The 112,735-nt window shown below is 74.2% G+C and carries 103 protein-coding genes, 2 pseudogenes and 1 riboswitch (1 of these 106 cut by a window edge); of the genes and pseudogenes, 35 read left to right on the forward strand and 70 right to left on the reverse strand.

Annotation, left to right across the window (positions count from 1 at the left end; translation table 11 throughout):
- Positions 1-193: 193 nt before the first annotated feature.
- The 6 genes from ACGFIR_RS26215 to ACGFIR_RS26240 all read right to left on the reverse strand — a co-directional run bounded on the left by ACGFIR_RS26215 (position 194) and on the right by ACGFIR_RS26240 (position 7,354).
- On the reverse strand, positions 194-853 hold the full coding sequence (locus tag ACGFIR_RS26215) for a hypothetical protein (protein WP_393147752.1): 660 nt from the start codon (positions 851-853) through the stop codon (positions 194-196).
- Between the two features lie 137 nt (positions 854-990).
- The gene (locus ACGFIR_RS26220) at positions 991-2,226 is read right to left on the reverse strand and encodes a snapalysin family zinc-dependent metalloprotease (RefSeq protein WP_393147754.1); all 1,236 of its coding nucleotides are present in this window, start codon (positions 2,224-2,226) and stop codon (positions 991-993) included.
- A gap of 147 nt (positions 2,227-2,373) precedes the next feature.
- Positions 2,374-2,562, reverse strand: coding sequence for a hypothetical protein (locus tag ACGFIR_RS26225; protein WP_393147756.1), 189 nt, complete (start codon positions 2,560-2,562; stop codon positions 2,374-2,376).
- Positions 2,563-3,032: 470 nt separating this feature from the next.
- Positions 3,033-4,682: a ribosomal protection-like ABC-F family protein gene (abc-f, locus tag ACGFIR_RS26230; RefSeq protein ID WP_393007222.1), complete on the reverse strand. Its 1,650-nt coding sequence runs from the start codon at positions 4,680-4,682 to the stop codon at positions 3,033-3,035.
- Between the two features lie 258 nt (positions 4,683-4,940).
- Positions 4,941-6,032 (reverse strand): SRPBCC family protein, encoded by a 1,092-nt coding sequence (locus ACGFIR_RS26235; protein WP_393147758.1) that lies wholly within the window; start codon positions 6,030-6,032, stop codon positions 4,941-4,943.
- Between the two features lie 122 nt (positions 6,033-6,154).
- Complete coding sequence (locus ACGFIR_RS26240) at positions 6,155-7,354, reverse strand: RtcB family protein (RefSeq protein WP_393147760.1); 1,200 nt, start codon at positions 7,352-7,354, stop codon at positions 6,155-6,157.
- Between the two features lie 464 nt (positions 7,355-7,818).
- On the opposite strand from ACGFIR_RS26240, the gene ACGFIR_RS26245 reads away from it, so the two are divergent.
- The 5 genes from ACGFIR_RS26245 to ACGFIR_RS26265 all read left to right on the forward strand — a co-directional run bounded on the left by ACGFIR_RS26245 (position 7,819) and on the right by ACGFIR_RS26265 (position 11,950).
- Positions 7,819-8,274 (forward strand): helix-turn-helix domain-containing protein, encoded by a 456-nt coding sequence (locus tag ACGFIR_RS26245; RefSeq protein ID WP_393007216.1) that lies wholly within the window; start codon positions 7,819-7,821, stop codon positions 8,272-8,274.
- Positions 8,267-8,683 carry a DUF4180 domain-containing protein gene (locus ACGFIR_RS26250; RefSeq protein ID WP_393147762.1) on the forward strand — a complete coding sequence of 139 codons (417 nt, stop codon included), beginning with the start codon at positions 8,267-8,269 and terminating at the stop codon, positions 8,681-8,683. Before ACGFIR_RS26245 ends, ACGFIR_RS26250 begins: the two co-directional genes overlap by 8 nt.
- A 105-nt stretch (positions 8,684-8,788) precedes the next feature.
- Positions 8,789-9,571 carry an alpha/beta hydrolase gene (locus ACGFIR_RS26255; protein ID WP_393147764.1) on the forward strand — a complete coding sequence of 261 codons (783 nt, stop codon included), beginning with the start codon at positions 8,789-8,791 and terminating at the stop codon, positions 9,569-9,571.
- A 192-nt stretch (positions 9,572-9,763) separates the two neighbouring features.
- Positions 9,764-10,891 carry an acyl-CoA dehydrogenase family protein gene (locus ACGFIR_RS26260; protein WP_393148014.1) on the forward strand — a complete coding sequence of 376 codons (1,128 nt, stop codon included), beginning with the start codon at positions 9,764-9,766 and terminating at the stop codon, positions 10,889-10,891.
- Between the two features lie 270 nt (positions 10,892-11,161).
- On the forward strand, positions 11,162-11,950 hold the full coding sequence (locus ACGFIR_RS26265; protein ID WP_393147766.1) for an SDR family NAD(P)-dependent oxidoreductase: 789 nt from the start codon (positions 11,162-11,164) through the stop codon (positions 11,948-11,950).
- A gap of 75 nt (positions 11,951-12,025) precedes the next feature.
- Here the strand turns inward: ACGFIR_RS26265 and ACGFIR_RS26270 are convergent, their stop codons facing one another.
- Genes ACGFIR_RS26270 through ACGFIR_RS26295 form a run of 6 tightly spaced genes read right to left on the reverse strand, consistent with a single transcriptional unit; the run spans position 12,026 to position 19,410 of the window.
- The gene (locus ACGFIR_RS26270) at positions 12,026-12,958 is read right to left on the reverse strand and encodes a M15 family metallopeptidase (RefSeq protein ID WP_393147768.1); all 933 of its coding nucleotides are present in this window, start codon (positions 12,956-12,958) and stop codon (positions 12,026-12,028) included.
- A gap of 17 nt (positions 12,959-12,975) precedes the next feature.
- Entirely contained in the window at positions 12,976-13,965 is a 990-nt protein-coding gene (locus tag ACGFIR_RS26275) for an acetylxylan esterase (protein WP_393147770.1), read from the reverse strand.
- Between the two features lie 3 nt (positions 13,966-13,968).
- Positions 13,969-16,347, reverse strand: a complete 2,379-nt coding sequence (locus ACGFIR_RS26280; protein ID WP_393147772.1) for a beta-glucosidase — start codon at positions 16,345-16,347, stop codon at positions 13,969-13,971.
- Complete coding sequence (locus tag ACGFIR_RS26285) at positions 16,344-17,165, reverse strand: carbohydrate ABC transporter permease (protein ID WP_393007202.1); 822 nt, start codon at positions 17,163-17,165, stop codon at positions 16,344-16,346. Before ACGFIR_RS26285 ends, ACGFIR_RS26280 begins: the two co-directional genes overlap by 4 nt.
- On the reverse strand, positions 17,162-18,103 hold the full coding sequence (locus ACGFIR_RS26290; RefSeq protein ID WP_393007200.1) for a carbohydrate ABC transporter permease: 942 nt from the start codon (positions 18,101-18,103) through the stop codon (positions 17,162-17,164). The genes ACGFIR_RS26285 and ACGFIR_RS26290 overlap by 4 nt, the downstream gene beginning before the upstream one ends.
- 8 nt (positions 18,104-18,111) lie before the next feature.
- Positions 18,112-19,410 carry an ABC transporter substrate-binding protein gene (locus ACGFIR_RS26295; RefSeq protein WP_393007198.1) on the reverse strand — a complete coding sequence of 433 codons (1,299 nt, stop codon included), beginning with the start codon at positions 19,408-19,410 and terminating at the stop codon, positions 18,112-18,114.
- A 237-nt stretch (positions 19,411-19,647) separates the two neighbouring features.
- On the opposite strand from ACGFIR_RS26295, the gene ACGFIR_RS26300 reads away from it, so the two are divergent.
- Entirely contained in the window at positions 19,648-20,670 is a 1,023-nt protein-coding gene (locus tag ACGFIR_RS26300; RefSeq protein ID WP_393007196.1) for a LacI family DNA-binding transcriptional regulator, read from the forward strand.
- Positions 20,671-20,756: 86 nt separating this feature from the next.
- Here ACGFIR_RS26300 and ACGFIR_RS26305 read toward each other — a convergent pair whose 3' ends face one another.
- Positions 20,757-21,575 carry a peptidylprolyl isomerase gene (locus ACGFIR_RS26305; protein WP_393007194.1) on the reverse strand — a complete coding sequence of 273 codons (819 nt, stop codon included), beginning with the start codon at positions 21,573-21,575 and terminating at the stop codon, positions 20,757-20,759.
- A 100-nt stretch (positions 21,576-21,675) separates the two neighbouring features.
- Positions 21,676-23,046, reverse strand: a complete 1,371-nt coding sequence (locus ACGFIR_RS26310) for a D-alanyl-D-alanine carboxypeptidase family protein (protein WP_393007192.1) — start codon at positions 23,044-23,046, stop codon at positions 21,676-21,678.
- 273 nt (positions 23,047-23,319) lie between these two features.
- Here ACGFIR_RS26310 and ACGFIR_RS26315 point away from each other — a divergent pair, with 273 nt between their 5' ends.
- The 3 genes from ACGFIR_RS26315 (at position 23,320) to ACGFIR_RS26325 (ending at position 25,297) form a co-directional block, all read left to right on the forward strand.
- Complete coding sequence (locus ACGFIR_RS26315) at positions 23,320-23,652, forward strand: cupin domain-containing protein (RefSeq protein ID WP_393007190.1); 333 nt, start codon at positions 23,320-23,322, stop codon at positions 23,650-23,652.
- On the forward strand, positions 23,649-24,443 hold the full coding sequence (locus ACGFIR_RS26320) for a YwiC-like family protein (protein WP_393007188.1): 795 nt from the start codon (positions 23,649-23,651) through the stop codon (positions 24,441-24,443). The genes ACGFIR_RS26315 and ACGFIR_RS26320 overlap by 4 nt, the downstream gene beginning before the upstream one ends.
- Positions 24,444-24,565: 122 nt before the next feature.
- A complete protein-coding gene (locus ACGFIR_RS26325) occupies positions 24,566-25,297 on the forward strand; it encodes a class I SAM-dependent methyltransferase (RefSeq protein ID WP_393007186.1) in 732 nt (243 codons plus the stop codon).
- Position 25,298: 1 nt separating this feature from the next.
- Here the strand turns inward: ACGFIR_RS26325 and ACGFIR_RS26330 are convergent, their stop codons facing one another.
- Positions 25,299-26,039 (reverse strand): MerR family transcriptional regulator, encoded by a 741-nt coding sequence (locus tag ACGFIR_RS26330; protein WP_393007184.1) that lies wholly within the window; start codon positions 26,037-26,039, stop codon positions 25,299-25,301.
- A gap of 177 nt (positions 26,040-26,216) precedes the next feature.
- Here ACGFIR_RS26330 and ACGFIR_RS26335 point away from each other — a divergent pair, with 177 nt between their 5' ends.
- Positions 26,217-28,490 (forward strand): ATP-binding cassette domain-containing protein, encoded by a 2,274-nt coding sequence (locus ACGFIR_RS26335; RefSeq protein WP_393147774.1) that lies wholly within the window; start codon positions 26,217-26,219, stop codon positions 28,488-28,490.
- A 51-nt stretch (positions 28,491-28,541) separates the two neighbouring features.
- On the opposite strand, the gene ACGFIR_RS26340 is transcribed toward ACGFIR_RS26335, so the two are convergent.
- Together ACGFIR_RS26340 and ACGFIR_RS26345 are read right to left on the reverse strand one after the other, a co-directional pair.
- On the reverse strand, positions 28,542-28,961 hold the full coding sequence (locus tag ACGFIR_RS26340; RefSeq protein WP_393007180.1) for a protein-tyrosine phosphatase family protein: 420 nt from the start codon (positions 28,959-28,961) through the stop codon (positions 28,542-28,544).
- 92 nt (positions 28,962-29,053) lie between these two features.
- The gene (locus ACGFIR_RS26345; protein ID WP_393007178.1) at positions 29,054-29,641 is read right to left on the reverse strand and encodes a helix-turn-helix domain-containing protein; all 588 of its coding nucleotides are present in this window, start codon (positions 29,639-29,641) and stop codon (positions 29,054-29,056) included.
- An 80-nt stretch (positions 29,642-29,721) separates the two neighbouring features.
- Here ACGFIR_RS26345 and ACGFIR_RS26350 point away from each other — a divergent pair, with 80 nt between their 5' ends.
- Positions 29,722-30,738, forward strand: coding sequence for an NAD(P)/FAD-dependent oxidoreductase (locus tag ACGFIR_RS26350; RefSeq protein WP_393147776.1), 1,017 nt, complete (start codon positions 29,722-29,724; stop codon positions 30,736-30,738).
- A 55-nt stretch (positions 30,739-30,793) separates the two neighbouring features.
- On the opposite strand, the gene ACGFIR_RS26355 is transcribed toward ACGFIR_RS26350, so the two are convergent.
- Positions 30,794-31,114: a MazG-like family protein gene (locus tag ACGFIR_RS26355; RefSeq protein WP_393147778.1), complete on the reverse strand. Its 321-nt coding sequence runs from the start codon at positions 31,112-31,114 to the stop codon at positions 30,794-30,796.
- 112 nt (positions 31,115-31,226) lie between these two features.
- Here ACGFIR_RS26355 and gdhA point away from each other — a divergent pair, with 112 nt between their 5' ends.
- Positions 31,227-32,564, forward strand: a complete 1,338-nt coding sequence (gene gdhA / locus ACGFIR_RS26360; protein ID WP_393007174.1) for an NADP-specific glutamate dehydrogenase — start codon at positions 31,227-31,229, stop codon at positions 32,562-32,564.
- Positions 32,565-32,605: 41 nt separating this feature from the next.
- Here gdhA and ACGFIR_RS26365 read toward each other — a convergent pair whose 3' ends face one another.
- From ACGFIR_RS26365 to ACGFIR_RS26385, 5 genes are all read right to left on the reverse strand, one after another.
- Complete coding sequence (locus tag ACGFIR_RS26365; RefSeq protein WP_393147780.1) at positions 32,606-34,396, reverse strand: extracellular solute-binding protein; 1,791 nt, start codon at positions 34,394-34,396, stop codon at positions 32,606-32,608.
- A gap of 167 nt (positions 34,397-34,563) precedes the next feature.
- Positions 34,564-35,934, reverse strand: coding sequence for a protein kinase (locus tag ACGFIR_RS26370; protein WP_393147782.1), 1,371 nt, complete (start codon positions 35,932-35,934; stop codon positions 34,564-34,566).
- Positions 35,935-36,139: 205 nt separating this feature from the next.
- On the reverse strand, positions 36,140-36,784 hold the full coding sequence (locus tag ACGFIR_RS26375) for a hypothetical protein (protein WP_393147784.1): 645 nt from the start codon (positions 36,782-36,784) through the stop codon (positions 36,140-36,142).
- Positions 36,785-36,797: 13 nt separating this feature from the next.
- Positions 36,798-38,576 carry a DUF4012 domain-containing protein gene (locus tag ACGFIR_RS26380; protein WP_393147786.1) on the reverse strand — a complete coding sequence of 593 codons (1,779 nt, stop codon included), beginning with the start codon at positions 38,574-38,576 and terminating at the stop codon, positions 36,798-36,800.
- 118 nt (positions 38,577-38,694) lie between these two features.
- Entirely contained in the window at positions 38,695-39,918 is a 1,224-nt protein-coding gene (locus ACGFIR_RS26385) for a glycosyltransferase family 4 protein (RefSeq protein WP_393147788.1), read from the reverse strand.
- A gap of 162 nt (positions 39,919-40,080) precedes the next feature.
- Here ACGFIR_RS26385 and ACGFIR_RS26390 point away from each other — a divergent pair, with 162 nt between their 5' ends.
- A complete protein-coding gene (locus ACGFIR_RS26390) occupies positions 40,081-40,635 on the forward strand; it encodes a low molecular weight phosphatase family protein (protein WP_393007162.1) in 555 nt (184 codons plus the stop codon).
- Here ACGFIR_RS26390 and ACGFIR_RS26395 read toward each other — a convergent pair.
- Complete coding sequence (locus ACGFIR_RS26395; protein WP_393007160.1) at positions 40,616-42,076, reverse strand: polysaccharide biosynthesis tyrosine autokinase; 1,461 nt, start codon at positions 42,074-42,076, stop codon at positions 40,616-40,618. The genes ACGFIR_RS26390 and ACGFIR_RS26395 overlap by 20 nt on opposite strands.
- Before the next feature lie 332 nt (positions 42,077-42,408).
- On the opposite strand from ACGFIR_RS26395, the gene nhaA reads away from it, so the two are divergent.
- Positions 42,409-43,731, forward strand: coding sequence for a Na+/H+ antiporter NhaA (gene nhaA / locus ACGFIR_RS26400; protein WP_393007158.1), 1,323 nt, complete (start codon positions 42,409-42,411; stop codon positions 43,729-43,731).
- Between the two features lie 184 nt (positions 43,732-43,915).
- On the opposite strand, the gene ACGFIR_RS26405 is transcribed toward nhaA, so the two are convergent.
- The 9 genes from ACGFIR_RS26405 to ACGFIR_RS26445 all read right to left on the reverse strand — a co-directional run bounded on the left by ACGFIR_RS26405 (position 43,916) and on the right by ACGFIR_RS26445 (position 51,663).
- On the reverse strand, positions 43,916-44,197 hold the full coding sequence (locus tag ACGFIR_RS26405) for a hypothetical protein (RefSeq protein WP_393007156.1): 282 nt from the start codon (positions 44,195-44,197) through the stop codon (positions 43,916-43,918).
- Entirely contained in the window at positions 44,194-44,559 is a 366-nt protein-coding gene (locus ACGFIR_RS26410; protein WP_393007154.1) for a DUF1622 domain-containing protein, read from the reverse strand. The genes ACGFIR_RS26405 and ACGFIR_RS26410 overlap by 4 nt, the downstream gene beginning before the upstream one ends.
- Before the next feature lie 153 nt (positions 44,560-44,712).
- The gene (locus ACGFIR_RS26415; protein ID WP_393007411.1) at positions 44,713-45,300 is read right to left on the reverse strand and encodes a TMEM165/GDT1 family protein; all 588 of its coding nucleotides are present in this window, start codon (positions 45,298-45,300) and stop codon (positions 44,713-44,715) included.
- A gap of 324 nt (positions 45,301-45,624) precedes the next feature.
- Entirely contained in the window at positions 45,625-46,590 is a 966-nt protein-coding gene (gene egtD, locus ACGFIR_RS26420; protein WP_393147790.1) for an L-histidine N(alpha)-methyltransferase, read from the reverse strand.
- Between the two features lie 45 nt (positions 46,591-46,635).
- The gene (gene egtC, locus ACGFIR_RS26425) at positions 46,636-47,382 is read right to left on the reverse strand and encodes an ergothioneine biosynthesis protein EgtC (protein WP_393147793.1); all 747 of its coding nucleotides are present in this window, start codon (positions 47,380-47,382) and stop codon (positions 46,636-46,638) included.
- Positions 47,383-47,503: 121 nt separating this feature from the next.
- The gene (egtB, locus tag ACGFIR_RS26430) at positions 47,504-48,826 is read right to left on the reverse strand and encodes an ergothioneine biosynthesis protein EgtB (RefSeq protein WP_393148016.1); all 1,323 of its coding nucleotides are present in this window, start codon (positions 48,824-48,826) and stop codon (positions 47,504-47,506) included.
- Positions 48,827-48,837: 11 nt separating this feature from the next.
- Positions 48,838-50,070 (reverse strand): ergothioneine biosynthesis glutamate--cysteine ligase EgtA, encoded by a 1,233-nt coding sequence (egtA, locus tag ACGFIR_RS26435; RefSeq protein WP_393147795.1) that lies wholly within the window; start codon positions 50,068-50,070, stop codon positions 48,838-48,840.
- 203 nt (positions 50,071-50,273) lie between these two features.
- Entirely contained in the window at positions 50,274-51,017 is a 744-nt protein-coding gene (locus tag ACGFIR_RS26440) for a hypothetical protein (protein ID WP_393147797.1), read from the reverse strand.
- 16 nt (positions 51,018-51,033) lie between these two features.
- On the reverse strand, positions 51,034-51,663 hold the full coding sequence (locus ACGFIR_RS26445) for an RNA polymerase sigma factor (protein ID WP_393007144.1): 630 nt from the start codon (positions 51,661-51,663) through the stop codon (positions 51,034-51,036).
- Between the two features lie 547 nt (positions 51,664-52,210).
- Between ACGFIR_RS26445 and ACGFIR_RS26450 the strand changes: the two genes are divergently transcribed.
- Both ACGFIR_RS26450 and ACGFIR_RS26455 read left to right on the forward strand, forming a co-directional pair.
- Entirely contained in the window at positions 52,211-53,569 is a 1,359-nt protein-coding gene (locus tag ACGFIR_RS26450; protein ID WP_393007142.1) for a protein kinase, read from the forward strand.
- A gap of 225 nt (positions 53,570-53,794) precedes the next feature.
- Positions 53,795-55,057 carry a nucleotide sugar dehydrogenase gene (locus ACGFIR_RS26455; RefSeq protein WP_393147799.1) on the forward strand — a complete coding sequence of 421 codons (1,263 nt, stop codon included), beginning with the start codon at positions 53,795-53,797 and terminating at the stop codon, positions 55,055-55,057.
- Positions 55,058-55,135: 78 nt separating this feature from the next.
- Here the strand turns inward: ACGFIR_RS26455 and ACGFIR_RS26460 are convergent, their stop codons facing one another.
- The gene (locus tag ACGFIR_RS26460; RefSeq protein ID WP_393147801.1) at positions 55,136-55,819 is read right to left on the reverse strand and encodes a DUF305 domain-containing protein; all 684 of its coding nucleotides are present in this window, start codon (positions 55,817-55,819) and stop codon (positions 55,136-55,138) included.
- A 139-nt stretch (positions 55,820-55,958) separates the two neighbouring features.
- Here ACGFIR_RS26460 and ACGFIR_RS26465 point away from each other — a divergent pair, with 139 nt between their 5' ends.
- Positions 55,959-57,401: an LVIVD repeat-containing protein gene (locus ACGFIR_RS26465; RefSeq protein ID WP_393007136.1), complete on the forward strand. Its 1,443-nt coding sequence runs from the start codon at positions 55,959-55,961 to the stop codon at positions 57,399-57,401.
- A gap of 101 nt (positions 57,402-57,502) precedes the next feature.
- Here the strand turns inward: ACGFIR_RS26465 and ACGFIR_RS26470 are convergent, their stop codons facing one another.
- The 8 genes from ACGFIR_RS26470 to ACGFIR_RS26505 form a co-directional block, all read right to left on the reverse strand.
- Positions 57,503-57,724 carry a DUF2188 domain-containing protein gene (locus ACGFIR_RS26470; protein WP_393007407.1) on the reverse strand — a complete coding sequence of 74 codons (222 nt, stop codon included), beginning with the start codon at positions 57,722-57,724 and terminating at the stop codon, positions 57,503-57,505.
- Between the two features lie 122 nt (positions 57,725-57,846).
- A complete protein-coding gene (locus ACGFIR_RS26475; RefSeq protein ID WP_393147803.1) occupies positions 57,847-58,092 on the reverse strand; it encodes a PfkB family carbohydrate kinase in 246 nt (81 codons plus the stop codon).
- A gap of 80 nt (positions 58,093-58,172) precedes the next feature.
- Positions 58,173-59,783, reverse strand: a complete 1,611-nt coding sequence (locus tag ACGFIR_RS26480; protein ID WP_393147805.1) for an asparagine synthetase B family protein — start codon at positions 59,781-59,783, stop codon at positions 58,173-58,175.
- A gap of 5 nt (positions 59,784-59,788) precedes the next feature.
- Positions 59,789-60,748, reverse strand: a complete 960-nt coding sequence (locus tag ACGFIR_RS26485) for a hypothetical protein (RefSeq protein ID WP_393007130.1) — start codon at positions 60,746-60,748, stop codon at positions 59,789-59,791.
- Between the two features lie 140 nt (positions 60,749-60,888).
- The gene (locus tag ACGFIR_RS26490) at positions 60,889-61,683 is read right to left on the reverse strand and encodes an isocitrate lyase/phosphoenolpyruvate mutase family protein (protein WP_393147807.1); all 795 of its coding nucleotides are present in this window, start codon (positions 61,681-61,683) and stop codon (positions 60,889-60,891) included.
- Positions 61,680-62,696: a cytochrome P450 gene (locus tag ACGFIR_RS26495; protein ID WP_393147809.1), complete on the reverse strand. Its 1,017-nt coding sequence runs from the start codon at positions 62,694-62,696 to the stop codon at positions 61,680-61,682. The genes ACGFIR_RS26490 and ACGFIR_RS26495 overlap by 4 nt, the downstream gene beginning before the upstream one ends.
- A 65-nt stretch (positions 62,697-62,761) precedes the next feature.
- On the reverse strand, positions 62,762-63,508 hold the full coding sequence (locus tag ACGFIR_RS26500; RefSeq protein WP_393147811.1) for an ArsR/SmtB family transcription factor: 747 nt from the start codon (positions 63,506-63,508) through the stop codon (positions 62,762-62,764).
- A 106-nt stretch (positions 63,509-63,614) separates the two neighbouring features.
- Complete coding sequence (locus tag ACGFIR_RS26505) at positions 63,615-64,136, reverse strand: 2'-5' RNA ligase family protein (protein WP_393147813.1); 522 nt, start codon at positions 64,134-64,136, stop codon at positions 63,615-63,617.
- A gap of 101 nt (positions 64,137-64,237) precedes the next feature.
- Here ACGFIR_RS26505 and ACGFIR_RS26510 point away from each other — a divergent pair, with 101 nt between their 5' ends.
- A complete protein-coding gene (locus ACGFIR_RS26510; protein ID WP_393007120.1) occupies positions 64,238-66,037 on the forward strand; it encodes a DEAD/DEAH box helicase in 1,800 nt (599 codons plus the stop codon).
- A 151-nt stretch (positions 66,038-66,188) separates the two neighbouring features.
- On the opposite strand, the gene lon is transcribed toward ACGFIR_RS26510, so the two are convergent.
- The 5 genes from lon to ACGFIR_RS26535 form a co-directional block, all read right to left on the reverse strand.
- Complete coding sequence (gene lon / locus ACGFIR_RS26515) at positions 66,189-68,519, reverse strand: endopeptidase La (protein ID WP_393007118.1); 2,331 nt, start codon at positions 68,517-68,519, stop codon at positions 66,189-66,191.
- Between the two features lie 38 nt (positions 68,520-68,557).
- Positions 68,558-68,815 (reverse strand): hypothetical protein, encoded by a 258-nt coding sequence (locus ACGFIR_RS26520; RefSeq protein WP_393007116.1) that lies wholly within the window; start codon positions 68,813-68,815, stop codon positions 68,558-68,560.
- Between the two features lie 19 nt (positions 68,816-68,834).
- A complete protein-coding gene (locus ACGFIR_RS26525) occupies positions 68,835-69,941 on the reverse strand; it encodes a putative manganese transporter (RefSeq protein WP_393007114.1) in 1,107 nt (368 codons plus the stop codon).
- 71 nt (positions 69,942-70,012) lie between these two features.
- Positions 70,013-70,882 carry a manganese catalase family protein gene (locus ACGFIR_RS26530; protein ID WP_393007112.1) on the reverse strand — a complete coding sequence of 290 codons (870 nt, stop codon included), beginning with the start codon at positions 70,880-70,882 and terminating at the stop codon, positions 70,013-70,015.
- An 86-nt stretch (positions 70,883-70,968) separates the two neighbouring features.
- The gene (locus ACGFIR_RS26535) at positions 70,969-71,664 is read right to left on the reverse strand and encodes a sensor histidine kinase (RefSeq protein ID WP_393147815.1); all 696 of its coding nucleotides are present in this window, start codon (positions 71,662-71,664) and stop codon (positions 70,969-70,971) included.
- Between the two features lie 94 nt (positions 71,665-71,758).
- Between ACGFIR_RS26535 and ACGFIR_RS26540 the strand changes: the two genes are divergently transcribed.
- Together ACGFIR_RS26540 and ACGFIR_RS26545 are read left to right on the forward strand one after the other, a co-directional pair.
- On the forward strand, positions 71,759-72,400 hold the full coding sequence (locus ACGFIR_RS26540; RefSeq protein ID WP_393147817.1) for a response regulator: 642 nt from the start codon (positions 71,759-71,761) through the stop codon (positions 72,398-72,400).
- Between the two features lie 136 nt (positions 72,401-72,536).
- Positions 72,537-72,884 carry an Lsr2 family protein gene (locus tag ACGFIR_RS26545; RefSeq protein ID WP_393007105.1) on the forward strand — a complete coding sequence of 116 codons (348 nt, stop codon included), beginning with the start codon at positions 72,537-72,539 and terminating at the stop codon, positions 72,882-72,884.
- Positions 72,885-73,368: 484 nt separating this feature from the next.
- Here ACGFIR_RS26545 and ACGFIR_RS26550 read toward each other — a convergent pair whose 3' ends face one another.
- Positions 73,369-74,661: a hypothetical protein gene (locus tag ACGFIR_RS26550; RefSeq protein WP_393147819.1), complete on the reverse strand. Its 1,293-nt coding sequence runs from the start codon at positions 74,659-74,661 to the stop codon at positions 73,369-73,371.
- A gap of 247 nt (positions 74,662-74,908) precedes the next feature.
- Positions 74,909-75,793 carry a hypothetical protein gene (locus ACGFIR_RS26555; protein WP_393147821.1) on the reverse strand — a complete coding sequence of 295 codons (885 nt, stop codon included), beginning with the start codon at positions 75,791-75,793 and terminating at the stop codon, positions 74,909-74,911.
- Positions 75,794-75,949: 156 nt separating this feature from the next.
- On the opposite strand from ACGFIR_RS26555, the gene ACGFIR_RS26560 reads away from it, so the two are divergent.
- Together ACGFIR_RS26560 and ACGFIR_RS26565 are read left to right on the forward strand one after the other, a co-directional pair.
- Positions 75,950-76,543 carry a GNAT family N-acetyltransferase gene (locus tag ACGFIR_RS26560; RefSeq protein ID WP_393147823.1) on the forward strand — a complete coding sequence of 198 codons (594 nt, stop codon included), beginning with the start codon at positions 75,950-75,952 and terminating at the stop codon, positions 76,541-76,543.
- Between the two features lie 79 nt (positions 76,544-76,622).
- Entirely contained in the window at positions 76,623-77,351 is a 729-nt protein-coding gene (locus tag ACGFIR_RS26565; protein ID WP_393147825.1) for a helical backbone metal receptor, read from the forward strand.
- A 29-nt stretch (positions 77,352-77,380) separates the two neighbouring features.
- On the opposite strand, the gene ACGFIR_RS26570 is transcribed toward ACGFIR_RS26565, so the two are convergent.
- Positions 77,381-78,334 (reverse strand): TerC family protein, encoded by a 954-nt coding sequence (locus ACGFIR_RS26570; protein ID WP_393147827.1) that lies wholly within the window; start codon positions 78,332-78,334, stop codon positions 77,381-77,383.
- A gap of 299 nt (positions 78,335-78,633) precedes the next feature.
- On the reverse strand, positions 78,634-79,332 hold the full coding sequence (locus ACGFIR_RS26575; RefSeq protein ID WP_393147829.1) for a CBS domain-containing protein: 699 nt from the start codon (positions 79,330-79,332) through the stop codon (positions 78,634-78,636).
- Positions 79,333-79,523: 191 nt separating this feature from the next.
- Here ACGFIR_RS26575 and ACGFIR_RS26580 point away from each other — a divergent pair, with 191 nt between their 5' ends.
- Positions 79,524-80,099: a hypothetical protein gene (locus tag ACGFIR_RS26580; RefSeq protein WP_393007091.1), complete on the forward strand. Its 576-nt coding sequence runs from the start codon at positions 79,524-79,526 to the stop codon at positions 80,097-80,099.
- Positions 80,100-80,266: 167 nt separating this feature from the next.
- Positions 80,267-80,659, forward strand: a complete 393-nt coding sequence (locus ACGFIR_RS26585; RefSeq protein WP_393147831.1) for an FKBP-type peptidyl-prolyl cis-trans isomerase — start codon at positions 80,267-80,269, stop codon at positions 80,657-80,659.
- A gap of 240 nt (positions 80,660-80,899) precedes the next feature.
- Here the strand turns inward: ACGFIR_RS26585 and ACGFIR_RS26590 are convergent, their stop codons facing one another.
- The 6 genes from ACGFIR_RS26590 to pdhA all read right to left on the reverse strand — a co-directional run bounded on the left by ACGFIR_RS26590 (position 80,900) and on the right by pdhA (position 88,341).
- On the reverse strand, positions 80,900-81,250 hold the full coding sequence (locus ACGFIR_RS26590; RefSeq protein WP_393007087.1) for an STAS domain-containing protein: 351 nt from the start codon (positions 81,248-81,250) through the stop codon (positions 80,900-80,902).
- 218 nt (positions 81,251-81,468) lie between these two features.
- Complete coding sequence (locus tag ACGFIR_RS26595) at positions 81,469-82,734, reverse strand: Ig-like domain-containing protein (RefSeq protein WP_393148018.1); 1,266 nt, start codon at positions 82,732-82,734, stop codon at positions 81,469-81,471.
- Positions 82,735-82,980: 246 nt separating this feature from the next.
- A complete protein-coding gene (locus ACGFIR_RS26600) occupies positions 82,981-84,645 on the reverse strand; it encodes a right-handed parallel beta-helix repeat-containing protein (RefSeq protein ID WP_393148020.1) in 1,665 nt (554 codons plus the stop codon).
- A gap of 140 nt (positions 84,646-84,785) precedes the next feature.
- A complete protein-coding gene (locus ACGFIR_RS26605; RefSeq protein WP_393147833.1) occupies positions 84,786-86,162 on the reverse strand; it encodes a dihydrolipoamide acetyltransferase family protein in 1,377 nt (458 codons plus the stop codon).
- Entirely contained in the window at positions 86,159-87,175 is a 1,017-nt protein-coding gene (locus tag ACGFIR_RS26610) for an alpha-ketoacid dehydrogenase subunit beta (RefSeq protein WP_393007081.1), read from the reverse strand. Before ACGFIR_RS26610 ends, ACGFIR_RS26605 begins: the two co-directional genes overlap by 4 nt.
- Positions 87,175-88,341, reverse strand: coding sequence for a pyruvate dehydrogenase (acetyl-transferring) E1 component subunit alpha (gene pdhA / locus ACGFIR_RS26615; protein ID WP_393007079.1), 1,167 nt, complete (start codon positions 88,339-88,341; stop codon positions 87,175-87,177). The genes ACGFIR_RS26610 and pdhA overlap by 1 nt, the downstream gene beginning before the upstream one ends.
- Positions 88,342-88,445: 104 nt before the next feature.
- On the opposite strand from pdhA, the gene ACGFIR_RS26620 reads away from it, so the two are divergent.
- Positions 88,446-88,952 (forward strand): Lrp/AsnC family transcriptional regulator, encoded by a 507-nt coding sequence (locus ACGFIR_RS26620; RefSeq protein WP_393007077.1) that lies wholly within the window; start codon positions 88,446-88,448, stop codon positions 88,950-88,952.
- Between the two features lie 36 nt (positions 88,953-88,988).
- Here ACGFIR_RS26620 and ACGFIR_RS26625 read toward each other — a convergent pair whose 3' ends face one another.
- Positions 88,989-89,960 carry a DNA polymerase domain-containing protein gene (locus tag ACGFIR_RS26625; RefSeq protein WP_393147835.1) on the reverse strand — a complete coding sequence of 324 codons (972 nt, stop codon included), beginning with the start codon at positions 89,958-89,960 and terminating at the stop codon, positions 88,989-88,991.
- 96 nt (positions 89,961-90,056) lie between these two features.
- On the reverse strand, positions 90,057-90,287 hold the full coding sequence (locus tag ACGFIR_RS26630; protein ID WP_393007403.1) for a hypothetical protein: 231 nt from the start codon (positions 90,285-90,287) through the stop codon (positions 90,057-90,059).
- A 121-nt stretch (positions 90,288-90,408) separates the two neighbouring features.
- On the opposite strand from ACGFIR_RS26630, the gene ACGFIR_RS26635 reads away from it, so the two are divergent.
- The 4 genes from ACGFIR_RS26635 to ACGFIR_RS26650 all read left to right on the forward strand — a co-directional run bounded on the left by ACGFIR_RS26635 (position 90,409) and on the right by ACGFIR_RS26650 (position 94,244).
- Complete coding sequence (locus ACGFIR_RS26635) at positions 90,409-91,140, forward strand: histidine phosphatase family protein (RefSeq protein WP_393147837.1); 732 nt, start codon at positions 90,409-90,411, stop codon at positions 91,138-91,140.
- Complete coding sequence (locus ACGFIR_RS26640) at positions 91,124-91,993, forward strand: NAD(P)H-hydrate dehydratase (protein ID WP_393147839.1); 870 nt, start codon at positions 91,124-91,126, stop codon at positions 91,991-91,993. Before ACGFIR_RS26635 ends, ACGFIR_RS26640 begins: the two co-directional genes overlap by 17 nt.
- 147 nt (positions 91,994-92,140) lie before the next feature.
- Positions 92,141-93,628 (forward strand): S8 family serine peptidase, encoded by a 1,488-nt coding sequence (locus ACGFIR_RS26645; RefSeq protein ID WP_393147841.1) that lies wholly within the window; start codon positions 92,141-92,143, stop codon positions 93,626-93,628.
- A 115-nt stretch (positions 93,629-93,743) separates the two neighbouring features.
- Positions 93,744-94,244 carry a hemerythrin domain-containing protein gene (locus tag ACGFIR_RS26650; protein WP_393147843.1) on the forward strand — a complete coding sequence of 167 codons (501 nt, stop codon included), beginning with the start codon at positions 93,744-93,746 and terminating at the stop codon, positions 94,242-94,244.
- Positions 94,245-94,286: 42 nt separating this feature from the next.
- Here ACGFIR_RS26650 and ACGFIR_RS26655 read toward each other — a convergent pair whose 3' ends face one another.
- Positions 94,287-95,138, reverse strand: coding sequence for a metallophosphoesterase family protein (locus ACGFIR_RS26655; protein ID WP_393007067.1), 852 nt, complete (start codon positions 95,136-95,138; stop codon positions 94,287-94,289).
- Between the two features lie 94 nt (positions 95,139-95,232).
- Positions 95,233-95,322, forward strand: a riboswitch (ZMP/ZTP riboswitch).
- Between the two features lie 17 nt (positions 95,323-95,339).
- Between ACGFIR_RS26655 and ACGFIR_RS26660 the strand changes: the two genes are divergently transcribed.
- On the forward strand, positions 95,340-96,776 hold the full coding sequence (locus ACGFIR_RS26660) for a glycine hydroxymethyltransferase (protein WP_393007065.1): 1,437 nt from the start codon (positions 95,340-95,342) through the stop codon (positions 96,774-96,776).
- A 259-nt stretch (positions 96,777-97,035) separates the two neighbouring features.
- Here ACGFIR_RS26660 and ACGFIR_RS26665 read toward each other — a convergent pair whose 3' ends face one another.
- The 7 genes and pseudogenes from ACGFIR_RS26665 to ACGFIR_RS26695 form a co-directional block, all read right to left on the reverse strand.
- Positions 97,036-98,700: a ribulokinase gene (locus tag ACGFIR_RS26665; RefSeq protein WP_393147845.1), complete on the reverse strand. Its 1,665-nt coding sequence runs from the start codon at positions 98,698-98,700 to the stop codon at positions 97,036-97,038.
- 163 nt (positions 98,701-98,863) lie between these two features.
- A complete protein-coding gene (locus ACGFIR_RS26670) occupies positions 98,864-99,124 on the reverse strand; it encodes a hypothetical protein (RefSeq protein WP_363897852.1) in 261 nt (86 codons plus the stop codon).
- Positions 99,125-99,191: 67 nt separating this feature from the next.
- Positions 99,192-100,520, reverse strand: a complete 1,329-nt coding sequence (locus ACGFIR_RS26675; protein ID WP_393007062.1) for a PLP-dependent aminotransferase family protein — start codon at positions 100,518-100,520, stop codon at positions 99,192-99,194.
- A gap of 3 nt (positions 100,521-100,523) precedes the next feature.
- Positions 100,524-101,648: an alpha-hydroxy acid oxidase gene (locus ACGFIR_RS26680; protein WP_393147847.1), complete on the reverse strand. Its 1,125-nt coding sequence runs from the start codon at positions 101,646-101,648 to the stop codon at positions 100,524-100,526.
- A gap of 145 nt (positions 101,649-101,793) precedes the next feature.
- Positions 101,794-102,723: pseudogene (locus ACGFIR_RS26685) on the reverse strand (alpha/beta hydrolase); the annotation flags it as partial.
- Positions 102,720-103,940: a cytochrome P450 gene (locus ACGFIR_RS26690; RefSeq protein WP_393007058.1), complete on the reverse strand. Its 1,221-nt coding sequence runs from the start codon at positions 103,938-103,940 to the stop codon at positions 102,720-102,722. The gene ACGFIR_RS26690 and the pseudogene ACGFIR_RS26685, both read right to left, overlap by 4 nt.
- A gap of 69 nt (positions 103,941-104,009) precedes the next feature.
- Positions 104,010-105,284 carry an SGNH/GDSL hydrolase family protein gene (locus tag ACGFIR_RS26695; RefSeq protein WP_393148022.1) on the reverse strand — a complete coding sequence of 425 codons (1,275 nt, stop codon included), beginning with the start codon at positions 105,282-105,284 and terminating at the stop codon, positions 104,010-104,012.
- A gap of 298 nt (positions 105,285-105,582) precedes the next feature.
- Between ACGFIR_RS26695 and ACGFIR_RS26700 the strand changes: the two genes are divergently transcribed.
- The 4 genes from ACGFIR_RS26700 (at position 105,583) to ACGFIR_RS26715 (ending at position 109,597) form a co-directional block, all read left to right on the forward strand.
- The gene (locus tag ACGFIR_RS26700; RefSeq protein ID WP_393147849.1) at positions 105,583-107,178 is read left to right on the forward strand and encodes a class I adenylate-forming enzyme family protein; all 1,596 of its coding nucleotides are present in this window, start codon (positions 105,583-105,585) and stop codon (positions 107,176-107,178) included.
- Positions 107,175-108,410 carry an MFS transporter gene (locus ACGFIR_RS26705; RefSeq protein ID WP_393147851.1) on the forward strand — a complete coding sequence of 412 codons (1,236 nt, stop codon included), beginning with the start codon at positions 107,175-107,177 and terminating at the stop codon, positions 108,408-108,410. Before ACGFIR_RS26700 ends, ACGFIR_RS26705 begins: the two co-directional genes overlap by 4 nt.
- Before the next feature lie 9 nt (positions 108,411-108,419).
- A complete protein-coding gene (locus tag ACGFIR_RS26710) occupies positions 108,420-108,815 on the forward strand; it encodes an MmcQ/YjbR family DNA-binding protein (RefSeq protein ID WP_393147853.1) in 396 nt (131 codons plus the stop codon).
- Between the two features lie 104 nt (positions 108,816-108,919).
- Positions 108,920-109,597 (forward strand): SGNH/GDSL hydrolase family protein, encoded by a 678-nt coding sequence (locus ACGFIR_RS26715; protein WP_393007050.1) that lies wholly within the window; start codon positions 108,920-108,922, stop codon positions 109,595-109,597.
- Between the two features lie 57 nt (positions 109,598-109,654).
- Here ACGFIR_RS26715 and ACGFIR_RS26720 read toward each other — a convergent pair whose 3' ends face one another.
- The 3 genes and pseudogenes from ACGFIR_RS26720 to ACGFIR_RS26730 form a co-directional block, all read right to left on the reverse strand.
- On the reverse strand, positions 109,655-110,188 hold the full coding sequence (locus ACGFIR_RS26720) for a hypothetical protein (protein ID WP_393007048.1): 534 nt from the start codon (positions 110,186-110,188) through the stop codon (positions 109,655-109,657).
- 206 nt (positions 110,189-110,394) lie between these two features.
- Entirely contained in the window at positions 110,395-111,138 is a 744-nt protein-coding gene (locus tag ACGFIR_RS26725) for an ABC transporter permease (RefSeq protein WP_393147855.1), read from the reverse strand.
- 29 nt (positions 111,139-111,167) lie between these two features.
- A pseudogene (locus ACGFIR_RS26730) lies at positions 111,168-111,869 on the reverse strand (ABC transporter ATP-binding protein); the annotation flags it as partial.
- Positions 111,870-112,000: 131 nt separating this feature from the next.
- Here ACGFIR_RS26730 and ACGFIR_RS26735 point away from each other — a divergent pair.
- On the forward strand, positions 112,001-112,735 hold the 5' portion of the coding sequence (locus tag ACGFIR_RS26735) for a sensor histidine kinase (protein WP_393007044.1). 1,191 nt of this gene lie beyond the right edge of the window; only the first 735 of its 1,926 coding nucleotides appear in the window; it begins with the start codon at positions 112,001-112,003; its stop codon lies beyond the right edge, outside the window.

Below are 112,735 nucleotides of genomic sequence, written 5' to 3' on the forward strand. Positions count from 1 at the left end.
ACTGGATCGCCACCCGCGGCTACACCTCCTGACCCACACCACGAACGAACGAAAGGGCCGGCCCCCGACCACGGGGACCGGCCCTTTCGGCATGCCAGGATGCGCAGACCGACCCCCGCCCCTGCTCCTGCTCCCCCCGGTTGTCGTGTCGCCTTCCGGGCTCAGGACCGGCGCCCGCGCCGCCCGCCCTGGCTCAGGACCGGCGGTTGCGCTCCTGACTGAGCCGCTCGTCGAGCCGGCCGAGCTCGTAGATCGCGTTCAGGTCCGTCGGCAGGTGGGTCACGTTGTCGAGCACGGGTTCGTCGTCCGGGTCCGGATCGGGGGCGGGGGTCGGCGGGCTGGCCGGTCCGGCCGGACCGGTAGCCGCGACGGCGGGCCGGCGCCGCCGGTGCAGGACGAACAGGACCGGCACCGCCAGGACGCCCAGCACGAGGCCGTAGACGAGCCACCGGTCCGTTGCCCCGTCGTCCCCGCGCGGCGGGGCCGCGACGGTCGAGGGGGCGTCGGAGGCGGACTCCCGTTCCTCCGGGGCCGGCGCCCCGGCCTCCCGCCCGGCGGGCAGGTCGCCGGCGGGTGCGGGGGCCGACGCGCCCCCGCGCGCGGGCGCGGAGGGGCCCGGCGCCGCTGGGACAGCCGGTGCGACCGACGGGTCGGCCGGGGTCGGGGCGGGGGCCGTGGAGCCGGTCGGAACCGGCGTCGGAGAGGCGCCCGGGGTGGCCCTGCCGCCCTTGAGCAGGTCGTCGACGACCCGGCCCACGCCGCCGAGCAGGTCACCGACCGGCCCACCGGAGGCCGTCGGCGTCGGCGCGGGAGCAAGCGCCAGGGTCAGGGCGAGCGCGGCCACGACACGCATGAATCACCTCAGAGGGGATCGATGTCCAGGCACCGTACCGCACTCCGGGTGGTCGCCGCGTGACAGCCCGGCGGCCGGCCGGGGCGACGGTGTACGGGGGACGCCGCTCGTGCGGCGTCCCCCGTACCGGGGTGGGGTCAGACTGGCAGGCCGCCGACCTGGGTGTTGATCCAGGTGCGGATGGACGGCAGGTCCACGTAGATGGACGGGCCGGTGGCGCAGGTGGAGTTGTTGTTGCCGGCCCGGCTGGTGGCGCCGATCAGGGCCCACGCCCCGTTGATCTGGCGCACCTGCGGGCCGCCCGAGTCGCCGTAGCAGGCGCCCGCGTTGCCGTTGGTGTTGTTGGTGCAGATCTCGTACGGGCCGTTGATGCCGAGGCAGCGGCTGTCCGCCACGATCGAGGTGTCCAGCTCGTTCGCGATGACCGGGGCGCTACCGCAGCCGCGGGGGGCACAGGTCTGGCCCCAGCCGATGATGCGGGTGGCGGTGCCGACCGCGCCGGAGGTGGTCGGGATCGGCGCCGGGGCGTAGCTGACCGAGCTGGACAGCTGCAGCAGCTTGACGTCGACGCTCGGGTGGTTCACCGCCCGGGTCACCGAGACGACGGTGCCGCCGCTGGTGCGGTTGATGCTGCCGACCCGCACCGAGGAGGGGGTCCCGCAGTGCTTGGCGGTGACCGCCCAGTTGGCCTTGATCAGCGTGCCGGTGCAGCCGGAGACGTACACCATCCACGGGTAGTTCTCGCTCGCCGGCCGGCCGTTGACCACCTGCGGCGAGATGTCGTCGGTGTCGTTCCACGAGAACGTGCCGGTGGGCACCTCCGACGCGGCCAGGCCGCCAGCGAAGAGCTGGTTCACCCGGGACGCCTCGGTGGCGCTCGGGTAGGCGTTGGTGCAGGAGACCGGCGCGCTGCTGCCGGACATCAGGTCGGAGCAGAGGCCGGTACGCAGGTCGGGCAGGCCGAGGATGTGGCCGAGCTCGTGGGTGGCGATGCGGGTGCGGTTGTACCCCTGGTTGACGGCGGTCCAGCCCATCCAGACCCGGCCGGCGCCGAGGCTGGTGACCTGGGCGCGGGGCCAGCCGCTGTCGACGTAGATGGTGACGTTGCCCGGCGTACGGGCGACCAGCTGGACGTTGCTGACCCGGCTGTTCCAGATGGCCGCGGCCTGGTCGAAGTTGGTGCGGAACTCACCGGCGCGGCTCGCGTCGTAGTAGACGGTGCGGGCGGCGGCGGACGCGTCCGTGTCGGTCGCGACCTGCATTCCGGTTGCGGCCAGCACCGCCGCCAGCGCGGCGGTCGCCGCGCGCAGCAGTTGTCGTCGGAACATACACGCACTCCCTGCGGTCGTCCGGCGGCGTGCCACCGCCGGCATAGATGTGCATGAATGCTATAGGGGAGGGCGTCGATATGCGGCATAACGGAACCGTCATACCGGCACCCGGACGCAGGCGGGCACAGGGCCGCGCAGCCGCAGCCAGGGCGGCCCCGGAACCGGGCCCCTCCCGGCCGGCGCCGGAACTCATCCGGCCGACGGTGTGGCCCTGCGCCGCGCCGGGTCGACGGCTCGGCGGACGTCGCCGGTCGCCAGCGCGAACAGGGCGAGCGCGCCGGCGAGGGCCGCGTCCACCCCGATCACGAATCCCCGCTCCGACCCGGCCGGCGCCACGGCCACGCCGACGACGAGCGCCACCGCCGCCGCGAGCGCCATGCCCAGCCGGGCTGACGTCTCCCACCGTACGGCCCCGCTCCCTCGACGCCCGGCCCGCCGCGAGGCCGCCGCGCAGCCGCCAGGCGGCGGCGGCGATGAGCAACGCGCCGAGCGCACCGGCCGCCCCGATCACCAGCCACGGCACGGCGAACGCCCCCGCGCGCCGGGCGGGCGATGCCACGCCGGCCACCGCGAGCAGCGTGAACGCGACCGACATCGCGACGTGGACGAGGACCAGCCGCGACAGGCGGCGGCGCAGTTCGTCCGACTCAGGGACGGGCATCGACACGTTTGCCTCCCTCGCTCCACCTCGCATCGTGACACGTCCCGCCCCGCCCATCCAGCGGCTGGCGGCCGAGCCAGTCGACGCGCCGCTGGCGGTCACGCCCCTCGCGGTCGCCCGCAAGCGCGACCGCGAGGAACGCCCCGTGGTTGCCAGCCCGCCGGAGTCGAGGGCGGACGCGACCGCGTCACGGTCGTCGGGCGACCTCGGTGGGGGCGGCGGTCTCCCGCAGCCGGCCGTCGGCGAGCCGTAGCCAGCGGTCCACACCGATCGCCGCGAGGAACCGTTCGTCGTGGCTGACCACCACGAACGCGCCCTCGTACGCGTCCAGCGCGCTCTCCAACTGGGCGACGCTGACCAGGTCCAGGTTGTTGGTCGGCTCGTCGAGCAGCAGCAACTGCGGCGCCGGTTCGGCGAACAGCACGCAGGCCAGGGTGGCGCGCAGCCGCTCGCCGCCGGAGAGCGCCCCGACCGGCAGGTGGGCGCGGGGCCCCCGGAACAGGAAGCGGGCGAGCAGGGTCATCCGCTGCGACTCCGGCGTCGTGGGCGCGTACGCGGCCAGGTTCTCCGCCACCGTCCGGTCGAGGTCCAGCAGGTCCAGCCGCTGCGACAGGTACGCGATCCGGCCGTCGGCCCGCCTGGTGTGGCCGCCCTCCGGCTGCACGTCGCCGCTGACCAGGCGCAGCAGGGTGGACTTGCCGGCGCCGTTCGGGCCGGTCAGCGCGATCCGTTCGGGCCCCCGGATCGTCAGGTCGACGCCGTCGCCGGCGAACAGCGCGACCTCGCCGTAGCGGACCTGCATCCGCTCGCCGAGGAAGACCGTGCGCCCGGCCGGGAGGTTGGTGCCGGGCAGTTCCAGCGTGATCCGCTGCTCCTCGCGCAGGGCCCGGCCCGCCTCGTCGAGCCGGGCCTGGGCGTCGCCGACCCGCGCGGCGTGCGTGTCGTTCGACCGGCCCGCCGACTCCTGGGCGCTGCGCTTCATCCCACCGGCGACGATCCTCGGCAGGCCGGCGCTCTTCAGGTTGCGGGCGGCGTTGCCGGCCCGGCGCTCGGCCCGCTCGCGGGCCTGCTGCATCTCCCGCTTCTCCCGCTTGACCTCCTGCTCGGCGTGGCGGACGTTCTTCTGCGCGACCTCCCGCTCGGCGCGCACCGCCTCCTCGTAGGCGGTGAAGTTCCCGCCGTGGGAGCGCACCTCGCCGCGGTCGAGTTCGAGGATGCGGTCCATCCGGTCCAGCAGCGCACGGTCGTGACTGACCAGCAGCAGGCAACCGGTCCAGTCCGCCAGCACGGCGTGCAGGGTGCGACGGGCGTCGAGGTCCAGGTTGTTGGTGGGCTCGTCTAGGAGCAGGACGTCGGGACGCCGCAGCAGTTGCGCCGCCAGGCCGAGGGAGACGACCTGACCGCCGCTGAGGGTGCGCAGGGGCCGATCGAGCGACACGTCGCCGAGGCCGAGCCGGTCCAGTTGGGCGCGCGTACGCTCCTCGATGTCCCAGTCGTCGCCGATCGTGGTGAAGTGCTTCTCGTCGGCGTCGCCGGACTCGACGGCGTGCAGCGCCCTGAGCACCGGCGCGATCCCCAGCACCTCGGCCACGGTCAGGTCGCCGGCCAGCGGGAGGCTCTGCGGCAGGTAGCCGAGCACCCCGTCGACGGTCACGGAGCCGGCGGTGGGCCGGAGTTCGCCGGCGATCAGCCGGAGCAGCGTGGTCTTGCCGGCGCCGTTCGGCGCGACGAGGCCGGTGCGGCCGGTGCCCACGGTGAACGACAGGCCCTCGAAGACCGGGGTGTCGTCCGGCCAGGAGAAGGAGAGGTGCGAACAGGTGACGAATGCCTCGGACATGCGGAAACCCTTGGAGTGACGTGGGCGCGCCGGGCGCCCCGGGGACGGGATTCGGGAACGACGGCCCGTGGCCACGACGGCGGCGTTCGGACGCCTGCCGCTGGCCGGGCACTTCCGGTGTCACCCGGAGATGTCGTCGTCACCCGCCACGTCTGGTCTCCCTTTCCGGTCACTCCCGCCCACCCTAACAGCGCACCGCCCGACGCGACGGGTACGCCCGGGCGGGCGATGGCGGCAGGGAACCGGCGCGAGCCGGCGTCAGAGCCCCGCGCAGGGGGCGTCGCCCAGCACGCAGCCCTCGGGCGCCCTGGTGAGCGGGTCGACGTCCCGGACGGCGAAGGTGAACGTCCGCGAGCGCCCGGCCGGCACGGCCGCGCCGGTGAAGGTGACGACCTGCCCCTCCTGCTGCCAGTCGGCCCCGCTGACGTCGGTGAGCGACCCGCCCTCGGCCAGCGTGACGACCACCTTCCAGCCGTTGACCGCCGCGCCACCCGGGTTGGCGACGACCACCTCGCCCGTGAAGCCGAGGAACCGCGTCGCCACGGTCTCGTAGCGGGCGGTCAGTGCGGGGGTCGACGGGGTGCCCGAGGTAGGCGTACGCGACGGCGTCGCCGAAGGGCTCGCCGAGGGCGTCCGGCTCGGGCGGGACGGCGACGGCGTGGCGCTGCGCGTGGGACGGGCGGAGAGCGTGCCCTGCGGCGTACGACTCGGAGCGGCCGTGGCGGTCGGCGACGGTGCCGCGCCCGGGGCGGCGACCTGCTCCGGCTCGCCGGGCAGGACCGCCCACACCGCCGCCCCGGCGACCAGCACCGCGCCGGCCAGCCCCGCGACCAGCAACGCCCCCCGGCGGCCGGCCGGCGCCGGCTCGTCGCCGACCCCCTCGACCATCGGCATCTCGACGGTCATCGCGGCCTGCCCCCGACGCAGGTCGACCTGCCGGAAGGCCAGCCAGTCGAGGATCGCCGGCAGCCGCCCCGTCAACGCCTGCCGGTAGGAGTCCTCGCGGCGCTCACGCTGCTCGTCGGGCCAGCCGCCGTGCTCCAGCGCCTCGCGGACCGACAGTCGGCAGCCCTCGGCCGTGGGAGCGACGGTACAGGTCAACCGGCTGCGCCGGCCCCCCTCGAGGCAGCGCAACCCGATCAGCTCCGGTTTCCGCCGGTCGATCACCTGCGCGTCGACGGCGGCGTCGAACCCGGGCAGGCCGGCCGTGAACAGCAGCAGCCGGCCGGGTGTCCCGGCCATCGGCTCGACCTCGGTGAACCACCGGGCGAGCAGGGCACGATCCGTCAATGCGTGCCACACCCGGTCCGCAGGATGGAACAGGTCGACCTGCACGTCGATCTCGGTCACGGCGAGACTCTACGGGTATCGATCGCGGGCCGGCCCGCACGGGGGGATCCCCGCCGGCCGGGGACGGGCCGCCCCCGGGACCGGCGGCCGGCGCCCACCCCTCCCGGGGCGCCGGCCGGCGGTCACCCCTTCACGCAGACCACCTGCTTGAGGTGCGCCACCACCTCGACCAGATCCTCCTGCTGCGCCATCACCTGGGTGATGTCCTTGTACGCGCCGGGGATCTCGTCGACCACCCCGGCGTCCTTGCGGCACTCCACGCCGGCGGTCTGCGCGGCCAGGTCGGCGGTGCTGTACGTCCGCTTCGCCTGGGCCCGCGACATCCGCCGTCCTGCCCCGTGCGAGGCGGAGCAGTACGCGTCCGGGTTCCCCTTGCCCCGCACGACGTACGAGCCGGTGCCCATCGACCCCGGGATGATGCCCAGGTCCCCCCGACCGGCCCGGATCGCCCCCTTGCGGGTGACCAGCACGTCGACGCCGTCGTAGGTCTCCTCCGCCACGTAGTTGTGGTGGCAGCTGATCGGCTCGTCGTAGCTCACCTGCGGGAACTGCTCCCGCACCACGCCGCAGAGCAGGGCGAGCATGACCGCCCGGTTGCGCCGCGCGTACTCCTGCGCCCACCACAGGTCCCGGCGGTAGGCGTCCATCTCCGGCGTGCCGGCGAGGAAGACGGCGAGGTCCCGGTCGGGCAGGTCGGTGTTGTGCGGCAGCCGCCGGGCGACGGCGATGTGCCGCTCCGCCAGTTCCTTGCCGATGTTGCGGGAGCCGGAGTGCAGCATCAGCCACACCCGTCCCTCGTCGGCACCGCCCTGCTCCAGGCAGACCTCGATGAAGTGGTTGCCGCCGCCGAGCGTGCCCAGCTGCCGCTGGGCCCGCGTCTCCAGCTGCGCCACCCGCCGGTCGAGGTCGGCGAACCGGCGCCAGAAGTCGTCCCAACCGGCCTGCTCCAGCCCACGGATCCGACGCGGGTCGACCGGCTTCTCCCGCTGGTTGAACCCGACCGGGATGGTGGCCTCGATGGCCGAGCGCAGCCCGGCCAGGTCGTCCGGCAGGTCGGCGGCGGTCAGCGAGGTGCGGACCGCGGACATGCCGCAACCGATGTCGACACCGACCGCCGCCGGCGATACGGCCTGCCGCATCGCGATGACCGAGCCGACCGTGGCGCCCTTGCCGAAGTGCACGTCGGGCATGACCGCGACGCCCTCCACCCACGGCAGCGCGCCGATGTTGCGCAGTTGCCGGGCGGCCTGCGGCTCGATGCCGTACGGGTCGGTCCAGACCCGGACCGGCGCGCGGGTGCCCGCGAGCGGGGTGTAGCTCATCGTCGTCTCCTGGTGTCGTCGGCTGGTCGCGGTGTCGTCGGCTGGTCGCGGCGGCCCGGCCGCGAGTGGCGACGGGACACCGGCGCCGGCACCGGCATCGGTTCGGTCGGGGCAACGCGGGTCCGGGAGACGAAGAAGCCGCCCGGACCCCGGTGGGGTGGGCGGCTGCGCGTACGCGTCGTCGCTAGACGCGCCGCCACCCCGGCTGCCGGCCCTGCTGGGAACGGCGCTGGTGTCGCACTGGTTTGCCTGTGGGCAGCGGGGCACCACAGCGCGGCGTGAGCCACGTGGCGTCGGTGCGCTGCGACACGGCGTACTCCCCTGGGGCGTCTGGTTGACCTTGCGCCGATGACGGTAGGCGCGTCCCGGCGGTGGCCGCAACAAATATTCATGAATCCTCTCGCGTCGAGCGACGACGAAAAGAACTTCCCTATCGTGCCCAGGCACGGCTAGCGTAGGGAACGATGAGTGAGGAAATGTTCTCGGTGGAGCAGGTCGCCGAGCGGCTGGGCCTGCACGTACGCACCGTGCGCGGCTACATCCGCGCCGGCCGGCTCGCAGCCGTACGGATCGGCAAGCAGTACCGGATCGCCCGCGCCGACCTCGACGCGCTGACCGGCCGACCGGCACCCGCCCGTCCCGTCGGCGGCGCGGCGGTGGAGGTGTCGAGCATCGTGCAGGTCGACGGCGTCGACCGGGCAGCGGCCGACCGGCTGGGCACGCTCGTCCTGGCCGCGGCGAACACCAACCACGAACCCGCGCATCCACTACGCGTCCAGACCGTCCACGACGAGGATCGGAGCCGCATGAAGATCGTGATCCTGGGCAGCGCCTCGGCCACCGCCGACGTGCTGCGCCTGGTCGACGCCGTGCTCGACGGCGACAACGGCCTGCTCGCCGGGGAGGCCGACGATGCCTGACGTCATCGAGGACCGGGCCGGGGTGCCGGTGCTGGTCTGCGACCCGCACGGCCCGCCCGTGACCACCGAGCAGGACGCGCTGGACCTGATCGGCGCGGCCTTCCTCGGCGCGCAACTGGTGGCCGTGCCGGCGGGCCGGCTCGACGCCTCCTTCTTCTCCCTCGGCACCCGCTTCGCCGGCGAGATCATGCAGAAGTTCGTCAACTACCGCATCCGCCTGGTCGTCGTGGGCGACATCACCGCGCACCTCGCGGCCAGCTCGGCCCTGCGCGCCCTCGTGCACGAGTCGAACCGCTCCAGCCACGTGTGGTTCGTCCCCGACCTCGACGCCCTCGACGCCCGGCTGGCGCCGTCGGCGGGTTCCGGCGGGGCCGGACCCGAGCCGGACGGGGCGCCGACGAACGCCTGACCGGCCCGGGGCGGCGACGCGCCGTGGCCGGGTTGCGCTCCCGGTTCGACGGGGAGGACCGCCGGGTCCTTCCTCGCGCGTGCGGACCCGATACGGTCGACGATCGTGGCCCTGATGCGTGTCGACCTCTACTCCGAGGTGCTCGGTCTCAGCACCTCGATGACGGTAATCCTGCCCCAGCAGACCGCCACGCAGATCGGCATGTCCGGCAGCGCCCCGCAGGGCGACCCGCCCGTGCTCTACCTGCTGCACGGCCTATCCGACGACGACACGATCTGGCTGCGCCGCACCTCGATCGAACGGTACGTGGCGCCGCTCGGCCTGGCCGTGGTGATGCCTCAGGTCGGCCGCAGCTTCTACACCGACGAGGAGCACGGCAACCGGTACTGGACCTTCCTCAGCGACGAGCTGCCCCGGCTGTGCCAGCGGTTCTTCCGGCTCTCGTCCCGGCGGGAGGACACCTTCGTCGCCGGGCTCTCCATGGGCGGCTACGGGGCGCTGAAGTGGGCCCTGCGCGAGCCGGGCCGGTTCGCGGCGGCGGCGAGCCTCTCCGGCGCGCTCGACGTGGCCGCCCGCTCTCCCACGTCGAGCACGCCCCTCGACGCGGGCGTCTGGCACACCGCCTTCGGCGAGCGCACCGTCGCCGGCAGCGACGACGACGTGCTCGCCCTGCTCGACCGGGCGGCCGTCGCCGACCTGCCCGCCCTGCGCGTCGTGTGCGGCACCGAGGACTTCCTGTACGAGGACAACCGGACCTTCGTGGCGGCGGCCCGCGAGCGGGGCGTCCCGCTCACCGTGGACTTCTCCCCCGGCACGCACGACTGGGCGTACTGGGACGCGAAGATCCAGGACGTGCTGGCCTGGCTGCCACTGCGCCCCGGCGGCTGAGCGCCGCAGGGACCCGCCCTCGACGCACCGGGCGTGGTGACCAGGCACGACCGCCGCGCATGACGGCGACGACGTGCGGGACGCGCCGGCCGGCGCGCGTAGCGTGATCGCGCAACCGCAACCCCTGGGAGGATACGAACCGTGACCCCGTCTGCCCCCGTGCCCGCGCTCGCGTACTTCGGCGTCGACGCCCTGATCGACGACGACGCCCGGGAGCTCCAGGCCGCCGTACGTGGCTTCGTCGACCGGCGGATCCGCCCGCAGATCGCCACCTGGTACGAGGAGGGCCGGCTGCCCGTCCGGGAACTGGCCCTGGAGCTCGGTGAACTCGGCGTGCTCGGCATGCACCTGCACGGCTACGGCTGCGCCGGCACCTCCGCCGTCGCGTACGGGCTGGCCTGCTTCGAGCTGGAGGCGGGCGACTCGGGGCTGCGCTCCCTGGTCTCGGTGCAGGGGTCGCTCGCCATGTACGCCATCTGGCGCTTCGGTTCCGAGGAGCAGAAGCAGCAGTGGCTGCCCCGGATGGCCGCCGGCGAGGCGATCGGCTGCTTCGGCCTGACCGAGCCGGACTTCGGCTCCGACCCGGCCGGCATGCGGACCAGGGCCCGCCGCGACGGGGACGACTGGGTGCTCGACGGCACCAAGATGTGGATCACCAACGGCTCCGTCGCGGATGTCGCCGTGGTGTGGGCCCGCACCGACGAGGGCGTACGCGGTTTCCTCGTCCCCGCCGGCACCCCCGGCTTCACCGCCCCGGAGATCACCCGCAAGCTCTCCCTGCGCGCCTCGGTGACCTCGGAACTCGTCCTCGACGGCGTGCGGCTGCCCGCCGACGCGATGCTGCCGGAGGCCGTCGGCCTGTCGGGGCCGTTGACGTGTCTCAACGAGGCCCGGTTCGGCATCGTCTTCGGGGCGTTGGGCGCGGCCCACGACTGTCTGGAGACGACGGTCGCGTACGCCCGCAGCCGCCAGATCTTCGACAAGCCGCTCGCCGCGTACCAGGCCACCCAGCTCAAGCTCGCCGACATGGGGCTGGAACTGGGCAAGGGGATGCTGCTGGCGTTGCGGATCGGCGCGCTGAAGGACGCCGGCACCCTCGACCACCGGCAGATCAGCCTGGGCAAGCTCAACAGCGTGCGCGAGTCCATCGCCATCGCCCGCGAGTGCCGCTCCATCCTCGGCGCGGCCGGGATCACCCTCGACTACCCGGTCATCCGCCACTCGGCCAACCTCGAATCGGTGCTCACCTACGAGGGCACCTCCGAGGTGCACCAGCTGATCATCGGGCAGGTGCTGACCGGCCACGCCGCCTTCAAGTGAGCGGGGCGGCACCCGCCCGCCCCGCGCACGCCGCCTCCGGGATGAGCGGGGCGGCGCCACCCGGCCCACGCACGCCGCCTTCCGATGAGCGGGACGGCACCCGCCCGCCCTGCGGCGGTCGCTGAACCCGCACGCTGGGAGATGCGCCCGCGCGCCCGCGGTCCGACGATGGAGATCGACAATCCGCAGGCCAACCGCACGCCGCCCCGCCCGTCGCCGGTGACACGCCCGGCCCTGGTCGCGTCGGCGAGAGGGTCGGGGAGGCAACACATGGACACACGGCTCACCGACCGGGTGGTGGTCGTCACCGGCGCCGGTTCGGGCATCGGGCTCGCCACGGCCACACTGCTCGCCGAGGAGGGCGCCAGGGTGGTCGGTGCCGACATCGAACCGAAGGCGCTGGAGGAGATCGCGGGCACGGTGCTGCCGGTGACGGTGGACATGCGGGAGGGCTCAGCCGGTGACCAGGTCATCGCCGCGGCCGTCGCCGAGTTCGGCGGGGTGGACGCCGTCGTCAACAACGTCGGCGTCTACCCCTACCGGGACAACGGGTTCCTCTCCGTGGACGACGGCGAGTGGGAACGGACGCTCAACCTCAACCTCATGTCGGCGGTACGCACCACCAGGGCGGCCCTGCCGCACATGATCCGGGCCGGCCGTGGCTCGCTGGTGCACATCGCCAGCGAGGGAAGCCGCGAGCCGGCGCCGTTCTTCGTGGACTACTGCGTGAGCAAGATGGCCCTGCTCAGCCTGTCCAAGTCCCTGTCGATCGAGTTCGGCCCGGCGGGCGTCCGCAGCAACGTGGTGTCGCCGGGAGCCACCCGGACGTCGTTCTGGGACGCGCCCGACGGCTTCGCCGACAGCCTCGCCAACGAGTTCGGCATGGAGCGCGAGGAGGCCCTCAGCTACTTCGTCAAGGAGGTCCGCAAGCTGCCCACCGGCCGGCTCGGCCGCCCCGACGAGGTGGCCGGGGTCATCGTCTTCCTCATCTCCGATCTCGCCGCGCAGGTGACCGGGGCCGAGTACACCATCAACGGCGGCAGCTACGCCGCGGCCTGATCCGCCCCGTCGCGACCGCCGGGACCCGAACCCCGCGGTGCGGCCGGGAGTGCGGGCCCTCGGTGGACGCGGGCGCTACCCACCCGCCGCCTCGGCGGAGGAGCGGGCCACCGGCACGTCGAAGTACGTGTCCGGCCAGGGTTCGTCGCGGTAGCGGTAGTGCCACCACTCGCGGTCGTAGTTGACGAAGCCGCCGTCGGTCATCAGTTGGCGCAGCAGCCGCCGGTTGTCCCGGGCCACGCCGGTGACCTGCGGCGAGTCGGTGTGCGCGAGCGGGTCGAAGCAGTCGAAGCCGGTGCCCATGTCGACGCCGTTGTCGGCGAACCGCTGCCCCTTCGGGGCGGTGCAGGAGACCAGGGGCTGCCCCGGTGCGTACGGGGGCTGGGTGGCGGTCGGCACGTCGACCAGGGTCAGGTCGACGGTGCTGCCCCGGCTGTGGGCGGTGGGGGCGCCGATGTAGCCCTCGTCGAACAGCTTGGACTTGGCCACCCGGGGATAGAACTCGGCCTTCATCCGCTGCTCGCCCGGCTGCCCGGCCCACTCGACGAAGTCGTCGGCGGCCCGGCGGGGCCGGTAGCAGTCGTACACCTTCAGGCTGCGGCCCCGGGCCAGGGCGGCGTCCTGCACCCGGCGCAGCGCCTCGGCGGCCGGGCGGCTCAGCAGGCAGAGCGGTTCGGCATAGCCGGCGACCGGCCGGCCGACGAAGTTGTGCGCGCCCGCGTACCGGATGTCGGTGCGGATGCGCGGATCGACGTCGGTGAGGACGACGAGGCCCGGCCCGCGCGAGGTCGGTGACGGCGTGGACGTCCTCGTCGCGGGCGTCGCCGGGACGGACGGTGATGGCGTCGCCGGGACGGACGGGCCCGGCGCGGCGGGTGGTGCCGGCGACGGCGCGGGCCGGGTGCAGCCGGCCGCGAGCGCCACGATCACGAGCGCCGCCGCGACGGCCCGCCCACCGGCGGTCGCGACGCCCGGAGCGCGCCGGCGGATCCGGGCTGGCCTGGCCACGCACCCTGTCTACCAGGCTAGGGGCCGTCGGGGGCCCGGTCCGGCGACAGGTGTACGCGCAGGAAGCGCACGGCCGCCTCGTCGTCGTCGATCCCGCCGGCCTCGTGGCCGTTGTACCGCCAGACCGCCAGCTCCGTCGGCCCCCGCCAGGCGTTGACGGCGGCGAAGACGGTCGACGGCGGCACGATCTCGTCCATCAGCGCGACGGAGAAGCGGGCCGGCAGGTGGCCCCGGCGGGCGAAGTTCACCCCGTCGACGTAGGCCAGGGTGGCCAGCACCCGCTCCTCGGCGTGCCGGTGGACCGCCAGGTAGTCGCGGATCTCCCGGTAGGGGTACGCGTCGGTGACCGTGATCGCGCGCGGGACGTCGCACAGGAAGGGCACGCCGGCCACGACGGCCCGCAGGTCGGGCCGCAGCGCGGCCACGGCGAGCGCCGCCGCGCCGCCCTGGCTGTGCCCGAGGACCGCGACCCGCGCCGGGTCGACCGCCGGCAGGGTCCGGGCCGCGTCCACCGCCCGCACCGCGTCCGTGAGGAACCGTCGGTAGTAGTACGTGCGGGGGTCCGTCACGCCCCGGGTGAGCACTCCGGGCGCCTCGGGGCCGGCGGCGGCCGGATCCGGGGTGTCTCCCCGGGCCCAGCCCGCCCCCTGCCCCCGGGTGTCCATCTGCAGGTGCGCGAAGCCGGCCGAGGCCCAGAGCAGGTTCTCCAGCGGATGGCCCCGGCCGCCGCCGTAGCCGGCGTACTGCACGAGCGTGGGCAGGGGCGCCTCCGCGCCGCGTGGCAGCCGCAGCCAGGCCCGCACCGGCTGCCCGGCGAAGCCGGGGAAGGTCACGTCGTACGCGTCGATCGTGGCCAGCCCGCAGGGCACCGGCTCGACCCGCACCGGCCAGTCGCACTCCCGGGACTCGGCGAGCGTGTCCGCCCAGAACCGGTCGAAGTCCGCCGGCTCCGCCACCTGGCCGCGGTACGCCCGCAGCTGCTCCTCGGGCAGGTCGGTGAACGCCACCGTTCAGCCGGCCGACGGCGTGACGGCGAAGCGGGGGTGCAGCCGCCGGGTGTGGTCGACGTGCCGGGCGGGGCCGTGCAACGCCACCGCCGCCACGAGCCGGTGGTCGGTGCTGGACGCCGCCAGCCGCAGCTCCAGCTCGCCCGGCTCGACGACGCGCCGCCCGTCGCGCCCCGTGAACGCGAACAGGTCGGCCGGCACGGCCAGGTCGATCCGGCAGGCCGCGCCCGCCTCCAGCGGCACCCGTAGGTAGCCGACCAGCCGCTGCACGGGCTGGACCACCGAGGCCACCGGGTCGTGGGCGTACACCTGCACCACCTCGCTGCCCCACCGGGAGCCGGCGTTGCGCAGCGTGAAGTGCAGCCGCAGCTCCCCGTCGGTCGCCGCGAGCGGCTCGTCGAGCACCAGGCCCGACCAGTCGAACGTGGTGTAGCCCAGGCCGTGCCCGAAGCCGTACGCCGGGGTCGGGTCGACGTTGGAGACGTCGCTGGCCTGGCCCAGTCGGGCCGACAGGTAGGTGGTGGGCTGCGCGCCCGGCCCGCGGGGCACGCTGACCGGCAGCCGCCCCTGCGGGGTGACCCGGCCGCCGAGCACGCCCGCGATCGCCGGGGTGCCCTCCTCGCCGGGGAAGAACGACTGCACGATCGCCGCCGTCTCGGTCACCGCCCGGCCCAGCGCGTACGGGCGCCCGGCGAGCAGCGTCACCACCACGGGCGTGCCGGTGTCCAGCAGCGCGTCGAGCAGGTGCTGCTGCGCCCCGGGCAGGGCCAGCGACTCGGCGTCGCAGCCCTCGCCGCTCGTGCCCCGGCCGAACAGGCCCGCCCGGTCGCCGAGCGCGGCGACGACCACGTCCGCGCCCCGCGCCGCCTCGACCGCCGCCGGCACCCCGCCGGTGTCGTCGCCGTCGACGGAGACCCCGGCCACGGTGACCACGACGCTGTCGGGGAACTCGGCGCGCAGCGCCGCCGCCAGGGTGGGCAGCTCGATGCCCACGGGCACCTCGGGGTGGCGGGATCCGACGTGGGCGGGGAACGAGTAGCAGCCCAGCACCGCCGTGGGGCTCTCCGCCTGCGGCCCGACCAGCGCGATGCGGGCCGGCCGGCGCAGCGGCAGGATGCCGTCGTTGGCCAGCAGCACCACGGAACGCTCGGCGACCTCGCGGGCCAGCGCCCGGTTGGCCGGCGGATCCAGGTCGACGGTGCCGCGCAGCGCGTCCGGGTCGGACAGGTCGGCGCCGGCCAGCGCGGCCGGCACCGGGGTCCAGTCGGCGTCGAGGAGCCCGAGCTGCGCCTTCTGCGTCAGCACCCGGCGCACCGCCCGGTCGATCAGCGCCTCCGGCACCGCGCCGGCCGCGAGCGCCGCACGCAGCGGCTCGCCGAACGTCTTCACCGTGGGCAGCTCGACGTCCACGCCGGCGGCCAGGGCCTCGGCCGCCGCCTCGGCCCAGTCGCCGGCCACCCCGTGCAGGGTGTGCAGGAAGGCGATGCCGAAGTAGTCGGCCACCACGGTGCCCGGGAAGCCCCAGGCGTCGCGGAGCAGGCCGGTCAGCAGCTGCTCGTCGGCCGCCGACGGCATCCCGTCGGTGTCGGTGTAGGCGTGCATCACCGACCGCGCGCCGCCCTCGCGTACGGCCATCTCGAACGGCGGGAGGATCACGTCGGCACGCTCGCGGGGGCCCATCGGCACCGGGCCCAGGTTGCGCCCGCCCCGGGACGCGGAGTAGCCGGCGAAGTGCTTGAGCGTGGCCACCACCCCGGCGGACTCCAGGCCCCGCACGTACGCGGTGGCGATGGTGCCCACCAGGTAGGGGTCCTCGCCGATCGTCTCCTCCACCCGTCCCCAGCGCGCGTCGCGCACCACGTCGAGCACCGGCGCGAGCCCCTGGTGCACGCCGACGCGGCGCAGGTCGGCGCCGATGACGGCGGCCATCCGCCCGATCAGCTCCGGGTCGAAGGTGGCCCCCCAGGACAGCGGAACGGGATACGCGGTGGCGCCCCAGGCGGCGAAGCCGGCCAGGCACTCCTCGTGCGCCATCGCCGGGATGCCGAACCGGTTCGCGGCGGCGACGCGCTGCTGGGTCCGCAGCAGTGACAGCGCACCGAGCGCGGGGTCGACGGGCGCGGTCCCGAACGGCCGGGTGAGCTGGCCGAGGCCGACGTCCAGCAGGTCGTCCAGGTCGACCGGTTCCTCCATGTCGTGCTGGTACGGCGCGACCTCTCCCCCGTCGGCGGCGGCGCCGACCCAGACGCCGTAGAGCTGGGCCACCTTCTCCGGCAGGGTCATCGCGGCGACCAGGGCGTCGACCCGGGTCTCGAGGTCGAGGGTCGGGTCGGTCCAGGTCGCGGCGCCGGTGGCGATGTCGAGGGTCACGTTGTCGGTCACTTTCCTCCGACGCCCATCAGCCCCTGCACCAGGGCCCGCCGGGCGAACAGATAGACGAGCAGGACGGGCACCATCGACAGCACGACCGCGGCGAGCAGGCCGGGAATGTTGATCCCGTACTGCGTCTGGAAGTTGTAGAGGCCGAGGGTGATCACCTTGGTGGAGTCGGACTGGGTGAGGATCAGCGGGAACAGGAAGCCGTTCCACGCCTGGAGGGCGGAGAAGACGGCGATCGTGGCGATCCCGCCGCGCGACAGCGGCAGCACCAGCTGGCGGAACACCCGGGCGGGGCTGGCGCCGTCGATCGCCATCGCCTCGTACAGGTCGGGGGTGATGTCGCGCATGACGCCGCTGAGGATCAGCGCGCACACCGGCAGGCAGAAGGCGGCGGTGGGCAGGATGACGCCGACGAGGTTGTCGTAGAGCCCCGCCTTGCTGATCAGGTAGAAGATCGGCACGATGACCGCCTGCGCCGGGATCGCCAGGCCCAGCAGGAACAGCCGGAACACGCCGGAGGTGAGCCGGCTGCGGCTGCGCACGATGGCGTACGCCAGCGGCGGCACGAGCAGCAGCACGATGGCCACCACGCTCGCCGTCACCACGAGGGTGTTGAACAGGTAGCGGCCGAAGCCCTCGTCGAAGGCGCCGGTGTAGTTGTCCAGGGTGAAGGTGTCGGGCAGGGCGATGGGGCCGTTGCGGCCGTACCCCTCGCGGGTCTGCACGGTGATCGCCACCATGACGTAGATCGGCAGGCCGATCAGGAGCAGCCAGGCCGTGGCGGCGATCCCGGCCAGCCAGTTCGGACGGTGTCGCTTCACAGGCCCTCCATCGTGGAGCGCATCCTGTCGTAGCCGGAGACCCGGACCACGATCAGCGAGATGAGGGTGGCGACGACGACGAGGATCAGGGCGATGGCCGCGCCGGCGCCGAAGTCGAAGCTGCGGAACGCCTGCTCGTACATGTGGTAGGCGGTGATGGTGGTGTCGGTGCCCGGCCCGCCCTGGGTGAGGATCAGCACGCTGTCGAACGTGGTGAGCCCGCCGACCACCATGAGGACCACTGACGTGATCATGGCGTTGCGCAGCTGCGGCAGGGTCACGTGGCGGAACTGTCCCCACCGACCGGCGCCGTCGACCTCGGCGGCCTGGTAGAGCACCGCCGGCACGGCGCGGGCCGCGCCCTGGTAGATCAGCGCGTGGAACGGGATGAACTGCCAGCTGCTGACGAAGACCAGCACGGCGATCGCGCCCGTCCGGCTGCCGAAGAGGTTGCCGTCGCCGAACAGCCACGGGGCCTGACCGGGCACGCCGAAGTTCGGGTCGAGCAGCGCCCGCCACAGCACCGACACGGCGGTCGCCGACAGCAGCAGCGGCAGGAAGAAGACGGCGGACAGTACGGCCCGGTTGCGCTGCGGCCCGGCCGCCCACACCCCGATCAGCAGGCTCAGCGGCGTCTGCACCAGCACACCGAGGGCGGTGAGCAGGACACTCAGCCAGAGACTGTTGATCATGACGGGATCGCGGGCCAGTCGCTGCCAGTTGTCCAGCCCGACGTACTCGGGTGAGCCGAGGCCCGCCCAGCTGGTGAAGCTGAGCACGACCACGAGGACCAGCGGGGCGAGCGCGAACAGCCCGAAGAACAGGGTCGCGGGGAGGGCCCAGGCGAAGCCCGGGCGGCTGAGGGTGGGGCCGCCCGGGCTTCGTCGGGCCCGTCGCTGCTCCGTCACGGTGGGGGCGGCGAGGGTGGTGGTGGACATGGCCGCGCTCAGCCCGCCTGCAGGGACTGCATGGCCTTGATGAAGCCGGCGGCGTCCATCCGGCCGTTGCAGTACTGCTGCACCGCCTGGTGGATGGTCGTGGTCGCGGCCGGCGGGTACGCCTGGTCCCAGGAGAGCTGGAAGCTCGGGGCTTCCTTGACCAGGGTGAACTGGTACTTCAGGTAGTCCGGGTTGGTGGCGCCGTCGAGGAACTTCTCGGTGTTGGTCGTGGTCGGCAGGTTGCCGATGGACAGCTGCGCCTGGACGAACTCGTCGGAGTACTGGAGCTTGAGGAACTCGGCCACCGCGTCGGGGTGCTTGGTCTTCTTCAGCACCGAGTAGAAGTTGTTGGTGTTGCCCACCACGTTGCGCGGGTCGCCCTTGCCGCCCGGGACGCTCGGGAAGGCGCTCCAGCCGAGGCCCTCGGCGGCGAAGGTCGGGTTGGCGTCGTTGTGGGTCGAGTAGTTCCAGGAGCCCATCAGCTCGAAGCCGGCCTTGCCGCTGGACAGCAGCGTGGGCGAGCCGCCGTCGGTGAACTTGACCGAGTCGAAGTTGGTGCCGAACGCGCCCGCGTCGGTCAGCTGTCGCAGCAGTTCCAGGGCGCGGCGGCTCTCCGGGCTCTCCCAGGCGCTCTTGTCGCCGCCGAGCGCCTTGGCGAACAGCTCGGGCCCGGCCACCCGGTCGTAGAGGTACTGGTACCACATCTGGGTCGGCCACTTGTCGCCGCCGCCGAGGGCGATCGGGGTGATCCCCTTGCCCTTGAGGGTCCGCACGGCGGCCAGCAGGTCGTCCCACGTCTTCGGCGGGGTGAGGCCGGCGTCGGCGAGGACCTTCTTGTTGTGGAACAGCAGCACCGGCTGCGTGCCGCGCATCGGCACCCCGTACGCCTTGCCGTCGACCGTGGCGGTGTTGAAGACCGAGGGCAGGAAGTTCTGCTTGAGCCCCGGGTCCTTGGCGATCATGTCGTCGAGCGGCAGCAGCAGGTCGGCCTTGATGAACGGGGTGATGCTGCCGCCGCCCCAGTTGAAGAAGACGTCCGGCGCCTGCTTGGTGTTGATGATGGTCTGGAGCTTGGTCTGGTAGTCGGCGCCCGGGATGGTGTCCAGCACCGCCTTGACCTTCGACGTCTTGTTGAACGTGTCGACGAGCTGCTTCTCGACCTTGTTGGTGGCGTCGCCGTACACCAGGATTCGGATCTCGTCCGGGCCGGCGGCCGAGTCACCGTCGCCGCAGGCGGTAAGTGGCAACGCCAGGGCCAGGGCGGCGCCGAGCGCGACGACGCGGGCGAGCCGCGTTCGTACAGTCATGATCGACCTCTCGTGGTGGGGGTGTGGTGGGGGACGTCGCCGCCGGCGCGACGACCGAAAGGTGTCCGACAAGTTTCCGGAATACTTCCGTAACTCGTCCGAACGCTAGAACCGACCTGCCGTGTCGTCAACCCCCGATCGTGGGGCAAGATGGGCCGGTGGAGCGGCCCCGCCGTTCCGGACGTTTTTCGGTGGTCACGGGTACGGTCGGTCCTCCGACCGGTGAAGGAGACGCGGGTGGACGGCGACGACGGGCGCAGGATCACCATCACCGCCATCGCGCGGGAGGCCGGGGTCTCGGTGCCGACCGTGTCCCGGGTGCTCAACGGGCGCTCGGACGTGGCCCCCGGCACCCGCGAGCGGGTGGAGGAGCTGCTGCGCCAGCACGGCTACCAACGTCGGGGCAGCCGTACGGTCAGCCGTGCCGGCCTGCTCGACCTCGTCTTCAACGACCTGGACAGCCCGTGGGCGGTGGAGATCCTGCGGGGGGTCGAGGACGTCGGGCACGGCGCGGGCGTCGGCACCGTGGTCTCCGCGATACACCGCCAGTCGACCGCCGCCCGGCAGTGGCTGCAGAACCTGCGGGCCCGCGCCACCGACGGCGTCATCTTCGTGACCTCGCACCTGAGCCCGCCGCTGCACGCGCAGCTGCGCCGCCTCAACGTGCCCGTGGTCGTCGTCGACCCGGCCGGCGTGCCCGCCACCGACGTGCCCACGGTCGGGGCCACCAACTGGGCCGGCGGGCTGGCCGCGACCGAGCACCTGCTGTCGCTCGGGCACCGGCGGATCGGCTTCGTCGCGGGGCCGGCGCACCTGCTGTGCAGCAGGGCCCGTCTCGACGGGCACCGGGCCGGGCTGGAGGCGGCCGGCGCGCCGGTGGAGGAGAGGCTGGTGCAGCCCGGCGACTTCTACCACGCCTCGGGCTTCGCCGCCGGCACGGCGCTGCTCGACCTCGACGACCCGCCGACGGCCATCTTCGCGGCCAGCGACCAGATGGCCTTCGGCGTCTACGAGGCCGTCCGGCGCCGGGGGCTGCGGATCCCCGACGACGTCAGCGTCGTGGGCTTCGACGACCTGCCCGAGGCCCGCTGGGCCTCACCGCCGCTGACCACCGTCCGGCAGCCACTGGTGGAGATGGGCCGGGTGGCCGCCCGCACCGTGCTGCGGCTGGCGCAGGGCGAGGCCATCGACTCCCCCCGGGTGGAACTCGCCACCAACCTGGTCGTCCGCGACAGCACGGCGGAGCCGCGCCGGCCGTGAGGGCCGGCGCGGCTCCGCGGCGCTCCCGATAAGGTTCCGGAAGTTCCGGTCCGACGCCGCCGGCACGACCACCGGGCCTTCGGGGCTCAGCGGTGCGGGTGGTGGTGCCGGGCCGCCTTCCGGATGTCGACCGGCAGGGCGGGCGCACCGTCCACGGGCGCGGGATCCTCGACGGTGGGGGCGATGCCGCCGGCGGCGATCCGGTCGAGGGTGGCCAGGCCGGCCGCGTCGACCGAGCCGAAGACCGTGTAGTTGGGGCGCAGCGCCGAATCCCCCTGGACCAGGAAGAACTGGCTGCCGTTGGTGTCGGGGCCCGCGTTGGCCATGGCGAGCGTGCCCCGGGCGTAGAGCCGGCGCACCCCGGTCGGGTCGGTCGGCGCCGGCGGCAGGTCGGTGGGCAGCTCGTCGGCGTAGCGGTAGCCGGGGCCACCGGAGCCGGTGCCGGAGGGGTCGCCGCACTGGAGCACCCGCAGCGTCGGGTACGCGGTGAGCCGGTGACACGAGGTCCGGTCGTAGAAGCGGTGGCGCACCAGGTGCAGGAAACTCTGCACGGTGCAGGGGGCCGCCTCCCGGTCGAGGGTCAACCCGATCGGCCCCTGGTTGGTCCGCAACGTGACCCGCACGGTGCCCCGGTCGGGGGTGCGCCGCGGGTCTGGCGGCAGCGGGACCGGCCGGGCGGCCGGGTCCTCGGGCGTCTCGGTGTAGGCGCACGGGCCGGGCGTCACCCGGGCGGTGGCGGCATCGGCCGGGGACCCGCCGGGCGCGGCGACCGCGGCGGCGCCACCACCGGTGACCAGCGCCCCCGCGACCAAGGCCACCCCGGCGAGGCGGGTCAGCGTACGGGCCGGCCGGCGGGGTGCCCCGATCGACGGCGGGACGGGGTGCGGTCGGGGTTCGCTCGACACGGGGATCCTCCCTGGACTGACGACGCCAGAAAGACCGGAGTCTATGGATCCCGTCGTCGGTTGTCGATCCGCCCCGCCTGCGCGTCGGGCAGCGCCCGTCCTACCGGCCCCGTGCCACGCGCCGACGCCAGAGCAGCGCGGTCCCCAGCAGCGCGACCGCCGCCGCCACGGCCGCGGCAACCGGCCAGCGCGCGATCAGCCCGCCCCCGAACGGACCGCTGGCCGCGGCCGGACGCGGGACGCCGGAGGCGGCGAGCGGGGGCGGCGAGGGGGTCGCCGACGCGGTCAGCTCCCCCGGCTCGACCAGTCGGCCGACGGCGGACCCGCGGGGCAGCGAGAAGCCCCAGTCGAGCAGGGCGGCACCCTGCTCCCAGCCCCGGGCCGGCTGCGGCTCGGCGCCGAGCAGTGTGACCACGAGCCGCCGCCCGTCCCGCTGGGCCGCCCCGACGTAGGTGTGCCGGGCCAGGTCGGTGAAGCCGGTCTTGCCGCCGAGCGCGCCCGGGTAGCGATGGACGAGCTGGTTCTCGTTCTGGATCTCGAAGCCCTTGGTCCGCTGCGCCGGCTGGGCGGGAATGCGGTGCGTCTCGGTCAGCGCGTACCGGCGGAACGTCGGGTCGGCGAAGCAGGCCCGGGCGATCAGCGCCAGGTCGTACGCGCTGGTGAACTGGCCCCGTCCGTCGAGCCCGGAGGGGGTGACCGCGTGCGTCTGGAGGGCGCCGAGGCGGTGCGCCTCCTCGTTCATCGCCCGTACGCCGCCGGCCATCCCGCCCGACCCGCCGCCGAGGCGGGCCAGCACGTTGGCCGCCTCGTTGCCGGACTGCAGCAGCAGCCCGAGCCAGACGGTCTCGATCCGGTACCGTCCGCCGGCGACGAGGCCGACGGCCGAGGAGCCCGGTTCGATGTCCATGTCCCCGTCGGTGACGGTGACGACCTGCTGCGGGTCGAGCCGGGGCAGCATGGTGGCCGCCAGCAGCAGCTTCTGCACGCTGGCCGGGGTGCCGTACTCGTGCGGCCCGCAGCCGCCCAGCACCTGACCGCTGTCCAGGTCGGCGACCAGCCACGAGGTCGCGGTGACCGCCGGCGGGCGGGCGGCCCCCGCCGGGACGACCAGGCCGGCGGTGTCCAGCGCGGGGCCGCCCACGGCCCGCTCCTGCGGCACTGCCGGTGGCGGCGACGGGCGCGGTGGCCGCGACACCGGCGGCGCGGACGCCTTCGGGCAGGGTGCGGGGGGCACGACGCCGGTCACGGGCGTGGCCACGCCGGACCCGGCGGCACCGGGCGCGGCGGCACCGGGCGCGACCCGAGCGGAGCCGGGCACGGCCTGCACCGAGCCGGGCGCGACCGGGACGGGTGCCGCCGGAACCGGGGCGGGCGTGGCCGGCGCGGAGGCGGCGGGACCGGCGGCGGGGACAGGTGCGCCGGCGCCGAGGAGGGCGGCGGCCGCCGTGGCCGCCAGCAGCCGAACCTTCATGTCCCGCACCCTAGTCGGCCCGGTTCGGGGTGCGGGCCGGGTTCGCCAGGCCCGGGGGTCGGAAAGGCCCCCGGCACTGCGTCGCTCACCCCCGCCCGGACGGCTGCGGCACGGGCCACGGCGGCTTCGGGACCAACGGCCCTGCCGCCGGGCAGCACCGGGACGGAAGCTGGGAACTGAAAGCGGTAGACGATCTTCCGGTTTGCGCGGCGGAAGCCGTCCACGGCGACGACCCCGCAGCGCGGGCCGGACGACACCGACGAAGGGACGACCATGGAAGCCCTCTCGCTGACCCGTTTCGCCGACGAGCAGCTCGACGCCGCCCGGGAGGCCGCCAGCGGACGCAGTGCCCGTTCCCTGCACGCGGGCCGGGACCGTCGGCTGCGGCAGACCCTGCTGGCCCTGCGGGGCGGCCGGTCTCTCGACGAGCACGACAGCCCGGGTGAGGCGACGCTGCAGGTGCTCGTGGGTCGGGTACGTCTGGTCGCCGGTGACGAGTCCTGGGAGGGCGATGCCGGCGACCTCGTGGTCATCCCGCCGCTGCGGCACGCGCTGCACGCCGTCACCGACGCCGCCGTCCTGCTCACCGTGACGCCACGGCCGTGACCACCGTCCCGGCCCACCGTCGCCGCCCGGTAGCCGGCCCGGCCGGGCGGCCCACGACGGGCACCTCCGGTCGTCCCCGGGGCCGGTCGCCGGGGTGGGTGCCGCCACAGCACGGAGCGTGGGCGATGCTCCTGCTGCCCGTCCTGGCGGCGTTGACCGCCACCGGCCCGCACCCGCTGCACCTGCCCCTGCTCGGAGCCGCGTTCGCCGCGTACCCGCTGTCGTACTTCGGGTTGCAGGCGGTCAAGACCGGGCGGTTGCGCCGGGTACGGCCGCAGCTCGTCGGGTACGGCCTCGCCACGGTCGCGCTGGCCGCGCCGGTGCTGGTGGCCCGGCCCGCGATCCTGGCCTACGCCCCGCTCTACGCGGTCCTCGCCGCTGTCAACGCCGGTTACGCGCGCCGGCGCCGGGACCGGGCGTTCGGCAACGACCTGGCCTTCGTGGCGCAGTGCGGGCTGCTCGGTCCCGTGGTCGCCACGGTCGCCGGGATGCCGTGGACCAGCGTGGCCGGGGTGACGGTGGTGGTGCTGGGCTACCTGGTCGGGAGCGTCCTGCACGTCAAGACGATGATCCGGGAGCGGGACAACGTCCGGTACCGGTGGGTGTCGTGGGCGTACCACGTCGTCGCCGCCGTCGCCGCGCTGCTCTGGGCGTCGGTGCCGGTCGCCGTCGTCTTCGCGCTGCTGCTCGCCCGAGCGCTGTTGCTCGCCGGACGCCGGGTCGCGCCGGTACGGGTGGGGTTGGTCGAGACGGCGTGCGCCCTGCTGGTGCTGGCGGCGGTGACGCTCTGACCGTGCCGGCGCGGGCCGCCCGCGTCGGATGGCTCACAAGCCGTTGCCTCCCGCCTGCCGCGCCGACTAGAACCGGGGGACGATCGCCCGGACCTCCCGGCGACGGTGGCGAGGTGATGGCCGTGGCGCTGATCCCGTACGACGACACCGACGCGGCGGCCTTCGCCGCGACCCGGGAACTGCCGCGCAGCGGCCTGGAGCGGTGGCGGCACGCCGTGCAGCAGCACCTGCGCCCGCGCCCCGGCGCCACCGTGCTCGACGTCGGAGCCGGCACCGGCGCCTGGGCCACCGCCTTCACCGACTGGTTCGGCGTCCGGGTGGTGGGCGTGGAGCCCGCCGGGGCGATGCGGTCGCGCGCCACCCACCGGCCGCTACTCGCCGGCGACGCCGTGGCGCTGCCGCTGCGCGACGGCACGGCGGACGCGGCGTGGCTGTCCACCATGATCCACCACGTCACCGACCTCGACGCCGCGGCGCGCGAGCTGCGCCGGGTGCTCCGGCCGGGCGCCCCCGTGCTGATCCGCTCGCCGTTCCCCGGCCGGCACCACCGGATCACGCTGTTCCGCTGGTTCCCCGAGGCCGTACGGGTCCTCGACACCTACCCCGGCCTGGCGCGGGTACGCGCGACGTTCGCCGCGGCCGGGTTCACCGTCAGCACGGTCGAGCCCGTCGCGCAGACCACGGCGGCGTCGCTGGCCGAGGTCGCCGAGCGTCTCGACCGCCGGGCCCACACCCCGCTCCAGTTGATCACCGATGAGGAGTACGCCGCCGGCCTGGCCCGGCTCCGGGCCGCCGCCGCCGACGCGGTCACCGGCCCGGTCGTCGACCACCTCGACCTGCTGGTGCTGCGCTGAGTCACCCCGGCAGGGCCGGGTCGAGGTGGCGCAGGTAGTCGTACAGGGCCGCCGAGGCGCGCAGCCGCCGCAGGCTGCGCCCGTGCAGCTCCTGCTCCCGCCTGCCCAGCTCAGCGTGGACCCGCTGGGCGCTGCCGGTGGTACGCATCTCGGCCAGCACGGCCGCGACGATGTCGAACGGGTACGCCCCCCGGCGCAGCAGCGCGACGACCTGCGCGGCGCGCACCTCGGCCGCGTCGTACACCCGGTAGCCGGTGCCGCGCTCGCGGACCGGCCGGAGCAGGCCGCGCTGCTCCCACAGCCGCAGCTTCGAGGTGCGGACGCCGACCAGGTCGGCGACCTCGCCGATGCGCGCCCCGCGCCGGGGCGCCGGCAGGACGGCGGCCGGGCTGGCCACCACGGTCTCGAAGGCGCCGAGCACCCGCCGGATGTCGGCCCGCTCCCGGTCCAGCTCGGCGTGGCCGGCGTCGAGCGTCGCCAGCGCCGCCGCCAGGTCGCCCCGGTGCACCGCGACCATGATCTCCCGGGTACGCGCCCAGCCGTGCCCCTCGGCCAGCCGCCGGACCACCGCGAGCGCCCGCACGTGCTCGTCGGTGAAGACGCGGTACCCGGCGGGGGTGCGCTCGACCGGCGGCAGCACGCCGAGGTCGACGTAGTTGCGCACCTGCTGGACGGAGATGCCGGCGGTCGCCGCGACCTGCGCCCCCCGCCACCGTCCGGCCCGCGCTCCCGAATCCCCCACCCGGCCACCCTAGCCGACTCCACGTGGTTTGAGACTTTCAGCCCTGCTTCGGGCAGTCATCCCAGCCCAATGAGGCAAAACCCTCCACGGGAGCTCCAATGAGACGATTGAAGGCGGCCTGGCCACCGTAGATGCACCTCGGGCGGAACTGCGCCCACGATCTCGCGAAGGGTTCGCATGCAGCAGCCAGCACGGTCCGCCGCCGACAGCCACGACATGATCGAGGTACGCGGCGCCCGGGAGAACAACCTCGCCTCCGTCTCGGTCGACATCCCCAAGCGCCGGCTGACCGTCTTCACCGGCGTCTCCGGCTCCGGCAAGTCGTCCCTGGTCTTCGGAACCATCGCCGCCGAGTCGCAGCGCATGATCAACGAGACCTACAGCGCCTTCCTCCAGTCGTTCATGCCGAACCTGAGCCGCCCCGACGTCGACTCGCTACGCAACCTGAGCGCGGCCATCGTCGTCGACCAGGAGCGGATGGGCGCGAACTCGCGCTCCACCGTCGGCACCGCCACCGACGCGTACGCGATGCTGCGGATCGTCTTCAGCCGGCTCGGCACCCCGTACGTCGGTGGGGCCGGCGCGTTCAGCTTCAACCTGGCCGAGGGCATGTGCCCGACCTGCGAGGGGCTCGGGCGGGTCTCCGACCTCGACGTCGGTGAGTTGGTCGACGTGGAGCGCTCGCTCAACGACGGCGCGATCAAGGTGCCGAACTTCGCCGTCGACTCGTGGTACTGGCAGAACATCGTCCACTCCGGGCTGTTCGACCCCGACACCAAGCTCCAGGACTTCACGCCGCAGCAGTGGGAGGACTTCCTCCACAAGCCGGCCACGAAGATCAAGGTGGGCGGCAACAACTGGACGTACGAGGGCCTGATCGTCAAGGTCCGCCGGCTCTACCTGAGCAAGGACCGGGAGTCGATGCAGGCGCACATCCGCGCCTTCGTCGACCGGGCGGTCACCTTCGCCACCTGCGCCGACTGCGGCGGGGCCCGGCTCAACCAGGCGGCGCTGTCGGCCCGGATCGCCGGGCGCAACATCGCGGAGTGCTCGGCGATGCAGATCAGCGACCTGGCCGGCTTCGTCCGCGCGATCGACGACCCGTCGGTCGCCCCGCTGGTCGGCAACCTGCGCGACCTGCTCGACTCGCTGGTCGAGATCGGCCTGGGCTACCTCAGCCTGGACCGCGAGTCCGCCACGCTCTCCGGCGGCGAGGCGCAACGGGTGAAGATGGTCCGGCACCTCGGCTCCAGCCTCTCCGACGTCACGTACGTCTTCGACGAACCGACCGTCGGCCTGCACCCGCACGACATCGCCCGGATGAACGACCTGCTGCTGCGGCTGCGCGACAAGGGCAACACGGTGCTCGTCGTGGAGCACAAGCCCGAGACGATCGCCATCGCCGACCACGTGGTCGACCTCGGGCCCGGGGCCGGCACGGCCGGCGGCCGGATCTGCTTCACCGGTGACGTCGCCGGCCTGCGCCGCTCCGACACCCTCACCGGCCGGCACCTCGACCATCGGGTACGCCTGCGCGAGCACGTACGCCGGCCGTCCGGCCAGTTGCCGATCCGCGGCGCCGACCTGCACAACCTGCGCCACGTCGACGTCGACGTCCCACTCGGGGTGCTGACCGTGGTCACCGGGGTGGCCGGCTCGGGCAAGAGCTCGCTCATCCACGGTTCGCTGCACCGCCGCGACGGCGTGGTGGTCGTCGACCAGTCGCCGATCCGGGGCTCCCGGCGCAGCAACCCGGCCACCTACACCGGCCTGCTGGACCCGATCCGCACCGCCTTCGCCAAGGCCAACGGGGTCAAGGCCGCGCTGTTCAGCGCCAACTCCGAGGGGGCCTGCCCGACCTGCAAGGGCATCGGCCTCGTCTACACCGACCTGGCGATGATGGCCGGTGTCGCCTCGGTCTGCGAGCGCTGCGAGGGGCGGCGCTTCACCGACGAGGTGCTGACCTACCGGCTGCGCGGGAAGAACATCAGCGAGGTGCTCGCGATGCCGGCCACCGAGGCGCGGGACTTCTTCTCCGGCGGCGCCGCCCGGGCGATCCTGGACCGGCTGGTCGACGTCGGGCTCGGCTACCTCACCCTGGGCCAGCCGCTCAACACGCTCTCCGGCGGCGAGCGGCAGCGACTCAAGCTGGCCATCCGGATGGCCGAACGCGGGAACACGTACGTGCTCGACGAGCCGACCACCGGCCTGCACCTGGCCGACGTGGACCAACTGCTGGCCCTGCTGGACCGGCTGGTCGACGCCGGCAACACCGTCGTCGTCATCGAGCACCACCAGGCGGTCATGGCGCACGCCGACTGGCTGATCGACCTCGGCCCGGGGGCGGGACACGACGGTGGCCGGATCGTCTTCACCGGCACGCCGGCCGATCTGGTCGCCCACGGCGACACGCTGACCGCCCGGCACCTGCGCGAGTACGTCTCCCGCTGAGCCGCCGCACCGGCCGGGCACCGCCGACTGCGGGTGCCAGGTGGCGGCGGGTCAGGTGAGGCGGCGCAGCCAGCGACGCTGCCAGGGCGTCTCCACGGCCCGCGGCCGGTAGGTGGCGCGTACCCAGTCCACCGCCCGCTCGGGCGGCAGCCCGTCGAGGATCGCCAACGCCGCCAGCGCCGTGCCCGTACGCCCGGTGCCGCCCCGGCAGGCCACCTCGACGCGTTCGCCGTCGTGGGCGCGGCGCAGGGCCTCGGTCAGGGCGTCGATCGCGTCCGCCCGGTCGACGGGAACCCAGAAGTCGGGCCACCGGATCCGCCGGTGCGGCCAGGCTGGCGTCGGCCCGGGCGCCAGCAGCAGGGCGAAGTCGGCGGGTGACGCCTCGTCCGCGATGCGTCGTCCCCGCACCCGCGCCCCGCTGGGGAGTGCGACGACCCCCGTCTGCTCGCCCCACACCCGTACCTCACTCATCCCCTCATCCTTCCGTCCGCCCCCGCTCCCCCGCCGCCCCGCCCGCACCCCCGAGGATCGGGGGGCGGGGCGCGCGGAAGGCGCGAGGGGGGTCAGGGTTCGGCTCTGGGGCGGGCACGCAGGTGGGCGCGTTCGCCCTGTCGGCCGAAGAGGCTGAGGAACTCCACCGGCTCGGCGTCGGCCGACCCGAACCAGTGCGGTACGCGGGTGTCGAACTCCGCCGCCTCCCCCGGCGTCAGCACGAGGTCCTGGTCGCCGAGGACGACCCGCAGCCGCCCGTTGAGCACGTAGAGCCACTCGTAGCCCTCGTGGGTCTGCGGATCGGGCTCCGCCCTGCGGTCGCCGCCCGGGATCACCAGCTTGTACGCCTGGATGCCGCCGGGCCGGCGGGTCAGCGGCAGCATGGTCATCCCGTGGCGGGTGACCGGGCGCAGGTGGATGCGCGGATCCCCGGTGGAGGGGGCGTCGACGAGTTCGTCGAGCGTGACGCCGTGCGCCCTGGCCAGCGGGAGCAGCAGTTCGAGGGTCGGCCGGCGGACACCGGACTCCAGCCGCGACAGCGTGCTCACCGAGATGCCGGTCGCCGCCGACAGGTCGGCGAGGGTGGTCTCCCGCTGCCGGCGCAGCGCGCGCAGCCGGGGCCCGACCGCGCCGAGCGTCTGGTCCAGTTCGTCGCCCATGCCGCCATCTTGCCACTTCGGCAACAATGTTTGCCACCACGCCCGCCGCGACCGCAGGGTGGTCGCGGGAGGTGGTCACAGTGACCGATCGGCTGGATGACGGCTACGACGTGGTGGTGATCGGCGGTGGCGCGGCGGGGTTGAGCGGGGCGCTGACCCTGGCCCGGGCGCGACGCTCGGTGGTGGTGACCGACGCGGGCGCTCCGCGCAACGCCCCGGCCGAGGGGGTGCACGGGCTGCTGGCCCGGGAGGGGATCCGCCCGGCCGAGCTGCTGGAACGCGGCCGGGCGGAGGTACGCGGCTACGGCGGGACGGTGGTCACCGGCGAGGTCGCCGCCGCGAACCGCCACGACGGCGGGTTCACGGTCACGCTGGTCGACGGCCGGACGGTGCGGGCGCGGCGGCTGCTGGTGGCCACCGGGCTGGTGGACGAGCTGCCGGACGTCCCGGGGCTACGGGAGCGGTGGGGCACCGACGTGCTGCACTGCCCGTACTGCCACGGGTGGGAGGTCCGCGACCGGGCCATCGGCGTACTGGCCAGCGGGCCGTTCTCGGTGCACCAGGCACTGCTGTTCCGGCAGTTGAGCGCCGACGTCACGTACTTCCGGCACACCATGGCGCTCTCCGACGAGCAGGAGGAACAGCTGGCGGCCCGGGAGATCCGCGTGGTCGACGGCGAGGTCGCCGCCCTGGAGGTCGTCGGGGACCGCCTCGTGGGCGTACGGCTGGGCGACGGCACGGTGGTCGGCCGCGCCGCGCTGGTCGTGTCGTCCCGGATGGTGGCGCGCGCGGGTTTCCTCGCGGCCCTCGGGCTCACGGCGACCGAACACCCGGCGGGGGTCGGCGAGCACGTCCCCGCCGACCCGACGGGCCGCACCGACGTGCCCGGGGTGTGGGTGGCGGGCAACGTCACGGACCCGGCGGCCCAGGTCGGTGCCGCCGCGGCGGCCGGCGTGGTCGTCGCGGCCCAGATCAACGCCGATCTCGTCGCCGAGGAGACCCGACGGGCAGTGGCCGCCCGCCGCGACCCGTTCTCCGCGCGCTCCGGGGCAGCGCTGCGCGAACCGGTGGTGGGTGACCGGCGTCACGGTCTGTGACGCCACGACGGGCCGCCGGCGGGCGGACGACGCGTGGTCGGCGGGCGGGGCCGGCTCAGTCCGGCGGCGGCCCGACGCGGGCACGGACCTTCCCGGCGCACGCGTCGAGCACGGCACGGGCGTCCAGCCCGAGGCTCTCGATCGCGACCAGCGCGGTGAACGCCACGTCCGCCAGCTCCGCCGCCACGTCCTCCCGGCTGTGCGTGACCCCCTTGCGCGGGTTCTGGCCGAGCAGGCCGATCCAGGCACCCGCCGCCTCCCCCGCCTCCTCGGTGAGTTTGAGGATCCGGCAGGTCATTTCGGTCTCTCCGGTGCCGTTGGCGGCGTCCAACCAGCCGCGCGAGGCCCGCACCGCGTCCCAGATCGTGTCGTCCACGGGACCAGTGAACCGGACCAGGGTCACGGTCCGTATCGCGGGACAGTTGGCGGGTAAGCCGGCATGGGTGATAGCAACAGGGCTACCAGCGCAAACGAAGGGACGTGTCGGTATGCCGGAAACCGTGGAGACGGTGTTCACCAGCGTGGTCGCCCGCAATCCGGGTGAGCCTGAGTTCCACCAGGCGGTACGCGAGGTGCTGGAGAGCATCGGCCCGGCGCTGGCCCGACACCCCGAGTACAGCGAGGCGCAGATCATCGAGCGGATCTGCGAGCCGGAGCGGCAGGTCATCTTCCGCGTGCCGTGGGAGGACGACCGCGGCCGGATCCAGGTCAACCGGGGCTTCCGGGTGGAGTTCAACAGCGCGCTCGGCCCGTTCAAGGGCGGGCTGCGCTTCCACCCGTCGGTCTACCTCGGGATCGTGAAGTTCCTCGGCTTCGAGCAGATCTTCAAGAACGCGCTGACCGGGCTGTCGATCGGTGGCGGCAAGGGCGGCTCGGACTTCGACCCGAAGGGGCGCTCGGACCGGGAGGTCATGCGGTTCTGCCAGAGCTTCATGACCGAGCTGTACCGGCACATCGGCGCGGAGACCGACGTGCCGGCCGGGGACATCGGCGTGGGCGGCCGCGAGATCGGCTACCTGTTCGGCCAGTACAAGCGGATCACCAACCGTTACGAGTCGGGGGTGTTCACCGGCAAGGGCCTGGCGTACGGGGGCGCGCAGGTGCGCCGCGAGGCGACCGGCTACGGGGCGGTCTTCTTCGCCGACGAGATGCTCCGGCAGGCCGGGGACAGCCTGGAGGGCAAGCGGGTGGTGGTCTCCGGCTCCGGCAACGTGGCGATCTACGCGATCGAGAAGGTGCACCAGCTCGGCGGGCGGGTGGTCGCCTGCTCCGACTCGTCCGGTTACGTGCTCGACGACAAGGGCATCGACCTGGAGCTGCTCAGGGAGCTGAAGGAGCAGCGCCGGGCCCGGCTCGACGACTACGCCCGGCACGTGCCGCACGCGGTGGCGGTCTCCGGTCGTACCGTCTGGGAGGTGCCCTGCGAGCTGGCGCTGCCGTGCGCGACGCAGAACGAGATCGGCGGCGCGGAGGCCGCGGCGCTCGCCGCCGGCGGCTGCGTCGCGGTGGTGGAGGGCGCGAACATGCCCACCACGCCCGAAGCGGTACGCATCCTCGGCCGGGCCGGGGTGCGGTTCGCGCCGGGCAAGGCGGCCAACGCCGGCGGCGTGGCGGTGAGCGCGCTCGAGATGCAGCAGAACGCCAGCCGGGAGTCGTGGACGTTCGCCGAGTCGGAGCAGCGGCTGCGCGAGATCATGCGGGACATCCACGACCGCTGCTGGAGCACCGCGGAGGAGTACGGGCTGCCCGGCGACTACGTGGCCGGGGCGAACATCGACGGGTTCCGCCGGGTGGCCGAGGCGATGCTGGCGCACGGCGTGATCTGACCGGGCGACGCGGTCCGTCGCGTCGCCCGGCCCCGGCAGGTTCAGAAGCTGCTGACCAGCTTCACGAACGCCTCGTCGATCATGGCGGGGTCGGTGGCGTCGAACGCCTTGCCCGCCGACGCCTTGGCGATGCGGTCCAGGGTGGCGAAGTCGGACTCCCGGTCGAAGGCGATGCAGAAGACCTTGACCGGGCGCTTCGGGTCGAGGGTGACGTCGGCGAGCAGCCGGGCCAGGTCGTTGTCCCGGCTGTACTCGTTCTTGCCGTCGGTCAGCACGACGACGGCGTTGATCCGCTGCGGGTCGTAGCGGTCGAGCACCTCCCGGTGGGCGGCGCGGACCGTCGCGTAGAGCGCGGTGTCGCCCGCGACGTGCAGGCCGGCGATCCGGCTGGTGATCCGTTTCTGGTCGAACTCGCCGAGCCGGACCTCCTCCCGGTACGGGCCGTTGGGCCGCTTCGACGTCTCGGAGGAGAACGACCAGAGCCCGACCCGGTCCTCGGAGTTGAGCAGCGCGAGCCCCTTCGCCGCCGCCGCCGAGGCGACCTGGAAGCGGGTGCGGTCGCCGACGGGTGCCTCCATCGATCCGGACGTGTCCAGCGCGATCAGGATGTTGGCCTTCTTGCGCAGCGTGCTCCAGCCGTCCAGCATCGCCTCGACCACCGCCGGGTTCGGCGGCGCGAAGTAGGTCAACCCGCCGGCGGGCTCGGCGCCGACGCTGGCGAGCAGCTGCGCCGAGGCCCGCCGCTCGTGGTCACGGAAGCCGAGGCGGGCGAAGCTCTCCTGCTGGGTGTCCTCGGTCAGGAACTTCAGGAAGTCGGCCGCCGCCACGCGCTGACGTTCGTCGGCGGACGGCAGCACCACGAACGGGTGGTCCAGGTTGAAGGTGCCCTCCTTCGGGTGGACGGCGACCAGCGGAACCTTCGGCCGGGTGCCCCGTTCCTGGCCCTCCTGCCGAGGGCTCAGCCCGCCCTCGTTGTAGAGGTGGACCAGCTCCTCCTGCATCACGATGGCGCTCATGTCGCCGGTGCCGGCGCCCCCACCGGCCAGGTCGGCCTCGGCGAGGTCGCGCAGCAGGTCCACCGAGTCGTCGCTGTAGTGCGACACGTTGGCCTCGATCTGCCGGACGAACCGGGTCACCTTCGGGTCCGACAGGTCGGCGCGGGTCAGGTCGCTGGAGCGGTTCGCGGCGGCGTAGTAGGTGGCGATCGTCGCCGCCAACCCCGAGGTGGAGAGGTTCGGGTTGTCCTTGCCGAACGTGAAGCGACCCCACTCCGGTCGGCCGAAGCCCGCCCAGCCCTGCCGCCCCGAGAGGCCGAGGACCTCCCCCCAGCCCATCGGCCCGCGCTGGCGTACCAGCTCGCCCTTGGGCTGCGGCATGGCGATGACCAGCGGGCTGTTGGCGATCGACGGGTACTGGTCCGGGGTCTGCGGCGCCCGCCCGGCGGCCCGGTCGAGCAGCTGGAGCTGACCGGTCCAGAGGCTCGACGTCGGCAGCCAGACCTGCGGCTCGGGCAGCCCGGTGCCGCGCCAGCCGGCGGCCAGCGTCTCGGCGGCCTTGCCGGAGTTCAGGGCACTGACGTGCACCTGGGCGCAGCCGCCGTCGTCGAGCGACCGGCCGCTGTCGTTGTACCGCTCGGCCAGCTCGACCAGCAACGCCGCCTTCTCGGTCGAGGAGTTGACGTCCAGGCGGACGGCGCAGTCGGCCCGGGGCCGGTCGGTGCCCGCGTCCCGTTGCCTCACGAGCACGAACGCCCCGGCGATGACCACCAGCCCGGCGGTGACGGCGGCGGTGTAGGGCAACCACTGTCGTGCGCGCGACGGGGCTGGGGCCATGGGACGTCCTCCTCGGCGGGGCGACTGATGGCAGTCAACCTATCGCTGCGACGCCACCGGCGGTGCCAGGCCCCGTGCCCGCCGCCAGTGGCGGGTCTGACCGCTTGGCGGCCTGACCGCCCGTGACGACGGGCACCGGCCGGACGACCGGAACTCCCGATCCACCGTCAGGAGTGGTCGGACCGGCCGCCGAGCGCCGCCGCCACCAGCAACCGGACAACGTAGACCACGACGAAGGCGATCGCACCGGTCGCCGCGGCCACGTCCACCGCGCTCGACGCGACGTATCCGGCGGCGGCGCCGACCGAGCCGAGGAAGATCGCGATCGAGACGCCCCCGGCGTCGACGGACTCGCGGCGCAGCCGCCGCCCCCAGCCGCCGCCCGCCGGTTCGGACGGCGGGGCGACCGCACCCCCGACGGCGGCAGAGCGGTGCGGTGCCGCCGGCCCGTCGAGTGGCGGTGCCGCCGGCTCCGGCCCGTCCGCCGACGGCGAGACGGGCTGAGACGGCGCCACGGGCTGAGACGGAGACACGGGCCGGGACAGCGACACGGGCGATGTCGCCGGCAGCGTCGGTCCGGGCCCCGCCGCCGCAACCGGCGGGTCCTGGCCCGCGCGGGGCAACGGGAGCGGCTGGTTCGGCGTCGACGCGCCGGCGGTCTCGTTGCCCAACTGGAGCACGGTCTCGCGGCGCAGCGGGCCGGCGTCCCCGACCTGCCCGAGCAGCCGCATCAGCACCTGCTCGGCCTCCGGCCGCTCGGCCGGATCCTTGGCCAGGCACTGCCGGACCAGCTCGTCCAGACCCGACGGCAGCGGCGGCAGGTCGGGCGGCTCGTTCAGCACCCGGTGCATCACCGCGAAGAGCGAGTCGGTGCCGAACGGCGGCCGGCCGCCGGCGGCGAAGGCGATGGTGGCGGCCCAGGCGAAGACGTCGCAGGGTGGCCCGACCGAGTCGTTGCGGAACCGCTCCGGGGCCATGTACGCGGCGGTCCCCATCACCTGGCTGGTCACCGTCTCGGTGACGCCCAGGGCGCGGGCGATGCCGAAGTCGATCACCCTCGGGCCGTCCCGGCCGAGCACCACGTTCTCGGGCTTGAGGTCACAGTGCACGACGTCGCAGCGGTGGATCGCGGCGAGCGCGGTGGCGGTGCCGACGGCGAGCCGGTGCAGCGCGTTGCCGGCGACCGGGCCGTTCTCGCGGACGCGCCGGTAGAGGGTCGGGCCCTCGATGAACTCGCTGACCACATAGGGCCGTTCGCCGTCCACGTCGGCGAAGAGCACCTGCGCGGTGCAGAACGGGACGACGCGGCGGGCCGCGGCGATCTCCTTCATGAACTGCGAGCGGGCCCGGGGGTCACTCAGGTCGATGTTGATCATTTTGACCGCCACCTGGTGGCCCTGGTCGTCCTCGCCGAGGTAGACCACTCCCTGACCGCCCGCACCCAGCCGGCCCACCAGCCGGTAGGGGCCGGCGGTGACGGGGTCGTGCGTCCACAGAGGTGCCAGCCCCGGCACCGGCGCGCCGGCCAGTCCTGTCATACCGACTCCATCGATGTCCTGTCCCGACCACCGGGCGGCGGAGGACACCGCCATGGTGCCATGCTCCCGCCTGCCGGCCACGCATCCCCGGACGGCCGGCGGCATCGGGGTCGACCACGACGACGCGGGCTGGCGCCCGTCGGAGGTGTCCGACGGGCGCCAGCCCTCTGCGGTGTCCGGGCCCTGCCCGGGGAGAGTTTCACCGTCAGCGCGCGGCTCCCATGCCGAACCGGTGGCGCTTGCGCCAGACCAGCGACAGCAGCAGGAGCACCGCGCCGGCGCCGACGAGGCCGCCGCCGAACTTCATCGGGGTGCTCAGGCTGTCGCCCGTGACGGGCAGCCCCGGCGTGTGCTTCTTGAGCACGGTCAGCGTCGCGGTGGCCACCTGCCGCGGTGGCGTCTGGCCCTCGGCGCGGAAGGTGTAGGTGCCGTGGTGGCGCGGCGTGTAGGTGGTGCGGAAGTAGCCGTTGTCGTCAGCCGTCACCTCCAGGGTCCTGGGGTTCGGCTGGGGCGCCCGCTGGAACGAGACGGGCGCCATCGCGACCATCTCGCCGTTGCTGCGGCGCGCCTGGTCGGCGCCCGGTACGGCGGCGGCGAGCGGAGACGTGCTGACGGTGATGATCACCGTCTCGCCCGACTTCCAGCCTCGGCCGATCAGGGTGGCGGTCTGGCCGACCACGACGGTCGGCGGGATCACCGTGAGTGTCGGGGTGCCGCCCGGCGGGTAGACCGGTGGCTGTGGCGTTCCGGTGCCGGGCGCCGGCTGCGGCTGCGCCGCCCCCGCTGCGGTCGGCGCGGCCAGCACGGCCAGGCCGACCGTGAGCGCCATGATGATGCGGGATAGCCGCATGATTGGTTCCCTCCTACTGATCACAGCTTGGTGCGGAAACAACTTGGGTGGTCCATGGAGTGGCGGTGGGGGTCAGCCACAGCTCGGCGGTGCCGACACCGGTGGTCGCCGTCAGGACGGTGACCTCCAGCGTGCGAGCGTCCCCCGGGCCTACCTCGACGTTGGCCGTGGTCACCTGGCGTCGCCGCTCGGTGCCGCTGCCCACCGCCGTCTCGGCGCCGTCCAGCCGGGCGGCGAGCACCGCCCCACCGGCCGGGCTGTGCACCGACACCAACGTGCGGACGGTGTACGGGTCACCGGCCAGACCGAGGCCGAGGACCGACTTGCTGAGACCCGATTTCGGCGCCGACGAACGCAGGGTGACCCGGAGCCGGAGCTCCCGGCGGCCGTCGGGCCGGCAGTCGCCAACCGTGAGGGTCGCCGACGGCCGGAGGTAGTAGCCGAGCTTCGCGCCACTGCCGTCGTTGAGGAACACGCCGACCGTGGGCACGGTGTCCTTCTCCGGAAGCGCCCCGGCCATCCGGCTGTCGCCGATCGTCCGCTGCTCTTCCGGTCGGGCACTCCAGAACAATATCCGCCGTTCCGTGACAGCACGGTCAAATGAGGACAATAAAGCCTTCGGGTCTACTTCCTTCGTGACCAACGCGTCGAACACGGCGGCGGCGGAGGCGGCGAAGAAGGCGTCCTGCTTCTCGTTGTCCATCCGCTGGTAGCTGTCGCTGAGCACCGTCTGCACGACCTTCTCGGCCGCCAGCGGGACGCCGCCGGGCACCATCACCGGGCCGGTCGCCTTGAGCAGGTACGACAGCACGACCGGGTCGACGGCGAGCACGCCGTCCACCGTGGTCCCGGTACGCCGCCGGAACATCTCGCGGTAGAGGGCGGCGGCGGTCGGGAAGTGCGGGGTGAGGTTGACGTCGGCCGGGTAGGTGCCGGGCAGGTCGGCCCAGAGTCTGCGTACCTCCGCGGGCACCTTCAGCGGTGGCTGGAACAGGCCCAGCGCGCTGCTGGTGCCCTGCTTGCCCATCCTGACCCGGCCGTCGGCCGCGTGGATGACGGCGTACGCGCCGATCATGCCGCCGGTGGCACGCAGCTCGGCGGGGTTCTGGGAGACGACGAGGTAGTCGCGGGGACCGTCGGCGCCCAGCAGCGGCGGGAGCAGTCGGGTGGCCTGCCCCGCGGCGGCGGTCAGGCCCGCCAGCCGGTCGATCTCGCCCCGCAGGTCGGTGAGCGCCTGCCGGACCTGTCCGACCAGTCCGTCGGTGGGGACCGCCGCGAGGCTGTCCCGGGCGCCCTGGACCGTGGCGTCGACCGCGTTCAGCTCAGCCGACAGGGCCCGCAGCCGGTCCACGTCCAGCCGTCCGCCCGCCGGCACCAGGCTGGTCAGGTCGGCGCGCAGCAGCGGCGGGAACGCCTGCCGGGCCAGGTCGTCCACGGCCACCGCGATCTGCCGGACCGCCGCCAGGTTGTCCCCCGCGTACGGGGTGTGCCGACCGATCCACCAGCCGGGGTCACCGGTCGCCGACCGGGCGCTGCCGGACTGCTCCTGCAACGCCGCGAGGGTGCGCTGCGCCTTGGCGGTGTCGCCCCCGAGCACCTGGGCGCTGAGTTCCCGGGCCAGGCCGGCGGCGTTGAGCAGGTGGGCGCGGGCCTGCCAGCCCCGGAAGCCCACCCAGCCGCCGGTGAGCAGCAGCAGCGAACCCACCACGAGGGTGGCGAGCAGGGCCCGGCGCACCTGCCGCCGGCGGCGGGAACGGCCACGCCGCCGACGCCGTCTCGCGCTCTCGGTCACACCACACGTCCTTCCTGGGCAGCGGCGGGCGGACCCGTTCCGCTGCTGTTCCTACTGCTAACGATCGTTCTCACCCGGAGATGACGCTGTTGACCGGTACGCGAGCCCCGCTCACCGCTCATCCGGGCTTCGAGGTCCCCGCGGCCGCCTCGTACAGCAGCCGCTCGATCCGGTCCACGCCCGCCGACATGGACATCTCCCGCAGGTACGCCTCCCGGCCGCGCCGGCCCATGTCGGCCCGGGCGGGCGGCGGAATGGTGGCCGCCAGCCAGAACCGGTCCGCCAGGCTCGCCCAGTCCTCCGGTGGGCAGGAGAGCCCCGCCCGGGCCCGCTCCACCAGCTCGGCGGTGTCGCCGCCGGCGGAGGCCACCACCGGAGCGGCGCAGGAGAACGCCGCCTGGAGCTTCGCCGGCAGGGTGCTGCGCAGCTCGGGCAGGTCCCGCAGCATGACGAGCTGGTAGTCGGCGGCGGCGTACAGCTCCGGCATGTCGGCCGGAGACCGCCGCTCGACGAAACGCACGTTCTCGGCACGCAGGTCGTCGGCGAGCCCCCGCACCCGCCGCTCGTCCGCGCCCGAGCCCACCAGGACGAGGTCCACCGTCTGCTCCAGCGCCGCCGCCGCCCGTACCGCGGTCTCCAGGCCCTGCCGGGCGCCGATGGTGCCGGCGTGCATCACCACGCAGCGCTCGTCGCGCCGCACCAGCCGGTGGGCCGCCCGGCTGGGCCGGGCCGGGTGGAAGATCCGCTCGTCGGTCCAGTTGAGGACCATCCGCACCCGGGCGGGGTCCGCGCCCGCCGCGACCACCCGCTCGCGCAGCGACGGCGCGGCGACCGCGATCCCGTCGGCCGCCCGGTAGGCACGCGCCATCGCGGCGGCGATCCGCCCGGCCCACCGCCCGTTCTCGGCCCCGACCGGCTCGTCCTCCGCCCAGACGTCCTGCACGTGCACGACCGTCGGCACCCGGCCCAGCAGCCGGAGCAGGGCCGCCGCGGCGAAGGCGTTCGCCGGCGGCAGGTGTACGTAGAGGGCGTCGACGTCGGCCAGGAACGACCGTCCGGCCAGCGCCGCGCTGCCGGCGAACGACAGGTGGCCCGCCATCCGGCCGCGCACCGACCCGTCGCCCGCCGAGTAACGCGGGATCCGCCGGACGGTCAGCCGCTCGCTGCGGGTCTCGTGCCGCCAGCGCTGCCGCCAGCCCGGGTAGACGTGCCCGCCCGGATAGTCGGGGAAGCCCGTCAGCACCTTCACCTCGTGCCCCCGGACGGCGAGCTCCTCGGCGAGGCTGCCCGGGATGAACGCCGGCTCGGGCGGGAAGTGGTAGGACAGGATCCCGATCCTCACCGGCGCGCCTCCGTCCGGACCGGGCGGCTCGGCGCGGCACCGTGACGTGGACGCGGCCGGCGCGCGTACGATGCCGACAACCCCTCCACGTCCGGCCGGTTCCGACGGCCGGCCGCCGTCCCGGCGCCACCGCCCGCGACGGCACCGACGAGAGGGGTCCGCATGGTCGACCGGGTGCTGTTCGTCTGCCACGCCAACCTGTGCCGCTCACCGATGGCCGAGTACATCGCCCGGCGCCTGCTGGCCGGGCTCGCGGTGACGGTCGCCAGCGCCGGCACCGACGCCGTCGACGACCTGTCGATGCACCCGTACGCGGCGGGCCTGGCGGCGGAGACCGGCGGGGACCCCGCCGACTTCCGCAGCCGCCGACTACGCCCGGAGTACCTGGCCGGGGCGACGCTGGTGCTCACGGCCACGCGCCGCCAGCGCTCGGTCTGCACCGCGCTCGCGCCGGCCGCGCTGCACCGGACGTTCACCCTCCGGCAGTTCGGCCGGCTGGCCGCGGCCGCCGAGCCCACGACGGATCCGGCCAGCGGCCCCCTGCGGGCGGCGGTCGAGGCGGCCGCCCGCGCCCGGGGGCGGCTGCAACCCGCCGCCGGGGACGCGGACGACCTGCGGGACCCGATCGGCGGTACCGTCGCCGACTTCCGACGCTGCGCGGAGGAGATCGAACGGTCCATGCGACCCCTCGCGGCGCTCATCGGGACAGCCGGGTGAGTTCCTGCGTACGGTCGCTGACGACGCCGTCGATCCGCTCCGCGTGCCGGGCGGTCGGGGCCGAACCGGCCGGCGCGTCCGCGGTCGCGGTAGCGGCGACCACCCGGTAGGCCTCGTACTGGTACGCCTCCGCCTTGGCCACCTTGGCCATGTTCAGTACGCAGCCGAGCAGCCGGACGGAGACCGAGTTCAGGGCACGGGCGGCCTGCGCCACCTGGCTGCGTGAGGTGCGGCCCTGCTGGGAGACCAGCAGCGCGCCGTCGGCCTGCACGGCCACCACCACGCCGTCGGTCACGGCCAGCAGCGGGGCGGTGTCGATGATGACGATGTCGGCGGACTCCCGCAGGGCGAGCAGCAGGTCCGCCATCGCCTTGGAGCCGAGCAGCTCGCTGGGGTTGGGCGGTGCCGACCCGCTCGGGAGCACCAGCAGGGACTTGTCGCCCCAGCGCTGCACCACGTCGCCGACCTGGACGTCGCCGACCAGCACGTCGGTCAGCCCGATGCCCGCGTCGAGCCCCAGGTAGTCGGCGACCTTCGGGCGGCGCAGGTCGGCGTCGACCAGCAGCACCCGCCAGCCGGCCTCGGCCAGGGCGATCGCCAGGTTGCAGGAGAGCGTGGTCTTGCCCTCGCCCTGCAGGGCGCTGGTGACCGCGATGACGCGCGCGGGCTCGTGCACGTCGACGAAGCGCAGGTTGGTACGCAGCTTGCGGACCGCCTCGGCCCGGGCGGAGTTCGCCGCCTCGCCGACGATCAACGGCTCCGACTTCGCGGTGCTCTCGAAGGGGATCTCGCCGAGCAGCGGGCTGCCGGTGGTGCGCTGGAGGCCGGCGGCGTCGCGCAGGCGGACGTCGGCGACGCCCCGCAGGATCGCCAGGCCCACGCCGGCGAGCAGGCCGAGCAGCGTACCGACGGCGACGTTGCGGACCGGCTGCGGCGAGACGGGGGTCGGGGTGACCCGGGGCCCGCTGACCACCTCGATGCGGATCGGGCCGGCCTTGCCGTCCTGGGTCGTCTCCACCTTCTGCACCAGCTCGACGAACTTCGCGGAGAGCACTTCGGCGACCTTGAGCGCGCGGTTCTGGTCCGTGTCGGTCACCGACGCGCGCAGCAGCACGGTGCCGGTCTCGGTGGAGGTGCTGACCCGACGCTGGATCTCCTCGGCGGTGAGCCCGACCGGGTTCTCGGCGACCACGCTCTGCGCGAGGCGGTCGCTGGTCAGCAGTTCCGCGTAGGACTTCACGCGCTGCTGGAGGAAGAGGCCGCCCTGGTAGGCGTCGGTGACGCCCTGGCTGGGCGTGGTGACGAAGAAGGTCACCGACGCCACGTAGCGGGGCTGCGCCCGGACGGTGACGAGTGCGGTGACGCCGAGCGCGACCATGACGGTGAGGAGCACGATCCACCAGTGCCGGCGCACGAGGCGGAGTTGGCGATACAGGTCCATCAGGCGGGCCTCCGTACCAGGCCGGTAACGCCAAAGAACTTCACGAAAACCCCCAAGGTCGACTTAATCTCGTGAAACCATTAAAGCGACTCATACGCCTTATGTCCCGAGTTACGTACTTTCACCCCTTGACATATGCGCCCGACCCACCACCGGACAAACGGGCGTACGGCGTCCCGGGTGGCGGGGAGAAGCGACCGGACGTGAAGTGGCCCGCAGACGGGCGTCCGGAGTCGCCGGTCAGGGCAGAGCTGGATAGGGTCGGGGGCGGTGTGCCGGGAAGCCTGGTCGGCGTCGCACAGTGCTGCCCGAGACCCGAGGTGGATCCCCGCATGACCGACCGCACCCCGCACGCCGACCCGTCGCCCCCGAACCGCCGGTTCTTCTCGCGTACGTCCTGGCCGGAAGCCCGTTTCCTGGCCGACGTGCTGCGGACCGAGACCGTCGGCGGCGGCCTCCTGCTGCTCGGCGCGGTGATCGCGCTCGCCTGGGCCAACTCGCCCTGGGAGTCCTCCTACGCCGCCCTCAGCACGTGGGTGCCCTGGCCGGGCGGCGCAGGCCTGCACCTGGACCTGGACCTGACCGCCTGGGCCGCCGACGGCCTGCTGGCCATCTTCTTCTTCGTCGTCGGGCTGGAACTCAAGCGGGAGTTCGTCGCGGGCGAGCTGCGCGACCCCCGCCGCGCCGTGCTGCCCGTGGTCGCGGCGGTCGGCGGCATGGTGGCGCCCGCCCTGATCTACCTCGCGGTGAACCTCGCCGCCGGCGGCGACGGGCTGCGGGGCTGGGCCATCCCCACCGCGACGGACATCGCCTTCGCCCTGGCCGTGCTCGCCGTCATCGGCTCCCACCTGCCGCAGGGCCTGCGCGCCTTCCTGCTCACCCTCGCGGTGGTCGACGACCTGCTCGCCATCACGGTCATCGCGTTCTTCTACACCGACGACTTCAGCCCGCTGCCGCTGCTCGCCTCCCTGGCCCCGATCGCCGTCTTCGGCCTGCTCGTGCAGCGGCGCAAGACCTGGTGGTGGGCCCTGATCCCGCTCGCCGTCACCGCCTGGGCCCTCATGCACGCCTCCGGGGTGCACGCCACCGTGGCGGGCGTCCTGCTGGGCTTCACCGTGCCCGTCCTGCGGGGCAGGACCGGCTCCCCGCACGGGCTCGCCGAGCACCTGGAGCACCGCTGGCGCCCGATCTCGGCCGGGTTCGCCGTGCCCGTCTTCGCGTTCTTCGCGGCCGGCGTCTCGCTGCGGGGCGCCGACCTGGGCGCGATCGTCACCGACCCGATCGTGCTCGGCGTCGTCGCGGGCCTGGTGCTCGGCAAGGCCGTCGGGATCTTCGGCTCGACCTTCCTGCTCGCCCGGTTCACCCGGGCCCGGCTCGACGAGGACATCACCTGGACGGACCTGCTCGGGGTGGCGCTGCTCGCCGGGATCGGGTTCACCGTCTCCCTGCTGATCGGCGAACTCGCGTTCGGTCCGGGCAGCACCGCCGACGACAACGTCAAGGCGGCCGTGCTGGCCGGCTCGGTGATCTCCGCGGTGCTCGCCACCGTCGTGCTGCGGCGGCGCAACGCCGCCTACCGGCGGATCGCCGAGGCGGAACAGGTCGACGCCGACCACGACGGCGTGCCGGACGTCTACCAGCGCGGGCAGGGCTGACCGGTACCAGCGCGGGCAGGGCGGACCGGGCCGGCTGTCTCGGCGGCGCACGAGGCGTGGCGGACCGCCGCGCCGCCGGTGGGCCGCGCCGCCGGTGGGCCGCGCCGGCGGCGGGACCGCGCCCGGTCGGCGTCGGCCCGTCGCCCCGGTCGGCCGTGGCGGACCGCTGCCGGATCGCCGTGGTTCAGCGGGTCGCGTCCGGAGCCCGCGCCGACGGCTGCCGGGCCGGGCCGGGCGGCCCGCCGGCGGTGAGCGCGGCCCAGAGCAGCCGGCGCAGCCCGACGATCGCCGCCGCCGCAGCCAGCTCCGTCCAGCCCTGGCCGCTCGCCAGCCGCAACAGGCCCGCGGCGACGAGCAGGTCCAGCAGTACCCGCATCGCCGACCGCCAGGAACCCGTGCCGAGCAGCACGGCCAGCCCGGCCAGGGCGGCGGCCGCCGTGACGGCGGTGACCAGGGCACGGATCACCTGCCGCGCTCCGCCGCGCTGATCTGCCGCTGCTCCTGGCGGATCTCCCGGCCCAGGAAGTAGTTCAGTGCGGTCCGGATCGCGGCGATCGCCGCCAGCTGGCCGATCTGGGTGAAGGTCGGCGAGACCGCCGTACGCAGGATGTCGGCCGCGAGCTGGAACTCCAGCCCGAGCGTGAGGAACCGCCCCAGGGAGAGCCGGATCGGGGTGAACACGGCGGCGCTGCGGTGCCGCAGCCCTTCGACCACGAACCGCAGCGCCGCCCACGCCGCCCCGACGAAGATGACCGTCGCCCCGGCGACCTCCACCGCGGTGACCAGGGCCTGGTAGCCGTGGCGCAGGATCTCCTCGACACCCACCACCCGCTGGCGTTACCCGGCCAGCATGGCGGTAGTCGGCCAGCGTGACTGGTAGTCGGCCGGCGCGGCGGCAGTCGGCCGGCGCGGCGGGCCCGGCGGCGGTCGGCGCGGCGGGCCCGGCGGCGGTCGGCGCGGCGGGCCCGGCGACGGTCGGCGTCAGGTGAGCTGCGTGACGGCCTCCAGGATCAGCCAGAGCCCGCAGATCGCGAAGAGCACCGCGGCGCCGTACTTGATGGTCTTCTCCGGCAGTCGCCGGCCCAGCATCCGCCCGACGAGGATGGCGAGCGCGTCCGCCGCGACCATGCCGATCGTCGAGCCGAGCCAGGTGCCGAACCAGCCGTACTGGGTGGCGAGGGTGATCGTGGCGAGCATGGTCTTGTCGCCCAGCTCGGCCAGGAAGAACGCGACCGAGACCGCGACGATGGCCGACTTGCTGTTCTTCTCGGCCTTGCGCTTCTCCTCCTCGGTGAGGGTGTCACCGCGCAGGGTCCACGCCCCGAAGCCGAGGAACGCCAGGCCCGCGACGAGCGAGATCCACTCCGTCGGCAGCGCGGCACCGAGCCCGTAGCCGATCGCCACCGAGGCCAGGTGCACCACGGCGGTGGCGATGGTGATCCCGATGAGGACCGGTACGGTCTTGAAGCGGGTGGCGAAGGTCAGGGCCATCAGCTGGGACTTGTCCCCCAGCTCCGCGACGAAGATGACGCCGAAACTGACCGCCAGCGCGACGAGGAAACCTTCCATGACATCCTTCCGGATCATGCCGGGAGGAGGTACGGGGGCGCCCTCGACCCGGCTGCTACAGCCTGGGTCGAAGGTCTCGCCCGCCTCGGATCACGAGGCCGCGTGGCCGGATGCGGAACGCACCAGTGTGTCGACCACGACATTGGGGGCTACTCCCCTTCGCGCCGCCCAGCCTAGCGGACCGCCGCAGGGGTCCGCCCCGGCGGGTGAGGCTGCTCACCCGCCGGGGTCCGCACCGACGCGCTCGACGCCCGTACCGGCGTCGCCGTCCACCGGCACCCGGCCCACCGGCACCCGGCCTACCGGCACCCGGTCACCGGGCGGTCACTCGGCGCGGGCCAGGGTCACGCCGAACAGGCCGTCCGGGTCGGTCCAGAAGTCGTGGGCGGCGAGGCGGGCCGCGCCCAGTTCCGCGGCGATGCCCTCGGGCCGGAACTTCGCCGACACCTCCGTACGCAGTTCCTCCCCCTCGGCGAAGGTGACCGTCAGGTCGAGCACCCGTACGCGCATCGGCCGCCGCGCCCGCAGCCGCATCTCGATCCACTCCCGCCGCGGGTCCCAGAGCGCCACGTGGGCGAAGCCCTCCGGGTCGAAGTCGGCGCCCAACTCCCGGTTGACCACCCGCAGCACGTTGCGGTTGAACTCGGCGGTGACCCCGGCCGCGTCGTCGTACGCCGGCACGACCACGGCCGGATCCTTCACCAGGTCGGTGCCGATCAGCAGCCAGTCCCCCGGCTCCAGCGCGTCCCGCATCGCGGCGAGGAACCGCGCCCGCTCGGCCGGCAGGAGGTTGCCGATCGTGCCGCCGAGGAAGAGCACCAGCCGGCGCCCCCCGGTCGGCAGGCGGTCCAGGTGGCGGGTGAAGTCCCCCACGATGCCGCGTACCCGCAGCCCAGGATAGTCGGCCGCGATCTGGGCGGTGGACTGCCGCAGCGCGCTGACCGACACGTCCAGCGGCACGAACGTGCCCAGCCCGCCCCGGCGGGTGAACGCGTCCAGCAGCAGCCGGGTCTTCTCCGACGAACCTGAACCGAGCTCGATCAGCGTCTTGGCGCCGGTCAGCTCGGCGATCGTGGCCGCCCGCTCGGCCAGCACCGCGCGCTCGGCACGGGTCGGGTAGTACTCGGCCAGCCGGGTGATCTCCTCGAACAGCTCGCTGCCCCGCGCGTCGTAGAACCACTTGGGCGGCAGCCACTTCTCCTCGGCCGTCAGGCCGGTGCGGACGTCCTCCCGCAGGCTGCGGCCCAAGTCCTGCTCCTCCAGGTGGATCTCCAGCGGCTCCGCGCCCATGTCATCCCCTTCGTCGTCGGATGGAACGTGCCTGTGGGCCGGCGGTCAGACCTCGGTGAGGGCGCGGACGCGCACCCCCGTCGAGGTGGCCTCCACCAGCCGCCCCTCCGGCACCGCCTGCCAGCCGGGGTCGTCGTCGTGCGGCTCGGACGCCAGCAGCACCGACGCTGGCGTCGCGCGTAGCGACAGCGCGTGGCCGGCGACGCTGGCCACGACGCTGCGCCCGTCGGTGAGCAGCAGGTTGAGCCGGGACCCGGGTGCGGCCCCCGCCACCGCCGTCACCGTCTCGGCGATCGCGCGCGCCGGCTTCACCCCGGCCCGCAGCCGGTGGCGGACCAACGCCCACAGCAACGCCGAGTCGGTGGACGCGTCGAGGGTGAGCAGATCGCGTACGGGCAGGGTGGCGGCGAGCGCGACCATCGAGTCGGGCCAACCCCGCACCACCCCGTTGTGGCTGAACAGCCAACGTCCCTCGGCGAACGGGGCGGCGGCCCCGTCGAGCACCGCCATGCCGACGGTGGCGGAACGGACGGCGGCCAGCACCGCGCCGGCCGACGTGACCGCCGCGAGCTGGGCGATGGTCGGGTCGCTCCAGATCGGCTGCGACCGCCGGTAGCGCACCGGCTCGCCGTCGCCCGGGTACCAGCCGACGCCGAAGCCGTCGGCGTTGATCGTCCCGCCGCCGCGCATGTCGCGCGGCGCCCAGGACTGCCGCACGAGGGAGTACGGCGGGTCGAACAGCAGCTCCCGCAGGGTCACCGGCGGTCCCAGGTAGGCCAGGTGGCGACACATCAGGCCGCACCGCCCTGCCCGGCGGCGGGACGGCCCGGGTGCCCGGCACCCGTGCCACATGGCCCGGCGGCGGGACGGCCCCGCGCAAGGCAGGCGAGCCGGCGGCCCGGTGGCGACGCCCTCACGGCTGCGCCTCCTCCGGCCGGGCGTCGCGCGCGCAGCGGAAGCCGCTGAAGATCTGCCGCCGGATCGGGTAGTCCCAGTTGCGGAAGGTGCCCCGGCAGGCGGCCCGGTCGGTGCCGAACGAACCGCCGCGCAGCACCAGGTATTCCTCGCCGAAGAAGACCTCCGAGTATTCGCGGTAGGGGAACGCGGTGAAGCCGGGGTGCCCCCGAAACGGGGTGCAGGTCCACTCCCACACGTCGCCGATGAGCTGGTGCACGCCCAGCGGCGAGGCGCCGGCCGGGTAGGCGCCCACCGGCGCGGGCCACAGGTGCCGCTGGCCCAGGTTGGCGTGCTCGGCGGTGGGGTCGTCGTCGCCCCAGGGGAAGCGGCGGGAGCGGCCGGTGGCCGGGTCCCAGCGGGCCGCCTTCTCCCACTCCGCCTCGGTCGGCAGCCGCTTGCCGGCCCAGGCCGCGTACGCCTGCGCCTCGTACTGGCAGACGTGCACCACCGGCTCGTTGTCGCGTACCGGCGTCCACCGCCCGAACCGCCGGCAGGCCCAGCCGTCGCCGTCGCGCCGCCAGTGCATCGGCGCGACCAGCCGCGCCTCCTGGCGGTGCGCCCAGCCGGCCGGGCTCCACCAGCGCGGGTCGTCGTAGCCGCCGTCGGCGATGAACTCGCGGTAGCGCCCGTTGGTCACCGGCGCGGCGTCGATCACGTACGCCGGCAGGTGGATCCGGTGGGCGGGGCGCTCGTTGTCCAGCGCCCACGGGTCGGTGTCGGTGCCCATGGTGAACTCGCCGGCCGGCACCAGCACCTCGGCGTCGACCCGCACCTTCGGCTCCGGCGGCGGCGGGGCGTGCAGCACCGCCGGGCCGGCGCGCAGTTGGTGGGTGGCGAGCATCGTCTCGTCGTGCTGCTGCTCGTGCTGCACGATCATCCCGAAGGCGAAACCGTCGGCGACCAGCGGCCGCTCGGTGAACGCGACCCGGTCCAGCAGGTCGAGCACCTTGTCCCGGACGGTGAGCAGGTAGGCGCGGGCCTCCTGCGGGGGCAGCAGTGGCAGCGCCGGGCGGTCCCGGCGGGGCTGCTTGAACGCGTCGTACAGGTCGTCGATGTCCCGCCGGACGGGTTCGCGCCCGCCCACGTCCCGGACCAGCCAGAGTTCCTCCTGGTTGCCGACGTGGGCGAGGTCCCAGACCAGCGGGGACATCAGCGGAGAGTGCTGCCGCATCAGGTCGTCCTCGTCGACCGTCTCGGTGAGCAGGGCGGTGCGGGCGCGGGTGCGCTCCAGCTCCGCCGCGATCCGGCTGCGCAGCTGCTCCGCGCCCGCCCGGTGGATGGTCGCTCCGGTCACCGGTGGCTCCTTCCCGCGGCGTGCCGCCGTCGTCGTAGGCCTCGGTCGATGTCGTCGTGCAGGGCCGCCGGCAGGTCGAGCCGGGGCAGGGCCGCGAGGGCCAGGTCGAACAGGTCGGCCGCCGCGGCGGCCAGCGCCGGATCGCGCAGACCGTGGCGGGCGGCGGCGTGCCAGCGGTGCGCCACCGGCCCGGCGACGACGCGGGCCGCGCGGACCGTGCCGGGGTCGGCGAGCAGGGCGGCCAGCATCGCGAGCGGGAGCACCCAGCCCCGACCGGGTTGCGCGTCGAGGTAGCGCAGCTCCAGGTAGCCCCGGGGTCGCACCGGCGGAAAGAGGGTGCTCACGTGGTAGTCGAGGTCGTCGGTGGTGGGCGGCCGGGGCAGCGCCCCGTCGACCCAGTCGGCGAAGGTGATCCCCGGCGGCGGCGTCCAGTCGGGGCCGTCGTCGCGCACGCAGAGCAGCGGGGCGGCGAGGACGTAGCTGGTCCAGGCGGTGACCGGGTCGACGTCGGTGTCCGGCGTCCAGACGGGCCGGGTGCGGGCCGGTTCGATGCCGTACCAGGCCGCCATCCGGGCGGACGCCCAGCCGGTGCTGCGCCCCGCGTGCCGGTCGGCCGTGGCGAACGCGGCCAGCAGGGGCGGCCCGAGCGCGTGCGCCGCCGCCCAGCGCTCCGGCAGGTGTTCCGGCTCCCCGGCGTCCAGGCAGACCTGGAGACCGGCGGTGCTGTACATCATCGTCCGGCCGGCCGGCCCACGTCGGTCGAAGACGTGGCGCATGGCGCGGTAGCGCGGGCCCTCGACCACCGGACGGGGCGGCCGGTGCGGGTCGATGCCACTGCGCCCGAGGACCAGACCGGCGGCGGCGAGCAGCCCGCTCAGCTCGGCGATGTCGCCGTCGGCGGCGTGGACGAGGGTGGCGACGGAGGAGCGTGGCGGGGTGGATATCTCCACCTGCCCGCCGGGCTCGACGGTCACGATGCCGCCGTGCGCGAGCGGCTCGGCGGGGCTCGCGCAGTCGAGGGTGCGGGGGCTGTGCCGCCCCAGGGCCGCCCGTAGCCGCTCGCCGTCGACCGGGCGGGCGGGATCGGCGGCGTCGTGCACGGTCCACTCGAGTTCGACGCCGGTGTGCGTCGGTGGACCGGTCTTGAAGCAGATGCGCGCGAGGTGGCCCTCGGCGGCGGCGGACTCCCGCAGGACGGTGGTCCGGTCGAGCTCCGGCGACGTCACCACAGGACGGTCTCCCTTCCCCGGCCGACTTCCAAGCCGTGTCACCGTAACGCCACCCACCGTCATCGGCGAGGGCAGCGGCGACCCACCCACTTCTGTCTAGCAGACGATTTTCGTGCCTCCGGGCGGAACGTGCAGCGGAAGCGGCGGACCGGCCCGACCGGTACGGGCCGGCGGAATCGGCCGCCCGGGGCGACCGCGACGGGTCAGTCGTCGGAGGTCGGGACCGGGGTCGGGGACGTCGCCTTCTCCGGCGGCTGCTTCGCCGCCGCGTCGGGCACCAGCTCCCCGCAGAAGTCCTCGACCCGCTCCCGGCCCCCCGCAGCGGTGACGAGGCGGGCGAACGAGGGGTGGTCCAGCGCCTTCTCCCGCTGCTCCGGCTTCTTCGCCACGTACGCCCGGCAGAGGCCGCGCAGTTGTTCGGCGGGCGGCTGTGGCGTCTCCGCCGCGTCGCCGGCGGTGGTGCCGGGGACCGGTGCGCGCGAGGTGGGGGCGGCGGTGGGGCCGGGTGGCGGCGCCGGGGTGGGGTGGCCGTCTCCGGTGGCCGCCGTCGGCCCGTCCCGATCCGGCTCCGTGCTGGCCGGCGCCGGGGTGGCGGGGCGCGGCGGCGGGGCCGGATCGTCGGCACGGTCCAGGGTGACGGCCGCGAAGGCGGCGCCCGCCGTCGCGGTGATCGCGATACCCGCACCCCAGGCGACCGCGCCGGCGGTGAAGCGGCGGCGGCGTGGCGCCGGGGCCTGTGCCGCGGCGCCGCCCGCGCGGGCCGCGCGGAAGGCGGCCACGGCGGCCTCCTCCCCGGCCAGCTCACCGGGGCGGGTGGGGGCGGCGGCCGCGGCGAGCAGCCGGGCGAGCGGCTCGGGGTCGGCGGTGTCCGGCGCCCGGCCGTCCGCGCGCGCCGCGTCGAGCAGCCGGTCGTGGTCGACCGGCCGCTCGGTCCGGCGGAAGAACATCCTGTATCCCCTCACGTCAGCCGTCCGCCGGTTCGGCGTGCGACGCCTGCCGCCGTCCGGTCCGCGGTCGGGGCGGCACGACGGCCTCGAGGGTGGCCGGCGACCGGGCCGGGTCGTGGCGTTCCAGCAGGGCGGCGAGCCGGCGCAGCCCCCGGTGGGCGGCGGTGCGTACGGCGCCGGGCCGGCGGCCGAGCACCCGTCCGGCGGTCTCGGCGTCCAGTCCCACGACCGCACGCAGCAGCACGGCCTCGGCCTCGCGGGGCGGCAGGGTGGCGATCAGCGCGAGCGCCGCCTCGGTGCCGATCGCCTCACCGGCCCGCTCGGCGGTGTTCGCGTCACCGGCCAGTTCGGCGAGCGCCTGCACCGGCACCGGCAGCGAGGGCCGACGGCGCTGCCGGCGCAGGTGGTCCATGGCCCGGTTGCGGGCGATGGTGACGGTCCAGGCCCGGAACTCGCCGCCGGTGAAGGTGGGCAGGTCACGGGAGACCTGCAGCCAGGTCTCCGAGGCGACGTCCTCGGCGTCCGCGCCGACCAGGGCGGTGAGGTAGCGGAGCAGACCGGGCTGAAGGCTGCGGTAGAGGAAGCGGAAGGCGTCCTCGTCGCCGGCCTGGGCCGCCACGACCGCCTCGTTCAGCTCACCCGCCATCGGGCCGCCGCCTCCGTCCCGTGGACACGCGCAGGCGGCGCACGCCGACATGGACGTGCGCAAGGCAAGCACGGTCCGGCAACCGGACCTGATCCCGCACCCTCAGCCCCCCGCTGACCTGATCACACCCGGGCCCGGCCGCCCGGACGACACGTCCGAACTCCTGTCCAGCCGGCACTGCCTGTGGCGCAGGTGCCGCGGCGACGCGGTGGGGCGGGCCCGAGCCGGGCTAACGCTAGGAGCGCCGGGTCGATCGGGCAAGTCTGGCCGACCGGCAAAAGAGTGAAAATTATCTAGCCGTTCGGGCGGCCTGTCGTCGTAACGGATCAGGGCCGCGGGACGCTGCGCTCGCGGGCCGGCTTCCGGCAGCCCCGCGTTCGACCAGCGTGGGACCGAGAGGGGACAAATGCCGTCACCCACGGTCTGCGGGTGGTCACAGCGTATCCGAGGCCGAAGGGGTTCCGCCGCCCCCGTTCCGTGGCCCGTGCGGCCCGGGCGGGGCGACCGGCGGCGCGCCGATCCCGGCCGGTCTGGGTACGGTGGTGCTGTGTTGTCATCGGAGGTCGTACTCAGCGGTCGCTACCGCCTGGACGAGCGTGTCGCCACGGGCGGCATGGGCGACGTCTGGCGGGGCAAGGACCTCGTCCTCGGCCGACAGGTCGCGGTCAAGGTCCTGCTGCCGGCGCTGGTCTCCGACCCCGACTTCATCGCCCGTTTCCGCGCCGAGGCCCGGATCATGGCGGCCCTGCGCCACCCGGGCATCGTCCAGGTCTTCGACTGCGGCGAGGACGACCTGCCCGACGGCAGCCGGGCCGACTACCTGGTCATGGAGTTCGTGACCGGCCAGCCGCTGTCGAAGCGGATCGAGGCCGCCGGGCACCTCGACGTGGCCGAGACGATGGCGATCGTGGCGCAGGTCGCCCAGGCGCTGCACGCCGCGCACCTCGGCGGCATCGTGCACCGCGACGTCAAGCCGAGCAACCTGCTGGTGCAGGAGGACGGCAGCGTCGTGCTGGTCGACTTCGGCGTCGCCCGGTCGACCAACGTCACCAGCATCACCAGCACGAACGCGGTGCCCGGCACCGCGCTCTACATGGCGCCCGAGCAGGCGGCCGGCCGGCCGGTGTCGGGTGCGACCGACATCTACGCCCTCGGCGCCGTGGCCTACTGCTGCCTCAGCGGCAGCCCGCCGTTCACCGGCGACAACCCGTTGCAGGTCGCCGTACGCCACCTCGACGACGAGCCGCCGGAGCTGCCGCACCACGTTCCGGAGGCGGTCCGCGCGCTGGTCTCCCGCGCCCTGGCCAAGGACCCGGCGGAGCGCTTCAGCAGCGCGGCGGCGATGGCGGAGGCCGCCCGCGCGGCCGTCTCCGACCCCTCCGCGCCGACCGCCATGGTGCCCGCCGCCGCGTCGGCGGGCGGCATCGCCCCGGGCACCCGCACCGACACGCAGGTCGCCGCGACCGCCAGCCGGCGTCGCCGGCGCGGCACCCTCGTCGGCGCGGCGACGGCGGTGCTGGTGGCGCTGGCGGGGCTGGGCGCGGCGCTCGGCGCGTCCGGCGAGGCCGACGCACCGGCGGTCAAGGTTCCGCAGGCGACCACCCCGGCCACGGAGCCTAGCGACGACGAGCAGGCGCCGACGGAGCAGGAGACCGAGCCCGTCAGCCCCGGCCGCCCGTTCCGGCCCACCGGCGCCACCTCCAGCCCTTCGCCGTCGGCGACCGCGGTCCCGGCCTCTCCCCAGCCCAGCGGATCCGGGGCACCGGCCTCCCCGGACCCCTCCGGCACGGCCGACCCGCCGGGCCCGTCGCCCAGCGTCGTCCCCACGCAGAGCACGCCGCCGGTGGCGGAGCCGACCGAGACGCAGAGCACCCCGGGCGAGCCGGCCAACCCGCCGGCGGGCTGACCCCGCCCGGGCGGCGGTCCACCTGCCAGGGCGCGGCGGACACGGGCCCGGCCGTTCGACACCCACCCGGGGTCCACGCGCCCCGGCGGGCCGCGCGACGTGACCCCCGCGCTGACGCTGCGCTCGTCTCACCGGCACCGATATTCCCCAAACCGGACGTACAAGCACACAGATCGCTCTAGGCTCCCGAACAGGTTCTTTCCGCCGTCTGCCTCGGGAGCCCGGGTGAGCGTTGAGAAGTTGGTCGTGATCGGCCAGGGGTACGTCGGACTGCCGCTCGCGATGCGAGCCGTCGAGGCCGGCCTGGACGTGGTCGGCCTCGACGTCGACTCCGACCGGGTCAAGCGGCTCGCGTCGGGCGAGTCGTTCGTCGAGGACATCCCCGCCGACCGGCTCGGCCGGGCGCTGGGCAGCGGCCGGTACCGGCCGAGCACGGCGTACACCGACGCGGAGGGCTTCGACATCTGCGTGATCACGGTGCCCACGCCGCTGCGCGACGGCACCCCCGACCTCAGCTTCGTGGAGCAGGCCGGCATCGGCATCGGCCCGTACGTGCGGCCGGGCTGCACGGTGATCCTGGAGTCCACCACCTACCCCGGCACCACCGAGGAGCTGCTGCGTCCGCTGCTGGAGTCGGCCAGCGGCCTGCACAGCCCGGGCGAGTTCCACCTCGGCTACAGCCCCGAGCGGATCGACCCGGGCAACCGGACCTGGCGGCTGGAGAACACCCCGAAGGTGGTCTCCGGGATCGACGAGGCCGCGCTCGCCCGGGTGGACGGGTTCTACCGCCGACTGGTGGAGCGGACCGTGCCGGTGGACTCCACCCGGGTGGCGGAGCTGACCAAACTCATCGAGAACACGTTCCGCCAGGTGAACATCGCGCTGATCAACGAGCTGACGATGCTCTCCCACCACCTCGACATCGACGTCTGGCAGGCGATCGAGGCGGCGGAGACCAAGCCGTTCGGCTTCATGCCGTTCCGACCCGGCCCGGGGGTCGGCGGGCACTGCCTGCCGATCGACCCGTGCTACCTGTCCTGGCAGGTCAAGCGGCGCCTCGGGCGGCAGTTCCGGTTCATCGAACTGGCCAACGACATCAACCACGAGATGCCCGAGCACGTGGCCCAACGGATCATGAACGGGTTGAACCGGACCGGCCGTACCGTCAGCGGGGCCCGACTGCTGCTGCTCGGGCTGGCGTACAAGAAGAACACCGGCGACATGCGGGACTCCCCCGCCGTCGACGTCGCCCGCCGCCTGCGGGCCCTCGGCGCTGACGTCCGGGCGGTGGAGCCCTACGCGGAGGCGCACCAGATCCCCGACGGCGTGCTCGTGGTGGACCTGACCGAACGGGAGGTCGCGGCGGCGGACGCGGTCGTGGTGGTCACCGACCACGACGACTTCGACTACGACCTGGTGACCCGGCACGCCCGGTACGTCTTCGACACCCGCAACCGCTGCGCCGGCCCCGTGGTGGAGCGCCTGTAGGCCCGGCACCGCTGGCCGGTCCCGCCGCCCGGCGGGACCGGCCGGCGGATGTCACCGCGCCGGGTCGGGCCGCCCGGGTCAGCCCAGCAGCTCCCGCATCCGGTCGATCTCGACGGTCTGCTCGGTGGCGACGGAGTTGGCGAACTCCGAGAGGGTGAGGTCGGCGCCGACCTTGAGCAGGTCCGTGGCCATCTGGACCGCGCCCTGGTGGTGCTCCGTCATCATCCGTACGAAGAGCCGGTCGAACTCGGCGCCCCGCGCCGCCGCGAGTTGCCGGATGGCCTCGGGCGTCTGCATGCCCCGCATGGTGCCGTGGTCGTGCCCGGTCACCTCGGTGGAGAGCCCGCGCGCCTGCAACCAGCCCCGCATCATGCCGATCTCCGGCCCCTGGCTGGCCCGGATCCGTTCGGCGAGGGCGCGCAGGGCAGGGTCGCCGGCGCGGTCGCCGGCCAGTTCCGCCATCTCCAGCGCCTGGGCGTGGTGTGGGATCATCATCCTGACGAACCAGACGTCCATCGAGTTGTGCCGGGACGTGGTCGCGTCGCGCAGTTCCTCGGCGGGCCGGATCGCGGCGGTCTCGCCGGGACGGCCGGGAACGATCACCGGGGGCCGGCTCGGCTCGGCCGGGGCGGACGTCGGGGCGGCCTGTCCCGCCGGCGTCACGGTCGGCTCGTCGGCGGAGCGGAACAGGGCGACCACCACCACCGCCAGCAGACACGCGGATATGACGACGGCGAGGACTCGCGCGCGGCGGTTGGTCATGAAACCACTTCCTCCGGTAGAGGTCATGGCGATGCTATACATCGACGGGTGGGCTTTAATGTGATTCAGGACACATCGATGGAACTCTTCGGCCGGTAAGGTGTCCACAATCGCCATCCCCCTGTGAAGGGCATCGCCGATGATCAGTTTCCGCACCCTGCGGGCCAGGCGGCTCACCACCGTGAGCCTGGCCGCGGCCGGCCTACTCCTCGCCAGCGTCGCCACCGCCGCACCAGGAAGTGCCGGCGCAGCGACGCCGTCCGCCCCGTCGGGCACCACCAACACCATCCCCGGCGTCGACGAGATCGTCAGCAGCCCCAACCTCCAGCAGGTCGCCAACCTGCCGAAGCAGGCGCCGTTGGACGCCACGAACAGCGACCTCGCCTTCCAGGGCCGATACGCCTTCGCCGGCAACTACAACGGCTTCGTCATCTACGACATCTCCCGGCCGACCGCGCCGACGGTGGTGGCGCAGGTCTACTGCCCCGGGTCGCAGAACGACATCTCCGTCCACGGTGACCTGCTGTTCCTCTCCACCGACTCCTCGCGCAGCGACGACTCCTGCAACAGCACCAGCGCGCCCGCGACGGAGAAGGCGTCCTGGGAGGGCATCAAGGTCTTCGACATCAGCGACAAGGCCAGCCCCCGCTACATCAAGTCGGTGGAGACGGCCTGCGGATCGCACACCCACACCCTCGTGCCGGGCAAGGACCGCAGGACCGTCTACCTGTACGTCTCCTCGTACAGCCCGCGCGCCGAGTTCCCCGACTGCCAGCCCCCGCACGACTCCATCTCCATCGTGAAGGTTCCGGTCGCCTCGCCCACGGACGCTGCGGTGGTGGCCACCCCGAACCTCTTCCCGGACGGCGGCTACGAGGGGCGTCCCGGCGGTTCGGCGACCACCGGTTGCCACGACATCACCGCCTACCCGGAGAAGAACCTCGCCGCCGGCGCGTGCATGGGTGACGGCATCCTGATGGACATCTCGAACCGGGAGGCCCCCCGGCTGATCAACCGGGTCCGGGACACCGTCAACTTCGCGTTCTGGCACTCGGCCACGTTCAACAACGCCGGCACCAAGGTGGTCTTCACCGACGAGCTGGGCGGCGGCGGGGCGGCCACCTGCAACGAGGCGATCGGACCCGACCGGGGCGCCGACGCCATCTACGACATCACCGGTCGCGGCAACGCCCGGACGATGGTCTTCCGCAGCTACTACAAGATCCCCCGGATGAACGCCGACACCGAGAACTGCGTGGCGCACAACGGCTCGCTGATCCCGGTGCTCGGGCGCGACATCATGGTCCAGGCGTGGTACCAGGGCGGCATCTCCGTCTGGGACTTCACCGACTCGGCCAACCCGAAGGAGATCGCGTTCTGGGAGCGGGGCCCGCTCTCGGCCGACCGACTCGTCGGCGGTGGCACCTGGTCCGCGTACTACTACAACGGCTACATCTACTCCAACGACATGGTCAAGGGCCTCGACGTCCTGAAGCTGACCGACTGGCGGACCTGGACGGCGAACCTCGTCCGGTACCGCGAGCTGAACGTGCAGACCCAGCCCAGCTACCTGGGCTGGTAGTCACCGCCGACGGGCCCGACCCCCGCACGGGGGTCGGGCCCGTTCGTGTCCGACTCGGACGCGGCGGCGGTTGCCGGCCGCGTCGATGAGCGGCGCGGCGGTCAGCCGGCCGGCGGGTACGGATCGTTCTGGTAGGTGTACTCCGTCTCGATCTTCCCGTCGGAGGTGTGCACGACGAGCTGGCTCGGCTCGTTGCCGTGCGCCGCCCGGCGCCCGGCCTCGACGGCGAGCTGCTTGGTGTCGAACGTGCCGACGACCTGGTTGCCCTGCTCGACCTTCCAGCCGCCGTCGTTCGGCACGACGTGGTACTGGTTACGCTTCATGTCGGTCACCCGCCTCTCGGTCAGGTTTGCGGGATACCCGTGCCCCGGCGACGGAAAACACTCCTGTGTGGACGAGCCCGGCGTCCGCGCCGGCACGGGGCGGGCTGGCGGTGCGGTGCCGGTCAGCCGGCCGGGATCCGGTCGAGCTGCGCGCGGATCACCTCGGGGGTCAACGCCGGGCGGCCCCCGAGCAGGCCGACGGCGGCGCCGAGCTGCGCCAGCCCGACGGCCTGGTTGGCCCCCTTGCCGCCGAGCAGTTCGCGCCGCCGCCGTACCGGGGCGGTGCCACCGGCCTCCGGGACCTCGTCCACCAGCAGCACGAGGTCCCGGGCCACCTGCCCCACCACCATCACGTCCAGTCCCGCCATGCCGGAGCACTACCCGCCGCCGCGTCGGTTGATCCTTCGCCGGGCGCGAGGAGTGCCGGCCCGGCGCGGGCAGTGTCCCGTCAACCCGGCAGCGGCGCCTCGTCGCCCCGGGTACGGCGCGGTCCGACCAGCCGGCGCACCATCGGGGCGGCGTTCCACTTCGCCGCGCCCACCAGGTCGCGGGCGTGCTCCAGCACCGTGTAGTCCGGCCGCGCGCGGCCGTCGGCGATGGCCCGGTCCAGGTCGTTGCCGCACCGGGTCAGCACGGAGTCGAAGTCGCGGCGCACCGGTTCGAGCAGGTGGTAGCCGAACGAGCGGTGCAGCCGCGCGAAGAGCGGCTTGTAGAGCCGGGCCCGCTCGTGCAGCCCCGAGGAGTACGACATCGGGTTCTTCGGCCGGCGCCGGACGTAGTCGGGCAGCAGGTCGGCGAAGGCCCGTCGGACGATCCACTTCTCCTGCCCCTCGCGCATCTTCAGCCCGATCGGCAGCCGCATCGCCAGCTCGACCAGGCTCAGGTCGAGAAAGGGCACGCGGGCCTCCACACCGTGCCCCATGCTGGCCCGGTCGACGCGCTGCAACTCCGTACGGCAGAGGTTGCGGATCTTGTGCAGGAAGAGCCGGCGGGACGCCTCGGGGCCCACCTCGTGGTACATCGGGTAGCCGCCGAAGAGTTCGTCCGAGCCGTCCCCGGTGAGCACCACCTTCACGCCCAGCTCGCGCAGCCGACGGAACAGCGGCACGGTGACCACGGCGTTGATGATGTCGCCGTACTCGGTCAGCTCGGACATCCGGATGGCCTCCCGGATGTCGGCCAGGCGGATGTCCCGGGGGCGCAGCTCGACCACCTCGTGGGGCACCCCCAGGTCCTTCGCCAGCCGGCGCGCGTACGCCACGTCGGGGCTGTCGGGCACCCCGACCGTGACCGCCACGCAGTCGGGGTGCATCTCGCGCACGTGCAGCAGGGCCAGCGAACTGTCCAGCCCGCCGGAGAGCACCACCCCCACGGTGAGGTCGGTGTCCACCCGCATCCGGATGCTGTCGGTGAGGGCGGCACGGACGAGCAGGGCGGCCTCGTCCGGGTCGCCCACCACCGGCAGCCCGTCGCCGAGGGTGAGCAGGTCGACGTACGCGCGCAGCCGGACCGGGCCGTCGGGCTCGGCCCACCCGTGGTGCCCGGGCGGCACCTCGACGATCGGGGTGCGGTGCCCGACCAGGGCCTTGACCTCACTGGCGACGTGCAGGCAGCCGGGCGTGCGGGTCCAGTACAGCGGCTTGACGCCGAGCGGGTCCCGGACCAGGTAGGCCCGGCCGGTGGCCCGCTCCACGACGGCGAAGGCGTACTCGCCGCGCAGCCGGGTCACCATGTCCTCGCCCCACCGCAGGAAGGCGGCGAGCACCACCTCGGTGTCGCTGGCGCTGCGGAAGTGGTGTCCGAGCCGGATCAGCTCGGCGCGCAGCTCGTGGTGGTTGAAGACCTCGCCGTTGTAGCAGAGCAGCCATCGTTCGTCGGCGGAGGCCCACGGCTGCCCGGCCCGGTCCCGGTCCACGATCGGCAGCCGGCGGGTGCCGGTGAGCAGGCCGTTCTCGTAGCGGGTCTCGGTGACCTCGCCGCGCGGGTCGAGGGTGGCGAGCATCCGCCGGAAGATCGTCGGATCGGCCTCGGGGCCGAGGCTCAACGCGATGCCGCACATCGGTCTCAGACCCCCATCTCGGCTTCGTACGCCCGGCGCAGCCGACGTCGCGCCGACGGCGCGAGGCACAGGTGCCACGCCTGCCCCTCGTCGACCACGTTGACCTCGCCGGCGCGCTGCCGGGCCAGCAGCAGCTCGGCCAGGGTGTCCCGGACGCCGAACCGGGCGAACCATGCCATCTCGACGTCGACCGCCCAGCCGAGGCAGTGGCCGCTGGGCACCATGGCGGCGTACCCGAGTCGGCGCAGCCGGTGCTGGTGCTCCACGCTGCGGACCAGGCTGGTCACCCACAGGGGCGGAGTGGCGGGCGGGCTGCTGGCGGCGAGTTCCCGGGCGACGTCGTTGAGCAGTGCCACCACCTCCCGGCGGGCGCGCCGGAACCGCAGCCCGGCGGTACGCGGGGTGGCGTCGGGCCACAACCGGCGCCGGGCCGCCCGCATGCCGCGCCCGAGCAGCGTCCGCGGCTGCTCGGTGTAGCGGAAGCGCAGCAGGTCCCGCCGGCGCAGCCACTCCAGGTCGACCAGCTCGGGACTGGCGTCGACCTGGGCGTCGGTGCGGAAGGTGGGGCTGTCGGGCCACCACATCACGTCGACGCGGGAGAGCAGGTAGATCCGGACCAGTGCGGTGAGGTCGGCGGCAGAGCTGCGCGCGTTCGGCTGGTAGCGGGCCATCTCCAGCAACAGCGTCTCGCGGGCGCCGACGAGGCCCTGCGGGGTGGCGTCGAGCACGGCGGCGATCGCGGGCTCGCGCAGCCGTTCGTCGATCAGCACCTGCCGGGCGGTGGCGCAGGACGCCCCGGCGAGGGCGCCGACCTCCACCAGCAGCTCTGCCACGGCCGCGCGGTAGGCGTCGAGGTCCGGCGCGGCGGGCCTCGACGGCGTGGCGAACGCGCGCCGCCGGGTCGGGGCGGCGGACGTGGCGGAGGAACCAGGCTGCTGTCGCGGGCTTCGGCTGGGCACTCGCATGGTCGGGTCCTCTCTCCCGTCACGACGTCACGGTTTGCATTGCCCTGTGCACACCGTAATCAGACGTGACGGGATGAGCCCGAACAATCCTCCTATTTACTCCTACCGGGCGGCCGACGGTCCCCGCCGAGCACGAACGGTCACGGTCGGGACGGAGCGCTCAACCGCTGCACCTCGTCGTACGAGGGCGGTCGGGTGGGCAGGGTGGCACCGGAGCGGACCGCGTCCAGGGTGTCCAGGGCGGCCCCGAACGCGGCCCGGAACAGCAGCGAGCCCGTGCTGACCCGGGCCACGCCGAGCGCGCGCAGCTCGTCGAGGGTGGGGCCGCCCGGCCGGTACAGCACGTTGAGCGGCGCGCCGATCTCCGCGACCAGCGCCGCGACCGTGTCGGCGTCCGGCGTTCCCGGTACGAAGATCCCGTCGGCCCCGGCCGCCTCGTAGGCGTGGGCCCGGCGCAGGGTCTCCGGCAGCGGATCGGGCAGGCCGAGCCACCACGTGTCGGTGCGGGCGTTGACGAACACCTGCGGTGCGGCGGCCTTGACGGCGGCCACCTTCGCCGCCGTCAGCTCGGCGGAATCGAGGGTGCCGTCAGCACGGCCGTCCTCAAGGTTGATGCCGACCACCCCGTGCGCGGCCAGCTCCACCGCCAGCTCGGCGACGGCCGCCGGGTCGTCGGCACACCCCGCCTCCACGTCGACGGTCACCAGCACCGGCAGGTGACACAGCATCCGGGCCAGGCGCACGTTCTCCGCCCGGGTCGCGGCCGCCCCGTCCGGCAGGCCGGCGGACGCGGCGACGCCCAGGCTGGTGGTGCCGACCGCCGGGTAGCCGCGCGCGGCGAACGCGGCGGCGCTGGCATGGTCCCAGACGTTGGGCAGCAGCAGCGGCCGGCCGGCGTGGTGCAGGGCGCGGAAGGCGGCGCAGCGCTCGTTCATCGGGACACCACCTCGACAGTCGTCGGGACGCGCAGCAGCGCGTGCGGCTCGTGGGTCGCGGGTGCGGCGACGACGCGGCACCGGCGGCGCAGCACGTCCACCACCCCGGCTGCCAGGGCGAGCGCGTGCCGCTGCCCGGGGCAGCCGCGCGGACCCGCGCCGAAGGTCAGCGACGCACCGGGGCGGCCGGGCACGAAGCGGTCCGGGTCACCGTGTGCCGCCGGGTCGCGGTTGGCCGCGTCGAACCGCAGCAGGACCTCGTCGCCCGGCGGGAGATCGGCACCGGACAGCCGGACCGGCGCGACCGTCACCCGCCGGGTGCCGCGCACCGGCGGATCGAGCCGGAGCACCTCGGCGAGCAGTTCGGTGGTCGGCACGGTCGGCGGCAACGCCAGCCCGTGCCGGGCGGCGGCGCCGACCAGCCCGGCCGTGGCGTCGCACGCCTGGACCAGCAGGCCGATCCGGTTCGCCACCGCCTCGGGCGGGCCCGGCAGCCCCATCGCCAGCAGCGTCGCCACCGCGGCGTCGGCGGCGGCGACCGACGCGGCGTCCGCGCCGGGGTGGTAGGCGGCGGCTACCGCGGTCACCGCCGGCACCACCGCGTCCGGATCGGCGAGCCCCAGCCGGGCCGCCAGCACCCGCAGCGGTACGCGCCGCGCGAGCACGGCCATCACGTCCAGGCGGTCACCGGCGCGGTCGAGGGTGTCCCCGGTCAGCCGCGCGGCTTCGACGCGCAGCTCGTCGGGGTCCACAGCGGCCAGGGCGGCCACGCCGACCGCCCGGCGCGCGGGGTGCCGCTCCGGCGTGCTGAACCGGCTGACGGCACCGCGCAGCCAGGCCAGGGTGCCCGGTGGCCCGTCCCCGGCGACGGGAACCTGGCAGGCCGGATCGGTGAGCACGGCCCACACGTCGGCGTACCGGGTCACCGTCCAGCCGGTGTCGGGGTCGAGGACGGGCGGGCCGCAGGACGGTGTGCCGGGTGCGGGTGGGATGACGAGCTCATCGACGATCACGCCGCGACCGTACGGCCGGGTCGGTTCGGTACCGGCCGAACCGTCGTCGTGGGACGGTTCTCCGCTCAGGCGCGGCCGCCGCCGGTGTCGCGGGTCGCCTCCGGCGCGAGGTCCGCCGGGGCGAGGCCGAGGGCGGCGGCCAGCGCGGGGCCGCCGGCCGGGGTCAACCGGACCGCCCGGCCGGCGCCCCTGGTGAGCCAGCCCGCCGCGAAGAAGCGATCGCACAGTGCGGCGCCCAGCGCCCCGGCCAGGTGCGGGCGGCGCTCGGTCCAGTCCAGGCAGTCGCGGACCAGGGGACGGCGGGCGGCCCGCAGCGGTGCGACCAGAACCCCGAGCCCGGCCAGCCAGTCCCGCCCGGCCGGGGTCAGGGCCAGCCCGTCGCTGCCGTCGAGCAGCCGGCGGGCGAGCAACGCGTCACGCAGCAGCACCCCGAGGCGGCCGGCCAGGTGGTCGTAACAGGTGCGGGCGTACGCCAGGGCGGCACCGGCCCGGACGGCGCGCAACGAGTCGGCGGTCGGGGGTGGGGCCGGGGCGTGGCCGGCCAGATCCTCGATCAACTGGGCCACCGAGGGGCCGGCGAGCCGGACGTAGCGGTGCCGCCCCTGTCGCTGCTCGACCAGCAGCCCGCCCCGGACCAGCCGGGTGAGGTGGTCGCTGGCGGTGGACGGCGCCACGCCGGCGAGCCGGGCCAACTCTCCGGCCGTCCACGCCCGGCCGTCCAGCAGGGCCAGACAGAAGCGGGCCCGGGTGTCGTCGGCGAGCAGGGCGGCGAGCCGGGCCAGCCCCGGGCCGGACGCGGCGGTGGTGGTCACCGGCCCATGCTGGCACGGGCACGTCGCGGTGCCCACCGACAGGGCATCCCGTCGTCCCGCCTCGGTCGGTCCCCGCCGCTGCGGGCGGCCCGTGGCGAGGGGCCGTTCACGGGCCGGCGCCGCCGAGCGGGTCGACCGTCCTGCTCTCCCCGTCGTAGCTGCGCCCGGCGACGAAGGCGCCGTCTGGGCGGTCGACCCCCGCCGCCGCGCGGGCCAGCCGGCGGTCGGCGTTACGGAAGCGCAGCGCCAGGCTCAGGTGCGGCCGCCAGCGCCCCGGCGCGTGCCAGGGGCGCTGCCCCGGGGCCGTGGCGAGGACGTCCCAGACCGCCGCGTGCAGTGCGGTCAGTTCCGGTGACGGGTGCACCAGCCACACCAGCGGGGCGCTGCCGTCGAGCACGGCGATCCGGTCCAGGCGCACCGGCAGCGGCAACGCGGCGTCGAACAGGTCGGCCAACCGCCGCCGGGCACCGGGCGGGAACCCGTCGACGGCGGCGAGGGTCAGGTGCGGCCGGTTCGTCGGGTGGGCGTTGCGGGCCAGGCTGGGCAGCCCCGCTGCGGCGAGCCGCTCCCAGGCGCCGCGCACCGCGGCCTCCAGGTCGGGCGAGCAGACCAGTTCGACCGTACGCACGCCGCCAGGCTAGCCGCCGGAGCAGGGCACCGGACCCGCGCAGGTGGCTGTTGTGCCGGTCGGCGAAACGGCGTCTCGGCGGTGATGAAAAACTTGACGGCATGAGTTCCGCACCCGTACGGCACGACCCGCCCACCGAGCCCGGCCCCGACGCCCTCGACGACACGAGCGCCTTCGCGGATCTCGGACTACGCGCCGAGTTGCTGGGCGCGCTGACCGCCCTCGGCTACGAGGAGCCCACCCCGATCCAGCGGGAGGCCATCCCGCCGCTGCTGGCCGGTCGGGACCTGCTGGGCCAGGCCGCGACGGGTACGGGCAAGACGGCCGCCTTCGCGCTGCCGCTGCTGCACCGGATGCCCGACGACCGGCCCGGCGGCGCCCCGGTGGCGCTCGTGCTGGTGCCCACCCGGGAGCTGGCGGTGCAGGTCTCCGAGGCGTTCCACCGCTACGGCAAGGACCTGGGTGCGCGGGTGCTGCCCATCTACGGCGGGCAGCCGATCGGCCGTCAGCTGCGCGCCCTCGATCTCGGGGTCGACGTCGTGGTCGCCACCCCGGGCCGGGCGCTGGACCACATCGCCCGGGGCACGCTCGACCTCGGCTCGCTGGCCACGGTGGTGCTCGACGAGGCCGACGAGATGCTCGACATGGGCTTCGCCGAGGACATCGAGGCGATCCTGGAGCACGCGCCGGAGCAGCGGCAGACGGTCCTCTTCTCGGCGACGATGCCGGCGCGCATCGACGGGCTGGCCCGCAAGCACCTGACCGACCCCGTACGCATCCTCATCGCCCGGGAGCAGCCAGTGGCCGGCGAGGCGCCCCGGGTGCGGCAGAGCGCGTACATCGTCGCCCGGGCGCACAAGCCGGCGGCGCTGGGCCGGGTGCTGGACGTCGAGTCCCCCACCGCGGCGATCGTCTTCTGCCGCAGCCGCGAGGAGGTCGACCGGCTCACCGAGACCATGAACGGCCGGGGTTACCGGGCCGAGGCGCTGCACGGCGGGATGAGCCAGGAGCAGCGCGACCGGGTGATGGGCCGCCTGCGTACGGGCACCGCTGATTTGCTGGTGGCCACGGACGTGGCCGCCCGGGGTCTGGACGTCGAGCAGCTCACCCACGTGGTCAACTACGACGTCCCGTCGGCGCCCGAGTCGTACGTGCACCGCATCGGCCGGGTGGGCCGGGCCGGGCGGGAGGGCGTGGCGATCACCCTCGCCGAGCCGCGCGAGCACCGGATGCTCAAGACGATCGAGCGGGTCACCGGGCAGCGCATCACCATCGACCGGATCCCGACGGTGGCGGACATGCGCACCCGGCGGCTGGAGCTGACCCAGGGCGCCCTGCGGGAGAGCCTGTTGGAGGACGACCTCGACCCGTACCGGGCGATCGTCGAGTCGTTGACCGACGAGTTCGACCTGGTCGAGGTGGCCCTCGCGGCGGTGAAGCTGGCCCACGAGGCGACGTCGCCGGGCTCGGACGACGAGGAGGAGATCCCCCAGGTCCCCGTCCGGGGCCCGCGCGAGGGGCGGCCGGAGGCCGGCGGCCGGGGCGAGCGCCGGGCTGGTCCCGGCCGGCCCCGCACGGGCGGGATGACCCAGGTCTTCATCGGGCTGGGCCGGCGCGCCGGGGTCCGCCCGCAGGACCTGGTGGGCGCCATCACCGGCGAGACCCGGGTCAGCGGCCGGGACATCGGCTCGATCGAGATCGCCGACCGGTTCTCGCTGGTGGAGGTGCCCCACACCCTCGCCGACGAGGTGATCGCGGGGCTGCGCGGCAGCACCATCAAGGGTCGCAAGGCGACCGTACGCCGGGACCGGGACGGCGACGGCGGCGGCGAGCGCCGCTTCGACGGGGCCGACCGGCGCGAGCGCCGCGACCGCGACTTCGACCGGCGCGACCGCCGCTGACCTGCGGGCAGGGCCCTCCCTGACGTTTCCGGCAGCGCAGGGGCCCCTGCCCGCCACCCGACGCCGGGCGTGACCGGGGCCGGGCGACGCGGTCGGGCCTCCTGCGGGAAGGGTCCCCTGCTGCCGGGCAGCAGGGACCCTTCCGCACCGCTCAGGCGGCGGTCAGCGCCGGGTCGGGGCGGGTGTCGGCGTCGGCCGGGCGCAGCGCCAGGGCGAGCACGTCGGCGACGTCGGCCAGGGTGTGCACGGTCAGTGCCTCCCGGACCTCGGCGGGCAGGTCGTCCAGGTCCGGCTCGTTGCGGGCCGGGATGATCACCTCGGTCAGGCCGGCCCGGTGGGCGGCGAGCAGCTTCTGCTTCACCCCGCCGATGGGCAGCACCCGGCCCGAGAGGGTCACCTCGCCGGTCATCCCGAACTCGGGGCGCACCGGCCGGCCGCTGGCCAGCGACGCCAGCGCGGTCACCATGGTGATGCCCGCGCTGGGGCCGTCCTTGGGCACCGCGCCCGCCGGCACGTGCAGGTGGATCCGCCGCCCGGCGAGGGCGTTCGGGTCGAGTCCGAGCCGCCGCCCGTTGGAGCGCAGGTACGACAGCGCGATGTGCGCCGACTCCTTCATCACGTCGCCGAGCTGACCGGTCAGGGTCAGCCCCGGCTCGCCCTCCATGCTGGTGGCCTCGATGAAGAGCACGTCGCCGCCGGCGCCGGTGACCGCCAGCCCGGTGGCCACGCCGGGCACGGCCGTTCGCTCCGCCGACTCGGGGGTGAACTTCGGCCGCCCGAGGTAGGTGGCGAGGTTGCCGGTGTCGACGCGGACCGGCGCCGGGTCGGTGGCCAGGGCCACCGCGACCTTGCGCAGGATCTTCGCGAGCGCCCGTTCGAGCTGCCGTACGCCGGCCTCCCGGGTGTGCTCCCCGGCGATCCGGGCGAGGGCGTCGTCGGCCACGGTCACCTCGTCGGCGGTGAGCCCGGCCCGCTCCCGCTGCCGGGGCAGCAGGTGGTCCCGGGCGATGGCGACCTTCTCGTCCTCGGTGTAGCCGTCGAGGGTGACCAGCTCCATCCGGTCCAGCAGCGGGCCGGGGATGGCCTCCACCACGTTGGCGGTGGCCAGGAAGAGCACGTCGGACAGGTCGAGGTCGACCTCGAGGTAGTGGTCGCGGAAGGTGTGGTTCTGCGCCGGGTCGAGCACCTCCAGCAGGGCCGCGGCCGGATCGCCGGAGTAGCCGGCGGCCAGCTTGTCGACCTCGTCGAGGAGCACGACCGGGTTCATCGAGCCGGCCTCGCGCAGGGCACGCACGATCCGGCCGGGCAGCGCGCCGACGTAGGTGCGCCGGTGGCCGCGGATCTCGGCCTCGTCGCGTACGCCGCCGAGGGAGACCCGGACGAAGTTGCGGCCGAGCGCACGGGCGATCGACTCGCCGAGGCTGGTCTTGCCGACGCCGGGCGGACCCGCGAGGGCGAGCACCGCGCCGGAGCCGCGCCCGCCGACGACGCCGAGGTTGCGCTCGGCACGCCGGTTGCGCACGGCGAGGTACTCCAGGATGCGGTCCTTGACGTCGGCCAGGCCGGCGTGGTCGGCGTCGAGCACGGCGCGGGCCGCGGCCAGGTCGGTGTCGTCCTGCGTACGGGTGCCCCACGGCATCTCCAGCACGGTGTCGAGCCAGGTGCGGATCCACCCCGCCTCCGGGGAGGCGTCGCTGGCCCGCTCCAGTTTGCCGACCTCGCGCAGCGCCGCCTCGCGTACCTTCTCGGGCAGGTCGGCGGCCTCCACCCGGGCCCGGTAGTCGGCGGAGCCGTCCGGCTCGTCCTCGCCGAGTTCCTTGCGGATGGCGGAGAGCTGCTGGCGCAGCAGGAACTCCCGCTGGGACTTCTCCAGCCCCTCGCGGACGTCGGTGCTGATCTGCTCGGCGACCTCCTGCTCGGCCAGGTGGTCCTTCACCCAGCCGACGAGCAGCTCCAGCCGGGCGGTGACGTCCTCGGCGGCGAGCAGTTCGGTCTTCTGGGCGAGGCTGAGCCAGGAGACGTAGCCGGCCGAGTCGGCCAGCTCGGAGAGGTCGGTCATCCGCTCGATCGCGTCGATGACCTGCCAGGCGCCGCGCTGCTGGAGCACGGACGTCATGAGGGCCCGGTACTCGCGGGCCAGCTCGCGGGCGCGCCCGGCGGGGGCGGGTTCGTCGAGTTCGGTCGCCTCGACCCAGAGGGCGGCGCCGGGTCCGGGCACGCCGGAGCCGATCCGGGCGCGGGACAGGCCGCGGACGACGGCGGCCGGTTCGCCGCTGGGCAGCCGGCCGACCTTCTCGATGGTGGCGATCGCGCCGACCGGGCCGTACTCGCCGTCGAGGCGGGGCACGGCGAGCAGCGTGCCCTCGCCGGTGGCGCGGGCCGCGTCGACGGCGGCCTGGGTCGTCGGGTCGAGGGTCACCGGGATCACCATGCCGGGCAGCAGCACGGCGTCGGTCAGGGGAAGTACCGGAAGAGTTGCCATCGAACACCTGCTATCGCGTTGAGTTGAGCGTGTCCAACTCAAGTAACAAATCGTTCCCCTTGTTCCGGACTGTGACCCAGACCACTGGCTCCCCGCGACACGCGCCCGGGGCGCAGCAGCTCCCGCAGCGGGCCGGCGCCCCCGCCGAGCGCCACCGCGAGCGGGATCGCCAGGCAGGTCAGCGCCAGCGCGGCGACGGTCCAGCCCGGCAGGCCGGCCACCGCGGCGACCCCGGTCAGCACGGCGAAGGCGAGGAGGTTGCGACGGGTGCGGACGATCGGAACAGCGACGGACATCGGGATCTGCCTTCCGTGGTCAGAGCAGGACGAGCAGGGCGGCGCCGACGGCCGCCGCCGGAACGGTGGTGACGACGGTGGCCAGCGCCGCCGAGTGCCGGCGCAGCGCGGCGAGCGGGATCAGGGCGTCACCGTCCTGGCTGATCGCGTTGGCGACCAGGGTGGGCAGCGGCAGGCCGCCGGTGACGTACAGGCCGGTGAAGACGATCTGCACCGCGCACCCAGGGATGAGGCCGATGCCGGCGCCGACCAGCACGCCGACGATCCCGGTCAGAGCGAGCTGAGAGCCGTCGAATCCGGTCATGGTCGTCACCACCTGCCAGCCCAGGTACGCCACAGCCACCCAGACGGTGACGAAGGACGCCTCGTGCGCGCTGTGCCGCAACGTCTCCCGCAGCGAGCGGGGCTGCGCGGTCTCCAGGCTGTCGTCGGCCAGCTTCCCCCGCCCGCCGGCGAAGATCAGCGCCGCGGTGAGCGAGCCGAGCACCCCCAGCGCCAGGTACGGGTCGACGCCCCCGAAGGACCGGGTCAGCGCGCCCGGATCGACCAGCTGGAACACCACCGGCACCGAGACCGCGAACGCCGGCGTGGTCAGCCCCCAGAACGCCGTGGACGCCGGCACGCGCGGCAGCAGGCCGCCGAGCAGCCGCCGCGCCCCGGCGAGGTCGGGCCCACCCGCGGCGGCCAGGCCCACCGGGGCGGGCGGGGCGGCGACCCGGCGGTCGACGGCGCGGGCCGGGTCGATGCCGAGCGCGTCGACGACGTACCCGGTCACCAGGCCGACCGCGAAGAGCAGCGCGTGGATCTTCAGGGCGAACACCGGGTTCCAGGCGAGCACCACCCACGACGAGTCCCCCATGGTGGCCGCCAGGGCGGCGACCACGGTGCCGAAGGAGACCTTTCCCCGCGCGTAGAGCGGCATCAGGATGATCGCCCCGCCGCAGCCGGGGCTGACGCCCAGCAGGGCGCCGACCAGCGGACCGAGCCGCGGCCGGTTGGTGAGCCCGTCGGTGACCCGGTCGCCGTAGCGCCAGCGCAGCCAGCCGAAGAGCGCCACCATGACGGCGACGTAGACACCCACCTGCATGAACGCGTCCGCGAGCGGGCGGAGCACGAGTTCGGTCACGGCACACCTCCGGTCGGGTACGGCGTCGCCGGGGCCGCCCGCCGCTCGCGGACGCCCCCGGCACGGCGGCGTCAGGTGAGCTTGTTCTTGACCTTGTTGACGGCGCCCTTGGCGAGGCCCGGATTCGTCCCGTAGAGCCTCGGGTCGCCGGGCGGCAGGACCGGCTCGGGCGCGTGCGCACGCGGGCTGTGGTCGTAGCGGAACTCGCCCTTGCCGTCGGGCGCCGGCCCGGACGCCCAGCGCCCCTCCGACGCGTCGGTGCCCGGCGAGAAGTCGAGGTACGTGTAGCTGAACTTCTCGGTGAACTCCCTGGAGTCGGGGAACGCGTCCGGCACCGGCATCTCCTCGAGGCCGTCCTCCTTGAGCTGCTCGATGGCCGCCATCCACATGTTCTGGTGCATGGTGTCGCGGGCCAGCAGGAAGCGCAGCATGTTCTTGACCCCGGGATCGTCGGTCATGTTGAACAACCGGGCCACCTGGAGCCGGCCCTGCGCCTCGGCGGTGACGTTGAGCTGGAAGTCGGCCATCAGGTTGCCGCTGGCGGTGATGAAGTTGCCGTTCCAGGGCACGCCGGCGCTGTCCACCGGGAGCGCTCCGCCGCCGCCGTGGATGAAGTGCGCCGGGTTCGACCCGCCGTAGATCGCCCCGACCATCGGGTTGTCGTCGGCGGCCTCCTGCAACGACAGCGGGGCGTTCTCCAGCAGGCGCGTGATCATCGTGGCGATCATCTCGACGTGGCCCATCTCCTCGGTGCCGACGTCGAGGAAGAGGTCCTTGTACTTGCCCGGCAGGCGGCAGTTCCAGCCCTGGTAGAGGTACTGGTTGGCGACCGTCATCTCGCCCCACTTGCCGCCCAGGATCTCCTGGAGCCGGCGGGCGAACGCCGCGTCGGGGCCGTCCGGCTTGGCCTCGAACTGCAGGTCCTTGATGTGACTGAACACGTGTCCTCCTCGGTGCCCGGCGGGCTGTCACCGAGGCGGTTCCCGCGAACGGCGACCCTGTCGGGTCAACCGGTGGCCCGGCGGGGTCAACCTGCGCCTGCCGGCACGGGCAGCACGACCTCGATGGCCACCCCGCGCGGTCGTAGCCGGTGCAGGCGCAGCCGTCCGCCGTCGGCGGCGAGCAGCCGCCGGACGATCCACAGCCCGAGCCCGGAGGCACCGGTACCGGGGGCGGGCCGGCGCAGCGCCTCGACGAGGGGCGGGTCGACCCGCCCCTCGTCGGTGACGACGATGCTGAGCCCGCGGCGGCCGAGCGCGGCGTGGATGCCGATCCGCCCCTCGGCCGGGCCGTGCCGCAGCGCGTTCTCCACCAGGTTCGTCACCACCTGCCGGGTCCGCCGCCGCGGCACCGGGCAGTCGCCGGCCGGCCGGGTCACGCCGGTCAGCCGCCGGTGCCGGGGCACCAGGGCCGCCGCGCCGCGCAGGATCTCCGCCAGCGGCACCGCCGGGTCCGCCGCCGGCGCGAGGGCCCCGGTGCCGGCGGCCGCGTCCCGCAGCAGCCCCTGCAGGTGTACGGCCTGCTCGTGGGCCAGCGCCGTGATGGCGCGCCGGTCGTCGCCGGTGAGCGCGACCCGGTCGTCCGCCAGCGCCCGGGTGAGCGAGGTGAGCGCGCTGACCGGGGTGCGGAACTCGTGGCAGAGCACGCGGAGCAGCAGGTGCGGGTCGGTGTCCAGGGCCGCCGGATCGGCGGGACCGGGTTCGGGCCCCGACCACCGGAGCACCCGCGGCGGTCCTGGCCACCCGTGCCGTCCGCGCATCCGCCCGACCTCCCTCGTTAGGCCGCATGATCGGTACCCGCTCGGGAACGGACCAGGCATGCCCGCTGCCCCCGTCGTCCGGCTGGCCGTCGTGGACGACCACCCGCTCTTCGTCCGCGGGTTGGAGTTGCTGCTGCCGGCGACGACCGACGGGCGGGCGGCGGTGGTGGGCTCCACCGGCGACGCCTCGGCCGCCGCCTCGCTGGTCGGCCGTTGCCTGCCCGACCTGGCGCTGGTGGATCTGCACATGCCCCCGCCGGGCGGGATCCGGGCGGTGGCGGCGATCCGGCGCACCACCCCTCGGGTTCGGGTGGTGGCCATGTCGGGCGGGGAGGACGTGGCTCCCGCCCTGGAGGCGCTGCGCGCCGGTGCCGAGGGGTTCCTGCCGAAGACCGCCGAGCCGGAGGAGTTGCTGCCCCCGCTGCTGGCCGTCCTCGACGGCTGGGCGGTGCTGCCGGGACACCTGCTGCGCGCGCTGCTGCGTCCCGGACGGGCGGCCCCGGTCGACCTCGACGACGAGGAACGCGCCTTGCTCCGGGCTATCGCGGCAGGTTGCAGCACTGTCGAGATCGCCGAACGGATGCATGTCTCGGAACGCACCGTGAAGCGTATGACGGCCGCACTACTGCGGAAGTTGCGCGTCTCCAGCCGGGCCGAGGCCGCGGCGCTCGCGGGCCATGCCGGCCTGCTCAGCGACTGAACCCCGGCTTTGCGTCACGCCGTTTTCCCGCGATAACGCGACGCGCCGAAATGAAGACGACGCGCTTTGTTGCGGATTCACCGTCGGATACGTCAAACTTTGACCACACCCCGCCCCACACAGGGAGTAATTGACGATGGCAAGAAAAGTAATCACGGTCCTGACCGACGACCTCGACGGTGGAAAGGCCGACCGGACCGTCGAGTTCAGTCTGGACGGCGTGGCCTACACCATCGACGTCTCCGACGAGAACGCGGGCGTGCTGCGCAAGACTCTCGACCCGTACATCAACGCTGGCCGGCGAATCGGTCGCGGCTCCGCCGAGACCGGGCGGCCGGCCCGGCGGGCGGGCGCGTCGGGCGGCTCGGGAATGGACCGGGAGCAGAACCGGGCCATCCGGGAATGGGCCACCAAGAACGGCTACAAGATTTCCGAGCGTGGCCGCATCCCGGTCGAGGTCGTCGAGGCGTACAAGAACCGCTGACCGCGCCGGGCTCACGCTCGGGCTGCTGCGGGGTCACGCTGAGGAATCAGCGCGGCCCCGCCGGTCTTTTCCCACGGCGGTCCATTCGCACGACCCGACGCCCGGTCGCTGGTCCATTCCCAGCCCGCCCCATTGCCCGCGTCAGCCTCGGCGAGTCGCCGTGCCCGCCTTGGTGGCCGAGAACGACACGCCGGTCGACCGCACGGCCGTGATCATCGCCACTGTCGCATCGACGCGGGCCGCACTCGCCGTGCTTCCCGAACGCAATGACGGCTTTGCCGAGCATTATCTCCACGGATCTCGGGACGGCCCGACAGCGGGGTCCTTCCCCGGCGGATCGCCGCCCTGCCTGCCGCCGCCAGTGCTGCCCGTCGCGCGGGCGCTGCCGTGGGCGCACCGACGGGGCCGTACGGGCACCCGCCCCCGTACGGCCCCGGTCAGTGTCGGGGCTGAGGTAAGCCGTCCCCACGTCGGCGAGGCGTCCTCAGCCGACCTGGATGCGCACCACGTCGAAGGCCGGCGTCTGGTTGGCCCGCTCCATCATCGGTACCCGGTGCGAGCCGTCGCCGGCCCAGACCGCGCACTGGGCGGTGCCGGATCCGGGCAGCCCGGGAATCTGGATGGTCACGTCGTCGGGCTCGGCGCCGCCACGGCTGTCCTCGGTGGCGACGAAGAACGCCGGCACCTCCTGCGGCTCCGGGGGCTGCCGGAGGCTGTCCAGCATCCGGCAGGCGGTGTGGAAATGGCCCCGCACCAGCCCCTGCCCGTTGAGCAGGGAACTCTCCACGTAGTACCCGCCCTGCCCGGCGGCGAGGAAACGGTCCCGGACCAGGTTGCGGGTGGAGACCCGCAGGGTGAACGGCTGGTTCGCGCCCACGCGGTCGGGGAATTCGGTGATCAGCAGCGACGGATTGTTCGCGGCGGCGCCGACCTCACCGAACGCGGTGCTGACGCACCGGTTGCCGTTCTGGAAACCGTCGTGCGGCTGCAACCGGCTGTCGTCGCAGTCGTTCGCGATCACCCCCAGCCCGGCGCCGGGCCCCCCGTCCCCGCCGCCATTGTTGCCACCGCCGTTGTTGCCACCGCCGTTGTTGCCACCGCCGTTGTTGCCACCGCCGTTGTTGCCACCGCCGTTGTTCCCACCGCCGTTGTTCCCACCGCCGTTGTTGCCGGTGGGTTGGACCTGGCATTCGGCGAGCCGGGCCAGGCCCTGCGGCCGGGGCCCCACCCGGTCGATCGCGACGGTGATCCGCTCCAGCGTCGCCCGGCGCTTGGCGGCCAGCGGCTGCAGGATCGCGGTGCGGACGAACTCCTCCCCCCGGCGGCCCTCGGCGGCGAGCCGCCGGTCCGCCTCGGCGATCTGGGTCACCAGCAGGTTCAGGTTCCGGTCGACCTCCGCGCGGGCGCGATCGGGCACCTGCGGGAGCTGGCCGGCCACGTCCGGGCAGGCCACGGCCGAGCCGCCGTTGTCGCCACCGCCGCGCGTCTGCTCGCACTCGGCCACCGTCTGCTGCCCGTCCCCCCAGTGGTTGCGCACCCACCGCCCGTCCTGCCAGGTCCGGCTGATGCCCCGGCCACCGGGCGCGGTCGCGCCGGGGCTGGGCTGCACGCAGGCGGCGGAGGCCGGCCGGGTGGGGCCCGAACGGCGGTCCTCCGCCGACGAGATCTGGGTCACGGCGACGATCCCGCCGAAGACGGCGAGCGTGCCGACGACCGCCAGCAGCCGCTTGCTCCGCGCGTTACCGGATGACCGGCGCGCCCGTGTGGACCTGCGCATCGAATTGCTCTCCTTCGCGATCCGGTAGTTGATCCGGGACCTCGGCGGACCGACGGAATTGCGGGGCGCACCCCGACGGGGACCCGTCGCGGCGGGCCGGTGGCACGTCGATGACCGACGATGCCCTTTCCGCACCGTCTGCCGCGCCCGCAGGGCGCGGTCGGGGAGATCCTGTCCGTTCCCGCAGGAGTACGGAACGCCCGGCGCGAAGGTTCAACGCCGTCCAGGAAACAAGGAGGGCGTGGGGTCAGTCCGCGCAGAGGTGGGCGAAGGCGAAACCGTCCGTCATCTCCTCGCGCCGCGACTCCAATAGCCGGATCTCGGCGAGCAACTCGTCGTGGGGCGTCAGCACGGGCCCGGCCGCGTCCAGCGCGCGCATCCGCTCGCCGACGGCCACCGCCGCCAGGTCCTCGGCCAGCCGCCCCGGATGCACCCCGGCGGAGACCCGCCGCTCGTGCACCGTCACCCGCTCCACGAGGCAGACGCCGGGGCGTACCTGCACCCAGCTCCAGCCCTCGGCGGGCCCGTCCGCCCAGCGCACGTGCAGGCCCCGCACGATCGGGTCGACCAGCCGCCGCGCCACGTACGCGTCGACGGCCGCGGCCCGGGCCAGGGCGCCGAGGTCGTTGACGGGACCGGTCCGCCCGTCGGGCAGCCGCCCGAGGATGTCCCGGAACCCGACCGGGGGCGCCTCGGCGTCGTCCGGCTCCCCCGCGCCCAGGGCCGCGTACGCGCGCGCGTCGATCACGTACGCCAGGATCCGGCGCCCGTGGGCGTCGGCCCGCAGCGTCGGCGACCCGATCCGCAGCACCGCCAGGCCGACGGCCTCGGCGACCGCGTTCTTCAGCCGCTCCACCCGCGGTGCCGGGGAGCCGGGGGACGCGACAGGGCCGATCTCGACGGCGAAGACCGGCAGGGCCGTGTCGGCGGCACAGACGACGAAGTCGTAGCCCTCCCGGCTGGCCGTGCTCCACTGGCTGCCGGTGACGCCCGGCGGGCGTCCCTGCGCCAACTCGCCGAGCCGGCGGGGGCCGTGCACGAGCTGGTCGCCCCGGGTGAGCAGCGGGCCGCGCCCGCCCTCCCCGACGACCGCGCGCAGCCAGGAGCCGTCCCCACCACCGGTGCTCGTCATCCGCCTGATCCGTCCGTCCCCGCCGCCGGTCCCGGCCGACGCGTCGGCCGGGGCGAGTCTAGGCGGTCGATCATGACCGGCGCGGCGGTGGTGTCCCCCCGACCCGCACGCCGCAATTCGGTTGAGGCTCGGCGCCCGCGCCGCTGGGATGGGCGGGTGAGCGTCTTCCTGAGCACCCCCCGACTGGTGCTGCGCGAGTTCACCCCCGACGACGCCGACCTGCTCGTCGGGCTCGACAGCGACCCCGAGGTGATGCGGTACCTCACCGGCGGTCGGCCCACCCCGCCCGAGGCGGTCCGCGAGCGCGTCCTGCCCCGCATCCTCGCCCACTACCGGCGACCGCCGGGGCTGGGGTGGTGGGCGGCGCAGGACCGGGGGTCGGGCGAGTTCCTGGGCTGGTTCGAGTTCCGCCCGACCCGCGACGGCGACGCCCGGGAGGTGGAGCTGGGCTACCGGCTGCGCCGGGCCGCCTGGGGCGCCGGGCTCGCCACGGAGGGCTGCCGGGCGCTGATCGACAAGGGCTTCGCCGAACTCGGCGTGCGACGGGTCACCGCGAACACCATGGCCGTCAACGCCGCGTCGCGCCGGGTCATGGAGAAGTCCGGGCTGCGACTCGTGCGCGCGTACGTCGGGGACTGGCCGGAGCTGATCGACGGCGCGGAGCACGGCGAGGTGGAGTACGCGCTGGCCCGCGAGCGCTGGCTGCGCCACGCCGCCGAGCAGCCCCGCCGCGCGCCGGCCGCGGACTGAACCGTGCCGACCCGCGCGGGTCAGGGCATGATCGACCGGTACGCCGGTGTCCGGCGTACCCGACCGGGGAGGTGCGCGGGTGCACGTCGTGTCGTTGGTGCCGTCGCTGACCGAGGCCGTCGCCCTGACCCTGCCGGGTCTGCTGGTCGGCGCCACCGACTGGTGCACCCACCCCGCCGGGCTGGAGGTGGCGCGGGTTGGCGGGAGCAAGTACCCGGACCTCGACCGGGTGCTCGCGCTGCGCCCCGACCTGGTCCTGCTCAACGTCGAGGAGAACCGCCGCGAGGACGCCGACGCGCTGGCCGCCGCCGGCGTCGCGGTGCGGGTGACCTATCCGCGTACCGTCGACGAGGCGCTGGCCGAGCTGGCGGCGCTGCTGGGCGACCTGGGCGCCCCGGCCGAACCGGAGTGGCTCGTCCGGGCCCGCCGGGCGTGGGCCGACCTGCCTGTCGCCCGGTCGGCCCGCCGGGCGGTGGTGCCGGTCTGGCGGCGGCCGTGGGTGGTGCTGGGCGCCGACACCTTCGCCGGCGACGTGCTGCGCCGGCTCGGCGTGAGCAACGCGTACGGCGACGACGTCGAGCGTTATCCCCGGCCGAGCCTCGACGAGCTGCGCGCCCGTACGCCGGAGCTGGTGGTGCTGCCCGACGAGCCCTACCGGTTCACCGCCGGCGACGGGCCGGAGGCGTTCCCCGGCGTCCCCTGTGCCCTGGTCTCCGGTCGGCACCTGACCTGGTACGGCCCGTCCCTCGCCGAGGCGCCCGCCGTGCTCCGCGCCCAGCTCGCCGACCCCGTCGTACGACCGGGCTGACCGCCCGGGTCCCGCCCGCCCGCGCGCGGTCAACCGCCCACGCGCCGACGCCGTTCCCGGGAGGCGTCGACCATGCTCCAGCCGATGGCGACCGACAGCGTCAGCACCACCACGACGAGGGTCAACCAGACCGGCAGCTTCCCGACCGGCGTCTCGGCCAGGATCAGCTTCACCCCGGCGAAGGCCAGCAGCACGGCCAGCCCGTACCGCAGGTGGCCGAAGTGCCGCAGCAGGCCGGCCAGGCAGAAGTAGAGGCTGCGCAGGCCGAGCACGGCGAACGCGGTCGCCGTCCAGACGATGAACGTGTCGGTGGTGATGGCGAGGATCGCCGCCACCGAGTCGATCGCGAAGATCACGTCGGTGGCCTCGATCGAGACCAGCGCCACCAGCAGCAGGGTGGCCCGGCGCCGGCCGTCGACCCGGACGGTGAACCGGCCGCCGTGGAAGCGGGACTCCGTGGGCACCAGCCGCCGGAACGCCCGGACCGCGACGTTGCGGTCGGGGTCGACGTCCGGCTCGCCGCGTACCGCCAGTCGCCACCCCGTCCAGATCAGGAAGGCGCCGAGCACGACCCCGGCCCAGGTCAGCCGCTCCAGCAGCTCGGCGCCGGCGAAGATGAAGGCCAGCCGGAACGCGAGCGCACCGACGACCCCCCAGAAGAGCACCTTGTGCTGGTACGCGGCGGGCACCCGGAAGTACCCGAACAGCAGCGCGAAGACGAAGACGTTGTCGACGGAGAGCGCCTTCTCCAGCAGGTAGCCGGAGAAGTACGCCACGGCCGGCTCGCCGCCCCGCCACAGCCAGATCACCAGGCCGAACGTGAGCCCCGCGGTGATCCAGATGCCGCTCCACAGCAGCGCCTCGCGTAGCTCGATCACGTGGTTGTCGCGGTGCGAGAGCAGGTCCACGGCGAGCATGACGGCGATGACCGCGCCCACCACCGCCCACGCCCAGAGAGGTACGGCGAACGTCGCCTCGTCCATCCGGCGTCCTCCGCATCCCCGACGGCGACCCCCGCGGCCGACGACGGCCGGCCGCGCGGGGTGCGCACCTCTCGGCCTGCGGCCCGGCCTCGCCAGCTGGGTCCGCGGACGCGGGTGACCGGGCCGCTCGACGCCGCCAGGGCCGCCCCCGCACCCGACGCCCCCACATCCTCGTCGCCGCCGCTGCGGCCCGGCGGCGGCCCGCGTGCGCGTCCGGTCCCGAGCCTAGGCGAGCCGCCCACCGGCCGGCGACGGTCCGGACAAGTCCGCTGCCGCCGGCGGGCCGGCCCGCACCCGTCTCAGGCCACCGGCGTGAACCGGGCCGTGTCCAGGTCGACAAGGGTGGTGTCGTCGACGTCGTAGGCGAGCGTGCTCGTCACCCGGACCACGCCGCTGACCTGCCCGGCCAGCCGGGACGCCAACTCGGCCGCGCTGCGCCGGTCCAACCGGCCGTCGAGTGTCACCTCGCCGTCGCGCACCCGTACGGTGACCAGGCCGTCCCGCACGGCGAGGACCCGGCGCAGCACCTCCTGCACCACGTCCTCCCTGATCTCCGCGTCGCTGCGCAGGTGCACCCGCAGCAGGTCGCCGCGGGTGACGATGCCGACGAGCCGCCCAAGGTCGTCGAGCACCGGCAGCCGCTTGACCGACTCCCGGTCCATCTGGCGGGCGGCGGCGGTGATCGTGGTCCCGGAGAAGACCGTCACCGGCGGCGCGGTCATCAGGTCACGCGCCACCAGCGCGTCGGCCTTCTCCCGGGCGGTACGGCGCCGGCGCCCCTCGAAGACCCGCCGTTCGTCCGGGCGGCCCGCCCGCTCGACCTTGTGCAACAGGTCCGACTCGGACACCACGCCCAGCACCCGGCGGAAGGCGTCCACCACGGGTACCCCGCTGATGCCGCGCCGGACCAACGAGTCGACGATCTCCCGGTAGGGGGTCTCCTCCCCCACCGTCGCGACCTCGCGGGTCATCACGTCGTCCACCTGCCACGTCCTCATCACGGCCTCCCTGTCGTCGCACCTGCGACGCTACGGCCGGAACGGGCCGCCGGGTCAGGGTCGCCGGACCGGGCCAGGAGGGGTCCAAGGTCCCGGTCCGGTGGGGCCCGGTCGGCCCTGCCCGGCGGTCGCCGGTGGGCGTCCAATGGAGTTGCCACCGGGACAGCGCGGTGAGAGGGACACGAAGGGACGTGGAGACAATGACCGCGACGATCGAGCGCACCACCGCCAGGACCGCCGCTCCCGTGGCGGAGACCGGGCACGTCGGGGAGACCACCAGGGAGCGCGCAGCCCGGTACGTCTTCGCCGGCATCCGGATCGCCCTCGGCTGGACCTTCCTCTGGGCGTTCCTCGACAAGGTCTTCGGTCTGGGCTTCGCCACCGAGGCGAAGAACGCCTGGATCAACGGCGGCAGCCCCACCAAGGGCTTCCTGACCTTCGGCGCGGCGGGTCCGTTCGCGGACTTCTACCACGGCATCGCCGGGGCGGCCTGGGCCGACGTGCTCTTCATGGCCGGTCTGGCCGGGATCGGCATCGCGCTGCTGCTCGGCATCGGGATGCGGGTCGCCGCGGTCGCCGGCGCGGTGCTCTACGTGATGATGTGGACGGTCGTCCTGCCCCCCGAGAACAACCCCTTCATGGACGAGCACCTGCTCAACGCGGCGCTGCTGGTCGGTCTCGCACTGGTCAACGCCGGCGCGACCCTCGGCCTCGGCAAGGTGTGGGCGAAGCTCCCGATCGTGCGGCGGTTCCCCTGGCTGCGGTGACCGGGCGCGGTACCTCCCCTCGGCGGGCGTCACCACCGGTGGCGCCCGCTTCCGCGTGTCCGCCCGGCCGCACTTCTGCCTTCGGGGACCGCCACACACCGGCCGGACGCCATCGGGCAGGATCTCGGGTGACGGACATCAGGACCGAAACGGTAGGAGATTCCCGAATGGACAAGGCAGCAGGCGCCCGCCCAGGCAAGCCCGAGGTGGGTCCGATCGAGGGCGCGCCCCCCGCCGACCTCGTCATCGACGACATCACCGTGGGTGAGGGGCCGGAGGCCCAGCCGGGTCAGCTGGTCAGCGTCCACTACGTGGGCGTCGCGCACTCCACGGGCCGCGAGTTCGACTCCTCGTGGAACCGGGGCGAGACGTTCGAGTTCGGGCTCGGCGCTGGACAGGTCATCGCCGGTTGGGACCAGGGTGTCGTGGGCATGCGGGTCGGCGGCCGGCGGCGCCTCACCATCCCGCCGCACCTGGGCTACGGCAACCGGGGTGCCGGTGGCGTCATCAGGCCGGGCGAGACCCTGGTCTTCGTCGTCGACCTGCTCGGCGTGCGCTGAGCGGACGGCACACCACCGCACCGGCGGTGAACGGCCGAAGGGGGCGGTGAACAGCCGGGCCACGGGCCGGTGCGGACGACGGGCGACGTCGTCGGCCCCGGCCCACGCCGCGATACAGGCCACGGCACCGGCCCGCAGGCCGGTGGCTGCGGGCGGACCGTGCAGGGCGCCGGCTGCGGCTGGCCAGGGCACCGGCCCGTGGGCCCCGTCACGGTGACGCGGGGCTCAGGCCGACGCGGGTCAGCAGGGCACCAGCTCCCGGTCGGCAGACGCGTCGACGATCGATATGACCCGGTGCAGGCCGGTGGCGCGCAACACCCGCTCGACCACCGGGTCGGGTCGCAGCAGCACCAGCTCGCCACCCCGCGCGCGGACGCGCAGGTGCGCGGCGACCAGCGCCCGCACCCCGGCGGCGGAGAGCAGGCGGACGCCGGAGAGGTCGAGCCGGAGCACGGGCCGGGCCGGGGCGGCCCAGAGCGCGGAACGGAAGGCGGCGACCGTGGCGATGTCGACCTCGCCGACGGCCCGCACCTCCACCTGGTGGTCGGCCACGGTGATCTCCACGTGGAGCCGGTCGTCGCGCTGTCGCATACCGACGAACCTATCCCCCGCCCCCGACATTTCCGCCCTGCTGAGGGACCAGATCCGGGTACGCCCAGGGTCATCCCCCGGGCCCTCCCGGATCCTCCTCGGGGACGACCCGACCGCGCACCACGGGCTGCGGCGTCGGCGGGCGCAGACGACCGGGTTCCGCCTGGGGACCGGCCCGCGTGGCGGCGGACCGGTCCCCAGGTGTGCGTACCGTCGGATCAGCCGCCGCGCACGGACGGTGCGGGCGCCGGGGAGCCCCCGGCCACCGCGCCCGGGTGCGGCGCGGGCGACGGTGACGGCTTCAGCCCGGCCGGAACGGGCAGCGCGCTGCCCTTGACGAACTCGTCCCAGCTGACGTTCCAGGCCGTCCAGCCGTTGCCCTCGTTCAACGGCACCTCGGTGCCCTTGACGGTGACCAGGTCGCCGACCTGGGTCACCCCCATGAGCCAGTCCGCGGCGGCGGCGGAGACGTTGGTGCAGCCGTGCGAGACGTTCGTGCTGCCCTGGTCCCCCTCCGACCACGGCGCCCCGTGGATGAACTCCCCGCCCCAGGTCAACCGCTGGGCGTCCTCGACGTCCACCACGTAGGGGTCGGCCGAACCCCGGGTGTCGAACGTCGTCTGCTCGTGCTTCTCCATGATCACCATCTTGCCGCTGGAGGTCGGCGTGCTCGGTTTGCCGAGGCTGACCGGGATCCGCCGTACGACCTTGCCGTCGCGCAGCACCGACATCTGCTTGGTCGCGTTGTCGATCTCCAGGGCCACCTGCCGGCCGATCTTCGAGGTGGCGGTGCGGTCGGAGTCGCCGACCAGGTCCTTGCCGATCGGCAGGCCCTCCAGCCCGGCGCGGACGCTGATGCTGGTCCCCGGGCGCCAGAAATCGGGGGCCCGGTAATAGGCCTGGCTGCCGTCGGACACCCACGACCACGCGCCCGGTTGCGGCGGATCGGTCTTCACGAACAATCGGCGCTGCACATCACTCCTGGCCTCTTTCGGAATGGGCGGGTCGAACGCCACGGTCACTGGCATCGCGGTGCCGTACGTCCGATTACCGGCGAAATACAACGTGCTGGTGATTGCCGGCTTGGTCGATTTCGGCATCGTCGTGAAGGTGGTCTTGCGGGTGGTCGTCTTCCCCGAGTCACCCGTCGCGGTCACCTCCGCCGTGTAGGTACGCCGCGGCTTCAGGGGCACCTTCGGCACCCAGCCCGAACCGTCCTCCCTGGGCTCCGCCTCGACCTGCTTACCCTTGTCGTCGATGATCCGGACGGCGGTGACCTTCCCGTTCCTGACCGCGGTCCCCACCTCGGCGGTGATCGGCACCTCGCCGGCGCGGTCGGTGGGCGTCACGGTCAGCTCCGGCGCCACTGCCCGCCCCTCGGCCGGCTGGGCACCCGGCTTGCGGTCGGCGGTGCACCCGCCCAGGGCCACCGGCGCGGCCGCGATGGTCACGGCCAGCACCGTCAGTCGCCGCCTAAACTCCATGATGCGTCCCCCCGTTAATTGGTGTCCCTCAGCCACATTCTCTCGGTGCCGCGCGGGGCGGGCCCGCAATTTCGACGGAATCGGTAAAGCAATTATGGGAAGCGTTTCCCGCGCTGCACTCAATGGGGCCACTCGCGCCGGCTTCCGGTTCCGTCCGGAATCGTCCGCCCCGCCACCCGCCCGTCCCGGTCCCGGCCCGCGCGGCACGGCGACACCCGATACGGCACCAGCGCGACGAGCCTGCCCTCACGTCCAGTCGTCGTCGCCGTGGTTGCGTTCCCACCGCCCACCGACCGGCGGGGTGTCCATCCGGATGGCGGAGTCCGCGTTACCGGCCAGGTCGTTGTCCTCGACCCGGCAGTCCACGCAGCTGCCCTGCTCGGTGATCCACAGCCCGTGGTCCTGCATGCTCGGCTCCCGGTTGTCCCAGATCCGGTTTCCTCTGATGGTGGCCGAGTCGACGGCAGCGTTGATCGCGATGCCGGCCCGCACCGGCGGCCCGGCCGGCAGCTCGTACCGGGTGCCCGGCGCCGGGGTGGCCCCGCTCCACCCGCTCGACGCGTCCGGCCGGATCGGCGCGAGGGTGAGTTCGCTGTCGTCGTTGGCCGCCACCACGGCGATCCGCTCGCCGACGCGCACCACCTTGCCCCGGTGGCCGTCGTTCGGCCAGGCCGCCCGCCGGTCCACCACCGACCTCTCGGTGTACCGCACCGAGTCGCCGTGCCCGCTCATCGCCGGCGCCCACTGCCGCCCGTTGTTGCGGATCCGGTTGCCGACCACGATGGCGTCGCGGACCGGGCGGTCGATGCGGATGGCGTCGGCGCTGTTGCCGTAGAAGTCGTTGCTCTCGATGACGATCTCCTCGGCGACGGCCTGCTCGGATCCGCCGAGGTCGCGCTGGTGGTAGCCGTACCGGCCGTTGCCGCTGATCCGGTTGCCGCGGATCGTGTACGGGCCCGGGGTGTTGCCGATGCTGACCCCGTCGCGCAGGTTGCCGTCGATCACGCAGTCGGTGAGGATGCCGCCCCGCCCGGCGGTGTGCGTGGTGCCCTTCGCCGAGACGTGGAAGCCCGCCTCCAGGTTGCCGGTCATGGTGCAGGCGGAGACGATCAGGCCGTTGGCGCCCCAGTCGGAGATGCCGAAGCGGTTGCCCTGGGCGTGGCAGCCGATGATCCGCACTCCCCGTGGGCGCAGGTGCTCCGCCGCCTGCAACTCCAGGAAGATGCCGTTGGTCGCGTTGGCCACCGCACTGCAGTTGACGATGTTGAGCCGCTCGACGCTGCCCCAGCCGCCGATGCCGACGCCGATGCCGGCGCCGCCCATCTCGGTGCCGTTGTCCAGCCGTCCGCAGCCGGCCACCAGCACCCCGTCGATCAGGCAGTCCTGGAGGAAGTCGCAGCCCAGGCCGGTGGCGGCGGTGTGGTGGATGTACAGGTTGCGGAAGGTCCCCCGGACGACGTACTGCAGGCCGAGCCCCTTGGCCAGCGGGTTGTAGTCCGCCGACGCCACCCCCGAGCCGTCGATCTCGAAGTCGGCGAAGGTGCAGTCGGCCAGGTGCCGGTCCCGGTCGGCGCCGTGCTGGAGCGTGGTGTAGAACGCCAGCGGCGCCGGGTCTGCCCGGTTGCCGGCGTTGCTGAGCACGAAGCGGGTCGCCCCCGGGCCGGCGCCGACGAGCGACACCCCCGTACGCCAGACGGTGCCCGCGTCCCGCATCGAGTAGACCCCGGGCGGGCAGTAGATGATCCGGGCCCGGCCGTCAGCGGCGCACGCGTCGCCGAGCCGGTCCACCAGCGCGGCGAGGGCCGGCTGGTCGTTGGTCGCCCCGTCGCCGACCAGGCCGTGTTCCCGGGCGTCGCAGAGCAGTGGCGCGCCGGCCACCGCGTAGCGGGGCACACCGCCGGCGGAGGGCATGTCCGGGTACGCCACTCGTCCTCCCCTCGGCGAGACTGCCCGGCCCGCATTCCCGGCCCCGGCGGGGGAAAACGCGGCCCGCGACGGCGTCGGCCCCGGCCCCGGCCGGAGGCGGGAACCGGGGCCGACTCGGGCCTGGTTCAGACGTTCGCGATCAGCACCGCCGGCCGCTCGACGCAGTCGGCGACGTGCCGCAGGAACCCGCCGGCCACCCCGCCGTCGCAGACCCGGTGGTCGAAGGTCAGGCTGAGCTGCGTCACCTTGCGCACCGCCAGCTGCCCGTCCACCACCCAGGGCTTGTCCACGATCCGTCCCACCCCGAGCAGCGCCGCCTCCGGGTGGTTGATGATCGGGGTGGAGCCGTCGACGCCGAAGACGCCGTAGTTGTTGAGCGTGAACGTGCCGCCGGTCAGCCGGGCGGGGGGCAGCGTGCCGGCCCGGGCGGCCGTGGTGGTCGCCGCCAGTTCGGCGGCCAGTTCGGCGGTGGTGAGCCGCTGCGCGTCGCGCAGCACCGGCACGACCAGCCCCCGGTCGGTCTGGGCGGCGATGCCCAGGTGCACCCCGGCGGACTGGACGATCCGCTGGCCCTCGGTGTCGACGCGGGCGTTGAGCTGCGGGTACCGGCGCAGCCCGGACAGGCAGATCCGGGCCAGCAGGGCCAGGATGCTCACCGGCGCGTCCGGGGTCGCCGCGTTGATCGCCGCGCGGGTCTCCAGCAGGCCGGTGGCGTCCACGTCCACCCAGATGGTCACCTCGGGGATCTCCCGCCGGCTGCGGGAGAGCTTGTCGGCGATCGCCTTGCGGATGCCGGTCAGCGGAACGACCACGTCCGCCGCCTCGGGCTCGGCGGGCTGGTCCGGCACCGCCGCGAGCCGCGCGGCCGGCGACGTCGCCCCGGCCACCGCGGCCTCCACGTCGGCGCGGCGCAGCACCCCGCCCGGGCCCGTGCCGCGCAGCGCGGTCAGGTCGAGGCCGTGCTCGCGGGCCAGCCGGCGCACGATCGGCGAGATGACCAGCGGCGCCGCAGCGGCGTCCGGACGGTCGGCAGGGCCGGCCGGGCGCTCGACAGGGCCGGCCGGGGCGGGCGCCGCCGACGCGGCGGGGGTGGGATCGGGCGCGGTCACGAGGCGCGGGCGGCGACGCCGCCGCCCCGGGCCGCCGTGGCCGGTGCCGTACCCGATGAGGACGTTGCCGGAGCCGGCCCGCTCCTCCTCACGGTAGGTGGCGTGCCCGGCGGGCTCGGCGGCGGTCCCGCCGTCGCCCGTCAGCGGGGCGATGGTGATCAGCGGCTGGCCGACCGGGCGGGTCTCACCCGCCGCGCCGTGCAGCGCCACGACCCGTCCGGCGTACGGGCAGGGCACGTCGACGACGGCCTTGGCGGTCTCCACCTCGACGACGCTCTGGTCCACCGTGACCACGTCACCGACGGCGACCCGCCACTCGACGATCTCGGCCTCGCTCAGCCCCTCGCCCAGGTCGGGCAGGAGGAAGACCTGCGCCCCGTCCACGGTGGTCACGCCGCGCTCCCCCGGCTCAGCCAGCGCCCGTCGGGCTGGTCGTCCCACTGGAGCCGGGCCACCGTGTCGAGGACCCGGTCCACCGACGGCAGGTGGGTGTGCTCCAGCATCGGCGCCGGGTACGGGATGTCCAGCCCGGACACCCGCAGCACCGGGGCGTGCAGGGCGTGGAAGCAGCGCTCCTGCACGCGGGCGGCGATCTCGGCGCCGACCCCGGCGAAGCCCTGCGCCTCCTGGATGACCACGCAGCGGCCGGTGCGCCGGACCGAGGCGGTGACGGTCTCGTCGTCGAACGGCACGATGCTGCGCACGTCCACGACCTCCAGGTCCCAGCCCTCCTCGCGGGCGGCTTCGGCGGTCTCCAGCGCGACCGGCACCGCCGGCCCGTACGCGACGAGGGTGGCGTCGCGGCCGGCCCGGCGGACGACGGCCCGGCCGATCGGCGCGGTCGTGGCCGGCAGTTCCGCCTCGGCACTGGAGAAGTAGAGCTTCTTCGGCTCCATGAACACGACCGGGTCGGGGTCGTCGATCGCCTGGCGCAGCAGTGAGTACGCGTCCTCGACCGTCGCCGGGGTGACCACCTTCAGCCCGGGCGTGTGCGCGTAGTACGCCTCGCTGGAGTCGCAGTGGTGCTCGACCCCGCCGATGCCACCGGCGTACGGCACCCGGATGACGATCGGCGCGCTGAGCGCGCCCCGGGTGCGGTTGCGCAGCTTCGCCACGTGCGAGGCGATCTGCTCGAACGCCGGGTACGCGAACGCGTCGAACTGCATCTCGACCACCGGGCGCAGGCCGGACATGGCCAGGCCGACGGCGAAGCCGACGATGCCGGCCTCGGCGAGCGGGGTGTCGAAGCAGCGCTTGTCGCCGAAGCGGGCCTGGAGGCCGTCGGTGATCCGGAAGACGCCGCCGAGCGCCCCGACGTCCTCGCCGAAGACGACCACCCGGTCGTCGTCGAGCATCGCGTCGGCGAGCGCGGCGTTGAGCGCCTTCGCCATGGTCAGGGCGGCCATCAGCGCTCACCCTCCTCGTCTGCGGCGGCGGCCAGCTCGGCGCGGACCTGCTCGCGCTGCTCGACCAACTGCGGGGTGGGCTCGGCGTAGACGTGCTCGAAGAGGCTCATCGGGTCGACCGTCGGCTGCGCGTTCATCCGGGTGCGCAGGTCGGCGGCGTACGCCTCGGCCTCCTCCGTCACGGCGGCGACGCCGGCGTCGTCGAGCGCGCCGCGGGCCCGCAGGTACGTCTCCAGCCGGGCCACCGGGTCCCGGTCCCGCCACGCCTCGACCTCGGCGCCGTCGCGGTAGCGGCTCGCGTCGTCGGCGTTGGTGTGCGCCTCCATCCGGTAGGTGTGCGCCTCGACCAGGAAGGGGCCCTTGCCCGAGCGGGCGTGCTCGACCGCGCGGGTGAGCACCGCGAGCACGGCCACCGGGTCGTTGCCGTCGACCTGCTCGCTGGGCACGCCGTAGCCGACGCCCTTGTAGGCCAGCGACGGCGCGGCGGTCTGCCGGGACAGCGGGACGCTGATCGCGTACCGGTTGTTCTGCACGAAGTAGACGACGGGGGCCTTGAACACGGCGGCGAAGTTGACGCCCTCGTGGAAGTCGCCCTCGCTGGTCGCCCCGTCACCGATGAACGCCAGCGCGACGGTGTCGCGTCCCTGGTACGCCTCGCCGTAGGCCAGCCCGGCGGCGTGCACGCACTGGGTCGCCAGCGGGGTGCACTGCGGCGCGGTGTGCCGCTGCGCGGGGTCGTACCCGCAGTGCCAGTCGCCGCGCAGCAGGGTCAGCACCTCGACCGGGTCGATGCCCCGACTGACGAGGGCCATGGACTCCCGGTAGGTCGGGAAGACCCAGTCCGTGTCGCGCAGGGCGAGGACGGCGCCGACCTGGCAGGCCTCCTGGCCGCGCGAGGACGGGTAGACGGCCAGCCGGCCCTGCTTGGTCAGGGCGGTGGCCTGGATGTCGAAGCGGCGGCCGACGACCATCCGCCGGTGCATCTCGACGAGCGCCTCGACGGGCGGCTCGGGGTAGTCGGCGGGGGCGGGCAGCGGCGTGCCGGTGGGATCGAGCAGGCGGACCGGCTCGGTGGCCGGCAGCAGCGGCTTGGCCGGGTCGGGCGGGGTGGCCTTCCGGCGGCTGCGCGGGGATGCCCTGCGGACCGCCTCGGGTGTGGTCGTCACGGCGGGACCTCCTGGACGTGTGGTGGGCCTATGCTCCTGCTGTTGGATGATTGACTCAAGATCCAGGAAGAACGCGGGACGGATGGCATGGCAGGAGCGTTGAGATGAGCCAGGAGTCCGGAGGCGCAGCGGAGCGGGCGGCGGGAACGGGACGTTCGGCGCGACCGATGGACGAGGTGGACCGGCGGATCGTCGACGAGCTGGTCCGCGACGGCCGCACGTCGGTGCGGACCCTCGCCGAGCGCATCCACATCTCCCGCACCAACGCGTACGCGCGGGTCGAGCGGCTGCTGCGCGACGGGGTGATCACCGGTTTCCGGGCGCAGGTCGCGCCCGAGGCGGCCGGGCTGGGCACCTCGGCGTACATCGCGTTGAAGATCGAGCAGAACACCTGGCGGGAGGTGTCGGCGGAGCTGGCCCGGGTCCGCTACATCGAGCACGCCGCCCTGCTCGGCGGTGACCACGACGTGCTCGCCCTGGTCCGGGCGCCGGACAACGCCACCCTGCGCGACGTGGTGCTGGGCCGGGTGCAGAGCATCGCGGGCGTACTCTCCACGCGCACCTGGCTGGTCTTCGAGGAGTTCGACGGCGAACGCAGCCCGTGGGAGTAGACCGGCCTGGCGTCCTCCCGACGCCGGCCGGGCCGCTCAGCGCTCCGGCGGGGCCGCCAGCCCCTCCCGGTCGGCCAGCTCCAGCAGCGGCTCGAGGGAGAACCGCCGCGCGTCGAGGCCCGCGTGCGGGTCGCCGCGCTCGGCGAACCGGGCGGGCATCGTGCCCACGGTGAAGTCCTCCGGCCGGGCGTCGGCCAGCTCCGACCAGTCGAGCGGCGCGGAGACCAGCGCGCGCGGGGTCGGGCGGATGGAGTACGCCGAGGCCATCGTGTGGTCCCGCGACATCTGGTTGTAGTCGACGAAGACCGGCCGGTCCCGCTGCTCCCGCCACCAGGTGGTGGTGACCAGGTCCGGCAGCCGGCGCTGCATCTCCCGGCCCAGCGCCAGCACCGCCCGCCGGCAGTCGCCGAAGCTCCACCGGGGCTCGATGGACAGGTAGACGTGCAGGCCCCGCCCGCCGGTGGTCTTCGGGTAGCCGGTGAGGCCCAGCTCGGCGAGGAAGTCGCGCACCTCGTGGGCCACCGGCACCACCTGGTCGAACTCCACGCCCGGCATCGGGTCCAGGTCGATCCGCAGCTGGTCGGGCCGCTCGACGTCGGCGGCGGAGACCGGCCACGGATGGAACCGCAGCGTGCCCAGGTTGGCCGCCCAGATCACCACCGCCAGCTCGCTGGGCGCGACCTCGTCGGCCGTACGCCCGCTGGGGAAGGTGATGTGGGCGGTACGCACCCAGTCGGGCGCCCCCGCCGGCAGCCGCTTCTGGTAGAAGGCGTCGCCCCGGTTGTCCTGCCGGGTGCCGATCTTCGCCCCCTCGAAGACGCCGCGCGGCCACCGTTCCAGCATGGTCGGCCGGTCCCGCAGGGCGCGCAGGATGCCGTCGCCGACGGCGAGGAAGTAACGCACCACGTCCCGCTTGGTCAGCCCGAGTTCCGGAAAGTACGGCTTGTCGGGGCTGGAGACGCGCACCAGCCGCTGCCCCACCTGGATCTCCTCGGCCGCCGCAGCCACGCCCCACCGTAACCCGCCCGGCCGGCCGGCACGCCCCGTCACGGCCGGTGGCCGGGTGCCCGACTCGGGACGCCCGGCCACCGGTGGCGGCGTACCTCAGCCCATCTCCTCCTGGAGGCGCGCCAGGAGCATCGTCTTGCCCTGCTCGCCCGCCTTGCGGTTGTTCTCCTGGATCTTGCGGAACCAGGTGGCCAGTTCCGTGTCGCCCCGCGCGTCGGCGTCGGCGATGTAGTTCTCCAACTGCCAGATGTGCTGCAACGACATCTGCAGCGCGTGGATCAGGTCGTAGTTCTGGTCCCTCACCGGGCTCGCCGGCTCCCTGACCATCGTGGCCACGGCGCACCTCCCCATCTCGGTGATCGGTGGAGCCGACGCATACCCGCCGCGGGCCCGGACACGCCCGGATGGACGCGGTTACCCGGCGCGGGCCCCGGGTAGGGGTTGCCGCATGGCGGAACTGGCGACGCTCTGGATCGTCCGGCACGGCGAGAGCACGGCGAACGTGGCGGCCACGGCGGCCGAGGCGGACGGCGCCGAGCTGATCGACCTGACCCATCGCGACGCCGACGTGCCGCTGAGCCCCACCGGGGAGGAGCAGGCCCGGGCCACCGCGCGCTGGCTGGCCGGGCTGCCCGAGGGCCGTCGGCCCGAGGTGGCGGTGGTGTCGCCGTACCTGCGGGCGGTGCGTACCGCCGAGCTGGCCCTGGCCGGCACCGGGATCCCGCTCACCCGCGACGAGCGGCTGCGCGACCGGGAGCTGGGCATCCTGGACGGACTGACCGGGCAGGGGGTACGCCGGCGGCACCCCGAGGAGGCCGCGCGCCGGGACCGGCTCGGCAAGTTCTACTACCGTCCGCCGGGCGGGGAGTCCTGGACCGACGTGGCACTGCGCCTGCGCGCCCTCCTCGGCGACCTGCGCCGCGACCACGAGGGCCGGCGCGTGCTGCTGTTCGGCCACGACGCCCTGGTCTTCCTCACCCGTTACCTCGTGGAGGGGCTCACCGAGGCGGAGTTGATGGCGCTGACCCGCGAGCACGTCATCGCCAACTGCTCGATCACCGGATGGTCGGCCGGTACCGACGGCCGGCTGACCCCGGACGTGTTCAACGACGTCGGCCACCTACGCGAGCAGGGCGCCCGGCCGACCAGGGAGGACGAGGTCCATGCCGAACCGGTCTGACACCCAGGTCATCACGCCGGGGCTGCTGCGGGACTGGGCGCTGCCCGTACCGACCGGAGGCAAGCAGGCCCGGGGCACGGTGCTGGTGGTCGGTGGCTCGCGGTTCACCCCCGGCGCGGTGCTGCTCGCCGGCGTGGCCGCGCTGCGGGCCGGTGCCGGCGTCCTCCAGCTCGCCGCCGCCGAGTCCACCGCCGCCGCACTGAGCATCCAGGTGCCCGAGGCGCTGGTGGTGGGGCTGCCGGAGACCGTCGACGGCGCCGTCGCGGGCCAGCCCGGTGAGCTGCTGGGCGCCCTGGTGGCGGAGGCGGACGTGGTGGCCGTCGGCCCGGGGCTCAAGGACATCGACGAGACCGGCCGCCTGCTGCGCCTGGTGCTCGACGCGGCCGGCCCGCGGACGTCGCTGGTGTTCGACGCGTACGCCCTGGGGGCCCTCAGCCATGCCCCGGACCTGCTGGTCGGATCCGGCCGGCCCGCGGTGCTCACCCCCAACCTCACCGAGGCCCGGCACCTGCTCGGCCGCGAGCCCGGCGACGACCTGGACGCCGAGGCGGCCGAGCTGGCCCGCCGCTACGACGCGGTCGTCTCGCTCTACGGCCACATCGCCACCCCCGACGGGCGCGGCTGGCGGGAGGAGAGCGGCGACGCCGGGCTCGGCACGTCCGGCAGCGGGGACGTCCGCGCCGGGCTGCTGGCCGGGCTGCTGTCGCGGGGCGCGGAGCCGGCGCAGGCCGCGTGCTGGGCGGCGTTCGCCCACGCGGTGAGCGGCCAACGGCTGGTTCCCCAGTTCGGCCGGATCGGCTTCCTCGCCCGGGAGTTGCTCGACGAGATTCCCCACACCCTGGCGACCGTATGACACCTTTCGTCCCGGCTCGCACCCGCGTGTAACGCCAGCTGGCGGTGTGACGCTGGTGCTTGCGGAGGCGTGCATCCCGCCCGCCTCCCGCCGGCCGCTCCCCGCCAGGGGGCGTACCCCGGCTGGAAACAGCCCCTGGGAGTCTGTGTGAAGAACCTCCGTCGCAAGACACTGGCTGCCGCGTCCGCCGTGACGCTCGGCGTCGGCCTCGCCGTCGCCGGCGGGGTGGCCCCGGCGGCGTCGGCTGCCGGCCCGGACACCACGTTCCTGGTGCTCGCCCCGCAGGGCGCCAAGACCGACAAGGCGGCTGCCCGCGTGGCCGCCGCCAACGGCACCGTGGTGGCCAGCTACGACCAGATCGGCGTGCTCGTCGTCCGGTCGACCAACCCCGACTTCGTCACCGACGTGGCGGGCGCGGGCGTCGACTCGGTGGCGTCCACCGCCGGCCTGGGCACCGCCCTCGACGAGGGCGAGACCCTGGAGGTCTCCGCGGCCGAGGCGGCCAACACGACCGCCGACCCGACCAAGGAGCCCCTCTTCGGTCAGCAGTGGGACATGCCGATGATCGACGTCCCGCAGGCCCACGCCGTCAACGCCGGCCGCGCCGACGTGGTGGTGGGCGTACTGGACAGCGGCATCTCGTCCAGCCACCCCGATCTGGCCAGCCAGATCGCGAAGAACAAGAGCACGTCCTGCCTCGGTGGGGTCACCGACACCACCGAGTCCGCCTGGAACCCGACCACCTCCGACCACGGCACCCACGTGGCCGGGACCATCGCCGCCGCCGTCAACGGCGTCGGCGTGACCGGTGTCGCCCCGGGCGTCAAGGTGGCCGCCGTCAAGGTGGTCAACGACGACGGCTACATCTTCCCGGAGGCCGCGGTCTGCGGGTTCATGTGGGCCGCCGAGCAGGGCATGCAGGTGACCAACAACAGTTACTACATCGACCCCTGGCAGCTCAACTGCCGCAACGACGCACGCCAGCGTCCGGTGTGGAAGGCGGTCCAGCGGGCCCTGCGTTACTCGCAGAGCAAGGGCGTGCTGCACGTGGCGTCCGCGGGTAACTCGAACTTCGACCTCGCCCACAAGATCACCGACACGGGCAGCCCGAACAACGGGACGCCCGAGGAGCGCGAGAACCTCACCAACTCCTGCCTCGTCCTGCCGGGCGAGGCGCCGGGCGTGGTGACGGTGTCGGCGGTCGGCCCGACCGGGGAGAAGAGCTACTACTCCTCGTACGGCCACGGCGAGATCGAGGTGACGGCGCCGGGTGGCGACACCCGCTTCCGTACGCGGGGGGTCACCTCGACGCCCTCCGACGGCATCCTGTCCACCACCTACAACACCACCACGAAGACCAACGGCTGGGGCTTCAAGCAGGGCACCTCGATGTCCTCGCCGCACGCCGCCGGCGTGGCCGCCCTGGCCGTCTCGGCGCACCCGGGCATGACGTCCGGTCAGCTGTCGGCCTTCCTGGGCAGCACCGCCGAGGCGATCGCCTGCCCCAGCGGCGTCTACAACCCGGTGCCGCTGATCGCGGCCGGTCCGCACGCCTACGACGCGACCTGCTCCGGCGGCAAGCGCAACGGCTTCTACGGATTCGGCATGGTCAACGCGTACAACGTGGTCAAGTAACAAGCACGGTACGACCCGTGGTGGGGCCCGGCGGATCATCGCCGGGCCCCACCCGTTTTCGCTGCTCACCCCGGGGTACGGGAGGAGGTGTCAGACGAGCCCGAGGAGGTCGACGGTGTCCACCGATGCCATCGTGGTGTTGAAAGAGGACCACAAGGAGATGCGCCGCCTGTTCAAGGCGTTCCAGGAGGCCGAGAAGGGCCCGGCGGCCCGGCGGCAGAAGCTGGTGAACGAGATCCTGGAAGCCCTGACCGTCCACACCTACCTCGAGAACGAGGTGATGTACCCCGAGGTCCGCAAGCTCCTGCCCGACCTGGAGGACGACATCCTCGAGTCGTACGAGGAGCACCACGTCGCCGACGTGCTCTGCGCCGAGTTGTACGCCATGGATGCCGGCGACGAGCACTTCAACGCCAAGACCACGGTGTTGATCGAGAACGTCCTGCACCACGTCGAGGAGGAGGAGCAGGAGTGGTTCCCGAAGGTGCGCGAGGCGCTCGGTCGTAAGCAGCTCCAGGAGATCGGCGAGCGGATGATCGCGCTGCGGGCCGACGCGCCGCGCAAGCCGACCGACCCAAAGGCGATCAAGAAGTCGCTGGACGCCGTGACTGCCTGAGCGAATGCGCCCGCACGGGCCCCGGTGCGCCGGGGCCCGTCGTCATGCCCGGGGCGCGGGCAGGATCCGCCGCAGCGCCGGAGGCGCGGCCCGGGGCCGCCACTCCCGCGGGTAGCCCACCGAGACCTCCTCGAAGCGCACCCCGTCGTGCCGGGTCGTACGGGGGATGTGCAGGTGGCCGTAGACCACGGCGGCGGCGTCGAAGCGCAGGTGCCAGTCGGCGGTGGACTCCGTCCCGCACCACTGGGCGAAGATCGGGTAGCGCAGCACCCGGGTCGGCTCACGCAGCAGCGGCCAGTGGTTGACCAGTACGGTCGGCATGCCGGGCTCCCGCTCGTCGAGCCGGCGCGCGGTCTCGGCGACCCGGGCGGCGCACCACGCCGACCGGCTCGGGTACGGGTCGGGGTGCAGCAGGAACTCGTCGGTGCACACGATCCCCACCCGGTACGCCTCCTCCAGCGCCGCCTCGGGGGTGTCGAACCCCTCCGGGCGCCAGCTGTAGTCGTAGAGCAGGAACAGCGGCGCCACGAGCACCGGACCGCCCTCCCCCCGCCACACCGGGTACGGGTCCTCGGGCGTCAGCACGCCCAGCCGCCGGCAGGCGTCGACCAGGTACGCGTAGCGCGCGGCCCCGCGCAGGGTCACCGGATCCGCCGGCGGGGTCCACAGCTCGTGGTTGCCCGGCGTCCAGACGACCTTCGCGAAGCGGCTGCTGAGCAGGCCGAGGGCCCACTCGATGTCCGCCACGGTGTCGCCCACGTCGCCGGCGACCAGCAGCCAGTCCTCCGGCGATCCGGGGCGCAGCCCCTCCACCACCGCCCGGTTGTCCCGGTGACCGACGTGCAGGTCGCTGATGGCGAACAGGCTGCCGCCCTCGCCGTCCTCCCCCGCCATGCCGCTGATCCTAGGCAGCGGCGTGCCCGGCCGCGAGGCCGGCACCGGGGTCCGCCGCCCGGGCCAGGTGGGCCGGGGTCGACCCGGTAGGATCGGCACGGGCCGTGACTGGCGCGTGAGGATGGGGCACCATCGGGAAGCGGTCCCGTCATGAGGACGCATGCCGAGCGCCTGGGCCTTCCGCACGTCACTGGAGGTCGCATGTCGCTGAACGCCGAATCCACCGCCTTCCGCAGCGCCCTCGAGGTGATCCGCGCCGTCGAGCCGCGGGTGGCGGACGCCATCGGCGCGGAGCTCGCCGACCAGCGCGAGTCCCTCAAGCTCATCGCCAGCGAGAACTACGCCTCCCCGGCCACCCTGCTGGCCATGGGCAACTGGTTCAGCGACAAGTACGCCGAGGGCACCGTCGGCCGCCGCTTCTACGCGGGCTGCCAGAACGTCGACACCGTCGAGGCGCTCGCCGCCGAGCACGCCCGGGAGCTGTTCGGCGCCGCCCACGCGTACGTGCAGCCGCACTCCGGCATCGACGCCAACCTCGTCGCCTTCTGGGCGATCCTGGCCGACCGGGTGGAGTCGCCCGCGCTGAGGAAGGCGCAGGTGCGGCAGGTCAACGACCTGACCGAGGCGGACTGGTTCGCGCTGCGCCGGGAGCTGGGCAACCAGCGGATGCTCGGCATGTCGCTGGACGCCGGTGGCCACCTCACCCACGGTTTCCGGCCGAACATCTCCGGCAAGATGTTCGACCAGCGCAGCTACGGCACGGACCCGGTCACCGGCCTCGTCGACTACGACAAGGTCGCCGAGGCGGCCCGCGAGTTCAAGCCGCTGATCCTGGTCGCCGGCTACTCGGCGTACCCGCGGAAGGTCAACTTCCGGATCATGCGGGAGATCGCCGACTCGGTCGGCGCCACCTTCATGGTCGACATGGCGCACTTCGCCGGCCTGGTCGCCGGGAAGGTCTTCACCGGCGACTTCGACCCGGTGCCGCACGCGCACATCGTCACCACGACCACGCACAAGTCGCTGCGCGGCCCGCGCGGCGGCATGGTGCTCTGCCAGCCCGAACTGGCCGACCAGGTCGACCGGGGCTGCCCGATGGTGCTCGGCGGCCCGCTGCCGCACGTGATGGCCGCCAAGGCCGTCGCACTGGCCGAGGCGCGGCGCCCCGACTTCGCCGACTACGCCCAGCGGATCGTCGACAACGCCCAGGCCCTCGCCGAGGGGCTACTGCGCCGGGGCGGCAAGCTGGTCACCGGCGGCACCGACAACCACCTGGTGCTGATCGACGTCTCCGGCTACGGGCTGACCGGCCGGCAGGCCGAGCAGGCGCTGCTCGACTCGGGCATCGTCACCAACCGCAACTCCGTGCCGCAGGACCCGAACGGCGCCTGGTACACCTCGGGCATCCGGGTCGGCACCCCGGCGCTGACCACCCGTGGGCTGGGCCCGGCGCAGATGGACGAGACGGCCGAGCTGATCCACACCGTGCTCAGCCAGACCAGGCCGGGCGCGAACCCGGACGGCACCGCGTCCAAGGCGAAGTACGTCCTCGACCCCGCCGTCGCGGAGCGGATCAGCAAGCAGGCCAGCGACCTGCTGACCGGCTTCCCGCTCTACCCGGCCGTCGACCTCGGCTGAGTTCCACGCCACCCTGACGCCCCCGCCCGGCCCCGCCGGCGGGGGCGTCCCCGTCCCAGCCCTCGCCCCCACCCGCCCGGCCCACGCCCCCCGGCCCCCACCGCCCGGCCCCACGCCCCACCCCACGCCGCCCGGCGTCGATCATGCAGTTCTGGTGCCCGTCTCATCCGCATTGGTGGACGTTCGTGACCCCCCACAACTGCATGATCGACGCCGTCGGGGCGGGGGCGGGGCGGGGGCGGGGGTGGGGTGGGGTGGGTCAGGGTGTGCGGTGGCGTCGGGCGCGCAGGCGGTGCAGGACGTCGGTGCCGCCCCGGCCGAAGTGGTCGTGCAGGGCGCGGTAGTCGGCGTACAACTCGTCGTAGGCCGCCGCCCGGGCCGGGTCGGGGTGCCAGGTCTCGCGCCGGCCGGCGCCCATCGCCGCCGAGGCGGCCGGCACGTGCGGGTACGCCCCGGCGGCGACCGCCGCGTGGATGGCCGCGCCCAACGCCGCCGGCTGTTCGGCGTCGAGCACGTGCAGCGGCCGGCCGAGCACGTCGGCGTAGATCCGCAGCAGCAGCCGGTTGCGGGTCAGCCCGCCGGCCACGGTCAGCTCGTCGACGGCCACCCCGGCGGCGGTGAAGGCTTCGACCACGGTGCGGGCGCCGAAGGCGGTGGCCTCCAGCAGCGCCCGCCAGATCTCCTCCGGCCTGGTCGCCAGGGTCAGGCCCACCAGCACGCCGCTCAGCTCGTGGTCCATCAGCACCGAGCGGTTGCCGCTGTGCCAGTCCAGCGCCAGCAGGCCGTGGCCGCCGACCGGCTGCTCGGCGGCGAGGGCGTCCAGCAGCTCGTACGGGCTGAGCCCCCGGCGGCGCGCCTCGTCGGCGTAGTGGGCCGGCAGGGCGGTGCGGGCGTACCAGGCGAAGATGTCGCCGACGCCGCTCTGCCCGGCCTCGTAGCCCCAGGATCCGGCGGTCACGCCCCCGTCGACCACGCCGCAGACGCCGGGCACCTCGCGGTACGCGTCCGCGTTCATGATCAGGCAGGTGGAGGTGCCGAGCACCGCGAGCATGCGGCCCGGCTCGACCGACCGGGCCGCGGCGGCGGTGACGTGCGCGTCGATGGCACCGACCGCGACGGCGGTCCCCACCGGCAGGCCGGTCCAGCGGGCCGCTTCGGCGGTCAGCCCGCCGGCCCGGGCGCCGAGCGGCGCGAGCGGCCCGTCGAGGCGGGGCAGCAGTCCGTCGAGGCGGGGGTGCAGGGCGCGCAGGAACTCCGCCGACGGGTACCGCCCGTCCTGCCGCAGCCCCTTGTAGCCGGCGGCGGAGACGTTGCGGGTCTCCCGGCCGCAGAGCTGCCAGACCAGCCAGTCCGTCGTCTCGATGAAGCGCTCCGCCCGGTCGAAGACCTCCGGGTCCTCCTCCAGCACCTCCAGGGCCTTGGCGAGCTGCCACTCGGCGGAGACCCGGCCGCCGTAGCGGGGCAGCCAGCTCTCGCCGCGTGCGGCGGCGACCTCGTTGATCCGGGCGGCCTGCCGCTGGGCCGCGTGGTGCTTCCACAGCTTCGGGTACGCGTGCGGCCGCCCGGCCAGGTCGGGCAGCTCGCACAGCGGGGTGCCGTCGGCGCGGGCGGGCAGCATCGTGCAGGAGGTGGCGTCGACGCCGATGCCGCGTACGTCCTCGGGCCGGACGCCGGCGGCACGCAGCGCGGCGGGCACCGCGACGCGCAGCACCTCGCGGTGGTCGTCGGGGTGCTGCAACGCCCAGTCCGGCGGCAGCGGCGTCCCGTCGGGCAGCCGCTCGGTGAGCACCCCGTGCCGGTACTCGTGCACGGCCTCGCCCCGCACGGTCCCGTCGGCGATGTCGACCACCACCGCCCGGCCGGAGAGGGTGCCGAAGTCGACCCCGACGACGTGCCGGGCCGCGCCCGCTACCGGCTGTGCCACCGCTGCTCCTTCCGCCGCACGCGCCGGCGCCCGGGGTGGGCGGCCGGTCGGCGGCGAAAGGAGACGCTACCGCTGTCGAGGGGCCAGGTGGCGACGGGGACGAGGACCGGTCGAGGAAGCCGGCGCCCGCCTGCCGGGTAGGGTCACGCGTTCGCGGCGGCGGTCAGGCGATGGGGCGCTTCAGGTGGTAGCGGTGCACCTCGGTGCTGCCCTGGACGTTGTTGACGTCCTCGGCGGCGGAGACGAGTTCCCAGCCCTCCCGGCCGGCCCGGTTGAGGTGCGCGATCGCGGTGTCGCCGTACGCGGTGATGTCCCGGCGCGACCCGTCCGGGCCGTACCAGGTGAAGCTGACATGAAAGGCGCGGCCCTGCCCCTGATAACGGCGGACCAGCAACGCGTACTCCCAGGCGACCATGACGTCCATTATGAATGTCCACGCAGGACGGCGGAACACGGGCAGTCGCGCATTGCCGTGCGGTGAACGCGGTGTGTCATCCCGCCCCGGCGACGGCCGCCCGCCGGGCCGTCTCGTCGGCGACCAGCGCGGCGAGCCGGTCCAGCCCGAGGTCGATCTGTTCGGGGGTGACGGCGCTGACCGACAGTCGCAGCGCGTCGACCGGGGCGCCGTCGTCGTAGAAGTGCGCCATCGGCGTCCAGAGCAGCCCGTACTCGCGGCCGGAGCGGTGCAGCAGGGCGTCGTCGACCGTGAACGGCACGGTGACCACGACGAAGAACCCGCCGGCCGGGACGTTCCACCGCACCGGCGAGGCCCCTTCCGGGAACCGCCGGGCCAGGCCGTCGACCAGGTGGCGCAGGTTGCGCCCGTACGCCTTCCGTTCCCGGGCGGTGGCCGCCACGAGGCTGCACCCGTGCTCCAGCAGCGCCCCGCCGACGACCGCCTGGGCGATCGGCGAGGTGTTCACGGTGACCATGCTCTTGATCTTGGCAAGCTGGTCGGCGAGCAGGCTCACGGTGCCGTCGGCGGACGCCACGCGCTGGTCGGCGACCACGTAGCCCACGCGGGCGCCGGGCAGTACCGTCTTGGCGAACGAGCCCAGGTAGACCACCCGTCGCGCGGTGTCCAGCGCCTTGAGCGTCGGCGGCCGCCGCGCGTCCGAGGCGGGGAAGAGGCCGTACGGGTTGTCCTCCAGCAGCAGCAGGTCCTCCTCGGCGGCCAGGTCGAGCAGTCGCCGCCGGTCGGCCAGGGCGATGCTGGTCCCGGAGGGGTTGGCGAAGTCCGGCATCACGTAGCAGGCGCGCGGGCGCAGCCCCGCCGAACGGGCCCGGCGCACCTGCTCACGCAGGTCGGCCAGGTCGATGCCGGCCGGGCCACCGCGCACCGGCCGCACCGGCAGCTCCAGCAGCCGGGCGGCGCCGGTCAGCCCCACGTACGTCGGGGCGACGGCGAGCAGCACGTCGCGCGGGTCGGCCCGCAGCGCCCGCAGCACCAGGAACATCGCCTCCTGGCAGCCGACGGTCACCACGATCGCCTCCGGGTCGACCGTGACGCCCTCGTCGACGGCGAGGTTGCGGGCGACGAGGTGGTGCACGATGCCCTTGGTGCGGCCGTACTGCAACAGCGTCCGGTGCACCTGCGCGGGGCTCTGCCCGAGGTCGTCGGTCAGGTGTCGGCGGAACCTCTCCAGGTGCCGGTGCATCGCCGCGACCTCGAAGAACTCCTCGTACGGCCGGCCGGCCGCGAGCGACACCGCGTCGGGGTAGTGCTGGGCCACCTCGTTGAGGAAGTTCATCGAGTTCAGCGCGGGATCGTCGACGGCCGGGTGCAGGTCGTCGACGCGCAGGTCCACCGTATCGGTCACCGGTCAGCCCTCCCTGATCACACGCAGGTCGCGAGCCGCCACCGGGTCGGCGCAGCCGGCCAGCGCGAGGGCGTCGCGGAACTCGCCGGCCAGCAGCGCCAGCGCCGTCCGCGCCCCGGCCCGGCCGCCGGCGGCGAGCGCCCACAGCATGGGCCGGCCGACGAGCACCCCCCGCGCGCCGAGGGCGAGCGCGCGCAGCACGTCGGCGCCGTCGCGTACGCCGCTGTCCAGCAGCACCTCGCACCGGTCGCCCACCGCCGCCACCACCTCGGGCAGCATGGTCGCGGTGGCCGGCGCGCCGTCGAGCTGGCGGCCACCGTGGTTGGAGACCACCACCGCGTCCGCGCCGGCATCCACCGCCAGCTCCGCGTCGCGCGGGTCGAGCACGCCCTTGACCACCAGCGGCAGGGTGGTACGGCCGCGCAGCCACTCCAGGTCGGCCCAGGTCAGCGCGGGCGCGAAGACGTCTCCGGTGTGTGCGGCGATGGCGGAGACCCCCGGGGTGGCGGTGTGCGCGAGGTCGTCCCGGCCGGCCGGCAGGTTGGCCGCCACGACCTGTGCCGGGATGGCGAACGCGTTACGCACGTCGCGCCGGCGCGGGCCGAGGATCGGCACGTCCACGGTGACCGTCAGCGCCGTGCACCCCGCCGCGTGCGCCCGGTCCAGCAGGTCGGCGACCAGCGCCCGGTCACGCAGCCAGTAGAGCTGGAACCAGACGGTCGCGCCGGTCTCCGCGATCTGCTCGATCGGCACGCTGCTCAGGGTGCTGGCCACGTACGGCACGTCGGCCGCGCGGGCGGCGGCGGCCAGCGCCAGTTCCCCGTCGGGGTGCACGAGCCGCTGGTACGCCATGGGTGCCACGGCCACCGGCATGGCGTACGACGCGCCGAGCAGCCGCGCCTCGGTGCGGGGGGTGTGCACGCCGCGCAGCATCCGGGGCAGTACGGCCACCCGCTCCAGCGCGCGACGGTTGGCGGCGAGCGTCGTCTCGGCACCGCTGCCGCCGTCGACGTAGTCCCACACGTCGGGCGGCAGCACCGCCCGGGCCAGGTCCGCGAAGTCGGCCAGGCTGGCCGGCGACGGCTGCGCCACCGGCAGGTCCGACTTCGACAGCACGCCCTCAACCATTCCCGTTCTCCCCTCCCACCGGCACCGTCGCGCCGGCGGTCGCCGTCCTGCCGACCGGTCCACCGCCGTCCGACGCGCCACCGCCCGACGGGGTGCCGCCCGGCACAGCGCCGCCCCACGCATCGCCGCCCAACGTACCGCTGTCCGTCGTGCCGAACAGCTCACGCAGGAAGGCGGCGGCCTCGTCCTGGGCACGGCGGCCGTCGTCGAACGCCCCGGGCATGGCGAAGAAGCCGTGGATCATGCCGGCGTACCGGGTGAGGGTGGTCGGCACCCCGGCGTCGCGCAGCCGGTGCGCGTACCGCTCCCCCTGGTCGCGCAGCGGGTCGTGCTCGGCGGTGATCACCAGTGCCGGCGGCAGGCCGCTCAGGTCGGCGGCGAGCAGCGGCGACGCCAGCGGGTGCCGTGCGTCGGCAGGGTCGGCGAGGTAGTGGCCCCGGTACCAGGCGACCGAGCGGCGGTTGAACAGCAGCGGGTCCTCGCCGTCGCCGTCGGGATCGGCGCTCTGGTCGGTGTTCGGGTACACCAGCAGCTGGGCGGCGAGCCGGGGTCCTCCGTCGTCGCGGGCGAGCAGGGTGACGGCGGCGGCGAGGTTGCCACCGGCGCTGTCCCCGCCGACCGCCACCCGCCGCGGGTCGACACCGAACTCCGCCGGGTTGTCGACGATCCACCGGGTGGCCGCGTGGCAGTCGTACACGGCAGCCGGGAAGGGGTGCTCCGGGGCCAGCCGGTAGCCGACGGTGACGACCTGGCAGGGCACCGCGTTGGCCAGCCGCCGGCAGATGCCGTCGGCGGTGTCGACGCTGCCCAGCGTCCAGCCACCGCCGAAGAAGTAGACCAGGGTGGGCAGCGGCCCCTCCCCCGCCGGCCGGTGGATCCGCACCGGCAGGTCGCCGGCAGGTCCGGGCACGCGCGTGTCGCGTACCTCGTGCACCGGCTCCACCGTGCCGCCGCCGGCGCGGATCGCGGCGAGGTCGGCGGCGCGGGCCTCGGCCAGGGTCTGGGTGTACAGCGGCGGGGTGCCGGCCGCCGCGCGGGCGGCCCGGTACGCCGCCACCTGCGGATGGACGCTCATGCGGATCCTCCTCGGGTGTGCACCGCCAGCTTGTCGACGCCGCGCAGGAAGAGACTGCCGCTGTAGGTGGGCGGCTCGGCGACGGTGAGCCCGGGGAAGCGGGCCAGCAGCCTGGGCAGCGCGAGGCGGCCCTCCAGCCGGGACACCGCGGCGCCGAGGCAGAAGTGCAGGCCGGCGCCGAAGGCCAACGACGGCGGGCCCGTGCGGCGCGGGTCGAAGCGGTCCGGGTCGGGAAAGCGGGCCGGGTCCCGGTTGGCGGCGGCGAGGATCAGCAGTACGTTGCGGTCCCGCCCGACCGGCACCCCACCCACGTCGGTGTCCCCGGGCGCGGCCCGCGCCAGGAAGTGCACGGGTGCCTCCAGCCGCAGGATCTCGTCGACCGCGCCCCGGGTCAGCGCGTCGTCGCCGGGCAGCGCGGCGGCCACCTCCGGGTGGGTCAGCAGCAGGGGCAGCCCGTTGCCGAACATGTAGACGGTGGTGACGAAGGCGGCGTTGAACAGCACGATCAGGTTGCTGACCAGCTCGTCGACGGTCAGTTCCACGTCCCCGAAGTCGACCGCCTCGACCAGGGCGCTGATCAGGTCGTCGCCGGGCCGGTGGCGCCGGTGGGCGATCAGCTCGGCGTAGAAGTCGCGCAGCTCGGCGGCGGCGGTGTTGGCGGTGGCGAGCCGCTGCGGGGTCTGGCCCGCCACGTCCAGGAACTCGTCGATCCGTTCCACCCGCTGCCGGTAGAAGTCCAGTTCGGCGGCGGGGATGCCGATGAACTCCGCCATCACCAGGGCCGGCAGCGGGTACGCGAACTCCGCGACGAAGTCGAGGCCGGTATCCCCGGCGTCGGCCATCCGGTCGAGCAGCCCGTCGACGACCCGGTGCACGGTCGGCTCCAGCGCGGCGAGCCGGCGCGGCGTGAAGCTCCTGGCGAAGGCCGCCCGCATCCGGGTGTGCTCGGGCGGGTTGACGAACATCATCGAGGTCTGGAGGGTGCGCAGCACCTCCTGCTCCTGCCAGCCCGGCGGGGCCTGCTTGTACCACCGCGGGTCCCGCAGGACCTGGCTGACCAGGTCGTAGCCGACGGCGACGGCGTCGACCGAGCGGTGTTCGGCGCGCGCCGGCACGGGGCTGACCGGCCCGAGCCCGTGCAGGGCCGCGTAGCAGGGGTAGGGGTCCTGCCGGCCCTCGTCGCTGTAGAGGCGGGTCAGCAGCTGGGTCACGTCCACGGTCGTCCGGTCTCCCCCATCGACGGTGCCGCGCGGGCGGCGGGGGTCACCCCGCCGCCCGCGCCGAGGTCACAGGCCGAGCAGTCGCAGAGGTACGGCGTTCGCCAGCGCCTGGTTGCCGGCGTCGTTCGGGTGGATGTGGTCGCCCGAGTCGTACGCGGGCAGCAGCCGGCTCGGCTGGGCCGGATCGCGCAGCACCCGGTCGAAGTCGAGCAGCCCGTCGAACTCGGTGCTGCCGCGCAGCCAGGCGTTCACGGCCTGCCGGGTGGCCTCCTTCTCGGGCGTCCACACCCCCGGGTTGCCGTGCCCCTCGTACGGGGTCAGCGTCGACACGAGGCTGCGCAGGCCGCGCGCCTTCACCTGCTGGTTGATCTGCCGCAGGGAGGCGATGATCTGCTCGGCGGAGTCGCCCGACATCCAGATGTCGTTGATGCCGAGTCCGGTGATCACCGTCCGGGCGTCGGTCTGCGCGAAGACGTCCTCGTCGAGGCGGGCCAGGGCGTTGGGGCCGAGTTCGTGGTAGCCGGGGAAGCCGCCCGCCCCGGGCTCGGTGCCCTCGTGGTTGAGCCGGTTGCCGGCGAGGCTGAGGTTCAGCACGCCCGGGGTGCGTACGTCCGGACGGTCGTCGATGAGCCGGTCGGCGAGCAGGTCGGGCCAGCGCTTGTTGGCGTTGACGGTGCTGCCGTTGCCGTCGGCGATGGAGTCGCCGAAGACCACCACCGAGCCGGGGCTGTGCCGGCGCTGCACGTCGATGCCGGACAGGAAGAACCAGCAGCAGTTCGGTCGGATCGTGAACCCGGCCCCGCCGGCGGCGCCGGTCAGGTCGGTGGCGCCGATGAAGTTCGTCTGCCGGGACTGGCCGTGGAAGGTCACCGGGCCGGTCGGGGTCGGGAAGTGCACGGTCAGCACCAGGTCCTGCTGGTCGCCGACGGGCAGCGCGACAGGGTCGCTGACCAGTTCGGCGCCGCGGTTCATGGTGGCCGACGTGGCGCCGCCGAAGGTCAGCGTCCGCAGGGTCGAGGGGTCGATGTCGGACAGGTCGTCGGGGGTCGCCGTGTTCGGCCTGGCCACGGTGGCGCGGCCGACCCGGACGGCCTGCTCGCCGTAGGAGTTGCTCAGCCGGACCCGGAACCGCTCTCCGCCGACGGTGGTGTGCACGACCATGCGTACGCTCTGGTCGTTGAGGCCGCTGTTGGTCAGGCCGGTCGCGTTTCCCCTGGTCACCGCGGCGGCCCAGCTGCCCGCCCAGACGGTACGCGGGTGCGACGCCGCGGTGTCCGACGGACCGGCGCTGGCCACCATCGCCGGGGTGCCGGCGACGAGCAGGGTGGCCGCGGATGCGATGACATGCCATCTTTTCGGGGTCGACATTGAACCTCCATCGTTGGCAGCCCAGGGCCGTCCGCTGACGGCACCGCCTGGACGATGGTCCAGAAACCTAGCGGCCACGTTCCGTGACCGTCAATCAACCTGATCGACGCGATCAAATGTCCTCAGGTCCGCACGGAGCGCCGTTCAGGCCCTGTCCGGTGACGGTCGGTGGTACCTACGCTCACGGACGGCGGCGGTGCGGTCGTCCGGCCGCCGTGCCGTCCCGGGCTGCCGGAACACGGCCAGATCTCTGCGGCGAGGGGGCTGTCGGATGACCGATCGAACCGAACGAGGGGCCGGCTACGTGCACCGGGCGCTGGAGCTGTTCGCGGGCTTCGGCGACCGGGAGGCGCTGGTCGGAAACGGACACCGGCTCAGCTACGCCGAGGCTGTCGCCCGGGTGCGCGGGCTCGCCGCGACGCTGCACGGGCACGGCGTACGGCCGGGGGACGCGGTGCTGCTGGCGCTCGGCAACCCGGTGGAGGGACCACTGGTGCAGCTCGCCCTGCACCTGCTGGGCTGCCGGACGATGTGGATCGCCCCGGTCACCTCCCGCCGGGAGGTCGACGAGTTCGTCCGGCTGGCCCGTCCCGACGCGTTCGTCTACGACGCCCGGGACCCGGCCGGGCTGGGCCCGGAGCTGGCCGCCGGGCTGCCCGGGGTGCCCGTGTTCTGCCTCGGTCCCGGCGGCGCGGGCCCCGACCTGCTCGCCGAGGCGGCGCACGTCCCGGCGGTCGACCTGCCGGTCGGGGCGCCGGCGCCGGAGTCGTTCCTGCAGACCAGCGGCACCACCGGCACCCCGAAGCTGGTGCACCACCGGGAGAGCTTCTACGCGCAGATCCTCGCCCTGGCCGCCGACTTCCGGGCCGCCGGGTACCCGCTGCTGCGGCACCTGTCGCACTCGCCGATGTGGCTGGCCAGCGGCCAGATCACCACCCTGTTCAACCTCTTCACCGGCGGCGTGCTGTTCCCGCGCGACGGCTGGGATCCCGAGCGGTTCATCGCCACCGTCGCGGGCGAGCGGATCAACTCGACCTTCGTCACGCCGCCGATGCTCTACGAGGTGCTCGACCACCCGGCCCTCGACGGCGCGGACTTCTCCGCCATGTTCATGTTCAACGTGGGCGCCGGGCCCGCCGCGCCCGCCCGGCTGCGTCAGGCGATCGCCCGCTTCGGGCCGGTGCTGCGCATCGTGTACGGCCTCAGCGAGGCCGTCGTGGTCACCGCCCTGCCCGGGTTGACCGACGATCCGGCGTACCCGCAGCGGCTGCGCTCCTGCGGGCGACCCTACGGCGACGTGCGCATCGAGATCCGCGCCGAGGACGGTACGGTGCTGCCGCCCGGCGCCGACGGGGAGGTGTGGGTGCACACCGGCCTGCGCTTCGCCGGCTACCACGGCCAGCCCGAGCTGACCGCCGAGACGCTGGTCGACGGCTGGGTCCGCACCCGCGACGTCGGGCACCTCGACGCCGACGGCTACCTCTACCTGGTCGACCGGTTGCAGGACCGGATCCTCACCCGGCGGCGCAGTTGGCCGATCCACTCCCGCCCCATCGAGGACGTCCTGGCCGGGCACCCGCAGGTACGGGCGGCGGCCGTGATCGGCGTACCGGACGAGGCGGCCGGCGAACTACCGTACGCCTTCGTGGTGCCGGCGCCCGGCGCGACGGTGACCGCCACGGAGCTGATCGACCTGGTGACGGCCGAACTCAGCGACACGTGGGCGCCGGGCGGGGTGCGGTTCGTCGACCGGCTGCCGCTCAACCGCTCCGCCAAGGTGGACAAGCGCGCGCTGCGGGCCCGCTACGCCGAGGAGCACCCGTCGTCGGTCGAGCAGCCGGAGGCGTCGATCGGCAGCCTGGCGTGACGCCCCGGCGGGAACTGACCGTCCTGGTCGCCGCCGACCTGATCTCCAATTTGGGCAGCCGGATCTCGGTGGTGGCCCTGCCCTGGCTGGTGCTGGAGACCACCGGCAGCCCGGCGAAGATGGGCGCGGTGGCCGCCGCCGAGACGCTTCCCTACCTGCTCTCCAGCGCGCTCGGCACGCCCTGGGCGGACCGGATCGGCCTGCGCCGCACCGCCATCCTGACCGACGCCGGCAGCGCGGCGCTGATGGTGGCGGTGGCCCTCACCCCGTGGCTCGGCTTCGGCGCACTGCTCGTGCTGGTCGCCCTGGTGGGCGCGCTGCGCGGCGTCGGCGACCGGGTCAAGCACGTGATGTTCCGCCCGGCCGCCGAGGCCGCCGGAGTGCCGCTGATCCGGCTGACCTCCGTCTACGACGGGCTGGGCCGGCTGGTCACCCTGCTCGGCGCGGGGCTGGGCGGCCTGCTCGTCTGGTGGTTCGGGGTGACGCAGGCGCTCCTCATCGACGCCGCCAGCTTCGCCGTCTGCGCCCTGCTCGTCAGCCTGCTGGTCCGCCCGCCGGCGCCCCCGGCGGCGCCCGCACAGCCGGAGGGATACCTGCGGGCGCTCGCGGGCGGGTTCCGCCACCTGGGACGCGACCGGATGCTGCTGACCATGCTGCTGGTGATCTCGGCGTTGAACATGGTGGTCAACGCGAGCGTCGCGGTCTACATCCCCCTCTGGGTGGCGGACGTGCTGCGCAGCCCCGCCGGGCTCGGCCTGCTGCTGGGGGCGTTCGCGGCGGGCGCGCTGCTGGGCAACCTGCTCTTCACGGCGTACGGACCCCGGCTGCCCCGTTATCTGGCCTTCGTGGTCGGTGCGGCCGTCAGCGGCGCCCCGCGACTGCTGGTCCTCGCGCTGAGCGAGGAGCTGGCGGTGGTGCTGGCGGTGACGTTCGCCTCCGGCATCGGTATCGCGGCGGTGAACCCGCTGCTCGGGGTGGCGATCTACGAGCGGGTGCCGGCCGCGTTGCAGACCCGGGTGATCGGCCTGGCCGGGTCGCTGGCGTTCGCGGGCCTGCCGTTGGGCGCGCTGCTGGGCGGCTGGTCGGCCGCCGCGCTCGGCCTCGTCCCCGCCCTGCTGGTCATGGCGGCGTTCTGCCTCGTCGTCACCCTGCTGCCGCTGCTGCCCGGCCTGCGCCCACGGTCCACCGCGGCGCCGGCCGAGCGGGCACCGGGTGTCGTAGGGCGGGCGTAGGGTCGGGCCATGGCCACCTGGGAGGACGTCCGCCGGATCGCGTCGGGGCTGCCGGAGACGAGCGAGCAACCGTCCTACCAGGGAGCGCCGGCATGGAAGGTCCGCGACCGGTCGTTCGTCTGGGAACGACCGCTGCGCCGCGCCGAGCTCGACTCCCTCGGCGGCGCCGCGCCGGACGGCCCCGTCCTCGGCGCCCGGGTGCCGGACCTGGGGGTGAAGGAGGCGCTGCTCGCCGACGATCCGGCCGTCTACCTCACCACCCCGCACTTCGACGGCTACCCGGCGGTCCTCGTCCGGCTCGACCGCATCGACCTCGACGAGCTGACCGAGCTGGTCGTCGAGGCGTGGCAGGTCCGGGCGCCGAAGCGGCTCGTGGCGGCCTACCGGGCGGGCCGGCAGGCGTAGCCCGGCGGGCACCCGAGCGCACCGTCGCGCCTGCCGCCACGGCTCACCCGGGGTCGGACGACCGGCCCCTACTCCCGGTACCGAGTGTGGGCTAGCGTGCCGGCATGCCATCGACGTTGACCGAAGCGACGGATCCGTGGTGCCTGCGCGCCGGGGAGAGCGCGGCGCTGCTGCGCGGCCATCCGTGGCGGCGCTTCGCGGTGCTCGGCGACAGCGTGGCCGAAGGGCTCTGCGAGCCCACCGACGGCTATCCCGACGTCCAGTGGGCCGACCGGATCGCCGCCGAGCTGCGGGCCGTCCGGCCGGAACTGGCGTACCTCAACCTGGGCCTGCGAGGGCTGCGGGCGCACGAGGTGCGCGCCACCCAGCTCGCCCCGGCCCTGGCGTTCCGCCCCGACCTGGCGCTGGTGGTCTGCGGCGGCAACGACGCCTTCAGCCGGGGGTACGACGCCGACGCGGTCGACGCCGAGCTGACCGCGATGATCGAGGCGCTGCGCGCCGCCGGAGCGGACGTGATCACCGTCGGCATGTTCGACGTGTCGCACAGCCCCGCCGTACCCGAGCGGCACCGCGCCGGCCTCGGCGAGCGGATGCGTCGACTCTCGACGCACACCGGGGCCGTCGCGGAACGGCTCGGCACCCTGCACGTGCGGCTCACCGACCACCCGCTCACCGCCGACGCGACGATGTACAGCGGCGACGGCCGGCACGGCAGCGCCCGCAGCGACGCGATCGCCGCCGCCGAGACCGTCCGCCGCCTCGGCGCCCACCTCGCGCCCTGACCCGGCGCTGGTTCGCTCAGCCTCCCGGATCGCCCGCTCAGCGGGTGCGGCGGCGGGTCAACGGATGCCCGCGGCGTAGAGCTGCCGGCTGGCGTCGGGGTCGACGCTGAGCCGCTTCACCCCACCGGGGACTGCTCCCATCGCCGCGATGAGCAGCACCGGCAGGAACAGCGTTCTGATCAGCATGGCCCAGCACGCCTTGACACCGACTCGTCCGCCGTCCTCGGCCCGCACGAGTTGCGTGCCGGTCAGGAGTGCGCCGAGTGCCCGGCCGTTGCCGTAGCAGAGGCCGTACAGCACCGGCACCACGACGAGCAACGCGAGCGCTCCCGCCCCGGCCATGGCGTCGGAGATGCCCATCGGCTCCTGCACCAGGATCAGGGCGACGATACCCGCCACGACGCCGCACACGTACACCGTGAAGTCGATGAGCCAGGCCAGGAACAGCGCCACCGAACCCGGCCGGACGTACAGGGCGCCGTTGTCGAACATCGCGATCCGCTTGGCCTTGTGCGCTCCGAGCACGTGCTCCGCGTGCTGCTGGGCGATCTCCAGACGGGTCAACGGCCGGCCCGAGGCGCGGACTGTCACGGAGCACTCTCCTGTCGTTCGTCGGCATGGTGCGGGAGATCGGGGCTGTGCGGGATCGTCGGCGCAGCATAAGCGGTCGCGGGAACCTGCTGGTCGCCGGCAGGCGCCGAGCCGGAAGCGGTGGCCTGCTGCGGGCGGGCCGCGCGCTGGTCGGGGCCGACCAGGCCGCGGCGCCGCCGCCCCCCTCGTGTCGCCTCGAGAGCGGCTCACTCCCAGCGGAAGTAGCGGGCCGCGACCCCGCCCAGCACCACGGTGAACGCCACCATCACGGCCAGGTGCGACAGCGTGGGCCAGGAGCCCGCCCAGGCGTCCTGCAGGGCCTGGGACGCGGCCCCCAGCGGGGTGAAGTCGGCGATCTTCCGCACCAGGTCCGGCATCTGCGGCCCCGGCGTCCACACCCCGGCGAAGAACATCATCGGGAAGTAGATCAGCTGGCCGACCCCCATCGAGGCCCGGGCGCTCGGCGTGACCGCCGTCACGAGCAGCGCGACGGCGCACATCGCGCCCGCCCCGAGCGCGAACGCCAGCACGAAGCCGAGCGCGTTGCCGGGCGGCGGTACGTCGAAGACGGTCGCCGCCACCAGCCAGGCCAGGCCGCACGCGACCAGCAGCGCGGTGACGTTCACGGCCACCTGCGCGACGAGCACCGCCGCCGGTGGGACCGGGGTGGTCGACAGCCGGCGCAGGATGCCCCGTTCGCGGTAGGTGCCCACCACGCTGACCAGCGTCATCAACGTCACCGTCGCGATGGCCAGCGTCATGGTGATGGGCAGGTAGACCTCCAAGGGGAGCCGGCCGTCCAACTCGTCCGCAGGCTCCCGGAAGCCCGGCATGGCCAGGCCGAGTACCAGGATCAGCAGGGCCGGGAACGCGATGGCGAAGAACGTGCCGACCGGATCCCGGAGGAACAGCTTCGCCTCGACACGGATGATCTTGGAAAGGCTGGTCATCGGTTGCTCCTGGCGGCGGTGAGGGCGAGGATCGCGTCCTCGAGGGTGGGTCGTTCGACACCGGGCACCTGGGCCCCGGCGATCAGGTGACGGGGAGTGTCGACGGCGAGGACCCGGCCGGCCGCGATGACCGCCAACCGGTCGCACAGCCGTTCCGCCTCGTCCATGAAGTGGGTCACCAGCACGACCGTGACGCCACGATCCCGGACCTGCCGGACCAGCTCCCACGTGTCCCGCCGCGCCTGCGGGTCCAGGCCCGTGGTCAGCTCGTCCAGGATCGCCACCGACGGGTTGCCGACCAGGGCGAGCGCGATCGACAACCGCTGCTTCTGGCCGCCGGAGAGCTTCGCGAACACCGTGTTTCGTTTGGGGGCCAGGCCCAGCTCGTCCATCAGCTTCCGCCAGTCGGCCGGGTACGGATAGAACGAGCTGTACAGGTCGAGCGCCTCCCACACCTTGATCCGGTCCGGCAGCTGGCTCTCCTGGAGTTGGATGCCCAGCTTCCGGCGCACCGCCGCGCGGTCCCGCTGCGGGTCCAACCCCAGCACCCGTACCGATCCGGCGTCCGGGGCCCGGAGCCCCTCGATGCACTCCACGGTCGTGGTCTTGCCGGCGCCGTTCGGGCCGACGAGCCCGAAGATCTCGCCCTCGTCCACGCTCAACGACACGTCGGCGACGGCCACCTGGTCGCCGTACTGCTTGCGGAGGTTCTCCACCTCGATGACTGGCATGCCGACGACGCTAGAAATCTCACCAGCCCGGGAGAATGGGCTCAGCTGCCCGGCACAGGTGTATCCAGCCCCACCCCTGGTCGGTACCCTGCCCCAGTGCGGCGGCGGTCGGTGACGCGGAGACTCAGCCCGTGACCCGCTTCGCGCTCGCCGTACCGCGCTGCGTCGCCCTGATCGTGCTGGCCGTGGCCGGCTTCGCCTACGGGCACCTCCTCGTGCTCGGCGCCACCCTGGTGGTCCCCTACCCGCTCGCCGTCGCCGGCCAGTTCCGGCTGACCGCGCTGGGCCGCCGGCTCGCCCGCGCGTGGGGCGGGGTCGACCTGCCCGAGCCCGTCCGGTCCGCGCCACCCGCGCCGCACCGCCGCGAGGACGGCTGGTACGCCCACGACGACACGTTGTACCGGTCACCCCGGTTGCCGGCGTTCCTGCTCAAGCTGGACCACTACGCGAAGGACCCGACGATGGTGCGGGAGTGGCTGTGGCTGATCCTCACCCCGGTCCTCGGCGCGCTCCCGCTCCTGGTGCCGCCCGCACTGGTCGCGTCCGGCGTGTTCCTGCTCGCCTCACCGCCCTGGGCTCCCGCGTGGTCGGTGCCGGCGGCCGGCGGCGCGGTCGTGGCCGCGTTCCTGCTCGGGCCGGCTGCGCTGCGGGCGTACGGGTCGTGGACCGCCGCGCTGCTGGGGGCCGGTGAGCGGGCGCCGTCGACGGTCGGCCGGTGGGTCGTCCGGACGTCGGCCGCGACGTGGCGGGGGGCCGGGCTGGCCGGGCTGTCCCTCGCCGCGTTCGGCGGCCTGCTGCTCAACCTGCTCGCCGCCGCCGTGTCGTGGGGCGGGCTGCTGCCGTACACCCTGCCAGTCACGCGGTCA

Source organism: Micromonospora sp. NPDC049051 (assembly GCF_043197575.1).
Taxonomy (GTDB): domain Bacteria; phylum Actinomycetota; class Actinomycetes; order Mycobacteriales; family Micromonosporaceae; genus Micromonospora.

What these genes read in the sequence shown, in the direction of transcription:
- ACGFIR_RS26215 (WP_393147752.1), bottom strand. Translation starts at nt 853, where the DNA reads ATGCGTGTCGTGGCCGCGCTCGCCCTGACCCTGGCGCTTGCTCCCGCG.
- ACGFIR_RS26220 (WP_393147754.1), bottom strand. Translation starts at nt 2,226, where the DNA reads ATGCCGGCGGTGGCACGCCGCCGGACGACCGCAGGGAGTGCGTGTATG.
- ACGFIR_RS26225 (WP_393147756.1), bottom strand. Translation starts at nt 2,562, where the DNA reads ATGGCGCTCGCGGCGGCGGTGGCGCTCGTCGTCGGCGTGGCCGTGGCG.
- abc-f (WP_393007222.1), bottom strand. Translation starts at nt 4,682, where the DNA reads ATGTCCGAGGCATTCGTCACCTGTTCGCACCTCTCCTTCTCCTGGCCG.
- ACGFIR_RS26240 (WP_393147760.1), bottom strand. Translation starts at nt 7,354, where the DNA reads ATGAGCTACACCCCGCTCGCGGGCACCCGCGCGCCGGTCCGGGTCTGG.
- ACGFIR_RS26245 (WP_393007216.1), top strand. Translation starts at nt 7,819, where the DNA reads ATGAGTGAGGAAATGTTCTCGGTGGAGCAGGTCGCCGAGCGGCTGGGC.
- ACGFIR_RS26250 (WP_393147762.1), top strand. Translation starts at nt 8,267, where the DNA reads ATGCCTGACGTCATCGAGGACCGGGCCGGGGTGCCGGTGCTGGTCTGC.
- ACGFIR_RS26265 (WP_393147766.1), top strand. Translation starts at nt 11,162, where the DNA reads ATGGACACACGGCTCACCGACCGGGTGGTGGTCGTCACCGGCGCCGGT.
- ACGFIR_RS26290 (WP_393007200.1), bottom strand. Translation starts at nt 18,103, where the DNA reads ATGTCCACCACCACCCTCGCCGCCCCCACCGTGACGGAGCAGCGACGG.
- ACGFIR_RS26295 (WP_393007198.1), bottom strand. Translation starts at nt 19,410, where the DNA reads ATGACTGTACGAACGCGGCTCGCCCGCGTCGTCGCGCTCGGCGCCGCC.
- ACGFIR_RS26310 (WP_393007192.1), bottom strand. Translation starts at nt 23,046, where the DNA reads ATGAAGGTTCGGCTGCTGGCGGCCACGGCGGCCGCCGCCCTCCTCGGC.
- ACGFIR_RS26315 (WP_393007190.1), top strand. Translation starts at nt 23,320, where the DNA reads ATGGAAGCCCTCTCGCTGACCCGTTTCGCCGACGAGCAGCTCGACGCC.
- ACGFIR_RS26335 (WP_393147774.1), top strand. Translation starts at nt 26,217, where the DNA reads ATGCAGCAGCCAGCACGGTCCGCCGCCGACAGCCACGACATGATCGAG.
- ACGFIR_RS26340 (WP_393007180.1), bottom strand. Translation starts at nt 28,961, where the DNA reads ATGAGTGAGGTACGGGTGTGGGGCGAGCAGACGGGGGTCGTCGCACTC.
- ACGFIR_RS26345 (WP_393007178.1), bottom strand. Translation starts at nt 29,641, where the DNA reads ATGGGCGACGAACTGGACCAGACGCTCGGCGCGGTCGGGCCCCGGCTG.
- gdhA (WP_393007174.1), top strand. Translation starts at nt 31,227, where the DNA reads ATGCCGGAAACCGTGGAGACGGTGTTCACCAGCGTGGTCGCCCGCAAT.
- ACGFIR_RS26365 (WP_393147780.1), bottom strand. Translation starts at nt 34,396, where the DNA reads ATGGCCCCAGCCCCGTCGCGCGCACGACAGTGGTTGCCCTACACCGCC.
- ACGFIR_RS26370 (WP_393147782.1), bottom strand. Translation starts at nt 35,934, where the DNA reads ATGACAGGACTGGCCGGCGCGCCGGTGCCGGGGCTGGCACCTCTGTGG.
- ACGFIR_RS26375 (WP_393147784.1), bottom strand. Translation starts at nt 36,784, where the DNA reads ATGCGGCTATCCCGCATCATCATGGCGCTCACGGTCGGCCTGGCCGTG.
- ACGFIR_RS26390 (WP_393007162.1), top strand. Translation starts at nt 40,081, where the DNA reads ATGGTCGACCGGGTGCTGTTCGTCTGCCACGCCAACCTGTGCCGCTCA.
- ACGFIR_RS26395 (WP_393007160.1), bottom strand. Translation starts at nt 42,076, where the DNA reads ATGGACCTGTATCGCCAACTCCGCCTCGTGCGCCGGCACTGGTGGATC.
- nhaA (WP_393007158.1), top strand. Translation starts at nt 42,409, where the DNA reads ATGACCGACCGCACCCCGCACGCCGACCCGTCGCCCCCGAACCGCCGG.
- ACGFIR_RS26415 (WP_393007411.1), bottom strand. Translation starts at nt 45,300, where the DNA reads ATGGAAGGTTTCCTCGTCGCGCTGGCGGTCAGTTTCGGCGTCATCTTC.
- egtD (WP_393147790.1), bottom strand. Translation starts at nt 46,590, where the DNA reads ATGGGCGCGGAGCCGCTGGAGATCCACCTGGAGGAGCAGGACTTGGGC.
- egtC (WP_393147793.1), bottom strand. Translation starts at nt 47,382, where the DNA reads ATGTGTCGCCACCTGGCCTACCTGGGACCGCCGGTGACCCTGCGGGAG.
- ACGFIR_RS26440 (WP_393147797.1), bottom strand. Translation starts at nt 51,017, where the DNA reads ATGTTCTTCCGCCGGACCGAGCGGCCGGTCGACCACGACCGGCTGCTC.
- ACGFIR_RS26445 (WP_393007144.1), bottom strand. Translation starts at nt 51,663, where the DNA reads ATGGCGGGTGAGCTGAACGAGGCGGTCGTGGCGGCCCAGGCCGGCGAC.
- ACGFIR_RS26460 (WP_393147801.1), bottom strand. Translation starts at nt 55,819, where the DNA reads ATGACCAACCGCCGCGCGCGAGTCCTCGCCGTCGTCATATCCGCGTGT.
- ACGFIR_RS26465 (WP_393007136.1), top strand. Translation starts at nt 55,959, where the DNA reads ATGATCAGTTTCCGCACCCTGCGGGCCAGGCGGCTCACCACCGTGAGC.
- ACGFIR_RS26470 (WP_393007407.1), bottom strand. Translation starts at nt 57,724, where the DNA reads ATGAAGCGTAACCAGTACCACGTCGTGCCGAACGACGGCGGCTGGAAG.
- ACGFIR_RS26475 (WP_393147803.1), bottom strand. Translation starts at nt 58,092, where the DNA reads ATGGCGGGACTGGACGTGATGGTGGTGGGGCAGGTGGCCCGGGACCTC.
- ACGFIR_RS26480 (WP_393147805.1), bottom strand. Translation starts at nt 59,783, where the DNA reads ATGTGCGGCATCGCGTTGAGCCTCGGCCCCGAGGCCGATCCGACGATC.
- ACGFIR_RS26485 (WP_393007130.1), bottom strand. Translation starts at nt 60,748, where the DNA reads ATGCGAGTGCCCAGCCGAAGCCCGCGACAGCAGCCTGGTTCCTCCGCC.
- ACGFIR_RS26490 (WP_393147807.1), bottom strand. Translation starts at nt 61,683, where the DNA reads ATGAACGAGCGCTGCGCCGCCTTCCGCGCCCTGCACCACGCCGGCCGG.
- ACGFIR_RS26510 (WP_393007120.1), top strand. Translation starts at nt 64,238, where the DNA reads ATGAGTTCCGCACCCGTACGGCACGACCCGCCCACCGAGCCCGGCCCC.
- lon (WP_393007118.1), bottom strand. Translation starts at nt 68,519, where the DNA reads ATGGCAACTCTTCCGGTACTTCCCCTGACCGACGCCGTGCTGCTGCCC.
- ACGFIR_RS26520 (WP_393007116.1), bottom strand. Translation starts at nt 68,815, where the DNA reads ATGTCCGTCGCTGTTCCGATCGTCCGCACCCGTCGCAACCTCCTCGCC.
- ACGFIR_RS26540 (WP_393147817.1), top strand. Translation starts at nt 71,759, where the DNA reads ATGCCCGCTGCCCCCGTCGTCCGGCTGGCCGTCGTGGACGACCACCCG.
- ACGFIR_RS26545 (WP_393007105.1), top strand. Translation starts at nt 72,537, where the DNA reads ATGGCAAGAAAAGTAATCACGGTCCTGACCGACGACCTCGACGGTGGA.
- ACGFIR_RS26550 (WP_393147819.1), bottom strand. Translation starts at nt 74,661, where the DNA reads ATGCGCAGGTCCACACGGGCGCGCCGGTCATCCGGTAACGCGCGGAGC.
- ACGFIR_RS26555 (WP_393147821.1), bottom strand. Translation starts at nt 75,793, where the DNA reads ATGACGAGCACCGGTGGTGGGGACGGCTCCTGGCTGCGCGCGGTCGTC.
- ACGFIR_RS26570 (WP_393147827.1), bottom strand. Translation starts at nt 78,334, where the DNA reads ATGGACGAGGCGACGTTCGCCGTACCTCTCTGGGCGTGGGCGGTGGTG.
- ACGFIR_RS26575 (WP_393147829.1), bottom strand. Translation starts at nt 79,332, where the DNA reads ATGAGGACGTGGCAGGTGGACGACGTGATGACCCGCGAGGTCGCGACG.
- ACGFIR_RS26585 (WP_393147831.1), top strand. Translation starts at nt 80,267, where the DNA reads ATGGACAAGGCAGCAGGCGCCCGCCCAGGCAAGCCCGAGGTGGGTCCG.
- ACGFIR_RS26590 (WP_393007087.1), bottom strand. Translation starts at nt 81,250, where the DNA reads ATGCGACAGCGCGACGACCGGCTCCACGTGGAGATCACCGTGGCCGAC.
- ACGFIR_RS26595 (WP_393148018.1), bottom strand. Translation starts at nt 82,734, where the DNA reads ATGGAGTTTAGGCGGCGACTGACGGTGCTGGCCGTGACCATCGCGGCC.
- ACGFIR_RS26600 (WP_393148020.1), bottom strand. Translation starts at nt 84,645, where the DNA reads ATGCCCTCCGCCGGCGGTGTGCCCCGCTACGCGGTGGCCGGCGCGCCA.
- ACGFIR_RS26610 (WP_393007081.1), bottom strand. Translation starts at nt 87,175, where the DNA reads ATGGCCGCCCTGACCATGGCGAAGGCGCTCAACGCCGCGCTCGCCGAC.
- ACGFIR_RS26620 (WP_393007077.1), top strand. Translation starts at nt 88,446, where the DNA reads ATGAGCCAGGAGTCCGGAGGCGCAGCGGAGCGGGCGGCGGGAACGGGA.
- ACGFIR_RS26630 (WP_393007403.1), bottom strand. Translation starts at nt 90,287, where the DNA reads ATGGTCAGGGAGCCGGCGAGCCCGGTGAGGGACCAGAACTACGACCTG.
- ACGFIR_RS26635 (WP_393147837.1), top strand. Translation starts at nt 90,409, where the DNA reads ATGGCGGAACTGGCGACGCTCTGGATCGTCCGGCACGGCGAGAGCACG.
- ACGFIR_RS26640 (WP_393147839.1), top strand. Translation starts at nt 91,124, where the DNA reads ATGCCGAACCGGTCTGACACCCAGGTCATCACGCCGGGGCTGCTGCGG.
- ACGFIR_RS26655 (WP_393007067.1), bottom strand. Translation starts at nt 95,138, where the DNA reads ATGGCGGGGGAGGACGGCGAGGGCGGCAGCCTGTTCGCCATCAGCGAC.
- ACGFIR_RS26660 (WP_393007065.1), top strand. Translation starts at nt 95,340, where the DNA reads ATGTCGCTGAACGCCGAATCCACCGCCTTCCGCAGCGCCCTCGAGGTG.
- ACGFIR_RS26670 (WP_363897852.1), bottom strand. Translation starts at nt 99,124, where the DNA reads ATGGACGTCATGGTCGCCTGGGAGTACGCGTTGCTGGTCCGCCGTTAT.
- ACGFIR_RS26680 (WP_393147847.1), bottom strand. Translation starts at nt 101,648, where the DNA reads ATGGTTGAGGGCGTGCTGTCGAAGTCGGACCTGCCGGTGGCGCAGCCG.
- ACGFIR_RS26700 (WP_393147849.1), top strand. Translation starts at nt 105,583, where the DNA reads ATGACCGATCGAACCGAACGAGGGGCCGGCTACGTGCACCGGGCGCTG.
- ACGFIR_RS26710 (WP_393147853.1), top strand. Translation starts at nt 108,420, where the DNA reads ATGGCCACCTGGGAGGACGTCCGCCGGATCGCGTCGGGGCTGCCGGAG.
- ACGFIR_RS26715 (WP_393007050.1), top strand. Translation starts at nt 108,920, where the DNA reads ATGCCATCGACGTTGACCGAAGCGACGGATCCGTGGTGCCTGCGCGCC.
- ACGFIR_RS26725 (WP_393147855.1), bottom strand. Translation starts at nt 111,138, where the DNA reads ATGACCAGCCTTTCCAAGATCATCCGTGTCGAGGCGAAGCTGTTCCTC.